This is a genomic window from Oxalobacteraceae bacterium OTU3CINTB1 (assembly GCA_024123955.1).
Taxonomy (GTDB): domain Bacteria; phylum Pseudomonadota; class Gammaproteobacteria; order Burkholderiales; family Burkholderiaceae_D; genus Rugamonas.
Genome location: CP099652.1, coordinates 5,239,895 through 5,355,237 on the forward strand (window position 1 = coordinate 5,239,895; position 115,343 = coordinate 5,355,237).

A 115,343-nucleotide genomic window follows, 5' to 3' on the forward strand; every position below is an offset into this window, starting at 1 on the left:
TGCGCTCACGCGCATCGCAACGTCATGGTGCATGATCGGCCGCGCCATGTCGTCGACGATGCGTTGGGAAATCACCCCGCCGACGTTCGTGTCGCCAAAGGGTGCTAACAGAACCGCGAATTCGTCGCCACCCAGGCGCGCTACGCGATCCCCTTCGCGCACGGCGCTACGCAACCGATCGGCGGCCTCGACCAAAAGGGCATCGCCGGCATCGTGGCCGAATGTATCGTTGATCTCCTTGAAGTGGTCCAGGTCGATCAGCAACAAGGTGAACGGCACGCCATCGCGCTGGGCTTGCACCGCCATGCGCCGGATTTCGTCGGTGAACAAGCGGCGGTTGGGCAAGCCGGTGAGCGGGTCACTGTATGCCATGGTTTCAAGGTGCGTCTGGGTGGCGCGCAGTTCGGCAGTACGCGTAGCCACCGTGGCTTCCAGTTCGCGCTTGTGACGGCGCAGCAGCGCGGTACGCGCCTGCACCACTCCCACGACAAAGCCGAGCAAGGCCAGCAGCGCCAGCGCGCGCACCCAGTCCTGCTGGTGCCAGGCGGGCAGCACGCGCACCGGCACGTCGAGCCGCACCGGCGCGGCGCCGTCGGCATCGCCTTTGCGCAACTGAAGCGTGTAGTTACCCGGCGCTAAGTTGGTGTAGCTGACCGGGCGCAGTGCGTTTTCGGTGTCGATCCAGTTGCGATCGAAGCCGGCTAGCCGGTAGCTATAGCGCTGAGGCCTCGGAAAGGCGAAATCGAGCGCGGTGTATTCCAGCGAAAAGCCGCGCTCGCGGTCGTCCGGCGCCAGCGTCAGCGGTGACGGCGCCTTTGCGCCGAGGTTGAAGGGGGCTTCGGGCAGCTTGCGCCCACCGAGCATGATGCCGGTGACCGCCAGCGGCGCGATATCGTGGCGCTGCACCATGCGGGCCGGGCGCACGACGGTGATGCCGGTCAGACCGCCGAATAGGATGTCGCCGTTGGACGCCTGCGCGCGCGAACCGAACCAATAGGTGGGGATGTGCATGCCGTCGGACGCGCCCAGCTTGCGTATCGCCAAGGTGTCCGCCGCGATGCGCGCCAGGCCGTTGTCGGTGCTGAGCCACACGCTCCCGTCGCGCTCGGTCACGAGCGCGTTGACGCCGTTGTCGGGTAGTCCTTCGGATACGCCGAGGCGGCGGAACCAGCGACGTCCGGATGCGTCGGTGCGCTCCAGCATCGCGACGCCTCTGCCGTAGGTGGACAGCCAAAGCCGGCCCTGGCGGTCCAGCGCCAGCGAGGAAATATAGCCCGGCGCGACGCGGGTAGTGTCGCCCGCGTCGGTGGGCAGCAGCTCGACCGCGCCGTTGTCGGCCGGCATGCGCGCCAGGCCGGCGCGGGTGCCGATCCACGCGGAACCATCGTCGAGCGGGAGGATGGCGCTCACGCGCATATCGCCCAGCAGCGTGTCTTCATGTCGAAGCAGCGCTTTGGCGCCGACGCGATCCAGCGACATCACCCACACGCCATCGAGGCCCCCCACCCACAGCGTGCCGTCGCGGTAGGCGAGCGCGCCAACCGGCGCGTCGTCGGCGCGAGTGGGTATGGCGACACGCCGTATACGGCCGCCGTCGCCATCGCTTACGAAAAGCCCTTGCTGGGTGCCCAAGTAGACACTGCCGTCCGGACCGTTCACCATCGACTGCACCCGGCCCTTGGCCAGACCGCCGCCCGTGATATCGGCCCTAGGCAAGATTTCGCCAATCTGGCCGTGCAAGGGATCGACGATTTTGACGGCGCCGCCAATCGTGGCGATCCAAACCCTGCCGTCGGGCCGCACCAGTATTTGGTGGGCGCTCATTTTTATCCCGTCGGTGCCGGTGAAGCGAATGGTCAGGAAGCCTTGCGGGCGCGGGTCGTGCACGCTCATGGCCTGCGAGGTGGCAACGAAGATCTGTCCCGACCGCTCGCGGAACATGGCGACCGCCTCGTCGTCGTACAGACTGTCCGTGGCATCGGACTGATGGCGGATGCGGCGTATCTGTCCATGCGCCGGATCAAATTCGACAATGCCGCCTCCCTCGGTGCCGAACCAGAGAATGCCTGGCAGTTTTTCGACCATCGAGAAGATCTGCTCGCCTTGCACGGCCGGCCGGCGGTGGGCGCCCAGCACTTGGTGCGCGTGCCCTTGGGCATCGATAGCGAAGGCGCCATGGGCACGGGTGCCAATCCAGACGCGCCCGCTGCCGTCCTGGTACAGCGAAGTGATCGCCGGCTCCGCTGTGCCGGGCGCTGTCAGCGCCACGGCTTCCAGCGGCAGCCGCCCGCTGCGGCGCTGGTACAGGCCCTGCCGGGTGCCGATCCAAAGCGTTCCGGCACGGTCGCGCAACAGCATCGAGATGCCGCCTTTCAGCAGGACAGTGCCGGCAATTTGCGGCGCGCCGCTGGCGGCGGCATACACGCGGCCATCCGCGCCGACGCGTTCCAGCCCGCGCGCCGTGCCGACCCATATGCCGCCGCTTCCGTCATCGGCCAGCGCCGTTGCGCGGGCGTGGCTCAATCCTCCGGCGCCTACGCCAATCGTCACAAAAGCATCGCGCGCGGCATCGTAGCGGGCCAACCCGCCGCTGCTGGTGCCGACCCATAGACGCCCGTCGCGGTCCACCAGCAGCGAAAGGATGTAGCTGTCGGGCAGGGAACCCGGGACACTGGCATCGCTGACGTAACGGCGCATGCGCACGCCGTCCCATCGCACCAGGCCGTTTTGGGTGCCCAACCAAATGAAGCCGGTCCGGTCTTGCGCGAACACTGTGCCAAAGCTGAACGCTGTCTCGGTCTGGTGGCGGAACGCGGTATGGGCCATGCCTGACCAAGGTTCGGCGGCATTCTCGGCACGGGTTGCTGGCGCGCAGAGCGCCAAAGCCAGCAGCGCGAGGTGGGCGAGGACGATGCAGGCGTTACGAAGGAACGTCATCATAAGTCGCAATTGTCGACAGGAATACCTACTATATACTTGGAGGTTGGAAACATCTAGTGCGACGCTGGGCCGATCGAGGGAGCCGGTGAGCTGTTGTGACATTTCAACACTTCAGATCGTCCCCGCTCCGATGGTAAATGTATGGTTTCGTTGCACAAATGCCCGAGTCGTCCCTAAATCGAGGCGCTGGCGGACTCTAGATGGGTTCACCGAGAAACCGAAATATCGAAGACGAATTGGAAGTAGCTTCACGCGGCGCGAATGGGGTGTGATTCGCTGCTAATCTGGCTGGACCAGGGCTTCTGCTGGGAAGGCGCTGCCATTACAGGCGTAAGCTCAGCCACCAATATAGGTAGGCGGCGATCCAATCTTGCCGGACCATCAAGGCTCTATTGAACTTGGCTTTGTGGGATGAGATGGCAGGATGCAAAGCTTGCTGAAGCTCGCTGGCCTCGATTGCGAAGTTCCGGACGAAGCACAGTGAGGTGCCGAAATAAGCATTTCGTCGTTCCGATTACAGCCAACCCAACGACTAGTAAATGCGTTTACTAGTCGACAGGACCGGTGTCAAAATGTGGGCGATTGGGCGTGGAAAACGCAGCATGTTACCGACTTCCGCCGTCAGTGGCGTAAGGTGCACCATAGTATCGACGCCATGATCCCGGATCAGGCTATTGAAGTTACGGACAACACCACCGGCGATTCGCACATGCTGCAGTGCCTGCTCGACAAGGTTGACTTAAGCCAAGCCATCGCTGGGTGAAAGGCGATGGTGCCGACGACAACAAAGCCTGCCGTGAGGCGAGCGCCTTTCGCGCACACGCCAGCGTCCCAAGGCGTAAAAACGGCAAAACCCGAATTGACTGCCGACCTAGGGCTGAAGAGAGCAACGCGATACTGCACCTCATACGGCGCTCTGGTCGCAAGGTATGGAGGAAGTGAACCGACTACCATCGGTGCAGCCTGGCGGAAATCCAAATGGCTGCTTAACGCTACTAGGAGAACGACTGATGGCACGCTAGTTTGACAGTCAGGACGCCGAGTTGCAGATGCAGGAATCAGGTATCAACGGCTTCACCCAACTCGGCGTGCCGACGACGGAGCCATGGACTAATTACGCTTGGGAAGAGAGGGATTAAGCTCTGAGTTTATTTGTGCAACAAAGGCGATGCCGTGTGAAGCTTTCACAGCAGACTTTTCGTCACCTTTACGCTCCGAGATTTAGACTCGACACAATCAGCGGTCGATATGTCGTGTCGATTTGCGCCGGCGCCAGCTCCACATAACGCTTGGCACGTTCGTATGATTCGCCAGTTAGCTGTGCCAGATGTGCTAGTACTGCGTCTTCTGTCGGCATCACGCCGCGACTATTACGCAATCCGCATGGGAGATTTGTCCAGACAACTCCATCCAAGCCTCGCGTCTTCGCCCATTCGGCGATTTCTGCGTCACAGCACCCGTAAGACTTATCGTCCACCAAATTCCAGCGACCTATGTCCTTTGCCATCCGCGAAGTGATGCCCTCACGATGAGCCAGCGCCAGCATGGCGGCACTCACATCCTCGACTGCCAGAAAGCACCAGTATGACTGCACCGCTTTTACGCCATCACAAAGCACCAGCGTGATACGGCCGTCATTTGATTCTCGCGCAAATTCGATCGGCAACATCGGGCCGTCTGCTCTCCACTCACCTACGACGGGCAGGCTCCTAGGGTCCCAGACGAGCGATCCCCACCCAATGCAAGCTATTCCAATACCCACTCTCCCCCCCCCTTTATTTACATAGACGGCCGCAAGCGGAAATAGGGCCGCCCAAGATGCGACGTTCCTGTGCAATGCGGACGAAATCAGAGTTTCTGTTGCATAGGACAGGCATTGGTAAAGGGGCGCCAATGGAAAAATCTCAGCGAGATGGAGGACACGCGAAACCCTAGAGCCAACTTATTGAGTCTATCCGCTTAGGCTAGAGGGGAGGATTCGCCGCTTTCGCTCTCAATCTGAAACCTGTGAAAGGACTTACTTATCGCGAGAAGCCTGACTTCAAGGTCATCTCCTTCTAACCCTTCGATAGCGAACTCACCCGTGGTACCCAGGGCTTTCACTAAGACGTCGAGAAGATCCAGCGTCGCGTTGGTGGTGCCGCGCTCCATCCTACTCAGGTGCAATATCGAAACGCCACAACGTTCAGAGATCGACTCTTGGCTCCATCCCTTACCTTTTCGAACTTGCCGAATGCGCTCACCAACCTGGCTGCGTAGAGGAGATTCGTAAGGTGCACCTCGAATTTGAACAAGCATAGATTCCAAGGTATCTAAGGTGTAACTTGCGCCCTTCTCTAGAGTCCATAGATATTGCCGGTGCAACCCAACCTGACGAGCGAATTCTGCAAGGGACAAGCCTTTGTGTGCTCGCCACTCTCGGATCACTATCGCATAACGTAGACGAAGGGGTATTTGTAAACAGGTTCTCTCGCTCATGCGCGAGAGGGTCACTCAAAAAATTGAAAAGCACCATATCCTAAAACATGACATACTATTTCATGACATACTATTTCTTTACAACAGAAGGGCTCTAGGCGTACACTTCGCGCACGTCGTAAATTTTTTCACCCGGACTTCCTCGCCACCGCCGCCCCCTTTCAACTTCCAATCAGGATTTGAAAATGGCGGCGTTGAGAGTGGCCTCTGACGAACATGCTTAACACACGAATTACTTACTCCGCTAGCGGCGCACCTTCTCATACGTTGCAACTAACGATGACGCCGGTGTGCAGCGCTCTAATTACCATCTCAGGCATGCAGATTGAGGTGGCCCACGGCATTGCCCATTGTGGACAAATCCGGACCGTCTGCAAAGGACTACTCAATGATTATCACGCGTGGTCGGAAAGCCCTGTCGCATTAACATTGCGTGCATTGCATACTCTTCACACACAATGGCACGTAAGCGTCCCGGTAGGACTAATCAATGCAAGCACGACGGGCTTAGAGCTAGTCATCGAGTACCGTGCCTCAAACGAAGATGCTTACGTTGCATTGCATTCTGTGTCGCTGTGCCGAGAGTTCGGCGCAGCGGGGGCTTATAGAATCTCGCATCCCGCCGAAGCAGCTAGTGACTGGCCAATCGAGATACAGGCCGCAGATGCGCAGCCTCTGGCCGTTGCGCTCAAACTTCTGGCCTTCGAACACGCGTCCTGGATAGACTTCAGCAGCTACCCTCCTGCTCCCGAACGGACGATAGACACAGAGGTAATGGGGCACCACAAGGAGGTTACCTCAATCGTGCCAGAGTATGCGCGTGCCGCATTCCGTGCATTCATGAAATCAGCAAAGGGGCAAGCGCATGCCGACACATTGGTGGGGCGAAAACGTGCATGGGAGCTGTTCTTGTGCACCTAGTTGGAACTGATTCCTGGGTGAAGGCAACGCTAACGACACTGATGATGCCGGGTACGCAATTGAACAGCACAGGCGAACGAGGGGAACTATGGGCACTCACGACGAACCGAATAACGAAGCAGTAATTACAAAGGGCAAGCCTACGGAGAGCAGCTCCCCTGCAACGCTAGAGGACATCGAGGCCATGGCCGCTGACGGCACTTTAGAGACATTCCTGTCCGAACACGCCGTACCCGAACGTGACACGAAGTCAAAGCCCCGCGAATTGCCCTTTGCCTCGATAGAGCCATTTGATCGCAATACCTTTGACTACGCCAAGCATTGTGATTCCATGGCCGCCCGGGAAAAATAACATTCCGGGACTACGCAGCCAACGACGTCTCAACCTTCCCCTTAATAGGTAAACCTCCATGCTACAACTCGAAATTGACTACACACTCACCGACGGCTCTGCCGGGACATTTGGCATCGCGGTCCTAAACAAAAACACTAAAGCCATGGGCCGAATTCAATACAGTGTTGAGGCCACGAGCGGCTCGTGCTACGGATCGCTCGATCATTACTGGGCGTGGAGTGAGTCGCACTACATTTGCATAGCGCGAATCATAAATGACAAGGGAGAGTTCCTCCGCGATCACCTGGGTCGCGCACCGGTCGAAGCGATGGAAATCCGTATTGCCGGCGTTTCACCGTACGGCGGCAGCGCTAAGCCTGTGGAGATGTCTCGGATCACCTTGATTCGCACTTCGTCGGGCACCGTTCGCGCCATGGCCGACGGAGCCATCTGCCGAGGCGCGTGGCCGCTGTCGCTAGAAAAATCGAACGAGGACATCCCGAACCAGATCACTGCTCTTTGCCTTATGTGTAATCATCAGTACGCAGTCGAGTTTGCAGCGTGTCCGGCGCTACCACCGCTTCATAGCAAGCTGCTGACGGGCAGTGATGCTATGTTGTTCCTGGAGGACTATCCATTTGGAATAGCGCCTTGGGTACATGCGTTTGTTTCCAATTTTTACCCAATGGCACTTCACAGGGAAGGCCAAGTGATCGATCGTGCCGCTTGGGATAACCTGGTTCTCCCCTCGACCCTTTACCACCGCGCCGCAGCGGTGAATAGCTTCCAAACTAATACTTATGCCACCGCTGAAAATGCCAATAGCAATCCCGCCAGACTTCCCGGTTGAACAGCCAGTGGCCGCGCTCACCGGCGCGCAGCCGAAGATAGCGGTCCGCTACGACGCTCACAGCGGGTCATACACGACAGCACTTCCAGATGCAGAACTGCTAGCTCGCTACGAAATGTGCGAGGACCTCGCGCGGCAACTGGAACAGAAGTGCCGGAAAAATCGAGACACAAAATATTCTCAAATGTCTGAGTCGGAAATTCTGATATCGCTGCTCAGTAAGTTGCTCCAGGCAGGCTGGGGATCTAATGCCGAAATGAGATGGGTGATCCGTCGCACCGCCGAAATTCTCGGGTGGCCCGCTCCAGCAGCGGCCAATGCGTAGATAAAGATGAATTTGCAACTTGACGACAGAGATTCGAAAAACATGCAAAATCTAAAATCGGAGGCTGCTTCTGAGCAAAGACGGCCGTTAGTCTTCTTAGACATTGACGACGTCCTATGTGTGGATCGCACACTCAACACTCGCCAGGTCTCGGCTGCACTTGCTGGCGACGTCACAGTGAACGCAGATGAAGTGTGGAAGCATATCTTTCACGCAGCTGCGGTGGAAAATCTCCGACAGCTGCACGCCGAGTATGGCCCGGATTACGTAGTCAGCTCATCATGGACGCTACACCTCAGCAGAGAGCAGCTGTGTGCCACATTTCAACTTACCGGATTGGATTTTGTAGCAGAGAATCTACACCAATTCTGGTGTTGCCCACGCGACGAGGGAAGTTGCCGCCTTTGGGAAATTGAGGCGTGGCTCGACACCCATTTGCCTAAGGGGGCCATGCCATTTGTGATTATCGACGATGTCATAAGCGGCGGGTCGTTAGTTGGGTCCGACCTCGAGACGCACACTGTTTTTTGCAATGCCAGCGCAGGTTTCATGTACCCGCAGCTGCAGGCCGCCCGGAAAATTTTATCCGCCAATATGTAAGCACAAGGCAAACTCATATCCAACAAATGCACAGCCCGCCCACCTTCGCCAAATGGCGCAGCATCGGATCAAGACTAGCGCTCTAGCTCACCAGATTTGGGCGGCGCGCTTAGAGGTGGATACCGTGAACGAGCGCGCCGTCAACAAGGCCAGGCTCATGTTCACCCATAATCTAGCATTGGGGATACATCTATCCGCGACGTCATCATGGCATACTGGCCATAGACCATCCTTGGCCGCATCGTACGACACAACCACCGCATTAGGCTCAACGGCGATTCATTACGTGCCGACGGCCCAGGACGGTGGAAAGGAGATAAACACCGCCCTTTCGTGCCGTCCATCAATTACAACTTTACCGCTTAGCACCATCTCATGCGCAGCCGGGCACAATAGGTCGAAATGGGTGGGTACGTTCATCGAAATACCCATCTAGGACGACAATTACCGTGTCATAGCGTAAATCCGTTTTAACTGACCGTTTTTACGTCTTGAGTTTCGCTGTGAAACGAAGCCCCCTTACGACTTCAGGATATCAGGCACGTCACAGAATAATAAGTGACTATCGTACGTTCCGCCGAAGTGGATGATGTGCTTGCCTTTGTTACGTGTTCTAGGGCGCAAGGTCTGCATACGTGTCGCCATGGCTTCCTTGGGACCGCCCAGACTGAGCATCGCACCTGGATGGCCCGGTACAAACGTCAGTCCATCGGCTGGATAGGGAATTGGGGCTTCGCCAAAGCTAAACGGTATAAAGGCCGGAAAGCGAAACGCCGTCACCGCCAATTCAAGTACTTCACCTGCGCTGTATCGCATTGCCATCGGCGACAGAGCGATATCAACCGGCACAACGTCACCGGCTTTTAACCGCAGCTCGCGGCGCATCGCGAGCACGGGGTTGAGCGTCGTTGACCGCTGCGTATCAAGCTCCCGCAGTGATACGCGTAGCAGACCAGTAGAGGTATTGCTGTCAGGCGCCCCCGGCAGTAACTCCTTGAGGCGTGCCGCCAAACCCGGGCGCTTGCGCACACTGACGGCGATATCCATATCGTCCGCGCCGTCAGCCTCTACCCATAGCCGCAAAGTCATGTAACCACTGATTTCGCTATCATCTGTAAAAGTATGCAACCAGACCGTTTTGCCATTGTCCGCCGAGTGTTTTGACTGTTTCGCGCTTGGGGCAGCCGTTGGCGCCAGGCCCTGTGATTGCAGAAATAACTTCCTGGTTATCGCCCGCGCTGGCGGAAACATCGACTCACTGCGTCCGACTATGTCCTTGCCGCCCGGATTTAGAACAGCCATGCGCACCGGCGCAGTATTTATCCACCCATTCTGCTCGCCCTTTGCATAGTAATCGAAGAACCGCCGAAGATCTTCCACATTCTCAGGCGTGTAATAATCCGTCCACTCTTGCGTGTTGTGTACGCGAAGCCATTTGTGACTGCTTCCCAAGTGCCGCCATGCGTCAAAGGTCCCGACCGTATGCGCCATATTGGTATAACTCGCGACGACATAGACTGGGACCTCAATTCGTTCCACCCGCGCACGCCGGTCTTGCCAGAAGGCGTTCATCAACGGATTGTCGAGCAACATCCTCGGCTGATCTTCAACATAACCTTGGCCGGCGAGGCTCTGGATAATTATCTCGCCAAACATTACCGGTGCCGGCACGCTAGCTGGCCCCTGATCCATTAGCCCCTCCCAAGGAGCGATGGCGACCAAGTGCGGCGGGCGCTCGGCGGCGATGAACCACTGCGACACAGCGAGCCATGAATTGCCTGACATGACAACTTTGCCGTTACACCACGGTTGCGCAGCAATCCACTCTATGAAATCGTATCCGTCCTCGGCTAGTTGTCGTCCCCAGTAATTAACATTTCCTTCGGAGTTCAGCGCTCCACGTGGATCGGGGTTGACCACCGCATACCCATGGGCGCACCAGTACGCGGGATCAGCGCCCTCGAAACGTTGCAACTCGGATACTAGGTTAAGCGGAACACCCGAGCGGTTAGGCAAGTCGTCCAGCCATTGTCCCCCCATCGCCTTGCCATAGGGGCTCCAACTGAAAATGGCTGGTGCTTTTGCGTCATTGGCCGGACGAAATACATCGGTGTAAATCGTCGTACCGTCCCGCAATTTCATGGGCACGTCGCGTTCGAAAATAATATCGACGGGTAACGCCCGCGCGCCCTCCCGCCTTACGGTACCTGCTTTTAGAGTCCATTTTCCAGGCTTGAATCCGGGATAGCGGGCACGCGCTGCGGTCACTGGAAGCAGCTTGCGATACGTCACGGGAAAAATCCCTTCCGGCGCTTCTGGCGTAGGATACACCTTCGTCGGTATCACAATAACGTCGGGCGTGGCGCCGGGGTATCGACTGCCAGAGGCCGTGACGAGGGACGGCAATGCGCTTGAAGCCAGCAAAGAGCTCAGACGTATCAACAGGTTGCGTCGAGTAATGGATTCCATGACAACTCCTTTAGTCCTCGTGGATCTCATGGCGCCCCCTCGTCCCAAAAAAAACCATGATTGTGGTTGAGCCAGCATAATGAGATAATGATTGAACTCTATCATGTACATAGAACTCTATCAATAAGGAATTACGTGCGATCAACTCCCCGCCTCAGCCCGGCTGACCATGCTCCCCCCAATCACGCGCGCGCCCCGCTCGGTTTCCTGTTGAGGCAAGCGGCAGCCGCACATAGGCTGGACATGGAGCGGGCCCTTGCTGACCTCCAAGTAACGCCACCGCAGTTTCTGGTACTGCGCCTGCTCGCGGAGCATCATGGCAGTTCAAATGCAGAGTTGTCCCGCATGACGGGGCTGACGACGCCGACCGTTACCGTTATTGTGAACAACCTAAAACGCAGGGAAGCTTTGGTGAGCCGCGCCCATGCCGTCAATGGCCGGGTGAGGCATCTTGATCTGACAGCGACAGGCGCCGAATTGCTATCGGCTTGCAAACTCCGCGCGGCCAAGGTTGAACAGGGATTGGAAGCAGGATTATCCCCTAGTGAGGTTGCAATCATCTCGCGCTGGTTGCTGCGCTCGGAATTAGGTTTAACGGGCGAGGGTTCCGATCGTGAGCATCGACCGACCGTGAGTGATTAACTAGCTTTTCTTTTTAAATGGACTGCTTTGCCGTCTTTACGATTATCCAGTTGGTCTGGATACGGTTTATGGTGCCCAGTGCAAGCATCCCGCAACAATAGAAGTCTGTCGATTCGCATCGTAATCCGCTCCACTTCTTCGCATAATTCGCAAGCGAATTTGATCCACATTTAAGACGCGGCCCTGCTTTTTACATTAATCGCGGACTTGGAGTAATCGACGTGGAATTACTAGTCATTATTTGGATGCTACTGCATTTGAGAGCAGATCTTGTTGAAAGAGACGCCAGGCGGCTTGGCAGCTCCAGAAACACCGTGACCGCTACATGCACGTCGAAAACGGTCTACGCTGAGCGGCAATACACCCGCGACATCGACAAACACGCGTTCCAGCCTCAGGCGCTCCACAAGATCGAGGCAACTAAGTCGCGCAATCAGCGGCGCACGCTTAAAGAGATCCATGATGACCTAAAAAAATGGGGAGCTCGTGGGGCTCACGACAGGGTCGAGCCATCCGCGAGGACCTAGCAGGAGAGCCAGGCTGAGAGGGTCTATTTTGCGAACAAATGAACACGCGTAACTCAGGCCGTCACTCCCGCAGGCGGGTGAGATACGAGTGTTGTTAGCAGACGCGCAGGCGATGCCCTCCCCGGCGCCCCCGGCCACAATCGACGTGAAGCCGGCTGCAGCAGTCCATATATTACACTTGCCGTTGGTATAAGCGTCGAACACGCCGCAGTGGGCCGATGAACCCGAAGCCGTGATACCGTAACCAACGCGCGAAACTCCTGCGGCTTGAACGAAAGGTGCAGTCAAGCAGAAAAGGAGAGCGACTAGCGCGACCGCAAAACGGCGAAAATCTTCATGTTTGATGCCTTGGTATTTGAACAACCGTTACTGACATTGCAAGCCATAAGTCGAAATTCGCCAATGCATCTCGGCAAGATTAGCCACAACCTTGTCAAGCGATGTCGCAAAGGACCCGCCTGCGCCGAACTGCTCCGCCAATGACTCCGAGGCCAACAATCAGCATTGCCCAAGAGGCAGGTTCCGGAACTGCCGATGGAGAGACGTTGATGTTGTCAATTGCAAACTCCGGAAACTCATTTCCTCCCACGATTGTCAAGGATGAAATATTAACGAAGTCGACAAACTTTAAACTCGAAAATGTTTTGGCCGCATCAGCGTCAATGAAGATTTTTTGTGTCACATCGCCATTAACTCCCGTCGCAGTCAATGTTAATGTTAAGGGTCGATTGTTCCCAATAAATGTCTGAGCCACATCAAACGAATTCAAGGAAAAAACCCCCTTGTTCTCGAGATCTATAGTGACACTACTTTCGTTCATAGAATAAAAAGCAGTCGTTCCGTTCGAGGCGCACGCCGGATTACACTGACCCAGATGATCAGCTGGATCATCAATCAGATAAAACCCGAAAACACTAATTGGAGAGTAAGTTACTCTAAACCCATCCTCTAAAAAACTGTAGTTCGAGTAACCGTAGCCACCATCCTGCGACTCAAAGTCAATAGTCTCGGCCGCTGCAGAAGTGGTTAAAACAGCCGCTGCGATAGACAGTAATACTTTTCGGATCACGGTTATTTCCTTTATGAGATGGAAGAATTATTTAAAAATGCAATTATTTTAAACTTCGCAGACCTTTCAGAATCTCATGCAAACTACCAAAAAAACAATATTTATTATTTTTTTACAGCAACCTTAAATGCTTACGCTCATGCACGTGTGAATAGCTACCATACCGAACTATAATTTAAATGCTTGGGCGCCCTGCTACTTAAAACTATATCGAAGGGGGACTGCTTGACCGCTATTCACATCGTTTTGGCCGGATGAGCCAACGGGCCGGACTTTTCATTTATTCTTAATATTATAATAGTATTATTATTATCGGGTAGTCAAGCAATCTTCTGCATACCGATGAGGATTTAACATCTTTCTTGTTCAACCGACACGATTTCGCAGGAACTGCACGGCCGATCAGACGCTAGATCTACGAACAATGTCGTTCAACCAGTCCAGACTGACGCTGATTCAGAATGCCAAGACCTTAGCTCCTTCAAATAGACAACGCGGCGCATACGACTGCGATGAATCGCCAGCTATCGCTGAGTTCAAGGGCGTGTTGCAAGCCGATGCCTATGCCAGCTTCGACACCATATTCGAGGACGTCACGGTTCGAGAAGCCGCCTATTGGGCGCACGCGCGGCGCAAATTCCACGACCTGCATGCGGCACGACCAACGCCGCTGACCACAGAGGCTCTGCGCCGGATTGCCGAGCTCTATTTGATCGAGGCGGAGATACTGGGCTAACCGCCCGAAGACCGCAGAGAAGTTCGGCAAGCCCGCTCTCAAGCAAGTCGATGACCTAAAGCGCTGGCTGCGTACCACGCTCGAAACGCTCTCGCGCAAATCCGACACGGCCGGGGCAATCCTGTACGCGTTCAAGCTGTGGTCGGCGTTGCTGCGCTATTGCGACGACGGCGCCATTGAGATCGATAACCCTTCGGCCGAACGCGTCTTGCGTGGCGTAGCCATCGGCCGACGCAATTAAGTGTTGACCGGCGCAGACAGCGGGGCGAGGTCCCCAAACGGTAGTAGGCAAACGCTTTCGACCGATTCGGCTAAGTCGCGCATATAGCGGCGCACCCTAAAACGGATCCACGAGGGCTTGAAGGAATTGGGATTCGAGAGTGGTCGTAGTACGGGGTCGCGGCGTTCGCTAGGAACTGGAGAGAAGGTCAATCCAGTTACCCGTTTCACACAAGCCTCCTGTCCCTCATCCGAATTCAGTTGACCGCTCGCACCGTCTTATGCAACCTCTTTGCCCGCTAACTCGGCATCTAGACGCGAAAGCAACGTAGCCAATACTCGCTTCATAGCTTCAATATCCTCAACATCAATATCTGAAGACAACTTGTTCATCCACGGGGTCTTTAGTTCTATAGCGTTGTCAAAGGCTTCTCGACCTTTGTCAGTTAGCAACACTAGCGAGGCTCTTCGATGGTGGGAATTGGGAGCCGTACAAACGTAGCCTTCTCGCAACAAATCATTGACGACCCGCTGAACGTTTTGTCGGCTAGCTCCCATGTCGCGCGCCAGCCACGCGACAGGTTGAGGGCGTTCCGCCGCGACGATTGTACCCAGCACCTGCCACCGCGAACTCGTCAATCCAAGGGGGGCAACTAGACGGTCTCCTGCGGCCATCAAACTGTTAGAGGCCCTAAACAAAGCTAATACTGTTTCACTGAGGGCGGCAGCGGCCGCCAAAGAGGTATTTTTTTTCATTAACGGATTTTAACACCACTGCTCAACGATCCCAAGTTGACATCATGATGTCAACTTGGGTACAATATGTCTTTCCGAAACCAACATAGGAATTATCATGACATTACTGAAAGACGACACCTCCCGCCGCTCTGCCGCCCAGCATGCTGTAGCCGAACACCTGCGCCTCACTTCCGCTGGATTAGTAAACGAATGGGTAAAGCTTTTCGCCCCAGACGCAGTGCTCGAATTTCCGTTCGCCCCAGCAGGCGTACCAAAGAAGGTAGTCGGCCATGAAGCATTGGTGGCACATATGGCCAACTTCCCCAAAATCTTCGATGTCAAGTTCGTCGACATGGTGTTTCACGATACAGTCGACCCGAGTCTGGTAATCACCGAATTCCGTTCCACAGGTACCGCAATCCCTACCGGCAAAGCGTACGAGCAAACTTGTATTTCCGTAGTTCGCACCAATGACGAAGCGCTTATCACTCACTATTTGGACTACTGGAATCCTCTGGTAGCCATCGAATCGCTGACGCCTCAAGATACCTCTTCTCACCCTGCATCTGGCGTTACTTTCGCTGGATGATATTTTCCCTGCCAGAGCGGGCATCTAGCCTGCTTCGGCTAGGCGAGGCCGGATAAACCGCAGAACATGTCCTTTACGCTTACTCACCGATGTTGAGAAGGCAGCATGTGTTCACAAATCATCGCGCGCCAGCTGATGCGCGAAGATAGCATGGCTTATTCGGCTTGAAAATCCACCAATTGCCATGACCGGCGGCACCCGTGTCAAATCTGCTCCTTAGCACTGGGATGCCTGGCCAAATCATCTGCGTGCCAGCGCTGACTCAGCAGTTCATACGTTTCTCTTCAGGTAAATATGAGCACATGTTGGACAGCAATTTGTTGGGCGAGATGCCGATCTGGTAAGGCAGGCCAGAGGCGCCGCGCACCTCCTACTTAATGCGATGCGCCAGTTCGAGCGTTCCGCCCTACACGCGGGTCAGATCGGTATAGATCTCATCGACGCACGGGTGTTCGATATGAGAGAAGGCCAATGCGGCGCGAAGCTTCGATCTATTCATTAAAGTTGCTCCTGTCTTAGAAAATGTGCCTGCACGCCCGCACGAATTGGCTTGCATAGCGTCATGTTTCACATAGGCCCACCTTGATTCCCCTTTCGCCCCTGACACCATCAGGGATGCCTGAAAAATCTTGAAACACCCGGACACAACCGAAGCGCCGCATGCGAGAGAAACCCTTATAATTTGCATACCACAATCTGACTACATGTTTTATGTCGCTGTCATTTCCGTTCGAATCGCTCTTCATGCATTCTCCTATTGCGAGTTGCCTTCTTTCGCCAGGCAGAGAAGCGAAAATTTTGACCGCAAACGTTGCGTATCTTGAAGTCACAGGCCGTACTCGTGAAGAACTGATTGGCGTGTCCCTCTTTGAAGCATTTCCTGGGAACCCGGAGGATGATGCTGACACAGGGGTCCAGGCATTGCGTAAAACAATGGATGAAGTTTTGGATACAGAGCAGCCTCATAAAATGCCGTTGCAACGTTATCCCATAGCAGTGACTCACCCTAACGGCTCAACAGCTTTCGAAGAGCGCTATTGGAGTGCGGAGATCACCCCTATTTTCAATGAGGACGGGAAGCAGGTCTTCATCATGCTCACTATCGCTGACGTAAGCGAACGGGTGCGCTCGGATGTAGCACTTAAGGAGAGCGAAGGACGTATGCGGGCGTTCATGACCGCCTCGGCTGATGTGGTCTATCGAATGAGTCCGGACTGGCGATTCATGCACGGACTTGACGGACGCGGCTTCTTAAAGACCACTGCCTCTTGGGATGAGTATCGTATAGAAGAATACGTTCACGCCGCAGATGTTGAGCTGGCCCGAAACGCAATCGCAACTGCGATTAGAACAAAAAGTGTGTTTGAACTTGAGCACCGCGTGATACGCGTTGATGGAACTGAGGGCTGGACCTATTCCAAAGCCGTTCCATTGCTCGACGAGACCGGTGACATTCGCGAGTGGGTAGGTGCAGCTAGCGATATTACCGAACGCAAACGTGTAGAACTAAAACTGAAGGAAGCCGACCGCCGTAAAGACGACTTTCTAGCTATGCTTGCGCACGAACTCAGGAACCCGCTAGCGCCGATAAGCTCGGCGGTGGAACTATTGCCCCGTTTAACAAACAACCCGGACCAGGTCTTCTCAATTAGCCAAGTCATCACTAGGCAAGTTCGTCACCTTACCATGCTAGTAGACGACCTCCTGGACGTCGCCCGCGTAACTAAAGGGATGGTGGAGATTGAAAGCAACGTGGTGAACATTGCAGAAGTGCTGACAGACGCAAGCGAACAGGTTTTGCCTCATTTTCAAAGCCGGAGGCAGGTGCTCACGTGGGATGCGTCCGCAGCCCCCTTGTATGTTCGGGGCGACCACAAGCGATTGGTTCAGGTGCTTACCAACTTGCTCAACAACTCTTCAAAATACACCCCAGAATCTCAAACTATCTCTGCGAAAATTTGGAAGGTCAACCAAGAAGTTCGAATAGAGGTTCAAGATACCGGCATCGGCATCGAAGAGGAATTTCTGCCGCATGTTTTCGACCTATTCGTTCAGAGTAAGCGAAGTTTGGCTAGGTCGGAGGGTGGGCTTGGGCTAGGACTGTCGCTGGTTAAGAGCCTAGTAGAGTTACACGGCGGATGGGTCACGGCGGAAAGTGCCGGCCCGAACTTGGGCAGCCGCTTTACTATTAGCCTTCCACTAGAGAACGACAATGGAGAGACATTGGCGAGTCCTGCAACTTCACAAAGCTCCTGTGAGATACCGAAAGCGATTCGTTTTTTGGTTGTCGATGACAACGTAGATGCTGCTGAGGTCACTGCAGCTTATATTGAGGCAGTTCGGTACTCTGCCCACACGGTCAACGATGCTCAGGCAGCGATTGCGTTGGCCGAACATACCTATTTTGATGCTTGTCTTCTGGACATCGGCTTACCGGGCGACATGAACGGATATGACCTCGCGCGTAAACTGAGAGGTATGCCCAATACCGTTGGCTCTTTACTTATCGCAGTCACGGGGTATGGTACTGCGGAGGATAAGGCGAAAGGCGCTGCAGCTGGCTTTGACCACTATTTTGTCAAACCGGTGAAGATACAACAAATTATCGAGCTCGTACAAAACCTGTAGAGCTTCCGACCTGAACAGAGTGACGCTTCGAGCGGTGGATGGTAAGCTTAAGAATGCGATGCGTTCGCAAACGGAGCGACCAATGGCAGCCTGGCAATTTGACCTATATGTAGTCTATTCCGATGCTCGGTCACCAGGCTTACCCAGCGAAGGCTGGGAGCCCTCTCCGCTTCCCCTGCACTTGGCTTACAGCTTCCAAAAGGAGCTTGCGTATTACATGGGACCACCGTGGCAGATGCTCGAGAATTGGCTAGTATTTGGCCCAGAAAATGGCAGTCGTATCGACCTACTCTTCGAACTCGATAAGGGTGCATCTGTTTCATTTCGATGCGACGTTCGAGACGAGGCCCCTCAGTTTCTCGTGCTCATAGTAGACATCTGCCGCTTTCACGGGTGCCAGTTCTTCAGCCCCAATACGCGCGAATTCATAAGGCCCGACTTGGAACTAGTCCTTGGCGCAATTCGAAGAAACCACGGCTAAGATTTCGAGATGGCGGCGAAGCACTGTCCTTGCAAAGTGCGCGACTACACCAGCGGCTGGCCTCCAGTGGCGTAGAGCCTACTCCTACCCATGCGTTTTCAACTACGGACATATTTAACATAGAAAAAGAAGAGCGCTTGTGCGCTCTTCTTCGTCTCCAATCAAATCAACGCAAGCCTTTCAGGCCAAGCGGCGAACGTAGCATCGAAACACGCCAACGCGTTTTGCCACCAACAATTGTAGAGCTCGGCGCATGTGACCAATCCACGTCATTCGCCCATTGAGGCCCCCCCTCTACGAACTCCTCATCCTCTAGACCAGCCAAGGCCTCAACAAGATGCTGCCGCCTGATGGTATAACTGGCAACCGTCATCTCCGCCTCACCGACGAATACGACGACGAGGCGATGGTCGCGTAACAAATACAGGGGCACCTGCATAGCCTCGACGTTCAGCTCAAGCCCATGCTTCGTACCGTCTAACACCAAGCACGCGCACTTATGCTTTAGCCACCGCTCAGCCACCACTTCGATACACAGCGGCTGCGCTGCCCAAGCTTCGACCTCACCTTCCATTTTTTCAGGCACCCCAACCACAAAGACCGGTGCGGGGAATTCGCCCACAACCGCAGGAAGAAATAAATCCTTATCCCACGCCCACGCTCCAACGGGAGCAGTGCCGTCGTCGCCTACCGCAGCACCGCGCGCAGCATCGACGAGTTCCGCAATTGCACTGCCGCCGTCTACCAACTCTCCATAGGCAAATCGCCCTACTATTGTTCCCTGCATCATTCGTAGACCTCTCAATAATTTGAGGCGACCAACCGCTCTCATCCTCTGTATAGGAACAAATTATGAGGCGCGTACAAGGGCATGCCAATGTCCGATATGACAAACGCTGAAGCCACAGTAGCAGGCTTGTACAGCGGTAGCAGCTCAGATTTGGTCCATGGGTGGTGGGCCAAGTTTTCCTCAGGCGCTGCAACGTCATATATCGAAAGGGGAAAATTAATGTCGGCATCGTCGAGAGAATTTTCACTCCGGTCGAATCCACATCGGCGTGTGAGCAAAGCGGCTGGACGAGGGGTGTTGCGGCAGAGTCACACCAGCCTGAGCTTCAGCAATTTCTTATTTTTGTTGGTGAAACAGGAATTTGAACCGTTGTCTAAAAACGATTTCTATGCTGGTAGTCAACATCGACATCAAATTAGGAGTCATTATGAAAAATCTCGCTTTAACCCAAGACACCAAGGCCAAAAATCTTAGCTACGGCACCAATGCCGACGAGGAATGCACTAAATCGTTTATCCCGTTTGTGAAGCCAGCTATCGATGTCTGCTTGGTAGACAGTCACGATGCGTTTAACTACCTGCCGCGTTTCAGAGACATTCAGCAGCGGCTCTCCAAAGCCTGCGCCGCCGCAGGGGCTGATACTTCGGCTTCTGCGCTGCTGCTAACCCAGGATAGTGTCGGCGTGAACATCGCTCACAGCCCGGGACCAGTTTTAATCGCGAACATTCCGCCGTATCTCGAGCCCCTGCTGAGCAAACTAGCTGGTTTCGCGCCAGAGTTAATGAACTGGCCGACGCTGGACCTGAGGGAGAACCATACCGTCTTGATGTGGAGCGCTCGCGACGACGACGGTCAGCTGCACACCGTGGCCGTCAACGCGGATGTTCTAACCATGTTGCCGACCCCGGAGCTAATCGACGGACAGCGAGAACTCTCATTTGCACGCATCGTTTTTTGCTGCAACGACTCGGTCGCTTTTACCGGATTTTGGGTTGATGAATCCGATATAGCGGAGGCCCAGGCTGCGCAAATGTGCGGGCTTGAATACTGGCAGTACTCCGACGACGAACAGGCCGCTGCCGATGAGAAAGCAGCTCTGGCAGGCTCTCCAACACCGTGGCTTGGCGCCCCTTGGCGCGATGCTGATGACGGAAGCACGCTAACGGTGCTGCGTTTATTCGTCCCTAGTTGATTCAATCTGCCTCGCAGACGTTAGGCACCTCCGGCGCAGGCCGCGTTGCCTGACCACTCTTGGGGGATTTGCCGTCGCACACCTACGTGAACTGAGACGTAGGGCCAAAATATTTTCACTGATATCTAAAAATGCCGCCATCAAGTGGCTATACAAAGCATGTCGCGTGCAATTACGCAGGCGGCTATAAAGGAAAGGGATTTGAGATGTACGCAGGCAAAATTTTGTCGAGACATTCGTTGCGCGCTCTGGAGCAAGCGGGCTCAGGCGTCAGCTGGTTGTTGGATGCAGCGCGCGAAGAAAGCGGAGCGGGGACAACCGGCGAACCAATTGCACTAACGTGTTGGTCATCTGTGCTGTCACACCCGCAGCTAGAAAAAACTCGCGCGGCACCTTTGCTCGTGTTGGGGTTCCCCACAACAATGGGTAATGATGCGGAGGCGCTCGCGACGTCTGCGCTGCGCGTTCAAATCGTTGAGCACGCTGGAGGTGAAGAGCGAATGACATGCCTCGTGATGAGCGGCCGAGAAAATGTAATCAGGCTGCGGTGTGAGCAATTGCTTCCCGTGATGCGCAGCACAGCAATAGGCGCACTGCTTTTAATTATTGTATGCGGCGACGACGTGCTCTTCGTCGAGCACTTTTTTGACCGCAGAAGGTTTCTCGAGGTTTGTCATGAGCTGCATCTAGATGCACTAGCTAAGGGCGATGGTGCCGATGATTCTGATGATGCCTGGTGGAACTCGCCAAGAGTTGAAAAGTGCAACGGAATCTCGACGTACTGGCCACAAATTCAGGAAATCGACACCGCCGAGGAGTTCTACTATGGAGTTGTTCGCTCCGATGAGTCTGCTAGTATTTAGTACGAAACCGCAGGTGCTCGAGAAAAATAATTTCTGATTTCTGCCGCCGAACCCATATGTTCGGCGGCACTCTCTTCATACTTATAAAATCGTCTGTCTCCAAGGTGACGATCGCCCTGCCATCCAGAAATGAAGGAAGAAGAAACCTCATTGACGCGTCTTCGTTCACACCAAAAGTTTATCGCAAGCGTCGCTGCGCTGCCTGCTGTGCATGCGAGGTGATTCAGTTCAACGACGAGAGTGGATGACCGCGTTGCATTGAAACACTCTATTCCAGCACTAGCAATGTCACCCCTTGACGGGGCAACGTCAAGCGAATGGTGGCGGCACCATCGCTGATGGCCGGCGCCGGCAGCGTGGTCGCACGCATGACAGAAGCCTCTTCAAGTTGCACATATTGCTTTTCATTCGGCGATTGCGGTGCGCCCATAGCCTTCCAAGCACTGAACGCGTTTGAGGTCGCTCCGTCCACGCGCCATTGGGTTGCTGCGGTTTGGTGGGTCAGCCCGGAAAGTTTAAGTGCGATCGCGGCGTCCGGCCCTGCCACGTCGTCGTCATGGTAGTGCCACATCATCACTGCCACCTTGCCATCTTGCGTGCGCGAGGCAAGCACACCCACGTCGGCCTTCTCACGCACACCATTCTTCAAAATGTCGTCCAGCGCTGTTTCGCCATCGCTGTGGGCGACTAGTTGCGTAGCACCTAGCTTGGCGAACATGCGAAATACGTTGAGCACCGGCAGGTCCACCCCATTGGTGGCCAATTGGCGATAGCCAGCAAACCAAGGCTGGTCCTCGAAAGTGAATGCCCAAGTCAGTGCACCGTCCAAATTAACCTTATTACGTGCAGCCAGTTGCCAGATGCGCTTGTAACTCGCCGCAGTGTAGCTCGAATACATGGTGCCGTTGCGATATCCATTTCTCGGGCCCGGGCATGCAGCGCATCCTTCAGGATCGTTCTCGCCGATTACGATCGCCTTGTCCCTAAGCTTAGGTACACCGACGATTCGGCGAAAGCCTGCTTCAACACCCTGCAGCTGGCTGGCAATACCCATGCGTACGTGGCCGTTAACGAAGGTCGGACTGCCTTTGGCGTGGAAAGCCAAAAAGTCCGTGGGCGTGCCAATTTCTCCGGTGGCGTGGTTGGTGCCGTTTGCCACATGCTCGAGAAAGTCATCCATGAATTTGCCGCCTGAGCCGGCCACGTCAGGCCCGCCCACGCGGGCCTCCGGCAAAGCACGGCGCACGCCGGCGATGGCGTAATCATGCAACTTGTTGAACTCGTCTTGGGTGCCGGTCCAGTACGATTTCCCATTGGGTTCGTTCCACACCTGAAAGTACCAGGTTTTCACTTCTTCGCGCCCATACCGCTCCACATTATGTTTAGTCCACTGGTAAGCCAGTTCACCCCACTTGGTGTAGTCCTTAGGGGGCGAGTTCCAAGCGCCCGCAATCGACTCGTACGCGAATCCAGGTCGCCAGCTGTGTTGATAAGGAGTTCCCGGTTTAGCGCTCGACATTGCCTCAGGCATGAAGCCGATCTGCAGGTAGGGCCGCACGCCGCGTGCCAGATAGGTATCGATGATGCCGTCAACGACAGTCCAGTCATACACCGGCTTGCCGTCCTTGTCTTCGGTGTAGGCATTGGTGCTGCCCCACTTGAACGCGCCGGTGCCATCGCCGGTGTTAAGGAGGTTGTGGGTGCGGAAATATACTTGTCCTGGGCGCAGATCACCAAGGTTCTTGAGCAACTTACGCCCGTCTTTCATGGTGGCATAATTAGGCTCATCGGCGCCGAAAAAGCGCCAGATCGGTGTGAGCAAACCGGCCGATCGGCTGGCATTGACCTCAATGGTCACGGGAAACGGTGTGGCGATGGGTGACTGAACCTGAGCTTGAACAGCTGCAGGGAGCAGCGCCATGGCGACCGCAATGGCCATGACAGAGTGATTGATTGCAGTGCGCATGGCGTTCCTCGACTGACAGGTTGATATTGAAGGCGGCCCAGTGTAGCCGAGACACCCCAAGCCATGCGAAGGCGCCGCAATTTGCTCATAATCTTGATCAGCCTCGGGGGACGTCTTGATCCGCCTGCGTGGCCGCAGCGCCCGCTGCTATCTATTTCCCTGCACCGAGAGCTGCGGCACGCGAACCGCCGCGACCTACTCGCTGATGGGCATGGCCTAGTTGGGCGGTGGTGATTCTGACCTTGGTCGTGTCGCGTGTTGGCGATCATCGTGTCAAACGGGTGATGGTTTATTGTCCTAGAACTGCGACCTGGAAAGCACTATCAAATTACTCGGCATCCCATAGGTGTGAGCCATCGTTGCCCAAACCACAGCACTCAAAATTTTCCGCCGACATGCGGATTTGGCCTCGCCGTTGCCGGATACCAGCACTGAGATGGCTATATTGCTCAACATGCTCGACTTCCTCTGCAATTCGTGGAAAGTTTTGCCCCACTCTTGCGCGACGCAAAAAATGCGAATAGCTGTACCATAGCCTGGGCCGCCACAGCTTTAGGATGAGAACATGAGCGAAGAAAGACGAGAAGGACTCCGAAAGGTGTTGCGAGTACGAGCGACGATACAAATCGCAGAACATGCGGCAGAGGTTCGGACGCACGATATAAGTTTGACAGGTATATGTTTACTCCTGCCTTTCCCGTCAAAGCTAGGCGGAACAGCAAAAATTCAATTTTCGCTGTTCCACGAAGGAGTACTCAAAGAATTGACAGTGTCAGGGAAGGCGATGCATTCAAGCCTTAGTGCAGACAAGTTCCGCACAGGTTTTTCATTTACTGTTATCAGTCCAGAGCACTTTAAGATCATCGCTAATTACTGTAGAGACCGATAGTTGAATTAACTGACTGCCCAGCTGTGGACCGACTACTGGGTTGCCAACGGGCGCCTAACGATGTAGAGGAAGCTGCGGTTTGGCTACCAGGCAATGGGGCAGGTTTTGTGAAGGTTAAACGCATCTTGCCGACGGTTACTTCAACATCGCAGGCCAACACCAAATCGCTTGTGCACGCCCGACCAAGGTACAGGGACCTAAGCCTACAATCATGAAGCGCGTCTTCAGCATGCGCACGACTTTCCATGGGTTAGAACAGATCCACATGTGCACCCACACCGGCACGCCTCTGTCAGACACTCGCACCCGAGCTACACGAATATTCATCATCAGCACCGACGCTAAAACAGATTGCGGCTCTGCCAAGAGCTCCCTCAGACGACAGCTGGTGCAGCGCCTTTGCGGCCGCATAAGGGCATAGCTGACCTACCGGGAACGGGACACCATTGGCAGCCGATTCGAAGTGCGATTTCCCTGATGCGATTCGCGGCCGCTGGTTGTAGCCGAAGGCCCATACATTATCGCGCCACTTGCCAAACGCTGGTTCAACACAAACCTACCGACCACCTCTGCGAGCGCAACAGCCTGCCCCTGCAGCGACTCAGCAGCTGCCGCCGACTCTTCGACCAGAGCGGCATTCTGCTGCGTAACGCCATCCATCTGAATGACAGCTTGATTGATCTGCTCGATTCCCAGGCTCTGTTCCCTGCTCGCGGCGGTGATTTCGGTGATAATGTCGCTCACGCGCCGCACGCTTTCTACCACCTCGGTCATCGTCTCGCCCGCCTCGTTAACCAGCCTGGTTCCCGACTCGACCTTCGATACAGAATCATTGATGAGGGTTTTAATTTCCTTCGCCGCCGAAGCACTTCGCTGAGCGAGATTGCGCACTTCCGTGGCGACCACCGCGAACCCTCTGCCCTGTTCGCCAGCGCGCGCTGCTTCGACCGCCGCGTTCAACGCCAAGATGTTAGTCTGGAAAGCAATGCCATCAATGACGCTGATTATCTCGACGATTTTCTTTGAAGACGCGTTGATCGCACCCATCGTACCTACCACATCGCTTATGACCGCGCCGCCTTTCGTCGCGACTGCGGACGCGGCGCTGGCAAGGCTGTCAGCCTGACGCGCGTTGTCGGCATTTTGCTTGACTGTGCTAGTCAGCTCCTCCATGGACGATGCCGTCTCCTCAAGCGAACTCGCCTGTTCCTCAGTGCGAGATGACAGATCCAGGTTGCCGACAGCGATTTCCCGCGACGCCGTTGTCATGGTGTCAGTTCCGGCGCGAACTTGACTGACTATTTTTTCGAGGCTCTCGTTCATCAGCTTCAACGCTTCGAGCAGCATGGAAGTCTCATCCTTGCCTGTTATCTTGATCTCGCTGGTGAGATCACCCGTAGCAACAGTGCGGGCGATCGTAACCGCACGATTGATGGGGATCGTAATGCTACGAGTAATGAGCAGAGCAATCAACCCTCCGGACAACACTGCCAATGCTGCAATTCCGATCATCATGTTCCGTGCCAGCAAGTAGGTCGCATCTGCAGCGGCAGTAGCCTCTTCGTTTTGCTTCTTCTCGGTCGCGACCAGTGCTGCTAGATTTTTTTGCCAACGCTGCTGGACCGCACGTAAATCACCCATCAAAATCTTAACGGCGACCGGCGTATTATTTGCCACTCCGAGCATCTGGACCTTTTCCATCAAGGGCAGCGCTGCCGCGCTCGCCTCCTTAATTTCATCCAGCAGTCTAGTCTCATCCTCCTGTATCCCATACACGGCAAAAGTTGCGCGTAGGTGTTTCTCTGCCTCGTCGTAGTCAGCGGCCTGCCTCCTAATCCGCTCGACTTGGGTTTGCATCTGAACCGCATCATCAAGCAAAACGATATTGCGCAGCGCGATCATGCGATCATCAACGCTGAGTCGCATTGCCGAGGCCAAACTCGACTCGACGTCGTTACCTTTTGTAATTTCCACCATCGAGTTCTGAATCGCTGCCATCCGCGTCACTCCCAGCAAGGCGACCGCGATCAACATCACCAAGACTATGCTGAAGGCCCCAATCAGGCGGGGCCCAATTTTCAAGTTTTCGATTTTCATGACTGCTGCTCCTGACATTATCGTCGACGGACCGCTGTACTAGTACAGCGCGCAACTTGCGCGAAATGATAGTCCGAGTGAGTGGTGAGCGGCGGGCGCGGGGCCGAGAGATACATCGTCGCGAGACGACAATGGTGATACTTGCACTATTGGCAGGACCTGCCAAACAATCCGAGAGTCGATCGGCGCGGGCTTGGGCGACGAGAGTCAATCCAAGAATTTTACCCAAATTTCCATATGGAAACAACTTCTTTTAAAAAGCATAGCTTCCGTTGCCGTTGTGCTATCGCCGAGCACCATCAAGATGACCGCATCCTCTTCATTTCCTCGCCGGATTGAATCTCTCAAATTTGATCCTCCCTCGATGCTGGCGAAGGCTGCGACGCAATTCTCAAACTCCAAACCCGTGAACACGAACACGACCACCCAGCGATGGATCATATGCACCAATATAGTCATGACAGCCACGGTCACATGCCCGCGAATTCCCGTGGGACGGTAGCGAATTCACACGCATACATGTACGCCTAAGTATTGCTTGGGCCGAGTTGACTCGACCGAGAGTGACGTAGTTGAGCAAGTGCGAAAAAACGCGCCGCAAGGGCGCGTTGAATGACTTTACGCTGTAGGTGTCCCGAGGACGCTACATGCAGCACTACCCCGGAGGCCTACTAGGAGCACTGAAGTGCAACGTATGTTGGCTCCCCCCTTGCGCCTACAAACCGATATTCTTCATTGCTGAGCAACGGAGGGAACTGAGCGTGTAATGACTGAATATACTCTTCATCTGGCACAAATCTATCAGCCGCCAGCGCTCTAGTCGTGCTGTACCAGTAGTCTTCGAAGTCCCTATCCACATGGAACGTTTGCACCGAAACAGATTTCCGCGTTACCCAAGCAACGTAAACTGTTTTGCCCTCACCGTAGAGCAAATCGACGACGTCAGAGAGCGCGGTTGCTACCGACATTTCTCCATCGCCCCATGCCAAATATGGTGAGGTACCAAACTCGTTTCCGCAACCGTTGATGGCAAAGGATGGACCGTCAGACGTGCCCCCCCAATCCTCTGGAATACGTTCTGACCGAATAACCAACATGGTGGCTCCCGACATTTCCTCTGGAACCAAGGCTGGCAACAACGCTCCAGTGGTCAATAACACGCCATGGTGTGCCTTCTCAAGCTGACGTACCGCCCTTGCAAATTCTGCTGATTTACGCTTCGCGTCCGCAAGTTTGCATCTCAAAATATTGCTACTCAATTTTCTTCCTTTCGGTTACGTACAAAATATGTATAGCAACCGCGATGACCATTTTTATTCAACTAAGAATTTTTTTTCATAGAAAGCTCATGGCTGAACTTGGATAAAAAGGGTTGCTGCACTTGGGATGAAAAATTCCAAGTACACCCGACCGCCACTACGATGGGCTGGCGGCAAACAGCGCATCCTCTCAAGGGTGCTCCCTCACATCCAAGGCTCAGGAAGACTGATAGAGCCATTTGTAGGCGCTGGGTCGGTGTTCACAGCAGCAGGTGAGCGCGACATCATCATCAACGACGCTAACGCCGACCTCATTGAGTTCTATCAATGCCTGAAAAGAGACGTCAACGGTTACATAGAGGCTGCTGCCATCTTCTTTACCGAGGCAAACAGGAGCGTCGAGGCATACGTCGCAAATCGCGACCGATTCAATAAAAGCGAATCCGGCGTCGAACGTGCGGCCCTCCTTCTTTACCTCAATAAATTCGGTTTTAACGGGCTATACCGAGTCAACAAGCGGAATAGCTTCAATGTGCCGTATGGCCATCCCAAAAAACTTCCTGAGTTTCCTCGCCTGCAGCTCCTGGAAATGGCGGTGAAACTGCAAAAGGTGCAAATCCAGCACGGTGATTTTACGGCTGCTATAGCTCTCGCATCTGCTGGGGATGTCGTCTACTGTGACCCGCCCTACGCTGATGCGTCCGTGGCCAAACGCTCTTTCACCGCCTACACCTCCGATTCGTTTAGCTGGCAACAACAGCAGCAATTGGTCGATGTCTCGCACGCAGCGGTTGCGCGAGGTGCGACCGTGGTCATCTCGAACCATGACAACGAGGTCACTCGTGCGTTGTATAAGGGGGCAGAGATTCATTCGTTTGATGTGCGCAGAAGTGTCGCTGCTAATGGCGAAGCGCGCACGGCCGCACGGGAATTGATAGCAGTCTTCCGTCCATCTGCAGTATCAAGGTCCACAGCTGGCCAATCGATTCCAGCTAAGGATGCCGTTGAGGCTAATATTCCCGGCTCCAATTCGAACTCCAACGCAGCGGCTAGCACAGAGTATTTCGATATATTTGAGCTGTCAGAAGTCCTTGGAATTTCTGTGGCCAAATTAAGAGCTCTGGGTAGGGAGGAAGGATGGCGATTGCCTCCGCCTGCGAACTTCGGCAGTAACATCGGCATCGTAAGATGGCGAGCCCATGAAGTGAGCCAATGGATGGTTGAGACCGGTTTTTCCGCCAACGGCGGGCACTGATGCTTTAGTGCTGCATTTTTTCCGGTTTATCCAACCGCCGTAGCAGGCAGGCCGAACAACGGCTTATCCAAGAGTCATACAAAAAAAGCTCCCCAATTTTTTGGGGAGCCAACTCGACAATCAAAGAATTCTCAAGGGTTCTAGGCTTTCCATGATGTACAGGGGACCACCACGCTCATTCACAGTGCGTTGCTCTCCATCTGAGAGCAACGCAGGAAAATGCGCCATTTTTGAAGCAGCGTATTCCTTATCCAGAATAAAGCGGCCAAGCCGCCAACTATTCGCTGCAACTTCAATTCGATTGTCAAAATTCTCAGTTCTGTCAATGGAATGAACGACGACTTCTGTTTTCGTCACCCAAACCACAAACATCTTGTCAGCCAATGGGTGGTCCTCAAGAAGTGCCGCGATTGACTCAACCGGAATTCCGATTGCCAATTCGTCGTCCATCCAGGTCAGATATGCCATGACGCCCATAAAATCTACCTCAAAAACATCGAGCTGGACATCACACTCGCAGATTGTCCCAGCCCATCCATCAGGAACCCGGCTCGACCTAACGATAATTGTTGGCACTGGGCCGTCTTTTGGGGATATAAGCGAACGCAGCTGAGTGCTGTCGGCTACGCAAAAGGCGCTAGCCTTAGTTTCTAGCTTCTGCAGGCACGTCAAAAGGTGTGATTCCTTTTTCATTACTGCGGACAATTTAAATTTTTTAATGCCATCAATCATAGTTCCCTCGGAATTCAATGTGCGAACTATGTGTAAGCACGACAGCGCCTAAATTTTAGATTTCCCTGAAATTTAATTTCACCCGTCCAAATTCTCTCCGCCAAGCCAAGGTCCTTTCTGAGGACCATCCTCATTGCATGAGAAAATAGGATGGAACTTTTCCTATTCGAGCACTTCGAATTGATGCCCCCCTCCTGTACGTGTCGAGGCATCAAGAAGAAGATATTAACGGCGAGTTCTGGACTTTGCCCATGTAAGCGCGTTTAAACCCTAATTCATACTCTCCTAGTCAACATCGACATCAACATGGAAGATATATATGAAATCGCCCGCGCCAATCCCCCGTTTCGCTAGCTCCATTGAAAATCAAGCTTCGAAATCTGAGCATCTGGGGAGCAAGCCTTTTGAAGTAAATGAGTGCACTTCTAATGAAAATGGTGACAAAAATTATTTAATCTTACCCTCGCAGATAAATCCTGCAAGCGTCACGGTAATGCACCGCGCGCGCGCATTGGAGCATTTCCCTCGGTTAAACGAGTTTCAACAGCAACTGATAGAGACCTATCCAGATGAGGAATTCAAACAACTGCATGCGGTATTCTGTGTAAGTCAGGAAGAACTGCTGCAAGACGGTTCGCACAGTCAAAGCGGCCTTCTGGTAGCAAACGTACCGGATTATCTTTCGCCAATGCTTGACAAATTGTTTGGTTCCCCGCCTGAGGTCGCGAACATAGTTAGATTAAATCGAATCACATGCTCGACCGTTTTGATGTGGAGCGTGCAAGACGAGCGCGGTATTTTGCATTCTGTCGCGATTAGCGCGGCACTTCTGTCACAACGGCCAATTAAAGGGGCTAAGCCTAGACCGTCGCGTATCGTATTTTGCTGCGCAGACCTTGTTGCCGTCGGCAGCTACGTGATTGATAACGATGCCATTCACGAAGCGCAAACGGAGGCAATGCTAAATCGGTACTATCGGAACTCTCCAAAAGAGGAACTAGCAAGAGCTGATGCTGATGCAGTTTCGGCTGGGTCAGATGAACCATGGCTGGGAAAGCCATGGAAAACTAATGACAGAGGTTTTCTGACCCAAATCGCGCATGCCGAGCTTGGTGTGGCTAGGCTGTCCCAACGTGCTACTGGCTACGCCCAGGAGTACTTCATAAAGGACGAATATGGATATCGTGCTGAAGATTATTTTCGCCCCCAAAAACCAGCTCTTGAGGTGAAAATTATTGAACGCAGCAACGCAACCCAATTTCTGCCGAATTTTGATGAGCTTCAACTGCGGCTTGCGAACAGTTGCATGCTTAGTGGAACCACCGCGAAAGCTTCCGCGTTATTTGTCATGGATGACTCTGCCGGGGACTACGAGACTCCGCTCACAGTCGACCCGCTATTGATTGCGAACTTGCCGGACTATCTCGCCCCGTTAATTGAAAAATTGGCTAGCACTGCGCCGGTACCCGTTAACCTGCCGTGGCTTGACCTTAAAGATAACGAAACGCTCATGATGTGGAGGGTTCGCGATCACGAAAATCGCCTACACATTGTCGCGATAGATTTCGGAATGGTGCCGCTCCTCACAAGCCGCATCTCAGCACATGGAGAACTTCATGTCGCCCGTATCGCCCTCTGTTGCGCAAACCAGGTCGCATTCAGTAGCCTGTGGATTGATAACACGGACTATTTAGAGGCCTATGGGGCTCAGGAAAATGGCTCGCAGTACGGTTGCTACGATGAGCTAGAAAAGGCGGGAGCAGCACTTAGAGCCTCTAAGGCAGGTTCGGCAAGGCCTTGGTACGGCAAGCCATGGTGCGATGAGAACGGTACGACGTTGACGCAGCTCGTGCTCTTCACGTCAGACCTCTCTGGTGAGCGATTTGACAATAATGATTGAGCGATAAGTATCGGTTCCCCGATTTTGCAATACAACTTCATCGAAGAGCTTGGTAAGTGCTTATAACCGGCGACAAATTGCCATAGACGGTGGCCACCGACAGGCCGACCTCGGTCACCATGTCGCGCCACATCAGCACTTCCCGGCGCGAAAAGCAGATGACGGCGTCGCCGCGCCGCAGGTTGGTCAGCTTGCGCACGGCCGACGGCTCCATCGACAGCGGCCCCTTGCGCTTCAACACATGCACTTCCAGCTCGCATTCCAGCCGCGCGGCCAGCACTTCGATGGCGCGCCGCGCTTCCGGCGCCCCGACCAGGTAGACGGTGTGGGCCGGGGCGCCGCAGACGGCGGCGGTCCAGGCCGAGCCGCGATCGCGGTCGGCCAGCATCTGGATCTCGTCGATCACCGCCACATCGACCGGCGTGCGCGTATCGAGCATCTCGACCGTGCTGGCGACGTGGGTGGCGCCGGCCACCAGGCGCCGCTCCTCGCCGGTGACCAGGCTGACGGCCAGCGGCCTGCCATGCTGCTCCATGCCCTGCAGGCGTTCGTAGTTTTCCAGCGCCAGCAGCCGCAACGGCGCCAGATAGACGCCGCTGGGCGCCTTGGCCAGCGCTTCGATGGCCTGGTGGGTCTTGCCGGAATTGGTGGGACCCAGCAGCGCGATAAACTTACGCTTGATGCGACGGGCGACGTCGAACGACGCCGGATATTCGGCCAGGTTGATGCTTTGCCGGGTGCGCTCGGCGTGCTGCTCCTCCATCTCGCGCTCGACGGCGTGCTCCAGCCGCTGGCGGATGCGGTCGAACACCGTGCCGGCCGGCTCGGAGATTTGCATGTCGGCCAGCGCCTGCAGGAAAGGCTGCGGGTCCAGGTCGCAATCGTCGCAGGCATCGGCCATTTCGCGGACGAAGTCGCCGACGTAACCATGCAGTTCGGCGACGACGGCGTCGCTGGCCCGCTCGCGCAGCAACGCCGAGCGCGCGTCGCCATCCATCTTGCGCCACTTCGACGGCTTGGCCAGCACGCCCTGCGCCGGCACCAGGTCGTAGGGGTAATGTGTGCCGTTATACTCGACAATGCCGGTCAGGCGCAGAAACACCCGCCCTTCCATCCGGGACAACATAAACCCCTTGGCCGTCAGCCCCAGTTGGCGCATCAGTTCGTCGTCGTTTTCTTGATCTGCAATGTCTGTCATGGTGCTGGTCCGTCCAGGTTTGAGCGATACCGCGAGATTATATCGCGCCGCTCGGGCGCCCGTTTTTTGTATTTCCCAATGATATCTGGCACCATACGCGGTTCCGACCGCCCCGCCAGCCCTGAAACCACCGCAATGCCTCAAACCATTATCGCCCCCGTCCAGCATGAATTGCTGATTAAAAAGAGCCGTTTTATTGCCTGCGTGCAGCCAATGACGGACCGGGCGGCCGCGCAAAAAGTGGTGGCGGAATTATGGGCGCAACATCCCCAAGCGGCCCACGTATGCTGGGCATTATTAGCGGGCGGACAATCGGCGGCGGTCGATGATGGCGAACCCAGCGGAACGGCCGGGCGGCCCATGCTGGATGTTTTAAGGCATCAGGATCTGGAGGGCGTATTGGCCACTGTCGTGCGTTATTTCGGCGGGATTAAATTGGGTGCGGGCGGTTTGGTGCGGGCTTATACCGACAGCGTAGCGCAGGCTTTATTAAGCGCCGAGAAAATCGCCATTATCAAGCTGCGCCATTTAATCTGCACCGTACCGTACGCGATGGAAGGAATGATACGGCGCGAAATCGAAACGGCCGGCGCCAGCCTGGATAATGTATTCCACGCGGACGACGTCCGGTTCGAATTCAGCCTGGCGGACATTGCCGCCGTGCCGTTTATCATCCGCCTTAATGAGGCGGGTCACGGACGCATCCGCTGGACCGATCCCGACGACGAGTAGCCCGAAGAATAAGGAAACCCTCCTGCCACACGCCGCAAGCTCGATTTTGGTCTATTCGCGCCAATAACTGGCACGTCCTACCTGGGAGAACCCACCCAGGTGCCGCGATGCCACAGGGTTTCAAGCGGCCCTTGCTTGTGGCTCTTCAGCCACCACACGCTGAACTGTCGCTGCAGCAGGGCCAGCACGATCCCTATCGCCAGCGCATAACTGGCGCCGGTATGTTGATACATGCCCAAGCCGAAGCCATAATAAATCGACGTGCCGACCAGCGATTGCACGACATAGCTGGTCAAACTCATTCTTCCCAACGGCGAGAAAAATGCCAGCCAGCGCCAGAAATAAAACAGCAGCGCAAAGGCGGATACCAGCACCACCATAAACGCGAGATTCGACCACGACGTCACAATGACCAGCAGCGGCCGTTGAACCGCCAGGCCGACATTCCACGATTCCGGATAAGACTTCAGCAAATAGAATGGAATAAACGCCAGCACGGCGATGAACAACGTCCGCGACCAAAACCGCTGGTTTTCCCGGGTGCTTTTAAATACGCCTTTTCTGCCCGCGAGCATGCCCAGCATAAACAACGCGGGAATCTGGAACACGCGGCCGTTTTCCCAACTCCAGCGAATAACCCCAACTTTACCGTTAGTCAGGTTTTCCCACCATACCGTCGCCGCCGAGCCATGCGCCATATATTCATTTGCCCGGCCAAAATAAGCCCACGACGCCGGGTCGGCAAGTTTCTCGTCAGGATTTGGTAATGCCTGGAAAAACTCAAACCATGCATAAGGTTGCAGCAGCAATAGCACGGCGATCGCCAGCACCGTGCCGCTCCGCAATCGCGCGACGGGGATCAACGCCAGACCCAGCACCGCATAAATGCTCAGAATATCGCCGTGGTAAAACATTGAATTGACCAGGCCGAACGCCAGCAGCAACGCCAGGCGCCACGCGAAGCGGGGGCGGAAGTCCTCGCCGCGCTGCTCGCGGCTATGCCACTGGATGTAAAAGGTCATGCCGAACAGCAGCGCGAAGATGGCGTAGGACTTGCCGCCGAACAGGAAAAACATGCTGTCCCAGATCATTTTGTCGACCAGCTTCAGCCAATCGGGTATGCCCGCCGGCGAGAAGTAGAGGTCGAAATGCTCGATATTGTGGAGCAGCATGATCGAGACGATGGCGAAGCCGCGCAACGCATCGATCACATCCAGACGAGAAGAAGTGGTGTTCATCGGTTCCATTTACCTTGGCAAAATGAGCAAAATGCAAAGTTTATATGGAAACGATCCCATCGCCTACAACCGCACAGCCCGGCAGGTTGATCAGCGATGAGTAGTACATTGCGAAACAAGTTGCCACGTGGAAAATTCTCACGTATATTTCTGGTCATCCCACGCTGCACCGATCGCCCAACCCTCCCGCGATCTCCCCCTTTTTCTCCGGCCCCATTCCCGCCACCGTCTCCGCACCTGTCATTCCGGTGCGGCGCGCGAGTTCGACCTCTCGACCATTGGACAAGTGAAATGAAAAACGCGAACATCAAGGTAAGCACACGGCTGCGCATCGGCTTCGGTGTGATCCTGGCAATGCTGGCCGTCATGATCGGCCTGAGCATCCATCACCTCGGCACGCTCAACGCCGGCACCAACGCCATCGTCACCGAAAACTATCCGAAGGTGCTGGCAGCCCAGAACCTGATGAATATCAATAACAAGATCGCCCGCTCGCTGCGCAACGGCCTGCTGATCCGCGATGACGCCAAGGCCGAGACCGAACTGCTGATCGTCACCGACAAGCTCAAGGAAATGATTGTCGCCAGCGAAAAACTCGACGTCATGGTCAAGTCCGGCACCGGCCAGGGCCTGTTCGACGCGCTGAAGGCCGCCTATCCGCCGTACGCCGCCTCAATCGGGGAAGTGATGCGCTTGCGCCGCGACGGCGGCATCGACCAGGCCGTCGAATTCATGCTGACCAACACGCGTGAACTGCAGATGACCTACATGAAACGCCTGGATGCGATGATCGCACACCAGAGCGATGCATTGGAAAAAGCCCGCGCCGACGCCGAGGAAACCTATCAAAATTCCCGCAACATGATGCTGGTGTTGGGTCTGGCGGCGATGGGGCTCGGCATGGGCGGCGCGTGGCTCATCTCGCGCCAGCTGCTGAGCCAGCTCGGCGGCGAACCGGCCTATGTCGCCGGCATCGCCGCCAGCATCGCCGACGGCGACCTGGCGGTGGCGATCGCGCTGCCGCGCGGCGACGCGCACAGCCTGCTGTTCGCGATCCAGTCGATGCGCGACAGCTTGTCCGGCATCGTGCGCCAGGTGCGCGGCGGCGCCGAGTCCATCGTCACGGCGGCCACCGAAATCGCCAGCGGCAACCAGGACCTGTCGTCGCGCACCGAGCAGCAGGCCGGCTCGCTGGAAGAGACCGCCTCGTCGATGGAGGAACTGACCGCCACCGTCAAACAAAATTCCGAAAACGCCCGCCAGGCCAACACCATGGCGCGCTCGGCGTCGGCCATCGCGGTCGAGGGCGGCGCCGTGGTGTCGAACGTGATCGGCACCATGGCCGAGATCAACGGCTCGGCCAGGAAAATCGTCGACATCATCAGCGTCATCGACGGCATCGCCTTCCAGACCAACATCCTGGCCTTGAACGCGGCGGTCGAGGCGGCGCGCGCCGGCGAACAGGGGCGCGGCTTTGCCGTGGTCGCCTCCGAGGTGCGCACGCTGGCGCAGCGCTCGGCGGCGGCCGCCAAGGAAATCAAGACGCTGATCGACGACTCGGTCGCCAAGGTCGACGCCGGCACGGAACTGGTCGGGCAGGCCGGCGCGACGATGGAGCGCATTGTCGGCGCCGTCAAATCGGTGACCGACATCATGGGCGAGATCAGCATGGCCAGCCAGGAGCAGGAAGCCGGCATCGCGCAAATCAACCACGCGATCGCCGAAATGGACACCGTCACGCAGCAAAACGCCGCGCTGGTCGAGGAAGCGGCGGCCGCCGCCGAAGCACAGCAAGACCAGGCGCAGCAGCTCTCGCAGCTGGTGGGCGTCTTCAAGCTGGCGCCATTACAGCCGGCCGCGCCCACCACCGGTCGCGTCAACGTTCCTGCCCGCCGTCACGCAGCGCCAAGCCTGCGTAACAACAACGAGCACCTCGCGCGGATCGGCGCGGCGTGATCGACCAGGCGGCGCCGCCCGGCGCCGCCGCCCCGGCGTGCCCACCTGCACGCCGGACTGCTGTGAAGCCGCAGCGATTGTGTCTGGAATTCTGGGATCCCCTTGCCGTCTGTCATTGAGCCGTAACAGTTGCGACCTAAAGTAGCGGGGCCGCACAGCAAAACGGTAACACGAAGACAACAAAGCAACGCGCCTCCCCGGCGCGTGTCCCCCAACGTCCGCACACCAAGCCTATGACCTCACGACGCAGCTTCCTCCTCAACAGCGCCCGCGCGGGTATCGCTGCCGGCGCCTACGCAGCCTTTCCGCCGTCGATACAGCGCGCGCTCGCCATCCCGGCCAACAATGCGACCGGCACCATCCGGGACGTCGAGCATGTGGTGATCCTGATGCAGGAGAACCGCGCGTTCGACCATTATTTCGGCACGCTCGCCGGCGTGCGCGGCTTCGGCGACCGTTTCCCCATCCCCTTGCCAGAGGGCCGCAACGTCTGGCAACAGCGCGCGGCAAACGGCACCGTCATGTCGCCCTTCCATCTGGACGGCAGCACCGGCAACGCGCAGCGCGCCAGCGGCACGCCGCACGACTGGCTCGACAGCCAGCTGGCGTGGGACCACGGCCGCATGGACCAGTGGCCGCGCTACAAAAACCCGATTTCGATGGGCTTTTTCAAGGAAGCCGAGATTCCGTTCCAGTTCGCGCTGGCCAATGCGTTCACCTTGTGCGACGCCTACCACTGCGCGATGCACACGGGGACAGATGCCAACCGCTCGTTCTTCCTGACCGGCACGAATGGCGCGGTACCCACCGGCACCTCCTTCGTCAGCAACGAATGGGACGCCATCGACGGCCTGCCTGGCGGTGTCAACACCGGCTACACCTGGACCACCTACGCCGAGCGCCTCGAAACCGCCGGCGTGCGCTGGATGAGCTACCAGAACATGCCGGACGAATGGGGCGACAATATGCTGGGCGCGTTCCGGCAATTCCGGCGCGCCAACATCGCGTCCGGCTACCCCGTCTCCAGCGGCGGCGCGCCCGGCCGCCCCTACACCGACACCGGCCAGGCACTGCCCTACCATGCCTACGATGCCGCCACCGACAATGCCGGCAACCCGCTGTACAAGGGCGTCGCCAACACCCTGCCCGGCACCCAGCCCGAGCAGTACCTGGACGCGTTCAAGCGCGACATCCGCGAAGGCAAGCTGCCGCAGGTATCGTGGGTCAACGCGCCGTCGATTTACTGCGAGCATCCCGGCCCGTCGAGCCCGGTGCAAGGCGCGTGGTTCGTCCAGGAGGTGCTGGACGCCCTGACGGCCAACCCCGAGGTCTGGAGCAAGACCGTGTTGATCGTCACCTACGACGAGAACGACGGCTATTTCGACCATGCGCCCTCGCCGTCCGCGCCGTCGCCCGACGGCCAGGGCGGCTACGCCGGCAAAACCACGCTGCCCCAGGCGCAGTTGTCGCCCGAATACCATAACTATCCTAAACCGGCCGGCAGCGCGGGCCAGCCCGCCCCGGACGGCCGCGTCTACGGCCCCGGTCCGAGGGTGCCGCTGTTCGTGATTTCGCCGTGGAGCCGTGGCGGCTGGGTCAACTCCCAGGTGTTCGACCACACCTCGGTGCTGCGTTTCCTGGAAGCGCGTTTCGGCGTGCAGGAGCCGAACATCAGCGCCTACCGCCGCGCCGTCTGCGGCGATTTGACGAGTGCCTTCAACTTTGCCACGCCCAATTCCGAGGCGCTGCCGCAGCTGTCGGGTAAAAAGAACAAAAGCCAGGCCGACGCCCTGCGCGCCGCGCAACAGCGGCTGTCGCAGATCCGGCCCCCGGCCGCGCCGAGCATGCCGGCGCAGGCCGCCGGCACCCGGCCGTCGCGCGCGCTGCCCTACGAGCTGGCCACCACCTGCGAGGTGCAGCCCGGCGCCACGATGAACGCCGTGCGGGTCGCCCTGGGCTTCGTCAATACCGGCCGCCAGGCTGCGGTTTTCCATGTGTACGACCGCAAGAACCTGGCCGCCGTGCCGCGCCGCTACGCCGTCGAACCGGGCAAATCGCTGTCCGATACCTGGACGCCGGCGGTCGGCGGCGCCTATGACCTGTGGGTGCTGGGGCCGAACGGCTACCACCGCCACTTCACCGGCAGCGCGCTGCGCGCCGTCGCGGCCGGCCAGCCGCGCCCGGACGTGCAGGTGCGCTGCGACGCCACCACGGCGGAGCTGTTGGTCCGCCTTGTCAATGCGGGCGCCGCCGCCTGCACGTTCAACCTGAACGCGAACGTCTATGCGCCGCTGAGGCAGCTCCACACGGTTGCGCCGCGCGGCGAACTCGTGCTGCGCATTCCGGTGGCGGGCAACGGCTGCTGGTATGACTTCAGCGCCACGGTGTCGGGCCAGCCCGACTACCTGCGACGCTTCGCCGGCCGCGTCGAAACCGGCCGGCACACGGTCAGCGATCCGGCCCTGGGCCAGGCTTAAGCAGTCGGCGCGGCCGGCCGCGCTGTTTTCTAACTTACTTCAACAGGACATTCATGCATTCCATCATCCGCAAATTGGCCTTCAGCGCCGTCATCGCGCTGTCGACATCCCTGGCCTCGGCCGGTGTGCTCACCTTCGACGACATCGTCGGTCCCGACGGCTACGCCCACGTGCCCGACAACTACGGTGGACTGGACTGGTCGGCATCCGGCCTGTCGGTGTTCACCGGCGAACAGGCGCCGTTCACCCCGCATTCGGGCACTGGCAGGGTGACGACGGACTGGATCGACGGCGGGCCGGTCGCCAGCACCATCCGCTTCCTGGCGCCGACCGTCTTCAACGGCGCCTGGTTCTCGGGATTCGGCGACAGCAGCGTGCGCTTCGATTTATATAAGGGGAACCAGCTGGTCGCCAGCTCGGCGCTGCTGCAACTGTCGGACGTGCCGGCTTACCTGGACGCCGGCTGGAATGGCGCCATCGACGCGGTTGTCGTCTCGAGCGGCTTTCAAGGATCGTACGTGATGGACGATCTGAGCTTCCAGAGCGCGTCGCCGGTGCCCGAGCCTGGCCCGCTCACGCTGCTGCTGGCCGGAATGGGACTCATCGGCGCCCTGCGGCTGCGCCGGTCCTAACGCGACAGCCGGAAGACTTTCACCGCTTCGGCCAGCTGGTCGGCCTGCGCCTGCAGGGCGCCGGCCGCCGCCGCGGCCTGTTCCACCAGCGCGGCGTTCTGCTGCGTGGTGCTGTCGATGCTGCCGATGGCTTGATTGATCTGCTCGATCCCCAGTTCCTGCTCGCGGCTGGCGGTGGCGATCTCGCCGACGATGGTGCTGACGCGGCCGATGCCGTTGACGATCTCGTCCATCGTGCCGCCGGCCTGGCCGACCAGCACGCTGCCCGCCCCCACCTGCGCCACCGACGCGTCGATCAACTGCTTGATCTCCTTGGCGGCCGAATCGGACCGGTGCGCCAGGCTGCGCACCTCGGAGGCGACCACCGCGAAGCCACGGCCCTGCTCGCCCGCGCGCGCCGCTTCCACGGCCGCGTTCAAGGCCAGAATATTGGTCTGGAACGCGATACCCTCGATCACGCCGATGATGTCGACGATCTTCTGCGACGACGCGTTGATGGCGCCCATCGTCTCGACCACCTGGGTCATCACCGCCCCGCCCTTGCTGGCGACGCTGGCCGCCGACGACGCCAGGTCGTTGGCCTGGCCCGCGTTGCTGGAATTTTGCTTCACCGCCGACGTCAACTCCTCCATCGACGATGCGGTCTCCTCGAGCGAGCTGGCCTGCGACTCGGTGCGCGACGACAGGTCCATATTGCCGGTGGCGATTTCGCTCGACGCCAGCGCGATGGCGTCGGTGCCGCTGCGCACCTGGCTGACGATGGTGTGCAGGCTCGCGTTCATATTGGACAGCGCGCGCTTGAGCAAGCCCGTCTCAGAGATATCCGCCGCGTCGAGCGTCATGCTGCCGGACAAATCCCCTCTCGACACGCGCTCGGCGAATCCGACCGCCTCGTTCAAGGGCTGCATGATCGAGCGGGTAATCAGTTGGCCGATCACCAGCGCCACGATCACCGCCAGCAGTGAAAACCCGATGATCTGGTAGCGCGAGTTGGCCACCGCGCTGTCGCCGACCTCTTTGGCCGCCTCCGAGTTCTTCTCGATCAGGTCGCTCAGCGTCGACATGCTTTTTTCCAGCACGCGGAAGCTGTCCATGAAGCCGCCGAACTTGGCCTGCGCCGCATCCTTGTTGGTCAGCGACAGCTCGACCATTTCCTCGGTGTTCTTCAGGTAACGCTCGACGTCTGGCCTTACCGTCGCGATCGCGGCGCGGACCTCGGCATCGATGTCGGCCGCCTCCATATCCTTGATGCCCTTGCGGAACAGGGCCATGTGCTCGGCCAGGTCTTCGCGCACGCCCTTGACCTCGGCCGGATCGTTCTTCTCGGCGGCAAGACGCGCGGCCAGCACATCGGCGCGCAGCGCGTCATGCATCATATCGGCCTGCAATTGATCTTTCATCGCCGCGCTGTTGGTGCTGATGGAACTGATCGCCCCGTCCAGCACGTGCACCGCCACGTAACCGACCACCCCAACCAGGCTGACAAACGCCAGCGTGACCACATTGGATACCAGCAAGCGCTGCCTGATCGTCAACCGCATGGGAACTCCTGCTTAGAACTTCATGGAAAGGCCGACGGTCCAGCTCCAGTCGGGCGTTCGGCTGTTGAGCCCGCGCGACAACGCCGTATCGATTTGCACAGTCTTCGTCAGCAGATAGGCCACGCCGACGTCAAGCGTGCTGATGGTCCCGCCGTCGCGCGCGCGGGCGATCTTTTCATCGGAGTACTCGACAAACGTACGCAGCTGATCGGTCCACCCCTTGCCCAACACGATGCCGAAAATGCCTGTGGTGTGGCGGTCGCCATTGTCGTTGGGCAGCCAGGCCAGGCCGGGCATGACGCCGAGCGACCAGTCGTCGGCGAATTCCCACTCGGCGGCCAGCCGTAGCGAACCGCCCTTGCCTTGCGCGCGAAACGGCGCCGAGCCGGTATCGAGGTCCACGTGGGCGAGCACGCCCATCGACGGCGACGCGCCGTTCTCGTCGGCGATATGCCATTTAACGCCGAGCGAGACGTCGCCATAACCGCTGTCGGTCGAGCGCGCGCCACTGGCGAGGTCGGTGGTGGTGGCGCGCATGCGCCCGTCCGTTTCCAAACGGATTTCCCACGCGTCGGAGATGCCATAGCGCAGCAATGTCGGTGTCGAGTATGCTTTATCCTTGACGCCGTCGGCCTTGTTGCGATCGGCGGCGAAGCTGGTTTCGATCTGAAAGCGGCCCTTGCCGACGACGTTGCTCGACTCGACGAAATCCGGCCGGTCGGTGGCGATCTCATCATCGGCCGCGATGGCGAACGCAGGCAACATAAGCAAGGCGACAACAATTTTTTTGATAGTCATGACGACTCTCCAACGAGGAAACTCCGAGCACAACCGTAACACATTGATTTAGATCAACGGTTGGTAAATTTCCACACGTACACACTTACGCCATCACTTCAATCGCGTAACTCACTTGCGTGAAATAGGGTGTCCGTTTCCGGACGATGGTGGGCGAAGCCGGGCAAGGGGCGCCGCGCCCGCAGCCCGGCAGGCGTCGCTATCGCATTGATTTATATGATTTAATCAATGATCATCCCGGTGGCACGGCGATTGCAATAGTGAGGGCACACAACCCACAGTCACGCATCACTATGGACCAGGCCCTCAGCCCCAAGATCATCGCCAACAGCCGCCGCAACACCGCGCTCGCCATCGCCGCGCTGCTCGCGACGCTGTGCGTCGGCGCCTGGGGCATCAACCGCGCCGTCAGTCCCAGCGTGGCGGCAAACAGCGTCAGCATCGCCGAAGTGCGCGTTGGCGATATCGCCAACACCATCAACGCCTCCGGCATCGTCATCCCGATTCACGAAGCGCTGGTCGCCAGCCCGATCCAGAGCCGCGTCGCCAAGGTCCAGGCCAAGCTCGGCCAGCAAGTACAGGCCGGCGAACTGCTGCTGGAACTCGACAACCGCACCGTGCTGCTGGCGATCGACAGCCTCAAGGAACAGCTGGCACAACAGGAGAACCGCATCCTGGCGCTGACCTTGGAGCTGGCGCAGAAGCGCAAGGAACTGCTGAGCGCGATCGAGCTGCTGGAACTCGACCTGCAAGCGACGCGCGTGCGGCTGGGCCGCTACCAAACGCTGCGCAAGGCCGGCGGCGTCTCGGCCGAGGATCTGCTCACGGCCGAGCTCAACGTCCAGCGCAACGAGATCCAGCTGCGGCAAAAGCGCGAACAGATCGAGGACAGCAAGCGCGTCACCTCCAGCAACATCGAAGGCGCGCGGCTACAAAAGAGCATCCTGCAAAAGCAACTGCAAGAGCAACAGCAACTGCTGGCGCAAACACAGGTGCGCGCACCGTTCGCCGGCATGCTGACCTTCCTGCTGGCCGACGAGGGCGCCAGCCTGGCCAACGGGCAGCTGGTGGCCAGGGTGTCCGAACTGAACAACTACAAGGTCGAAGCCTCGCTGTCCGACTTCCACGCCCGCGCACTGAGCGCCGGCCAGCCGGTGCTGGTCGAACAAGGCAACGTCAAGCTCAAGGGCGAAGTCCACACCGTCCTGCCGGAAATCCAGAACGGCACCGTCAAGCTGCTGGTCACCTTGGCCGACCCGCACCACTCGATGCTGCGCAACAAGCTGCGCGTCGAGGTCAACATCGTCACCGAGCAAAGAAAGAACGTCCTGCTGGCCGACAGCGGCCCCGCCTTCAACGGCCGCGGCCCGCAGGACATCTTTGTCGTGCGCGACGGCGTGGCCCGCAAGACCACGCTCGACATCGGCGCCAGCGACGGTAAGAACGTCGAGATCCGGGCCGGCGTGCGCGCCGGCGACCGCCTCATCATTTCAGACACCCGCAACTATAAAGACCGCGACAGCATCCGCGTCGATTAACCCATACGGAGAGAACACACATGATACGTCTGCAAAAAGTCAGCAAAACCTACCAGACCGACAAGGTCGAAACCCTGGCCCTGAAGGACATCGACCTGCACGTCGAGAAAGCGGAGTTCGTCTGCATCATGGGCCCCAGTGGCTGCGGCAAGAGCACCCTGCTCAACCTCATCGGCCTGTTGGATCATCCCGGCAGCGGCGCCATCCACGTGGCCGGCACGCCGGTGGCCTCGTACAAGGATAAATATGTTGCCAAGCTGCGCAACCAGACCTTCGGCTTCATCTTCCAGAGCTTCCACCTGATCAACGACTTGCGCGTGATCGACAACGTCGAGCTGCCGCTGTTGTATCGCAATATCTCGGCCAAGAAGCGCCAGCGGCTGGCGCGCGAGGCGCTGGAAAAAGTCGGCCTGGGCGCCCGCATGGACCACTACCCCAACCAGCTGTCGGGCGGCCAGCAGCAGCGCGTGGCGATCGCCCGCGCCATCGTCGGCCAGCCGCAGGTGCTGCTGGCCGACGAGCCAACCGGCAACCTCGACAGCAAGATGGGCCAGGAGGTGATGGACATCCTGCTCCAGCTGCACAGCGAGGGCACCACCGTCATCATGGTCACCCACAACGAGCAGGAGGCGAAAATGGCCGGCCGCATCGTGCGCGTGTTCGACGGCCAGCTGGTCGCGTAAGGAGTCCCCATGTTCAGAAATTATCTGCTGACGGCGTGGAAGGTCTTCATGCGCCGCAAGCTGTTCACGGCAATCAACCTGCTGTGCATCGTGCTGACCCTGGTGGTGTTGATGGTGGTCACCGCGCTGCTGCAGCAAACCTTCTACCCCACCGGCGTCGAAGGCCGGAGCGACCGCTTCGTGCAAATGCTCATGATCCGTTCCAGCCATACCGACAAGCCCGGCATGCGCACGGCGACCTTCGGGTACAAGATCATCGACCAATACCTGAAACCGATGAAAGGCGTCGAGGCCGTCTCGGCGACGATGTTCCCGCAATCGGTGGCGGTCTACCAGGACGACAAGGTCAGCGACGTGCTGCTGCGCCGCACCGACGCCGAGTACTGGCGCATCCTCGACTTCACACTCGTCTCCGGCAGGGTGATCAGCGCCGACGACGTCGCGCAGGGACGCTTTGTCGCCGTGCTGGCTGTCTCTACCGCGCGGCGTCTGTTCCCTGGCCAACCCTACCTGGGCCAGAAGATTCTGGCGGACGGCCAAACCTTCACCGTCATCGGCGTGGTCGAGGACGCCATGCACATCAATGCCAGCGGCAACGTCTGGGTGCCAACCACCACCCTGGCCTCGGGCGACTACAAGAACGAGCAGTTCGGCGGCTTCACCGTCATGATCATGGCGCGCACGGCGGCCGACCTGCCGGCGATCAAGCAAGAGATCCTGCGCATCGCCAAAACGGTGCGCTATGACGACCCGACCCGCTACAACAAAACCCAGTTCTGGGGCGACTCCAAGCTTGAGCTGGTCTCCCGCACCCTGACCAGCAACACCGACGAGGACGCCGGCGTGCCCAGGTTGCTGACCGCCATCGCCGTGCTCATGCTGCTGTTCATGGCGCTGCCGGCGCTCAACCTGATCAACCTCAACGTCGGCCGCATCATGGAGCGCAGCAGCGAGATCGGCGTGCGCAAGGCGTTTGGCGCCACCAGCGGCCAGCTGGTCGCGCAGTTGGTGCTGGAAAACGTCCTGCTCACGTTGATCGGCGGCGCCATCGCCCTGCTGGGCGCGTGCGCCATCTTGTGGTGGATCAACGGCTGGGCGGCGCTGCCGGCGCTGCACGTCGGCCTCAACCTGCCCGTGTTCGGCTACGGCCTGCTGCTCACCCTGGTGTTCGGCGTGCTGTCGGGCGTCATCCCAGCCTGGAAAATGTCGCGCCTGGACCCGGTCCGCGCGCTGAAAGGAAGCGCTTGATGCTACACCATCTCCTTAAACTGATCTGGAAGCGCAAATCGCGCAACATGATGCTGAGCCTGGAAATCCTGCTAGCCTTCATGGTGGTGTTCGCCATCGCCGCGTTCGCCGCGCGCTCCTACGAGTTGTACCGCATGCCCATCGGCTTCGACTGGCAAGACCAGTGGTCGGTCAGCATCCGCAACGCCAAGCCGGTCGACAACGAGGCGACCATGTACGACCAGCTCAAACGCAGCCTGCTCGAGCTGCCGGAGGTGGAAAAGGTCGCCTTCGCCTCGTTCGCGCCGTACGAGATGTCGCGCTGGACCAACCACTATGCGCTGCCCGACGGCAGCCGGCGCGTCGAAGTCGACGGCCTGGGCGTCAGCGACGACTTCTTCGACGCCATGCGCATGACGCCGGTGCGCGGCCGTTGGTTCTCCAGCGCCGACGACGGCGCCGACGCCGCGCCGACCGTGATCAACCGCCGCCTGGCCGACAAGCTGTTCCCCGGCATCGACGCCGTCGGCCAGGTCTTCATCGACGCCGAGAGCAAGGACAAGCCGTGGCGCTACCGCGTCAGCGCCGTCGTCGAGCAGTTCCGCTCGCACGGCGAATACATGGGCCCGGTGTACTTCATGCTGCCGCGCTTCATCCCGGGCGTCGGCAAGGAGCCGGCCATGAGCATCATGCTACGGGTCAAACCGGGTACGCCACGCGCGTTCGAAGCGCGCCTCAGCGCACGCCTCAAGCGCGAGCACGGCGACTGGTCCTTCGTCATCAGCCCGCTGAGCGAGGCGCGCAAGTCGATGCTACAACTGCGAACGGCACCGCTGATGGTCATGTCGGTGATCGCCGCCTTCCTGCTGGTGATGGTCGCCTTCGGCCTGTTCGGCGTGCTGTGGCAAAACACCACCCAGCGCATTCCCGAGATCGGCCTGCGGCGCGCGCTCGGCGCCGACGCCGGCCACATTTACCGGCAGATCATCGCCGAGCAGATGCTGCTGAGCACGGCCGCGATCGCGGTCGCGCTGGTGCTGCTGGTGCAGCTGCCGCTGACCGGCGTGTTCGAGGACGCGCTGAACTGGCCGGTGTTTTTGGCGGCCACGGCGCTATCGGCCGGTGTGATCTATCTGCTATCCTTGCTCTGTTCGCTCTATCCGGGCTGGCGCGCCGCGCGCCTCAGTCCGACCCAGGCGCTGCATTATGAATAAGGTCGTTAGATGTTGATGGAATCATCCCGCAGGCAACGCATTTTAATTGTTGACGACGACAGCGCGGTCCAGGTATCGCTGGCGCTGCTGCTGAAGCAGTCCGGCTACGACGCCGTCTGTTGCGACGACCCGGCGCAGGCGCTGGCGCTGTTGCCGCAACAGCCAATCGATCTGGTCTTGCAGGACATGAACTTCTCGCTGCAAACGAGCGGCGAGGAAGGCTTGCGGCTGCTGGCCGGCATCAAACAGGCCCGCCCGGCCCTGCCGGTGCTGCTGATGACGGCCTGGGGCTCGATCGCGCTGGCCGTGCGCGGCGTGCAAGCCGGCGCCGCCAATTTCTTCACCAAGCCGTGGGACAACGCGCAGTTGATCGAACTGATCGGCGCGACGCTGGAGGCGGCCGAGCCGCCTTCCTCGCTGCCCCGGGCCGCCGTGTCGCGCCAGGCGCTGGACCAGCAGTTCGATTTCAGCGGCATCGTCGGCGAGCATCCGCGCCTGCTCAAGGTGCTGGCGACCATCGGCCAGGTGGCCGCGACCCGCGCGCCGGTGCTGATCCTGGGCGAAAGCGGCAGCGGCAAGGAGCTGATCGCCGACGCCATCCACCGCAACAGCCCGCGCGCGGCGCGTCCCATCGTCAAGATCAACATGGGGGCGATCACGCCGTCGCTGTTCGAGAGCGAAATGTTCGGCCACGTGCGCGGCGCCTTCACCGACGCCAAGACCGACCGCAAAGGCCACGTCGCCAGCGCGCACGAAGGCACCTTGTTCCTCGACGAGATCGGCGAACTGAATCGCTCCGACCAGGTCAAGCTGCTGCGCGTGCTGCAAGATCAAACTTACCAGGCTGTCGGCGCCAGCCGCACCGAACGCGCCGACATCCGCGTGGTGTCGGCCACCAACCGCGAGCTGGCCGAGCTGGTCGCCGGCGGCGAGTTCCGTGAAGATCTGTTCTACCGCCTGAACCTGATCACGATCCGGCTGCCGCCGCTGCGCGAGCGCCGCAGCGACATCGCCCTGTTGGCGCGGCACATCATCGGCGAGGTCTCGACCAGCTACGGGCTGGGGCCGGCGACGATCGCGCCGCAGGCGCTGGACTGGCTCGCCGCGCAGCCTTGGCCCGGCAATATCCGCCAGCTCAAGCAAACCCTGGAACGCACCCTGCTGCTGGTGGGCCGCAGCGAGTTGCGGCAGGCCGATTTCATCGCCGCCGAACAGAACGACGGCGCGCCCGGCGGCTCGCGCTCGGCGCTGCGGGTAGACGGCATGACGCTGGAGCAGGTCGAGCGGCACATGATCGCGCACGCGCTCGACCAGCACCAGGGCAACATCTCGCGCGTGGCCAAGGCGCTGGGCCTGAGCCGCACCGCCCTGTACCGCCGGCTGGAGCGCCATGGACTCGGCGCCGCCCCGGACGGCGACGTTCCTTCATGAGCCTGCACCACCGGCTGTACGCCTACCTGATCGCCACGCACTTGCTGTTCGTTGGCGTGACGGTGGTGCTGTTGCGCGGATCGCCGGGGCTGATGATCGCCCTCGAGGCGGTTTTGCTGCTGAGCTTCACGCTCGGCGTGCGCCTGGTGCGCCGCGCGCTCGAACCACTGGGCTACACGCGCCACTTCCACGATCTGCTGCAGGACCAGCAATACGCGTCGCGTCTGCAGCACAGCGCCGACCGCGAGCTGAACGAGCTGGTCGATTTGTTCAACACCATGCTGGGCAGGCTCTACCAGGAGCGCCTGCAAATCGGCGAACAGCAAGGCTTTCTCGACCGCCTGCTGGAGGCCACGCCCAGCGCCGTGATCGTGTTCGACTTCGACGGCCGCATCAGTCTGCTCAACGCGAGCGCGCAAGCGCTGCTGGGTCTGGACGACGCCAAGGGCAAGCCGCTGCGCGCCTGGCTGGCCGGCGACGCGACTGCGGGCGCGGCCGCTCCGGCCGGCGGGCGCTCGCCCGCCCTGCTGGCGCAGCTGGACCTGCTGCCGCTGGGCGATAGCCAGTTGCTGACCGACGCCGACGGCCGCCGTTACCGGGCCCAGCGCGGCCACTTCCACGATCGCGGCTTCGCCCGCCACTTTCTGTTGATCGAGGAGCTGACCGAGGAACTGGAAAGCTCGGAAAAGGATACCTACGACAAGCTGATCCGCGTGTTGGCACATGAGGTCAACAATACCGTCGCCGCCACCGGCTCGGTGCTCGACTCGCTGCTGTACTACCGCGGCCAGCTGAACGATCGCGACGGCGACGACTTCAGCACCGCCATCGTCGCCGTCAAGCGGCGCAACGTCAGCCTCGGCGAGTTCATCGAGCGCTTCACGCGCGTGGTCAAGATGCCGGCGCCGGAGCTGCGTCCCAGCGCCGTGCGCGACATCATGGACGACATTTTGTATCTGTACCGCGAGCCGTGCCGCGCCCGTGGCATCCGCATCGGCTGGGAACGCTGCGACGAGGTGCCGGCCGTCGGGCTGGACCGGCATTTGATCGAGCAGGCGCTGCTGAACGTGGTCAAGAACGCGATGGAGGCGGTGGAGGAAGCGGCCGCTGGCGACCGTTTTATCGCGTTCGCGCTGATAAATGAAGCGGATGGCGTGCGGTTGTCGGTCACTGATTCGGGCAACCTGCTGGGCAAGGTACCGGCGCGGCAGTTGTTCACGCCGTTTTTCACCACCAAGAAGGGTGGCCAGGGGATCGGGTTGTTGTTCGTGCGCGAGGTGATGAACCGGCACGGCTTCGCTTATCGGCTGGCGGCGACCGGGGATGGGACGACGCGGTTTGATATCTGGTTCAAATCCTGAACCAGCGATGTCTCGAAGAAAACTTGGCATGGATCGTGCTCGCCCTTGCGCGATGGGTAACCGACGCGGCAGACGCGCAACGGGCCCGCTTATGCAAAAACCGTATAGCTATATAGCTAAATATTCGCTTTATGCGGGATAACGGCCTCGTTTATATCGGGAAACGCATATAAAATGACCGACCGCTCAGCATTTTCTGCTTGATGCAAGGGAATGTGTGGTGGCGGGTAATCTGTCTAATTTGTGGCAAAGGGTGGGCAATGGCGATAAACGTGGGGTTGAACTTGCTGGCGGCGGTGGTTTTGCTGGGTGTGCTCTACGCGCAGCAGCGCAAGCACGCGTCCTTTTCGGTGCGCGTGTTCACCGGCATGGGGCTGGGCATCGTGCTGGGCGCGGCGCTGCAGGCGATCTACGGGGCCGGCTCGGCCGAGTTGAAAACCACCGGCGAATACCTCGACATCATCGGCTCGGGCTACGTCAAGCTGCTGCAAATGATCATCATGCCGCTGATCATGATCTCGATCATCGCCGCCATCCTCAAATTAAAGGGCATGGATTCGCTGAGCAAGATCAGCGCGCTGACCATCGGCACCCTGATGGTCACCACCTTGATCGCGGCCGGCATCGGCATCCTGATGGCCAAGCTGTTCCACCTGACGGCCGTCGGCCTGACCGCCTCGGCGGCCGACATCGCGCGCGGCGTCTACCTGCAAGGCAAGGTCGAAGCGGCGCAGGCGATCTCGCTGCCGAGCATGCTGCTCAGCTTCATCCCCGCCAATCCCTTCCTCGACCTGACGGGCGCCCGCAAGACCTCGACCATCGCGGTGGTGATCTTCGCCGTCTTCATCGGCATCGCCGCCACCGGCATCCACGACAAGAAGCCGGACATCTTCGCCTCCTTCGACAACTTCATCAAGGTCGCGCACGCCATCGTCATGCGCATCGTCACCCTGGTGCTGCGGCTGACGCCGTACGGCGTGTTCGCGCTGATGGCGCAGGTGGTGTCGACCTCCAGCTACACCGACATCCTGCACCTGATCGACTTCGTGCTGGCCTCGTACAGCGCGCTGTTGCTGATGTTCGTGGTGCACCTGCTGATCGTCACCGGCGCCGGCTTGAACCCGGTGCGCTTCGTCAAGAAAATCCTGCCGGTGCTGACCTTCGCCTTCACCTCGCGCAGCAGCGCCGGCGCCATCCCGATGAGCGTGCAGACGCAAACGCTGCGCCTGGGTACGTCGGAAGGCATCGCCAACTTCGCCGCCTCGTTCGGCGCCACCATCGGCCAGAACGGCTGCGCCGGCATCTACCCGGCCATGCTGGCGGTGATGATCGCCCCCACCGTCGGCATCGACCCGTTTACCGTCCACTTCATCCTGCCGCTGCTGGCCATCATCACCATCGGCTCGGTGGGCGTAGCCGGGGTCGGCGGCGGTGCGACGTTCGCCGCGCTGATCGTGCTATCCTCGATGAACCTGCCGGTGGCGCTGGCCGGACTGCTGATTTCGATCGAACCGCTGATCGACATGGGCCGCACCGCGCTAAACGTCAGTGGTTCAATTACCGCTGGCACCGTCACCAGCCGGGTGCTTGGCGAGACCGACCTTGGCGTCTTCAACAGCGACGCCGACTTGCCGGTCGACAGCGACAGCGAGCGCAAAACAGCCTGACCGAAAATCGCGGGAACCGCCCGCGCGCACGCGCTGTCTAAATTTTTCCCTGACGTTTTTTTTGAAAGGAAAGAATGATGACTTCTCTGCACACAACCACCAAAGTAGTTTTGGGCGCGGCCTTCGCGGTCGCGCTGCTGGCCGGCTGCAACAAGCGCCCGGCCGACCAGCCACAAACCCCGTCGGCGACACCGGAAAGCACGACCCCGGCAACGCCATCGACCACCCCCAGCCCGACACCGGACGCCACCACGCCTGGCGCCACCGGCGCCGGCTCGGGTGGAACGGGTAGTGGCAGCGGCACCAGCGGCGGTGCCGGCGGCACGGGCGCCGGCGGCACCAGCAGCGGCGGCAGCGGCGCCGGAACCGGCGGCGCAGGCAGCAGCGGCGGCACCGGCGGCACCGGCAGCGGCGGCTCCACCACGCCACCGGGCCAGTAAGCTCAGCGTCGGCGCAAGCCATGCGGCATGAGCGGGTGGCAATTGTGAAGTGTTGCGTATGGATCATACGTAACAATTGGGGAGATTTCTCCAGGCAAATAGTCCTAGAATGGCGCGAGACACCTCACCGCCAATCAGGCAAAGGCCAACATGCCGCACCTTCACCGGGCGCTTCGCACGATTTTCTACATCAAGGCGCGCACACACCGCCACGGCGAGGTATCCGACGACAACGTGACCTTGTGCAAGCCGGCGCTCCGAGCGCCGGCACTGGCCCTTGGTCTGTTTTTCGTCCCACTGGCATGCGCCGGCTGTATTGTCATGCTTTACAGCCTGGTCTTTCCCACTGCCGAAAAGACCAGGAAAGTGATGATGGAAAAGGTGCTCGTCTCCTGCCGTGCGGCGCTGATCGCCAGCGCCTACGCCCCGGCGATTGATTGGCGTGTGCTAACGCGCGCGCCAAACCAGGCCATTGTCACCAGCGATCACGTTTCTTTGTCGTGGCATGACGAGGTGGCCGACGCGCCGCATCGCCGGGCGCCGGCCACTTGCGAAGGCACGTTGTACATCGGCATGCTCACCGACTTAAAGATCAACGGCCACCCGCGCCCCTGACGGCGCCGGGCGGTTCCAGCCGTTTCGGCCGGTCCGGAAAAAAAAATGCCGTCCAAGCTGAGCTGGACGGCATTGTTGTTGACGGCAAACACACCGTCGTGACGGCGAGGTGTGGATCAGAACTTGTAGTTGTACGAAATGCCGATCAGCGACAGGTGGGTATTGTAGGTGCCGCGCGTGGTCTCGCCATTGCCCGTGCAGGTGCGCGACAAGGTGTTGCACTGGTTCGTGTAGTTCACCTGCGCGTCCTTGAAGTCCACATAGCTGTACGCCAGGTCGATCGACGAACGCTGGTCCAGCTTCCAGTTCATGCCCAGCGAATACTGCATGCGGTCGCTGTCCGGCAGCGCCGGGTGGCGCAGCTCGGCGTTTTGCACCGGCGACTCGTCGAACGCCACACCGGCGCGCAAGGTCACGTTCTCGTTGTAGGCGTAGTTGCCGCCCAGCGCCACGCGCACCGTGTTTTTCCACTGCTGACGGATCACCTCGGCGCCTTCGGTCGTGCCCGGGAACTCGATGTCCAGGTTGCCCAGACGGTTATGACGCGACCAGGTCACGTCGGCCATACCGGCCCATTTGGAATCGAACTGGTGGAAGACGTTGGCCGACAAGGTCTCCGGCGTGCGCAGCGACACCAGCGCGGCCGAGTTCACGCGGTTCGACGCACTGGCCAGCACGCCGTTGACAACGCGGTCGGTGGTCACGTTCGAGAAGTCCCAGATGGTGCTGCCCTTCATCTTGTGGCTGATCGACGAACGATAGCTCAGACCGAAGCGGGTGTTCTCGTCCAGGGTGAACATGTAGCCCAGGTTGAAGCCGAAGCCCCAATCCTTGACCTCGTTCTCGCCACGGCCGTCGCCGGCGGTCGCCAGCAGCGCAGGATTGCCGCCCAGCGCGGTGATCTGACGGATCAGCGCGGCGCCTTGCGCGGCGTTGGCCGGCGTGCGCAGCGCGGCGATGGTGCCCGGCACGTCGACGGCTTGGCCCAGTTCGGCCTTCATGTGTTCCGCGTCGATGCCGAAACCGAACGAGTGCTGCTGGTTCAGCTTGAACGACACCGATGGATTGAGCGTGATCGCCTCGACCAGCACGTCGGTCAGCGCGTAGCGGCCGTTCCAGGTGCTGCCGTAGTTCAGCTTGGCGCCGTACGGCACGAACAGGCCCAGGCCGACCGCCCATTGGTCGTTCAACTTCTTGGTTGCGTACAGCGACGGCGCGGTCACGGAATTAGGCGCGTAGTCGTTGGCCTGGGTGCCGCCGGTGCGCGAGCCGGTGAAACGGGTCGAGCCGCTATCGGTATAGGTCGAATGCGGCACCACGACGGTGGCGCCGGCGCTGATCTGCGTGCCTTCCAGGCGCGACATGCCGGCAGGATTGTAGAAGATGGTCGACGGGTCGTTGGCTTCGGCGCCGCTGGCGTCGGCGGTGCCTTGTGCGGACACGCTTTGCGAACCGAAACGGTAGCCGGAAGCGTTGGCGCCGGTGGTCATCAGGCTCAGGGCGGCGGCGATAATCAGGGGAAGGTGTTTGCGTTGCATGGTGGAGTCTCTCATTGTAGTCGGCGACTTTGCGCCAGGTTTTTTCTGGTCCGACAGCAAATCAACCCGGTCGGGACGGATTTGGTGCAGGAAGGCCAGCAGCTTACTACATTAATAAACTTTGCCGTAAGATGTGTTACTAGAGGGCAAACACTAATTTTCACCTTGAAACCGAGCACTTGCTCTGCATTCCAGACAAAAAAAAGGCCGAAGCCCTTTTTTCAACTCCGGGGTCAAGTCTGTCATTCGGACACGAACTGGTCCGTAGCGTGACCTTACGGCGGAGACCGTGTCCGAATGTCAGACTTGACCCCCGCTTTTATTGCGGATCGAAGGCGCTCTTGTTGAGCGACACGTTCGGCGCCACGGTCGGCGGCGTGCCGCCGCGCTTGCCGGTGACCTTGCCGACCACCCACATCAGCGAGCGGTAGACGAAGCGGATCAAGGTCAGGAACAGCAGCACCTCGATCGCCGTCTGAACGAACGCGAGCGCCGTGCCCCATACGCCGAAGCGGCCGGTCCAGTGGTCGACACGGCGGTGGTACTTGACCGCCAGGCTGTCCTTGTTGATCTCGATGCTGTCGTAGAAGGTCGGCACCATCAGCAACGTCAGCACGGTCGAGGTGATCGTGCCGCCGATGATGGCGATCGCCATCGGACGGTAGAACTCGCCGCCCTCGCCCAACGCCAGCGCCACCGGGAACATGCCGGCGATCAGCGCGAAGGTGGTCATCAGGATCGGACGCAGGCGCATGCGGCCGGCGTACATCAGCGCGTCCTCGCGGCTGTAGCCCTCCTCCTCGCGCTTGCGGGCGGCGTCGAGCAGCAGGATGGCGTTCTTGGCCACCAGACCCATCAGCATGATCACCCCGATCAAACTCATCAGGTTAATCGTGCCATTGGTCATCAGCAGGCCCAGCACCACGCCGATCAGGGACAGCGGCAGCGACAGCATCACCGCGATCGGCGCCGTGAACGAACCGAACTGCATCACCAGGATCAAATACATCAGGCCGATACCGGCCAGCAGCGAGATCATCATCTGGCTGAACACTTCGTTCATGTCCTTGCCGGCGCCGCCCAGCGACAGGCCATAGCCCGGCGGGAAGTCGATTTCCTTGGCCAGTTTCATGGCGTCGTTGGTCACCTCGCCCGGCGAACGGCCCTGGGCGTTGGCGCTCACCGAGATGATGCGCTTGCCATCCTTGTGCTTGATGGTCGACGGGCCCTTGCCCATCGTCACGCTGGCGATCTGGTCGAGCGGCACCATCTGGTTGGTGCCGGCCACGCTGATCGGCAGGCGCTCGATGTTCTCGGCGCTGGTGCGGTCCTCCGGCGCCAGGCGCACGGCGACGTCGCGCGATTCGCCGGTCGGGTCGACCCAGTCGCCCACTTCGATGCCGGCGAAGGCCACCCGCAGCGCCTGGGCGGCGTCGCCGGCGGCGATGCCCATCGAGTTCGCCAAGCCACGGTTCAGTTCGATCTGCAGCTCGTCCTTCGGATCCTGCTCGGACAGGCTGACGTCGACCGCGCCCGGTACCTTGCGCAACCGCTCCATATAGGCGTTGGTAATTTCCATCAGCTTGCGCGAGTCGGCGCCGGTGAACTGGATCTCGACCGGCTTGCTGGCGTTGTTGCTCAAGTCTTCCAGCACCGTGAACTCGGCGCCGACCAGCCCGGCCAGCTTCTCGCGCAATTCCTTGGCGATCTCGTTGGCCGAACGCTTGCGCTCGGTCTTCTTGCCGATGTCGACATAAATGCGTCCGCCGGTCGGGTTGACGTAGGCGTTGGTCTGCTTGGTTTCCTTGATGGTGAAGGCGACCTTGGCGGCACGGTCCAGCTTCAGGCGCGAGTATTCCAGGCTGGCCGACGACGGCGCCCGCACGTCGATGGCGATGGTGCCGAAATCCGACGCCGGCAGGAAGCTGAAGCCGCCCAGCTTGGCCTGCAGCGCCAGCGCGCCGGCGAAGGTGAGCACGGCCAGCACGGCCATCGCTTTGCGGTGGTGTAATGCCCAGGCGATGACGTTGCCGTAGCGGTCGGCCTGATGGTCGAACCAGTTGTTAAAGCGTTCCAGCACACGGCCCAGGCCCTTGCGCGGCGCCGTGTGGTGGTCCGGCGGGTCGCCCCAGAAGGCCGACAGCATCGGATCCAGCGTGAACGAGATCAGCAGCGAGACCGCGACCGAGCACGTCACCGTCAAGGCGAACGGACGGAACCACTCGCCGGTGATGCCGGGCATGAAGGCCACCGGAATGAACACGGCCATGATGGAGAAGGTCGTGGCGGCCACGGCCATGCCGATCTCGGCCGTGCCGTTGAGCGCGGCGGTGCGGCGGTCGGCGCCCATCTGCATATGGCGCACGATGTTTTCCCGCACCACGATGGCGTCGTCGATCAGCACGCCGATCGCCAGCGACAGGCCCAATAACGTCATGAAGTTCAGTGTGAAGCCGCACAGCCAGACGCCGATGAAGGCGGCGATCACCGAAGTCGGCAGGCTGAGCGCGGTGATCATCGTCGAACGCCACGAATTCAAAAACGCGTAGACCACGAAAATGGTCAGGCCGGCGCCGAACACCAGCGCCTCGATCACGTTGTTGAGGCTGTTCTCGGCGTCCTCGCCGCCATCTTCCGTCACTTCCAGGGTGGCGCCGGTCGGCAGCTCCTTGCGCATTTCCTCGACCATCGCCTTGACCTTGCGCGCCACCGTGACGGTCGACGCGTCCTTGGAACGGGTGATCGAAATGCCGACGTTGGGCTTGCCCGAGCGCACGCTAAGCGAGCTCATCTCGGCGAAGCCATCCTCGATCGTCGCCACTTGGGCCAGGCGCACCAGCTCGTCGCCATTGCGCTTGACCACCACTTGCTGGAAGTCCTCGGGACGCTCGATGCGGCCGACCAGGCGGATGCTCTTCTCGTCGAGCTCGCCCTTGACCTTGCCCACCGGCGCATTGGTGTTCTGATTGCGCAAGGCGTTGACGACATCACCCACGGAAACATTATATTCACGCAGCTTCTCGGCCTTGAGCAGCACGCTCAGCTCGCGCTTGAGCGAACCGTCGATGTTGACCGAGGCCACGCCGTCGATGCCGCGGAAGCGGTCGGCCAGCTTGTCCTCGGCCAGGCGCGAGATGACGGCGTGGCTTTGCACGCTCGACGACAGCGCCAGCTGCATGACCGGCTGGGCCGAGGTGTCGATGCGTTGCAGAATCGGCTCGCGCATCTCGATCGGCAGCTTGTAGCGCACCGAAGCGATCGAATTGCGGATCTCGTCGGACGCCTCGATCAGGTTCTTGCTGAAGGCGAACTTGATGAACACGCGCGCCTGGCCCTCGGACGCGGTCGAATTGACCTCGGTCACGCCGGTGATCGACTGGAACGACTTTTCCAGCCGGTTGACGATCTCGCGCTCGACCGTCTCCGGCGACGCGCCCGGATACGGGATCATGACGACGATGAACGGCACTTCGACGTCGGGATTCTGGTTGACCCGCAATTTGCTCAGGGCCATCAGGCCCAGGCACATCATGGCGACGATCAGGACGATGGTCGCGACCGGCCGTTTAATACTGAAATCGGATAAGAACATGGCGGTGATTCCTTATTTTTCTACCGCGGTGGACGCCGAGGCCGACGCGGTGGCCGAAGTCGCCGGCTTCGGCGCGCTGAGCACGACCTTCTGGCCATCCTTGAAGCCCGAGCCGGGCACGCGCACGATGGTGTCGCCGGCGGCCAGGCCGGAGAGCACCTGCCAGCGGCCGCTGCGCTCGTCGCGGGCGCCGATGGTCAGCTGTGCCTTGTTCAAGGTGCCGCCCTTGACGCGCCACACATAATTGCTGTCGCCGGCCTGCACCAGCGCCGACGGCGGCACCATCAGCGACGACGACGATTTCGACTCGACCCGGCCTTCGGCGTACAGGCCGGCCACGCGGGGCTGCGCCGATTCGGCGAATTCGACCAGCACCTCGACCTGGCGGGTGACGGCGTTGGCGGCCGGATCGACGCGCTTGATCTTGCCGCTGAAGTTCTGGCCCGGATAGCCGTTGACGCGGAACAGCACCGGCTGGCCGACCTTGACCTCGCCGATCTTGTCGGCCGAGACCAGGCCCTCGAAGCGCATGCTCGACGGATCGATCACCTTGATCAACTCTTTGCCGACCTGGGCGGTGTCGCCGTTGGACACCTTGCGCTCGCTGACGATGCCGTCGAACGGCGCGCGCACGGTGGTGCGGCTCAGCTGCTGGCGCGCCGCCACCAGGCGCGAGCGGGCCGCCGACAGGTCGCTCAGGGCGTTGTTGCGGCGGATTTCGGCGTCTTCCAGCGCCTGGGTCGAGACCATGCCGGAGGCGCGCAGGGTGGTGTTACGTTCGTGCATGCGTTCGGCCTGGGCCAGCGACTGCTGGGCCGCGCGCGAGGCTTCCTCGGCCGAGGTCAGGCTGTCGCGGATCGAGGTCTCGTCCAGGCGCACCAGCACGTCGCCCTTTTTGACGGCCTCGCCGTTTTCCTTGAGTACTTGAATTACCACGGCGCCGACTTCGGCGCGCAGGTCGGCGCGGCGCTCTGGCTGGATCGAGCCGGTGATCACCGGGCCGGAAGCGAGCGCGTTCGATTCGACGGCCAGGATATCTTCCTGCGCCATCTGCAACACCACCTCGGGCTCTTTCTTGGCATCACCCTTGCCGTCCGCCTTGGCGGTGGCCGAGGCCGCCGCCCCTTTCTCGGGCTCCTTGGAAGACTTGCCGCATGCAACCAAGGCTGCAGCGACGGCGAGAGCGAGTAGGGTTTTGCGCAACATAAAGTTCTCCGAGATAGTGGACGTGGTGCTATTAGTATTTTAGCCAGACTACAGCGCGCAGAGTATCCCCGAGTGGCTCGCAGAGGTCAATCGACGTGCGACGGACGGCAGAATTTGTGGCTGAAATGCCGAATGAGAGGATGAACGGTGCCGACGACGCTCCAGCCGGAATCAACCCCGACCGAAAATGGCGTGGATGGCGTGCGCGATCGCGATGCCGGTGCACAGGCCGCCGATGATCTCGACCACCGTGTGGCCCATGCGTTCGCGCAGCCAGGTGTGGCCGGAGGCAACGGCGGCGGGCCGCCCCTCCTCCGACGCCAGTCGATTAATCGCGGCGGCCTGCTTGCCGACGTGCTGGCGCAGGCTGTTGGCGTCGATCACGACGATGAAGCACAACGTCACGGCAACGCCGAACGCCGGATGCCCGATGCCCTCGCGCAGCGCGATCAGGGTCGCCATGCTCGACACCACCGCGCTGTGATTGCTTGGAAAGCCGCCGTTGCCGACCAAATTAAAGGCCCATTTGCGCGCCTTTGCGCTATTAATCAGAAACTTGATCGGGCCGACGGTGACCCAGGTAATCAGGGGCGTGACGAGGTAAGCGATGTCCATCCGGAATTCCTTTGCATTTTTGTGGCGCAATTATCGCAGATGGGTTCACAGTGGCGGAAGCAAGTCAGCTAAAATTCGGTACATCACATCATTTCAATAAAGACAATCATGCGACATTTCGGCATTTCCTTCATCGTCACCTTCATCCTCCTGGCCCTGGCCGGCTGGTGGGGCTTCAACCACGGCGGCAGTTCCGGCCTGCTGCAAGCGTTGTGGATTTGCACAGTGCTGGGCATCATGGAAGTGTCGCTGTCGTTCGACAACGCCGTGGTCAACGCCTCCGTGCTGCGCCACTGGAACGAATTCTGGCGCAAGTTGTTCCTGACGGTCGGCATCCTGGTGGCCGTGTTCGGCATGCGGCTGGTGTTTCCACTGCTGATCGTGTCCATGGCCACCGGCCTGGGCCTGATGGACGTGTGGACCATGGCCACCAAGAATCCCGACGAATACTCGCGCTACCTGACCGGCGCGCATGCCCAGGTGGCGGCCTTCGGCGGCGCTTTCCTGTTGCTGGTGTTCCTCAATTTCCTGTTCGACGAGGAAAAAGAGCTGCACTGGCTGGGCTGGATCGAGGCCAAGCTGGGCGAGCACGGCACCGAGAGCCTGGCCGTGCTGCTGGCCCTGGCGGCGGTGTTCGGCTGCGTCTACCTGGTGCCGGAAACGGAGAAGTTCAGTGTATTGACGGCCGGCGTGGTCGGCGTGCTGGTATATCTGGCGGTGGGCTGGATCAGCAGCCTGCTGGAGGAAGACCCGCCTGCCGAGGACGGCGACACCACCGAGGCCGGCGTCGGCGCCGTGGTCTCGGCCGTCTCGCGCGGCAGCATCGGCGGCTTCCTGTATCTGGAGGTGCTGGACGCGTCGTTCAGCTTTGACGGCGTGATCGGCGCGTTCGCCATCACCAAGGATGTCGTCATCATCATGCTGGGCCTGGCGATCGGCGCCATGTTCGTGCGCTCGCTGACGGTGTTCCTGGTCCACAAGGGCACTTTGGACGAATACGTCTATCTGGAGCACGGCGCGCACTACGCGATCGGTATTTTGGCACTGATCATGCTGGCCAGTGTCAAATACCATATTCCGGAGTGGTTTACGGGCTTGTCCGGGGTGGCCTTCATCGCCGTATCGCTGTGGTCATCGATCCGTCACAAGCGACTGCACCCCGCATGATAAGATTGAAAACATTGCGGACTTACCTGGATATTCAACCGGCTTACTTATGACAAAATCATCGCGTATCGTTCTGTATTTCATCGCCCTGGTGGCTGCCACCCTGCTGGTCTTCGTCGCCTATACGTGGGCGATGTTGCATATTTCCTACTCGGATGGCGAGCGCGCGGGCTACCTGCAAAAGTTTTCCACCCGTGGCTGGATTTGCAAGACGTGGGAAGGGGAGATTTTGCTGACCTCGATGCCGGGGGCGATACCGGAGAAGTTCGAGTTCAGCGTGCGCGATGAGAACGTGGCCAAGCAATTGACCGACGCCACCGGCAAGCGTGTGATTTTGAGCTACGCGCAGCACAAGGGCGTGCCGACGCAGTGTTTCGGCGAGACCGAGTATTACATCACCAAGGTGCAGGTGCAGCAGTAAAACACGGTTTGGTTCAGCATGTTTGAACCAAGCATCCCCGCGCACACTGCGATCAGCGTGCGCGCCACACCGGCTGGGCCTGACGCGCTTCCTTGCGGGCGCGGGCCGCGTCCAGCGTTTCCACCACGGCGCCTTCGGCCGCTTCCACCCTGGCCTGCACGCCATCCAGCGCTTTCTGCACCGCGCCATGACGGCGGGTTTCCAAATCCAACAACTTCTGCTTGGCGGCGGTCATCGCGGCCGTCGTGTCGGCCACTTTGCGCTGCATGTCGGCGTACGCCTTGGCCGTTTCCAGCAGCGCCTGCTGGCCTGCGGCCTTGTCGACCGCCGCTTGCGCCGCAGCCTGCTCGGCCTGCGCGCGCTGCGCCATCGCATCCGCTTCCGCCTGCTCGGCGTCGGCGCGCTGACGTGCCGCCTCGGCGATCTGCTGCTCCGCCGCCAGACGCCCGGCGATCGCCTTCGAAGCGCGCACTTCCGACGCCGTCGTCAAGCGTTGTTGCGCCAGCTTCTGCTCGATCAGCGCCAGCGACTCACGCTCGGTCTCGATGAATTCACGCTCGGCCTGCAGCAGCGCTTCGGCGGCGGCCGCCTTGTCCTGTTCGATGCGCGCGCGCTCGGCATGCACCGCGCCCAACTCCACGGCCAGTCGCGCTTGCGCGGCCAGCGCCTGGGCTGCGGTGGCTTGCTGCCCGGCTTCCAGCGCCACTTGCGCGGCGATCACGCTCGCCGCTTCGGCTTGCTTGTCGGCGGCGGCGGCCAGGCGCTGCTCGGCTTCCTGCTGCTGACGCAATGCCTCGGTCTGCGCGCGCTCGGCGGCGACGCGATGTTTCGCGGCGGCGCTGGCGCCCTCCTCGGCCGCCAACTTCTCCTTCAGCGCCGCGATGGCTTGCTGCTCGTCGGCGGCGCGCGCCTGTTCGGCTTGCAGCAACATCCCCGCCTGCTCGGCCTTTTGCTTGGCCAGCGCGTCGGCCTGGCGTTGCGCCTCGACCTGGCGCGCGATCGTGGCCACTTCGGCTTGCTCGGCGGCGTTGACGCTGGCGGCCAGTTCGGCGGCCGTGCGCGACAGCGCGGCGCGTTCCTCGGCCAGCGCGGCGGCGCGCTGCTGTTCCTGCGTCTCGACCCGGGCAGCCTCTGCAGCGAGCTCGTCAGCCACCTGGCGCTGCTTGGCTTGCGCCATCGCCAGCGATTCGGCTTCGACCCTGGCGTGAGTGCTCAGCTCGGCTTCCTGCTCGGCCTGCACGCGGGCCAGCGCGACGGCGCGCAGCTGGCTGTCGACCTCGATGCGCGCCTCGGTCGCGGCCATGATGCTGGCGTCGGCGTCGCGGCGCGCCTTGGCGCTGGCGGCGGCGACCATTTCCAGGCGCTCGCGGTGGATGGCGGCGTCGCGGATTTCTTTTTCGGTTTGCAGGCGCAGGTGCAGCGACTGCGCGGCGCTGCGTTCGGACTCGGCCTTGGCCAGCGCGATCTGCTCACGCTCCTGCTCCAGATGGGCCAGCGCGCGGGCCTCTTCCAGCGCACGCACTTCGGCGGCGGCGCGGTTGAAGGCCGATTCCAGCGCGATCTGGTCGGCGCGTTCGCGCTGCACGGTCAGGTCCAGCGCTTCGGCCTCGGCCTGGGCCAGCATCTGCGCGGTTTGGCGCGCGGCGTAGGCCTGGCGCTCGCGTTCGCGCGCCAGGGTGGCGACGCGGGCGTCGGCGCTGGCAATGCCGACCACTTCATCCTTGGCGGCCTGCACGGCGGCGACGCGCTCGACCGCCTGCAGGCGGGCTTGTTCGGTCTGGGCTTGCAGCTCCTCGGCGGCGCGCGCGGCCTGCTCGGCCAGCTCGGACTCGGCGGCGATCTGCTCGAAGGCGCGCTGGCGGCTTTCGTTCTCGGCCTTGGCGCGCGTTTCGGCGGCCAGGCGGATTTGCGTGTCGGCCTCGACGCGGGCGCGCAATTCGGCGGTTTCCTGTTTGACGGCGTCCAGGCGGGCGACGCTGGCCTGGGCGGCGGCGCGCAGCGATTCGAGGCGGTCGCGGTTGGCGGCGATGGCCTCTTCCGAGGCCTGGGCGTTTTGCTGGGCCACGGCGGCGGCGGCGGCGTCGATGGCGGCGCGGTCCTCGGCCAGCGAGCGGGCGCGGGCTTCGGCGTGGGCGCGGTTTTCGGCGGCGCAGGCGGCCTTGGCCTCGGCCTCGACGCGGGCGATGGCTTCCTGGATGGCCTTCATTTCCATCGCCGCGCGCGGGGTGGGCTCCTTGGAGGCGGGTTCGTCGGGGTCATGCAAGACGACGGTGGGAACGGTATCGGCGGAAAAAGCCACGCCCAATTGGACGTCTTCGATTGCGCTTTCGCGTTGAGCCAGTTCTGCTTGCATGAGATTTCTCGCTAGAGGTGCGTCCCGGCACACGACGGGACTTCTGAACGCTCATTATCAAACAGGGAACAGCCGGGCCGAACGGCAAGCAGAGGGGGGAAAACCCGTTAATTCCGGTTTAGTCCCCGCCGCCGCCGCCGCCGCTCAATCTGTTTGCGAAGACGACAACAGCGCGGCGTCGCCCCAGCTCACCGGCAACTGCTCGTTGACGCCCGTGGCGCTGCGCGCCACCAGTTCGATCACCTTGACCCCGGCCACGTCGGCGCTCAACGCCTGCGCCGCCTGGCCCCAGCGCAGCGGCTTGCTCTTTGCCAGCAGCTTGCCGTCGCCGTAAATGATGAAGGTGACATCGTGCTTGCGGTCCTGGGCGGTATCGTCGACGCCGACCCGCGCGCTGAGTAGCCGATAGCCGCCGTTGCGCACCTCCAGCCGGGAATTGGCCAACACGCCGATGCCGGCCGCATAGGTCTTTCCGGCGATGCGCAGCGTCTGGCCGTAAGGCGTGCTGTCGGCGCGCGCGCCGCCCCAGCCGGCATACATCGGACGTTCGCCGGCGCCCCTGGTCCCGGACCAGGCGGCCGATGAGCGGTAGATCATCGGATCGGCCTGCGGCCTGACCACCCCGTCCACGGCCGGATTGACGCTGCCCGGCTGCTCCGACAGATAGCGGCCGCCCGCCAGCAGCGGCGCGCCGCCGACACGGAAGATCCGCGTCTCGCGCGGCGCCACGCGCATTTTGGTGGTGTCGGTGAAGGTGGTGTCGGCCTTGGTCCACAGATCGGTCAGCGTGATCGGCGCGTCCTTGCGGAACTTCAGGTGGTCGGCGTTCAGGTCGACGTCGATGGTCGCCACGCCGCGGTTGAACACCGCCACCGCCTTTTGCCCCGAGGCCAGCGGCTTGACCAGGATCTGCAGATCGTCGGCGTCGTAGGCGAGCGTGGCCTGGTTGCCGGCCGGGTCTTGATTGACCGCGATGATGTCGGCGTTGCCGACCACCTCCATCAGCGCCTGCGGCATGGTGCGCAGGTCGGCGCCGATCATCAGCGGCGCGTTCAACATGGCCCACAGCGCGAAATGCGATCTGGCTTCCACCAGATGGCCGGCGTCGAAATCGCCCTTGCCGATGTAGAGCATGTCGGGATCGTTCCAGCTGCCCGGATGGGCGTACAGCTCGCGCCTGGCCGCGCTGTCGAAATTGGTCAGCATGCGCGCCCACGATGGCGTGATGTCGTCGCTGGTGCGGGAGATGTTGCCGTAGTTTTTACCCCAGGCCCGCACATCGGCGGCGCCCCACACGCACAGCGACAGCAGGAAATCGCCATCCGGATTGCTGCGCGCGAGCGCCGCGTTAATCTGGGTAAATTCCGCCTGCACCGCCGGAATGTCGGAGCGGGCCACCGATTCCAGGTTCAACACCGGCGCCAGCGCGCGGTATTGGCCCGAGCGCACTTTCGGGCTGTCGGCGCCATAGGCGCGCAGGCCGCAGCCGTCGACTTTGATGAAGTCGAAGCCCCAATCGGCGAAATACAGCGCAATGTCGCGATCGATATGGCCGTACAGGCCGACTTCGCGCTCGAGCACGCTCCCCTTGGGCAGGTCGGCGTCGCTGTCGGAATACGCCTGCGAACAGGTGTTGCGGCCCAGGTCGGAATAAATACCGGCCTTCAGTCCCATCGCGTGCACCTTGTCGGTGAATGGACGGAAGCTGCCGCCCGCCACCGAGGACGGGAAGCGGTCGGGCCGTATCTCCAGCTTGCCATCGGGGATCCGGCGTCGCAGCGCCCAGCCGTCGTCGATGTTGATGTACCGGTAGCCTTTGGCGGCCAGGCCGCTGTCGACGATACGTTGCGCCGAGCCCAGTATCTTCGCCTCGTCGATATCGGTGCCGAACGCGTTCCAGCTGCTCCACCCCATCGGTGGCAAGGCCGCGCGACCGGCGGTGTAGGCGCTCCAGCGCGCGGTCGGCGCCAACGGCCCGGTCGCTGCGTGCGCCCCGCCTGCCGCGCAGCACAAGGCGATCAAGGCCAGGCGGGGCCGCCAGCGGGAAGTCGTTCGGTCCGGCATTGCGGTCTCCAATGTAGTGATCTTCAATGTGGTGTCACCGGATTGGCGAACAGCCCCTTAGACAGGCAACGGCGGCTCTTCCATCAGCGCGACCTGCTCGCGCAATTCGAGGATGCGGTCTTGCCAGTAACGTTGCGTATTAAACCACGGAAACGCCGCTGGGAACGCCGGGTCGTCCCAGCGCCGCGCCAGCCAGGCCGAATAATGAATCAACCGCAGCGTGCGCAGCGCCTCGACCAGATGCAGCTGGCGCGGGTTGAATTCGCAGAAATCCTCGTAGCCGGCCAGGATGTCGGACATCTGGCGTACCTGCTCGCCCCGGTCGCCGGACAGCATCATCCACAGGTCCTGGATCGCCGGCCCCATGCGGCTGTCGTCGAAGTCGACGAAGTGCGGCCCGGCATCCGTCCACAGCACGTTGCCGCCATGGCAATCACCATGCAGACGCAGTTGCGGCAACTCCCCCGCCCTGTCGTACGAACGGCGCACACCGTCGAGCGCCTGCTGCGAGACGCTGGCATACGCCTCTTGCAAATCCGCCGGAATGAATTGATTCGTTTGCAGGAATTCGCGCGGCTCGGTGCCGAAGGTGGCGATATCCAGCGCCGGCCGCTCCAGATACGGCTTGACCGCGCCGACCGCGTGGATGCGGGCAATGAAACGCCCGGTCCACTCCAGCACCGACGGATCGCTCAGCTCGGGCGCGCGGCCGCCGTGGCGGGTGAAGACGGCAAAGCGGAAGCCGTTAAAGTGATGCAAGGTCCGGCCGTCCAGCGCCAGCGCCGGCACCACCGGGATCTCGCGCGCGGTCAACTCCTCGGTGAAGGCATGCTCCTCGAGGATGGCGGCGTCGCTCCAGCGCCCCGGACGATAGAACTTGACCACCAGCGGCAGCGCGTCTTCGATGCCGACCTGGTAGACGCGGTTTTCATAGCTGTTCAGCGCCAGCAGGCGGCCGTCGCCGCGCAGGCCGATGCTGTCGAGCGCGTCGAGCACGCATTCGGGATTGAGCGCGGAATACGGGTGCGGCACGCGCGCCGGGGCCACGGCGCCGTTATCGGCGGCAGCAAAGTCGCCGTCGTCGGCTCCGCCCTGCGGCCCGGCCATGGCGGCGGCCAACGCGGCGGCGCGGGCGTCTTCTTCTTCGTCGTCTAAATGATCTTGGTTATCTTGGTTCATCCCCGCATTGTACGGGGCGCGGCGTGTATACTGTCGCCTTCAACCCAATAAAAAGAGCAAGCCATGCAACTCGACCAGCCACTGAGCGACAAAGAATTCGACGAATTAGACAATTTCCTGTTATCGGAGCGCAGCCCCGAGGACGCGATGACGATGGACATGCTGCACGGTTACCTGACCGCCATCGCCATCGGCCCGGAAACCATCATGCCGGCCGAGTGGCTCAAGCGCGTATGGGGCCAGGAAGAAGCCGACGTTCCGAAGTTCAAGAACCCGAAGGAAGAGGAACGCATCCTCAACCTGATCATGCGCTTCATGAACGAAGTGCTGGTCACGTTCGAAGTGGCGCCGAAGGAATTCGAGCCGCTGTTCGTCGAGCACGAGCACGAAGGACAGACCCTGATCGACGCCGAGGCATGGTGCTGGGGCTTCTGGGAAGGCATGGAATTGCGCCCGGGCTCGTGGCAGGAAATCTGGGATTCGGACGTGCAGGAACTGATGAAGCCGATCTATCTGCTGGGCGCCGACGAGATCGAGGAAGACGAACTGCCGCTGGTCGAAGATCCGGTCAAGGCCCACAAGCTGGCCCAGGACCTGGAAGCGAACCTGCCGCTGATCTACAAATTCTGGGTGCCGCGCCGCAAAGCGCCGGTGGCCACCGTCAAGCGCGACGAGCCTAAAGTCGGCCGCAACGACGACTGCCCTTGCGGCAGCGGCAAGAAGTACAAGAAGTGCCACGGCGACGAAGCGGCCAACGACGCGGCCGAATAAGCCGTCGTTTGCGTGGTTAAGTCCCTATTCGCTGCGCAAGGGATAGGGACAAAGTTGCACCAACTCAAGTAGAATTTCGGCATTCATTATCAGGATGCCCATGTTCTCACTGCCTTTCAAGCTCCCCACCACCGCCACCGCGCCGTTCTGCCCGTCCGAAGTGGCCGGCACCGTCCACGTGCCGGAGGGCGATCCGTTCTGGAAAAAAGTGCTGCGCTTCGCCGGTCCCGGCCTGCTGGTCTCGGTCGGCTACATGGACCCGGGCAACTGGGCCACGGCGATCCAGGGCGGCTCGCAGTTCGGCTATCAGCTCTTGTTCGTGGTCGTGCTGTCGAGCCTGGCCGCCATCGTGCTGCAATGCCTGAGCATGCGCCTGGGCATCGTCACCGGCAAGGACCTGGCCGTGCACTGCCGCGAGCAGTACAAGCCGCCGGTGGCCAAGACCTTGTGGGGCTTCGCCGAAATTTCCATCATCGCCTGCGACCTGGCCGAGGTGCTCGGCTGCGCGCTGGCGTTCAAGCTGCTGCTGGGCGTATCGCTGCCGACCGGCGTCGCGCTCACCGCGCTCGACACGCTGCTCATCCTTGGCCTGAAAGGCAAAGGGTTCCGCCAGATCGAAGCGATCGTGCTGGCGCTGATCCTGACGGTGGCCACCTGCCTGTTCACCGAGCTCATTTTCGTCAAGCCGGACTGGAACGCCGTCGTGGCGGGACTGGTGCCGTCGCTGTCGACCCTGTCGTCGCGCGAGCCGCTGTACCTGGCCATCGGCATCCTCGGCGCGACCGTGATGCCGCACAATCTGTACCTGCACTCGTCGGTGGTGCAGACGCGCGTGGTGTCGCAAAAGGCCAGCGCCAAGCGCGAGGCGATCGGTTTGTCGCGCATCGACACCGTCGTCTCGCTGCTGCTGGCGTTGCTGATCAACGGTTCCATCCTGGTGCTGGCGGCGGCCGCCTTCCACGAGCCGGGCAACACCCGCGTGCTCGACATCGACGACGCCTATTTGCTGCTCGCGCCGGTGGCCGGCACGGCGCTGGCGGCGACCTTGTTCGCTCTGGCGCTGCTGGCGTCGGGGCAAAGCTCCACCTTCACCGGCACCATCGCAGGCCAGGTCATCATGGAAGGTTTTCTGAAAATGAAGATTCCGTGCTGGCAGCGGCGCGCCCTCACGCGCGGGCTGGCGCTGATTCCGGCCATGATCGGCGTGCTGACGTTGGGCGAACATTCCGTCGGCAAGCTGCTGGTGCTGAGCCAGGTGGTGCTGAGCATGCAACTGCCGTTCGCCATGTATCCGCTGATCAGCCTGACGTCGCAACGCCGCATCATGGGCGACTTCGTCAACGCCTGGTGGACCACGGCGTTGTCGTGGTTCCTGTTCGCGGTCATCTCCAGCGCGAATGCGTGGCTGGTGTGGCAGGCGCTCGCGGGATAACGAGGCGGGGATATAACCTTGGAGACACGTAGGGCGGATTAGGCGGAACGCCGTAATCCGCCATGCACGAGCCGCCGACGGAGCTTGGCGGATTACGCTACGCTAATCCGCCCTACGTGGTTCAGATGGTTTCAAACTTACCTGTCCATCGCCGTCGCGCAAGATAAACGCTGCCACGTCATCCAACGTCGGCGCCAGCCAGCGTAGCGGTGCGGCGATCGAGCCGACCAGCGTGGTGTGGCTGACCTTGTCGTAGTAAAGCTCTTTGACGTCAACGTGATTGGCGCGCAGCCGTTCCGCCAGATGGCCGGTGTTCCGCTGCGGGTCCACCAGCTTGTCACTACGCGCCGCGATCAGCAACGCCGGCGGCGAGGCGGCCGACACATGCCGCACGGGCTGCGATTCCGGCGGCGAATCCGGGAAATGAAACACCGGCTTGGTGGTCGGATTTTCGATCGGCAAAAAGTCATACGGCCCGGCCAGGCCGATCCATCCGCGCAGATCCCCGATAGACATGCCCTGCTTTTTAAGCCAACGCTCGTCGAGCGCCACCATCGCCGCGTTGTACGCGCCGGCGCTGTGGCCCATCACATACAAGCGCCTGGGATCGCCGCCGTAACGGCCGGCCTGCCTGGCGGCCCACGCCACCGCCTGCGCCGCGTCATCCAGAAAATCGGGATAGCTCACCTCGGGATAGAGCCGGTAATCGGCGACCACAGTGACGATGCCGCGCGACGCCAGCGCCCGGCCGACGAACGCATAGTCTGCACGCTCGCCCGCCACCCAGTTGCCACCGTAGAAGAACACCACCACTGGCGCCTTGCCGTTGGCGTCTTTCGGACGGTAGACGTCGAGCATGCGGCGTGGCCCCTCGCCATAGGACAGACCGGCGGTGCGTTCGGAGGCGCCGCCGGGCGACAACGCGTTAAGCGCAGTCAGCGGCGAACAGGCCGCCAGCGCCAGCAAAACCGGCACGGCGACCGCAAGCGCGAGGTAGGAACGAGGGATGCGGGTCATGGCAATGGATGAGTTCGTTGGAATCCGGCCAGTGTAGAAGCGTTACGCACCGCCCACATTCGGTTTCATTAACGAACGGTGCGTTCAATCACTTATGGAGCCGCCCTATTTGACCTGCGCGCTCCAGTCGCTCAGCATGTAACCACCCGGCACGCCACGGCACAGGCGCGCCGATGACGCCGACGCCAGCTTGAAGCCTTCCGCCGTCCACAGCCAGGTCGCCTGCATGTTGCAGTCGCCCAGCCCGCGCCCTTTCGCAAAGCTACCCAGCTCGCCCTTGTCGAACGATACATTGAGCAACTCGTTGTCCGGCGCGCCGTCGGCGTCGGTCAACCGCGCCCGCTGGGCCGCGTACGGCGCCTTGTCATTGGCCGTCCAGACTGCAAAGCTGGACTGGTAGGCGCCGCGCCCGCATTCAATCAGCAGCAACACCTTCGACGCCGACAAACGATAAATTTCGCTCTGCGACTCACCGCCGCCAATCAGATCCGGCTGCTCGTCACACCCACCTTTCGGCAACTTCTTGACGATCACCGGCAGCAAGGCCGCGTCCTGCTTGCGCTCCGCCACCGGCGGCAGGCCACGCAGCACCGGCACGGGCACAGCCGGCAATACCGTGCTGGCGGGTTTGGTACCCGGCTTCACCAGTGCAGTCACGGTGCCAACCCGCCCTTGCAAATCGTCCATCTTCAGCAACGCCGCCTTCATGCCCGCCAGAGACAGCCTCCACTTGGTTTTGCCATCGGTGACATCCGCATACCCCGCATCCAGCAGCGCCGGCAGCAACTGGGCAAGCTGCGCCGGTTTCAACTCGGCCTCCGAGGTCAAACCGGGCAAAGCCAGCTTCCCAACCCGCAAGGTCAGCGGGCCGACGGCGGTCTCATCCTGATTGATCGCGGTCAGCTTCGCCGCCACGGCCCCGTTCGGACCGGCCGCACGCCCCAGCCACAACGCCACCGGCGCACTATCGCCCTCATCGGCCTGATACCCGACCGCCTCGCAGGCGCGCGTGTTGTCGCAAGCAACCTCCCAATCCTTGATCGTGAAATGGGCGGCGCTGGCCATCGAGCCGACCAGCGCCAGCGCTGCGGCGACAAAACATTGCAAAATCTTCATGACTTACCTTTCAGACGAAAAAAAACAGGTTCAACCGAACCTGTTCCGATGGACGCGCGCGTCCCTTACAGCTTGATGAAATGCTCGCGGTAGTACTTGAGCTCTTCGATCGATTCGATGATGTCGGCCATGGCCGTGTGCATCTGGTGCTTCTTGAAGCCGGCCACCATCTCCGGCTTCCAGCGTTTGCCCAGCTCTTTCAACGTCGACACGTCGATGTTGCGATAATGGAAATACGCCTCCAGCTTCGGCATGTAGCGCACCATGAATCGGCGGTCCTGGCCGATGGTGTTGCCGCACATCGGCGCTTTGCCCTTCGGTACCCACAGCTTCATGAACTTGATCAGTTCTTCCTCGGCCTGCGCCTCGGTCACGGTCGACGCCTTGACCTTCTCGATCAGGCCGGAGCGGCCGTGCGTGCCCTTGTTCCAGGCGTCCATGCCGTCGAGCACCGCGTCGCTCTGGTGTACCACCATCACCGGGCCCTCGGCCAGCACGTTCAGGTGCATGTCGGTGACGACCACGGCCACTTCGATGATGCGGTCGGTGTCCGGCTCCAGACCGGTCATCTCCATATCGACCCAGACCAGATTCATTTCATTCTGGCGCGGGGTAATCACCGCCGGAGCGGAACCTTCTGGCAAATCGTTAGCTTGTGACATAATTCTCTCTTGGCTCGCGTGAGCCCACGTTAATCCGAATCCGCCATTTTCTCACAGGCATAGAATGTATTCACTCGCGTTTTCGATTTTGTTCGTATCTTTCATCATTTTGACCTTGATCGTGCGCTTCTGGCTGGCCTCGCGCCATATCCGTCATGTGCTGACCCATCGCGGCGCCGTGCCGGCCGAATTCGCCGAGAAGATCCCCCTCGCCGCCCATCAGAAGGCGGCCGATTACACCGTTGCGCGCACCAAGTTCGGCCTGTTCACCTTGTTGATCAACACCTTGGTGCTGGTCGGTTTCACCTTGCTTGGCGGCCTGCAGTGGCTGTCGGTGGAGATCTTTAAACTGACCGGCGGCGGCATGGGCTACCAACTGGCGCTGCTCGCCGCGTTCGCGCTGATCTCGGGCGTCATCGACCTGCCGTTCGACTATTACAAGCAGTTCGGCCTCGAACAGCGTTTCGGTTTCAACAAGATGACGCGCGGCCTGTTCTTCGCCGACATGGTCAAGGGCGCCTTGCTGGGCGCGGCCATCGGCCTGCCGCTGATGTGGGTCATGCTGACCCTGATGGAGAAATCGGGCGACCTGTGGTGGTTCTACGCGTGGCTGGTGTGGAGCGGCTTCCAGTTGCTGATGATGGTGCTGTTCCCGACCGTCATCGCACCGATGTTCAACAAGTTCACGCCGCTGGAAGACCAGTCGCTCAAGTCGCGCATCGAAGGCCTGATGAAGCGCGTCGGCTTCGCCTCGAAGGGCCTGTTCGTGATGGACGGCTCCAAGCGCAGCGCCCACGGCAACGCCTACTTCTCCGGCTTCGGCGCCAACAAGCGCATCGTGTTCTTCGACACCCTGCTCTCGCGCCTGCAACCGCAGGAGATCGAGGCGGTGCTGGCGCACGAGCTGGGCCACTTCAAGCTTAAGCACATCATCAAGCGCATCGTCATGATGTTCGCCATCTCGCTGGGCTTCCTGGCGCTGCTGGGCTACCTGAAGAACCAGGTGTGGTTCTACACCGGCCTCGGCGTCGATCCGCTGCTGCTGCCGGGCCAGAACAACGACGCCATGGTGCTGCTGTTGTTCATGCTGGCGCTGCCGGTGTTCACCTTCTTGTTCAGCCCCCTGACGTCGATCGGCTCGCGCAAGCACGAGTTCGAGGCCGACGCCTTTGCCGCCAAGCACACCGATTCGCGCGACCTGGTGTCGGCGCTGGTCAAGATGTACGAGGACAACGCCTCGACCCTGACGCCGGACCCGCTGCACTCGGCGTTCTACGATTCCCACCCGCCGGCGAGCGTGCGCATCCGGCATCTGAACGCGGCGACCGCAGCATGAACACTTCCCGCACGACGCTCCCCGACCTGCTCGCGGGCCATAGCCGGCCCGCCAAACAGGCGCTGACCGCCGACGAGGCCGCGCGTCTTGCAACGCTCGTGCCCAACTGGTCGCTGGAAGACGGCAAACTGTGCCGCTCCTTCGGCTTTCTCAATTACTATCGCACCATGGCCTTCGTCAATGCGTTGGCCTACCTGAGCCACGCCGAAGACCACCACCCGGAAATGACCGTGACTTACAAAAACTGCACCGTGCGCTACGATACCCATTCGGTCGACGATGGGCGTGGCGGCCTGTCGGACAACGACTTCATCTGCGCGGCCAAGGCCGACGCGCTGTTCGCGCAACTGGCCAAGGCGTCCGCATGAGCCAGCAAGCGCCAACCAAGCTCAAGGCGACAATCATCGCCGCCCACGGTCGCCACTATCTGGCCGAGGCCGGCGGCGTCAAGCTGCAATGCGTCACGCGCGGCAAGAAGACCAACGTCGCCGTCGGCGACATCGTCGATGTCACCATGACCTCGCCCGACCAGGGCGTGATCGACAAGATCGAAGAACGCAAGACCTTGCTGTACCGCTCGGACCAGTACAAATCCAAGCTGCTGGCGGCCAACCTGACGCAGCTGTTCATCGTCGTCGCGACCGAGCCCGGCTTTGCCGACGACCTGGTGTCACGCTCGCTGGTGGCGGCCGAGGCGGCCGGCATCCAGGCCCGCCTGATCCTCAACAAGACCGACGTCACCGAATCGCTGGCGCGCACCCGCGAGCGGCTGCAACCGTACGCCTCGCTGGGCTACCCGGTGCACGAGGTGTCGGCCAAGGCGCACCCGGACGAGGCGCTGGCGGTCCTCAAACCGCTGCTGGCGGGGCAATCGTCGATCCTGATCGGCCAGTCGGGCATGGGCAAGTCCTCGCTGATCAACCTCCTGGTGCCGGACGCCGACATCGCCGTGCGGGAAATTTCCGCCGCGCTCGACACCGGCAAGCACACCACCACCTTCACAAGGCTGTACCAGTTGCCCGAACTGGGTGAGGGTTCGTCCATCATCGATTCGCCCGGTTTCCAGGAGTTCGGCCTGTACCACCTCAGCGAAGGCATGCTCGAACGCGCCTTCGTCGATTTTGCGCCCTACCTTGGACATTGCAAGTATTACAATTGCCGGCACCTGATCGAGCCGCAATGCGCCATCCTGGCGGCGGTCGCCGAGGGCAAGATCACCAAGATGCGCCACACGCTGTACGGCCAACTGTTGCATGAATCGTCGCAAACGCTGTATTAAATAGTACTCTTGCATCATAGGAGCCACCTTTTGCGTGGCCCGCGCACACGGTATCCGGTTTGGCGATTATAATTCTCAAGGGAAATTATACGTGCGTTTCCATCAACACATTTAGATGCGCGGTTCGAGGACATCGATGGACATGTTTGCGCTCGACGACGAAGTATCGCAGTGGGAAACCGCCCTGCCGACCTTGCGCGGGCCGGCCCGCCTGCCGGTGCTGGTGCCGCTGGCCTGGCACCTGCGCCAGCGCGACAGCGCGCGCGCCGTCGCCCTCGCCCGTGAGGGCCTGGATCTGCTGCCGGCCACCGCGCTGGGTCCGCAGGCGCAAACCGTGACGGCGGCCCGGCTGCGGCTGGTGGAAACCGAGGCCGACTGGCTCGAAGGCCGCCTGCCGGAGGCCGAGGCCAAGGCCGCCGCCATCGCCGCGCAATTGCACGCGCAGGGCGACCAGCGCGGCTGCGCCGACACGCACTGGCTGCGCGCCTGGGTCGCCATCGACGGCGGCGACCATCCGGGCGGCATCGCCCATCTCGAACGCATGGCGGCCATCGCCGGCGAGGCCGGCGACACCGAGCGCGTCGCCATCGCCGAAGCGACCATCGCGCGCTGGGCAGTCATCGAGGACATGCGCGCCGCCGAACGGCGATGGGGCACCCACTTCCAGCACTTCCAGCACCATCTGGTGGCCGACGCCGGCGCCACGGTGGAACCGGCCGCGCCGATCGCGCCGATGGAACAAGGCGTGGCCGCGTGGATCGGCGACTTTTTCGGCACCCGCGCCAGCCAGGGCGGCCACTACGGCGCCGCCGCCGGCCACTTCATCCGCGCCTACGAGGCCGCGCGCGCCACCGGCCAGCTGCGCGCGGCCATCACCGCCGCCGTCAACGTCGGCCTCGATTTCGCCATCCTGCACGACCACCACGCCGCGCTCGACTGGCTGCAGCGCGCGCTCGACCTGGCCCGCCCGACCGGCTGGCCGCGCAGCGTCGGCGCCTGCCTGTCGCACACGGCCGACACCATGCGCCGCCTGGGCCGGCTCGACGCCAGCGCCGAACTGCTGGCCGAGGCCCTGTCGGTGCTGGCGCCGCTGCCGGCCGGCCGCAGCTACGCCTCGGCGCTGCACTTCCTGGGCGACCTCTCGCTCGACCGCGCCGACTACGCCGCCGCGCTCGACGCCTTCAGCGGCCTGGAACAACGCGCCGCCGCGCTGCGCCAGGTCGACCTGCACAGCGTGGCCCGCCGCGGCCAGGCCCACGCGCTGTGCTACCTCGACCGTCCGCAGGAGGCGCTGGCCGCCGCCGAGCACGCGATCGAACTGGCCACCGCCCAGGACCACCTGGACAACCACGTCGCCGCGCTGCGGGTGCTGTCGGAAATCCACGCGCGCCACCCGCTGCCGGCCCCGCCCGGCATGACCAAGCCCAACGCCACCCTGCACTACCTGCACCGGGCGCTGGCGGTGGCTTCGCGCATCGACGGCTACACCCTGCCGGGCGACCTGCTCGACGCGCTCGGCGCTCAATACGCCCGCATCGGCGACCACGCCCAGGCCTACGCCTCGGCCTTGGCGGCGGCCGCCGCGCGCGACAAGACCCACGGCCAGGAGGCCACCAACCGCGCCATCGCCATGCAGGTGCACCACCAGACCGAACGCGCCCGCGCCGAGGGCCTGCACCACCGGCTGCTGGCAGCGTCCGAGGCCCACCGCGCCAAGCTGCTGCTGCAAACCACCGCCACGCTCGAGCGGCTGTCGGTGATCGGCCGCGAGATCACCACCCACCTCGACGCCGCCGCCATCTTCGCCGCGCTCAACGCCCACGTGCAGGCGCTGCTGCCGGCCAACACCTTCGCCATCTACCTGTGCGACCCCGGCTTCGACACCCTGAGCCGCGTGTTCGGGGTCGAGAACGGCGCGCCGCTGGCGAGCAACACCATCGCCGTCGACAACCCGCGCGCCAATGCCGCGCGCAGCCTGCGCGAGCGCGTCGAGATCTATGTCGACGACGCCGGCCCGGACGACATCTTCCTGGCACCCGGCACGCAACTGATGTCGTGCGCGCTGTACGTGCCGCTGCTGGTCGGCGAGCGCACCCTGGGCGTGATGACGGTGCAGGCGGCCCGCGCGCGCGCCTACGGCGAGCGCGAACGGCTGATCTTCCGCACCTTGTGCGCCTACGGCGCCATCGCGCTCGACAACGCCCAGGCCTACCGCCAGTTGCAGGACGCGCAGACGCAGCTGGTGTCGCAGCAAAAGCTGGCGGCGCTCGGCGCGCTGATGGCCGGCGTCGCCCATGAACTCAACACGCCGATCGGCAACAGCCTGCTGATCGCCAGCACCTTGCACCAGAAGACCGAGGAGCTGGCCAAACGCCTGGACGGTCCCGGCCTGCGCCGCTCAGACCTGTCCACCTATCTGGGGGACGCCGTCGCCGCGCACGCGCTGGTCATGCGCGGGCTCACCAGCGCGGCCGACCTGGTCAACAGCTTCAAGCAGGTGGCGGTCGACCGCACCACCGAGCAGCGCCGCCGCTTCGACCTGCAGCAGGTGGCCACCGAGGTGATCGCCACGATGATGAACCGGGTGCGCGCCAGCGGCCACCGCATCGACGTCGAGGTGCCGGCCGACATCGCCATGGACAGCTATCCCGGTCCGCTGGGCCAGGTCATCGCCAACTTCATCAACAACGCCCTGCTGCACGCGTTCGGCGGCGCCGACGCATCTGGCGGCAACGGCGACGGCGCCGGCGGCGGGCGCATGTGGCTGCGCGCGGCCGCGCCGGCCGACGGCAAGGTGACGCTGGTGTTCGGCGACGACGGCGCCGGCATCGCGCCGGAGCACATGTCGCGCATCTTCGATCCCTTCTTCACCACCAAGCTGGGCCAGGGCGGCAGCGGGCTCGGATTGTCGATCAGTTACAATATTGTCACGTCGGTGCTGGGCGGGCAGATCACGGTCCACAGCGCGCCCGGCGGCACCACGTTCACCCTGGAGCTGCCGCTGACCGCGCCGGCGCCGGCCCCCGGGGCGGCCGCGGCGCGGATCTACCATTAAATTCGCCCCCGCCGACAGCACAATCTGCGGCAATTCGCCCCTTTGGCCGAATTGCCTTTATAATTGTTCGGCTCAGCCGGCCGCGCATCCAGTCACGGGCCAGTTCACCTGTCAGTTGTCATTATGCCTATCCAAAAACCGATCAAGCATTACCTGCAGTTTTCCGACTTCACGTTGGCCGAATACGAATACGTCATCGAGCGCGCGCACCTGATCAAGCGAAAGTTCAAAAACTACGAGATTTACCACCCGCTGATCGACCGCACGCTGGTCATGGTGTTCGAGAAGAACTCCACCCGCACCCGCCTGTCGTTCGAGGCCGGCATGCACCAGCTGGGCGGCGCCGCCATCTACCTGAACACGCGCGACTCGCAGCTGGGACGCGGCGAGCCGGTGGAAGACGCCGGCCAGGTGATGAGCCGCATGTGCGACATCATCATGGTGCGCACCTTCGGCCAGGACATCATCGAGCGCTTCGCCGCCCATTCGCGCGTGCCGGTGATTAACGGCCTGACCAACGAACACCACCCGTGCCAGGTGTTCGCCGACATCTTCACCTTCTACGAGCACCGCGGCCCGATCGCCGGCAAGACCGTGGCCTGGATCGGCGACGCCAACAACATGCTGTATTCGTGGCTGCAGGCGGCCGAAGTGTTCGGCTTCCACGTCAACGTCTCCACGCCCAAGGGCTACGACATGGACATGTCGCTGGTGTCGACCGACCGCTACACCTTCTTCGCCAACCCGGCCGACGCCTGCGAGGGCGCGCACCTGGTCAACACCGACGTGTGGACCAGCATGGGCTACGAAGAGGAAAACGCCGCCCGCATCAAAGCCTTCGACGGCTGGATCGTCGACGGCGCCAAGATGGCGCGCGCCGCGCCGGACGCGCTGTTCATGCACTGCCTGCCCGCCCACCGCGGCGAGGAAGTGGCGGCCGAAGTCATCGACGGCCCGCAGTCGGTGGTCTGGGACGAGGCGGAAAACCGCCTGCACATCCAGAAGGCGCTGATCGAATACCTGCTGCTCGGCCGCCTCGACGCGCAGTGATCTTCATATAAAAATACATTTCACCTCCATTGGAACTAGCATGAGCGATATTAAAAAAGTAGTCCTCGCCTACTCGGGCGGCCTCGATACCTCCGTCATCCTCAAATGGCTGCAGGATAACTACCAGTGCGAAATCGTCACCTTCACCGCCGACCTGGGTCAGGGCGAAGAGCTGGAGCCGGCGCGCGCCAAGGCGATCAAGTTCGGCATCAAGCCGGAGAACATCTACATCGACGACGTGCGCGAAGAGTTCGTGCGCGACTTCGTGTTCCCGATGTTCCGCGCCAATACGGTGTATGAAGGCGAGTACCTGCTGGGCACCTCGATCGCGCGTCCGCTGATCGCCAAGCGCCTGATCGAAATCGCCAACGAGACCGGCGCCGACGCCATCTCGCACGGCGCCACCGGCAAGGGCAACGACCAGGTGCGCTTCGAACTGGGCGCCTACGCGCTCAAACCGGGCGTCAAAGTGATCGCCCCATGGCGCGAGTGGGACCTGCTGTCGCGCGAAAAACTGCTGAAGTACGCCGAAGACGCGGGTATCGCCATCGACATGAAGCACAAGAACGGCGGCGCGCCGTACTCGATGGACGCCAACCTGCTGCACATCTCCTTCGAAGGCCGCCATCTGGAAAACCCGAGCGCCGAAGCCGAGGAAAGCATGTGGCGCTGGAGCGTGAGCCCGGAGAACGCGCCCGACCAGGCCGAGTACCTGGACCTGGAATACGAGCGTGGCGACATCGTCGCCGTCAACGGCGTGCGCATGTCGCCGGCCACCGTGCTGACGGAATTGAACCGCCTGGGCGGCAAGCATGGCATCGGCCGTCTGGACCTGGTGGAAAACCGCTACGTCGGCATGAAGTCGCGCGGCTGCTATGAAACCCCGGGCGGCACCATCATGCTCAAGGGCCACCGCGCCATCGAGTCGATCACCCTGGACCGCGAAGTGGCCCACTTGAAGGACGATCTGATGCCGCGCTACGCGTCGATGATCTACAACGGCTACTGGTGGGCGCCGGAGCGCGTCGCGCTGCAAACCCTGATCGACCACACGCAGGCGACCGTCAACGGCTGGGTGAGGATCAAGCTTTACAAGGGCAACGTGATCGTCGTCTCGCGCGATTCGAAGACCGACTCCCTGTTTGATATGAACATCGCCACCTTCGACGAAGACGGCGGCGCCTACAACCAGGCCGACGCGGGCGGCTTCATCAAACTGAACGCGCTGCGCATGCGCATCGCCGCCAACGCGCGCCTCAAGCGCGGACAGTAAAAAGTCAACCAGCAGGCCGGCGCGCAGCTTATACGCCACGCTTGATGACGAAACGGGCCGCTGAATCAGCGGCCCGTTTTTTTTGTCCTCCACAAAGGGCGGCAAGATGATACATTGCTCCCACCGCATCATCGTAGTGGAGCATGCATGTTAAAAGACCTCGGTATCAAGACAAAACTCGCCATCGGCTTCGGCGCCATCGTCGCCGTCATTCTGGTGCTGCTGCTGGTGGCGTTCACCAATTTCATCAAACTGTCCACCGCGGGCGACTGGGACCGCCACACGCAGGAGGTGCTGATCGAGGTAGCCGCTATCGACAACGCGCTGCTGCAGGTGCAAAGCGCCAATCGAGGCTTCATGCTGACCGGCGTCGAAACCATCGCCGCGCCGATCACCGCCGCCGACGCGCTGGCGCGCAAGCAGATGGACAAGGTCGCCCTGCTCACGCGCGACAATCCGGCGCAGCAGGCGCGCATGGCCAAACTACGGCCGCTGTTCGACAACTGGATGCACAACGTCATCGAGCCGCTGGTGGCCAGGCGGCGCGCGCTGAACAAGACGGTCGGCATGTCGATGCAGGCGGCGTCGATCGCCGACATCCAGGGCGGGACCGCCACCATGATCGCCATGCGCCAACTGATCCGCGACATGTCGGCCGAGGAGACGCGCCTGCTGGCGCTGCGCTCGAACGCGTCGAACGAGCTGCAGCAAACCATGCGCCTGCTGCTGACGATAGGCGGCGCCGCCTGCGTGCTGCTGGCCGTCGTCGTCGGCGTGGTCCTGACGCGCGCGCTGCTAACGCCGCTGAACAACCTGACCCACGCGGTCGGGCGCATCGCCGGCGGCGACCAGTCGGCGCGCGCGCCGGTGCTGTCGGCCGATGAACTGGGCAAGGTCACCGTCGAATTCAACCGCATGGCGCAGGCCATCCAGGACAGCCAGGCCAACGAGCTGGCGGCCACCAACCTGCTCAAGTCCAAGGTCGATTCGCTGCTCGGCGTGGTGTCGAAGGCCGCCTCGGGCGATCTGACCGGCAGGATCGAGGTGACCGGCGCCGACGCCATCGGACAGTTGGGCCATGGGCTCGACCGCATGTTCGACAACCTGCGCGGCCTGCTCAACAACGTGCAGCGGGCCGGCATCCAGGTCACCACCTCGGCCACCGAAATCGCCGCCTCGGCCAAGCAGCAGGAGGCCACCGGCATCGAGCAGGCGCAGACCAGCGTCGAGATCCTCAGCACCACCAAGCAGATCTCGGCCAACACGGCCGAACTGCTCAGGACAATGGAGGACGCCACCGCCGTCGCCGACTACACCACCAGCGCCACCGCCGAGGCCCAAAACAACCTGCAACGCATGGACGGCACCATGCAGCACATGGTCGCGGCCACCGATTCGATCAACGCCAAGCTGGCCGCGCTGTCGGAGAAGGCATCCAACATCAACAGCGTTTTGATCACCATTACCAAGGTTGCCGACCAGACCAACATCCTGTCGCTCAACGCCGCTATCGAGGCCGAGAAGGCCGGCGACGCCGGCCGCGGCTTCTCGGTCGTGGCCACCGAAATACGCCGCCTGGCCGACCAGACGTCGGTGTCGACCTGGGACATCGAACAAATGCTCAAGGAGATGCAGTCGGCCGTTTCGGCCAGCGTGATGGGCATGGACAAATTCTCCGAGGAGATCCGCCGCAGCGTCGGCGAGGTGCGCCAGGTGACCGACCAGCTCTCCGGCGTGATGGACCAGGTGCAGAAACTGGCGCCGCAGTTCGACGCCGTGCTGCAAGGGATGCAATCGCAGGCGGTCGGCGCGCAGCAGATTTCCGAGACGATGATGCAGCTGAACGACGCCACCCAGCAGACGGTCGAATCGCTCAAGTCCACCAGCGAGGCGGTGCACCAGTTGCAGTACGCCGCCGGCGATCTGCAAACGAGTGTCGCCAACTTTGCCGTAGCGGCCTAAGCGTGGGACAATGCCGCGACCAACGCGGCCATCGGAGAAAACATGTTGAAGCACGCAAGCATCAAGACCAAACTGTATCTGGGCTTCGGCGCCATCCTGGCCATCATCCTGCTGCTGCTGACGATCGCCTACAACCGGTTTAACAGCCTGTCGGAAGCCAACGGGTGGGACCGGCATTCGATGGAGGTGATCCAGGCCATCGACAACTTGCGCAACGACCTGCTGCAGGTGCAGGTGGAGGCGCGCGGCTACTACCTGACCGGCGCGCCGGTGCGGCTCGAACGGGCGCGCAAGGAGCTGCTCGACATCCCAGCCTCGGTCCGGCAACTGCAAAAGCTGGTGGCCGACAACCCGGAGCAGCTGGCGCGCTTCAAACAACTCGAATCGATGACCGATGGCTGGGCCAGGGACGTCATCGCCTCGCAACTGGCGATGCGCGAGCAGATGGGCGACAAGCCCGGCGCCGCCGACGCCATGGGGCGCACACCGCAACTGGCCGGCACCAATTCGGTCATCGGCGGCATCTACAAATTCATGAACGATGCGACCGCCGAGGAAAATCGGCTGCTGGCCGAGCGCACCGCCGCCGCCGAGAGCCTGCAGGCGAGCATGCGGCTGGTGCTGTCGGCCGGCGGCGTGGTCTGCGTGGCGCTGGCCGCGCTGGTGGCCTGGCTGCTGGTGCGCACGCTCACAGCACCGATCAACAACCTGACCCACGCGGTCGGGCGCATCGCCGCCGGCGACCAGTCGGCGCGCGCGCCGGTGCTGTCGGCCGATGAACTGGGCAAGGTCACCGTCGAATTCAACCGCATGGCGCAGTCGATCCAGGACAGCCAGGCCAACGAGCTGGCCGCCACCAACCTGCTCAAGTCCAAGGTCGACTCGCTGCTCGGCGTGGTGTCGAAGGCCGCCTCGGGCGACCTGACCGGCCGCATCGAGATCACCGGCGCCGACGCCATCGGCCAGTTGGGCCATGGGCTCGACCGCATGTTCGATAACCTGCGCGGACTGCTCAACAACGTGCAGAAGGCCGGCATCCAGGTCACCACCTCGGCCACCGAGATCGCCGCCTCGGCCAAGCAGCAGGAGGCGACCGGCATCGAACAGGCGCAGACCAGCGTCGAGATCCTCAGCACCACCAAGGAGATCTCGGCCAACACCATCCAGCTGCTCAAGACGATGGAGGACGCCACCGCCGTCGCCGACTACACCACCAGCGCCACCGCCGAGGCGCAAAACAACCTGCAACGCATGGACGGCACCATGCAGCACATGGTCGCGGCCACCGATTCGATCAACGCCAAGCTGGCCGCGCTGTCGGAAAAGGCGTCCAACATCAACAGCGTTTTGATCACCATCACCAAGGTTGCCGACCAGACCAACATCCTGTCGCTCAACGCCGCCATCGAGGCCGAGAAGGCCGGCGACGCCGGCCGCGGCTTCTCGGTCGTGGCCACCGAAATACGCCGCCTGGCCGACCAGACGTCGGTGTCGACCTGGGACATCGAACAAATGCTCAAGGAGATGCAGTCGGCCGTTTCGGCCAGCGTGATGGGCATGGACAAATTCTCCGAGGAGATCCGCCGCAGCGTCGGCGAGGTGCGTCAGGTGACCGACCAGCTCTCCGGCGTGATGGACCAGGTGCAGAAACTGGCGCCGCAGTTCGACGCCGTGCTGCAGGGGATGCAATCGCAGGCGGTCGGCGCGCAGCAGATCTCCGAGACGATGATGCAGCTGAACGACGCCACCCAGCAGACGGTCGAATCGCTCAAGGCCACCAGCGAGGCGGTGCACCAGTTGCAGTACGCGGCCGGCGACCTGCAAACGAGCGTGGCCAACTTCGCCGTCGCGGTCTAGGAACGGGCGGGCGCGATGAAACTGCTCGTCTTCCACATCGGCGCCGACCGCTATGGCCTGCGCCTGCGCGACGTGGTGCGCGTGGTGCCGCTGCTCGAGCTCAAACACCTGCCGCTGGCGCCCGACGCCGTGGCCGGCCTGATGGATTACCACGGCCAGTCGGTGCCGGTGATCGATTTATGCCGCATCAGCGGCCTGCCCGCCGGCGCGGATTATTTCGACACCCGCATCATCGTGGTCGACTACCACACGCCGGAGGGAGGCAGCCATCCGCTTGGCCTGCGCGCCGAGCGCGTGCTGGGCGTACAGGAAGTCGGTGAGGCGCGCCTGACCGACAGCGGCGTGCTGGCCGCGCCGTTCCTCGGCCAGGTGGCCGGCGATGCCGACGGCATGCTACAACTGGTCGAACTGGAGCAGCTGCTGCCCGCATCGCTGCGCGCCATGCTGTTCCAGACTGCGGCGGACCCTCTGCCATGACCCCGGGCCAAACCATGCTGCACGCCGCGACCGGCTTGAGCCTGTCCAAGGCCGTGGTCGACCGCGCCATCCGCCAGCGGGTGGAGGTGACCGGCGCGCGCGACGCCGGCGCCTACCTGGAGGACATCGCGCCGGCGGAACTGGAGGCGCTGGTGGAGCTGGTGGTGGTGCCGGAATCGTGGTTCTACCGCGACCAGCAAGCCTTCCATGCGGCGGCAGACTACCTCTCCACGCGGCTGGCATCCACGCCGGAGCGCATGCTGCGCATCCTGACGGTGCCGTGCGCAGGCGGCGAGGAACCCTACACGATGGCGATGGTGCTGTCGGATGCCGGTATCGCGCCCGACCGCTTCATCATCGACGCCGTCGACATCAGCAAGGGCTGCATCGAGCGCGCCAGGACCGGCCTGTATGGCCGCAACGCCTTCCGCAACCAGGACCTGGGCTTCCGCGAGCGCCATTTCACAGCCTGCGAGGGCGACGAGTTCCGCATCAACGACGATATCCGCAAACAGGTGCGCTTCAAGCAAGGCAACATACTGGAAGCGGACCTGGACGCACGCACCGGCTCCTACGACGTGATCTTCTGCCGCAACCTGCTGATCTACTTCGACAAGCCGACCACCAAAGCGGCCATCGCCAAGCTCGATCAGCTGCTGCGGCGCGACGGCCTGCTGTTCGTCGGCTATGCGGAAGTGCCGTCGCTGTGCCAGAACGGCTTTGCGCCGCTGCCCTACGCACAGGCTTTCGGCTTGACCAGGGAAGCGGAGGTTGAGCGGCGCAAGGTGGCGCGCCCGGCGATGCCGCCTCCACCCCGGCCGACGCCGCGCTCCGCGCCGGCGGCCGTGTCGACGCCAGCGCGCCCGCCGACGCCCCCGCCCTCTTCCGCGCGCCTCCCGAGCGCCGCGCCGGCCGCCACGGCGGCGCCGAAGGTCGATCTGCTGGCCGACGCGCGCCGCCTGGCCGACCTGGGTCAACTCAAGGAAGCCGAGGGCAAGTGCCGCGATTATCTGGCGCAAGTGCCCGATTCTGCCGAGGCGTATTTCATACTGGGACTGCTCAACGAATTGACCAAGAAGCTGCAGCTGGCCGAAGACTACTGGAAGCGTTGCATCTATCTGCAGCCGGACCACTACGAAGCGCTATGCCATCTGGCCCTGCTGGCCGAAACCAAAAGCGACACGGCCACCGCCGCCGCGCTGAAGGCACGCGCGGCGCGCATCTACAAACGCCAGCAGGCATCATAAGGGCGTCCACACATGACGATCACCATCCAACCCACCACGCCCGCCCCGCCGGTCGCCATAGAAGACTGCTGGAACCGCATCGGCGTGGTCGGCGACCAGAGTTGCGGAAAGCTGGAGCAGTACGTCCACTGCCGCAATTGCGACGTCTACGCCAGCGCCGCGCAGCGCAACCTGCAACGGCTCGTCGGCGACGACTACAAAAAAGACTGGGCCACGCACTTCCGCCAAGCCGCCAGCGACACGCAAGCGCTGGACGCGTCGTGCCTGGTGTTCCGCGTCGGCCGCGAATGGTTGTCGTTGCCGACCAAATTGTTCGTCTCGGTGGCGCCGCAGGCGAAGCCGCACCGGCTGCCGCACCGCGCCGCGCGGGGACTGATCGGCATCGTCAACGTCGGCGGCACGCTGCATCCCTGCATGTCGCTGGCGGCGCTGCTGGGCATCGACGACAGCGAAGGCGAGGCCGCGACCCATCGCCACACCTTCGCGCGCCTGCTGTTGATCCGCTGGGAGGACCAGTCGTACGCGCTGCCGGTCGCCGACCTGCACGGCATCATGCGCTACGCCTCCGCCACCGTGCAGGCGCCGGCCGCCACCATCAACAAGGGCCTGAGCCGCTTCCTGTCCGGCGTGCTGTCGCATCAGGACATGCATATCGGGATGCTCGATGCGGCCCTGATCGGCTACCAGCTTGCGAGGACGCTGCGATGAGCCAGGATAACAACGGAGACCTGAGCCAGTTCTCCATGATGGACCTGTTCCGCATGGAGGCGGACAGCCAGACCCAGATCCTGACCGACGGCCTGCTGGCCATGGAGCGCCTGAAGGACGCCGGCACGGTCGAATCGATGATGCGCGCCGCCCACTCGATCAAGGGCGCCGCCGCCATCGTCGGCCTGGAAGTGGTGGTGCAGCTTGCGCACCGCATGGAGGACGCCTTCGTCGCCGCCCAACACGGCAAGCTGGCCCTGACGCCCAACCGGGTCGACGTGCTGCTGGCCGGCGTCGACCTCATATTGCAGCTGTCACGCCTCCAGGACAGCGGCCTTGACCCCTGGCTGGCCGCCAACGCCGCCCACGTCACGAGCACGCTCGACGCCATCACCACCATCGCCTTCCTTCCCGAGCCGGTCAACCTGCAAATGGAGGCGGGCCTGCTGCCGCCCATCTCGGCGCCGGTGACGACGGCGCCGTACTTCCCGCCCGGCGAGCTGCCGGTGGCGGCGTTCCCGCCCGCTCCGGCGCCCGTCCCCGCCACGCTTCCGGCACAGGTTTCCGCGCCACCGCCGGACGAGCCGCCCGCCGCGCCGGCCGCGCGCCCGCACGCCGCGCCCAAGGCGGCCCAAAACTTCGACAAGCTGCTCTCGCTGGCCAGCGAGTCGCGCATCAACGCGCACCAGATGCATCCGTTCGTGCAGAGCATGCAGCGCTTCAAGCGCAACCAAAGCAGTCTTTTTTCCGTCATCGAGCAGCTGCACGAGGCGATCTCCAACAGCACCGACGCCAAGCTGAAGGAACAGTCGCTGGTGGCGCTGCAAAAGACCCATCCGCTCAAGCAGTTCGTGCTCGAGCACATCGCCGACATCGAAGCCTACGAGCGCCGCCTGCTGGCCGTCTCGCAAGGGATGGTGGACGAGGTGCTGACCATGCGCATGCGGCCGTTCCGCGACGGCGTGCAGTCCTTCCCGCGCATGGTGCGCGATCTGGCGCGTACCTTGGGCAAAGATGTGCGGCTGGAGATCGTCGGCGAGGACACGCTGGTCGACCGCGACATCCTGGCCAGGATCGAAAGTCCGCTCAACCACATGCTGCGCAACGCCATCGACCACGGCATGGACACGGCGTCGGCGCGCATCGCGGCCGGCAAGCCGGGCACCGGCACCATCATGCTGGAGGCGAAGCACCGCGCCGGCATGCTCAGTATCGAGATCAGCGACGACGGCCGTGGCGTCGACCTGGAAAAAATCCGCCGCCGGGTGATCGAGCGCAAGATGGCCAGTGCGCAGATGGCCGGCTCGCTGTCGTCGGCCGAGCTGCTGGAATTCCTGTTCCTGCCGGCCTTCAGCCTGAAGGAAAGCACCACCGAGATTTCCGGGCGCGGCGTGGGCCTCGACATCGTCCACGAAACCATCCGTTCGCAAAACGGCACCGTGCGCATCGAATCGGAGCTCGGTGTCGGCTTCCGCACCTGCATCACGCTGCCGTTGACGCAGTCGATCGTGCGGGCGCTGGTGGTCGACGTCAAGGGCGAAGCCTACGCCATGCCGATCGCCCAGGTCGAACGGGTGGTCAAGATACCGCAATCGGCCATCCACACGCTGGAGAACAAGCAGTTCTTCGACTACGGCGGCGAGCATCTGGGCCTGGTCTCGGCCTCGCAGGTGCTGGAACTGGGCGACACCGACGCCGGCAGCGGCGAGTTGGCGGTGGTTGTCATCGGCACCGGCGCGCGCCGCTATGCGCTGGTGGTCGACACCATCCGCGGCGAACAAAGCCTGGCGGTGCAAAGCATCGATCCGATCTTCGGCAAGATGCGCGACATCTCGGCCGCCGCCCTGCTCGACGACGGCGAGCCGGTGCTGATACTGGACGTGCCGGACCTGCTGCTGTCGATCGACAAACTGCTGCACGAGGGCGGCCTGCATCAATTGACCAAGTCCGACCACGCCGAACGGCGCAAGACCAAGCGCATCCTGGTGGTCGACGATTCGCTGACGGTGCGCGAAATGGAGCGCAAACTGCTGCTTGGCAGGGGCTTCCAGGTCGACATCGCGATCGACGGCATCGACGGCTGGAACGTGGTGCGCAGCGGCGACTACGACCTGGTGATCACCGACGTCGACATGCCGCGCATGGACGGTATCGAACTTGTCACGCTTATTAAGAAGGACATTCACCTCCATAAGCTGCCAGTCATGATAGTCTCCTATAAAGACAGACCCGAAGACCGGGCGCGCGGGCTTTCGGCCGGCGCAGACTACTACCTGACCAAGGGCAGCTTCCACGACGAGACGCTGCTTGACGCGGTCAGCGATTTGATTGGAGACGCCAGTAGATGAAGATCGCCATCGCCAACGATGTCGCCATGGCAGCGGAAGCGCTGCGGCGCGTGGTGGCCAGCACCGCCGAACACCAGGTGCTGTGGATCGCCCGCACCGGCGCGGAGGCGGTGCGCATGTGCGCCGACAACCGGCCCGACCTGATCCTGATGGATTTGAACATGCCGGAGCTGGACGGCGTCGAGGCCACTCGGCAGATCATGGAACACAGCCCGTGCGCGATCCTGGTGGTGACCGGCCGCCCGCAGGACAACGTCAACCAGGTGTTCCGCGCGCTCGGCGCCGGCGCGCTGGACGTGACGGCGACGCCGGTGTTGCAGGGCCAGCCCGGCGGCGACAGCGAATTACTGGCCAAGATCCGCACCATGGACAAGCTGATACGCCATAGCGGCGGCACCCAGGCGATGGCGCCGCGAACCTCGCCGAACGGCGCGGCCAATGGCCAGGCCCAGGGCTGGCACCACAGCGCCGACGGTCCGGGCGTGCCGGTGCAGGTGACGTCGCTGCTGGCGATCGGCGCCTCGACCGGCGGCCCGATGGCCGTCTCCAAGCTGCTGGCCGGCTGGACGCCGCCGCGCGGCTGCGCCATCGTGGTGGTGCAGCACATCGACCAGCACTTCGCCGACAACTTCGCGCGCTGGCTCGGCGAGCAGCTCGACATGCCGGTGCGCGCAGCCGAGGAAGGCGACGAACTGGCCGCCGGCACCGTCCTTATCGCCAAGAGTAACGATCACTTAACGCTGGATCAAAATTATCGGTTACGGTACGATGCCAATCCGAAGGAGTACGCCTACCGGCCGTCGGTCGACGTGTTTTTCCATTGCGTCGCCCAGCATTGGAAGGGCGAGGCGATCGGCGTGCTGCTGACCGGCATGGGCCGCGACGGCGCCGAGGGCCTGCTGGCCATGCGCCGCGCCGGCCACACCACGATCGCGCAGGACCAGGCCAGCAGCGCCGTCTACGGCATGCCGCGCGCCGCCGCCGAACTGGATGCGGCGCAGATGGTTTTACCGCTGACGAAGATCGGCCCCGTTTTACGCAGCACCCTGGGCAGCCGCTGATCCGCACCGGCGCCGACACTTAAAGAGAACACCGATGTCAGAAGCAAACGCATTCGCAGCAGATCCAGAAGCGGCGCTTACCGCCTTCAAAGTGCGGGTACTCCTGGTGGACGACCAGTTGATCATCGTCGAAGCGGTGCGCCGCATGCTCAGCGACCAGCCGGATATCGAGTTCCATTACACGACCGACGCCGGACAGGCGTTGCAGACAGCCCTGCAGCTGCAACCGACGGTGATCCTGCAGGACCTGGTGATGCCGACCATTGACGGTTTCGGCTTGATCAAGATCTACCGCGACGAGGAAGCGCTGCGCCATGTGCCGGTGATCGTGCTGTCGGCAAAGGAAGACCCCAAGCTCAAGGCGCACAGCTTCTCCATGGGCGCCAACGACTACATGGTCAAGCTGCCAGACAAGCTGGAGCTGCTGGCCCGCGTGCGCTACCACTCCGGCGCGCATATCAGCCGCCTGCAGCGCGACCAGGCGTTCCGCTTCCTGCGCGAGAGCCAGAAGAACCTCGCCGACGCCAACATCGAGCTGCAAAAGCTGGCCGCGCTCGACGCGCTGACCGGCATCGCCAACCGGCGCCGCTTCGACGAGACCATGGCGGTCGAATGGCAGCGCGCGCAGCGCGACAAGAAGCCACTGACCCTGCTGCTGTGCGACGTGGATTTCTTCAAACTTTACAACGACAGCTTCGGCCACTTGGCGGGCGATTTGTGCCTGAAGAAGGTGGCGGCCGTCCTGACCGAACATTTGAAGCGCCCCGCCGATCTGGCGGCGCGCTACGGCGGCGAGGAATTCGTCATTATCCTGCCTGAGACACCGCTGACCGGGGCACTGATCGTGGCCGAGTCATGCCGCCGCCACCTGGAACACCTGGCCATCGAGAACCCCCAGGCGACCACCGAGCTGTCATCGGTGACGATGTCGATCGGCGTGGCAAGCGTGATACCTTCGCCGCAGTCGAGTATCGAGGATCTGATCGAGATGGCCGACCAGGCGCTGTACGCCGCGAAGAACGCAGGCCGCAACCGCGTCATGAGCGCGGACGAACTGCCCGGCGCCACCACCCCATCATCCCAATAAGGAAAAACCGCAGCATGAGTGCTCAATTTGATCAAGTCAGCGTCGTCAAGAAATCGAACATCTACTTCGACGGCAAATGCGTGTCGCACAATATCATCCTCGCCGACGGCAGCAAGAAGAGCGTCGGCGTGATCTTCCCATCGAGCCTGACCTTTAACACCGGCGCGCCGGAGACCATGGAGATCACCGGCGGCGTGTGCAAGGTGCGACAGGCCGGCGCCACGGAATGGCAGACTTACGGCGCAGGGCAGGAATTCAAAGTGCCCGCGAATTCGCACTTCGACATCGAGACCGTGGAAACGGTCGATTACGTTTGCCATTTCGGCTAAACCGTAACCCCCGCACGGCGATCCGTCGCGGGGTCGTACCCCGTACGGGGTACGACCCCTCTGTCCTGCGGGTTTAAACGAACACCGGCTCCGGCTCCAGCAACACACCGTACTTCGCCTGCACATCCGCCTGGATCGCCCGCGCCAGCGCCACCACATCGGCGCCGGTCGCGCCGCCGTTATTGACCAGCACCAGCGCCTGTTTTGGATACACGCCGGCCGCGCCGAGGTTCCTACCCTTCCACCCGCATTGATCGATCAACCAGCCGGCCGCCAGCTTCTCCGTGCCGTCGGGCTGCACGTGATGCACCAGCGCCGGAAAACGCTCCAGCAGCGCCACGCACTGCGCGCCCGTCACCACCGGATTTTTAAAAAAGCTGCCGGCGTTGCCGATCACCGCCGGATCGGGCAGTTTGCGGCGGCGGATCGCCACCACCGTATCGGCCACTTGCTGTGCGCTTGGCGTGGCATGTCCCTGCTCGGCCACCGCCTGCGCCAGTTCCGCATACCGCAAATTCGGCTGCCACTGCTTCGGCAGCGCGAACGTCACATCCAGAATAATCAAATGGCGCCCGGCGTCCTGCTTGAAGATGCTGTCGCGATAACCAAACCGGCAGGCGCCGGCATCCATCGCATACGTCGTCGCGCTGACCGGATCGAACACCGTTACGCTGTGGAAGACGTCCTTGGTCTCCAACCCATACGCGCCGATATTCTGGATCGGCGCCGCGCCGACGGTGCCGGGTATCAGCGACAGGTTTTCCAGCCCGCCCATGCCCTGCGCCAGGGTCCATTGCACGAAGCCGTGCCAGTTCTCGCCGGCGGCCGCGCGCACGAAATGGCTGCGCTCATCGCCGCCGACGACCTGCTTGCCCTCGAGCGCGATGTGCAGCACCAGCCCGGGAAAATCCCCGGTGAGCAGCAGATTGCTGCCGCCGCCTAGCACCAGCCGCGGCAAAGCAGCCCAGGCGGCATCGGCAAGAACACCGAGCAATTGCTCTGTTTTCGTCACGCGCAAATACGCATGCGCGGTCGCGGCGATGCCGAAGGTATTGAGGGACTGTAGGGGAAACTGATGCTGGATGGGAGACTGTGGATGCATGGAGGAAAAACCGATTAATTTAGTCGATTATAGAGCGAAACAAGTAAAAAACCAGCGCCCGTATGGGGGTGACCGGCCGGTTGTCCGTTAAAATGTCAGACTTTGATGGGGAGCGGTAGCGCCCCATGCCACACGAAAAGGAAATAGCCATGCCGTCGTTTGATGTAGTGTCCGAAGCAGATATGATCGAAGTGAAGAATGCCGTCGAGCAATCTCAAAAGGAAATCGCCACCCGCTTTGACTTCAAGGGGACCGGCGCATCCGTCGAGCACAAGGAAAACGAACTGACCGTTGTCGCCGATTCCGAATTCCAACTGCAGCAAGTGCGCGACGTGTTGACCAACAAACTGTCCAAGCGCAAGGTCGACGTGCGCTTCCTCGAGGACGGCGACATCAAGAAGGTCGGCGGCGACAAGGTCAAGCAAGTCATCAAGATCAAGAACGGCATCGAGGCCGATGCGGCCAAGAAAATCGTGCGCGTCATCAAGGACAGCAAAATGAAGGTTCAGGCCAGCATCCAGGGCGAAGCCGTGCGTGTGACCGGCGCCAAGCGCGACGATCTGCAAGCCGCGATGGCCATGCTGCGCAAGGACGTCCCCGACATGCCGCTCGAGTTCAACAACTTCCGCGACTGATCCCGCCCGCGCGGCGTTGCCGCGCCGTCACAGAGCGGTAGCACACTTGGAGTAGAATTACTTGAGCCTCCATCGACGATGCTGCCGCGCGACCTGCATACCGCCGGGCCACGCCCGGCAAACAACCTCGGTAGTCTAAGGATAGCAATGAAACGTGTTGATGATTTCCGCCTGCGATTTGGCAAAAACGAGTACGTGCCCATCATGGTCGGCGGAATGGGTGTGGACATTTCGACCTCGGAACTGGCGCTGGAAGCGGCCCGCCTGGGCGGCATCGGCCACATCTCCGATGCAATGGTCGAAGACGTGTCCGACCGCAAGTTCGATACGAGCTTCGTCAAGGATAAAACCAAGCTCTACAAGTTCAACATCAACAATTCGGACAAGTCGGTCGTGCAGTTCGACCTCGAGCGCCTGGCCGACGCCCAGCGCCGCCACATCGGCGCCACCATGGCGGCGAAAAAAGGCGATGGCCTGATTTTCGTGAACTGCATGGAAAAGCTGACCATGAACGGTCCGCGCGAGACCCTGCGCACGCGCCTGAACGCGGCGCTCGACGCCGGCATCGACGGCATCACGCTGTCGGCCGGCCTGCACTTCGGCTCGTTCGCCTTGATGGCTGACCACCCGCGCTTCCGCGAAGCCAAGCTGGGCATCATCGTGTCGTCGGTGCGCGCGCTGCAAATCTTCCTGCGCAAGAACGCCAAGCTGAACCGCCTACCGGACTTCATCATTGTCGAAGGCCCGCTGGCCGGCGGCCACCTTGGCTTCGGCATGGACTGGGCCGAATACGACCTGATGGCGATCACCAAGGAATTGCTGGCCTACCTGAAAACCGAGAACCTCGACATTCCGCTGATCGCGGCCGGCGGCATCTTCACCGGCAGCGACGCCGTCAGCTTCCTCGAAGCGGGCGCGGCGGGCGTGCAGGTGGCGACCCGCTTTACCATCACCAACGAATGCGGCCTGCCGGCCAAGGTCAAGCAGGAATACGTCAGGGCCACCGAGGACGACATCATCGTCAACGGCATCTCGCCGACCGGCTATCCGATGCGCATGCTCAAAAGCACGCCGGCGATCGGCGGCGGCATCCGTCCGGGCTGCGAATCCTACGGCTACCTGCTGGACGCGACCGGCAATTGCGCCTACATCAACTCGTACAACCGCGAAGTGGCGGCGCATCCGAACGAGAAAAACATCGTCGTGATGGACAAGACCTGCCTGTGCACGCACATGCGTAACTTCAACTGCTGGACCTGCGGCCACTACACCTACCGCCTGAAGGACACCACGCACAAGAAGCCGGACGGCGATTACCAGCTGCTGTCGGCCGAGCACGTGTTCAAGGACTACCAGTTCAGCACCGACAACCAGATCGCGCTGCCGGAAAAAGAGTTCTGACCGGCGACGGATCGCGGACATGAAAAACGGCGCCTCGGCGCCGTTTTTTTATCCTTCGGAATTGATCCGGTGGATCAGCGCGCCCAGTACCTCCTCGGCGCGCTCGTTGTCGACCTGGCAGGTGCCGGCGTTCTCGTGCCCGCCACCGCCGTACTCCAGCATCAGGGCGCCGATGTTGGTTTTCGACGTGCGGTTCAAGATCGATTTGCCGGTGGCGAAGACGGTGTTCTGGTTCTTCAGCCCCCACAGCACGTGGATCGAGATGTTCGTCTGCGGGAACAGCGCATAGATGATGAAGCGATTGCCGGCGAAGATGATTTCCTCGTTGCGCAGATCCAGCACCACCAGGTTTTTGTGCACCTGCGCGCAGCGGCGGATCTGGTCCTTGCACTTTTCCGCATGCTCGAAATACAGGTCCTTGCGCTCCTTCACGTCCGGCAAAGCCATGATCTGCTCGATCGTATGGTTCTTGCACGCGTCGATCAAGTCCATCATCAGATTGTAGTTGGAGATACGGAACTCGCGGAAGCGGCCCAAGCCGGTGCGCGCGTCCATCAGGAAGTTCAGCAAGTCCCAGCCTTGCGGATTGAGCACTTCCTGTTCGTTGAAGCGCGCGGCGTCGCCCTTGTCGACCGCCGCCATCATGTCGCCCCACGATGCCGGGAAAGCTTTCTCGGCGCCGTAGTAATCGTAGACCACCCGCGCGGCCGACGGCGCCTCCGGGTGGATCACGTGGTTGGCGCGCTCGCCGGTGTTGCGGATGGTTTCCGACAGATGGTGGTCGAAGGCGATGTGCACGCCCGGCACGTAGGGAAGATTGGTCGTGATGTCGTTGTCGGTGATCGCGATCTTCCCGTCTTGCATGTCCTTCGGATGCACAAACAGGATGTCGTCGATCATGTCCAGGTGTTTCAGCAGCACGGCGCAGACGAGGCCGTCGAAATCGCTGCGGGTGACCAGACGGAATTTATTTGCCATGAATACACCTCAAAAGTTGAACAGTGCGATCGTCCATCATACATGCCCCAAGGCACAAAAAGCGCAAAAGGCAACGCTTATAGTTGCGTCGAATCATTTCTACATCAAGTGTTCAATAGGATCGCGTTTGACATGCGACATTCCGGGCAGTACGATAAATTTCTTTAACTGGGTTTGAACGGGCGATGTCTGCCCGAGCTCCGTGGCAAGGCGTTCTCCGCCGCCACGATACGGTTCAGTTCGAACCCCTCTGATCATCCGCAGGCCGCCGCTCTCAAGGAGCAGGCGCCGCGCAACAAGGAGGGGCATGATTCATTTGCTTTCATTAGCCGGCAAACGGGCACTCGCGGAACTTGTCGCGACCGAGCCGGTACTCGCCTTCACTTTCGACGGCACCCTGGCGCCGCCAGTCGTGCTGCCCAGCCAGGCACGCATGCAGCCGGCGCTGGAGCGTTGCTTCCGCGACCTGTGCGCTTTGCTGCCGGTCGCCGTCATTACCGGTCGCGGCCTGGACGATGTCGAGGCGCGGTTGCCGGTGCGTCCCGCTTATCTCGTTGGAAATCACGGCTCGGGCTGTTTGCCCGGCCAGGAGGATGACGCGCCGCGTGCGCGGGATATCTGCGCGGCCTGGTTGCGGCAGATGATCGACGAGCATGGCTTGCACAAAGTCGATCCTGGATTGCTGATCGCCGATCACGGGTGTTCCCTGTGGCTGCATTACCGGCTGCTGCGCGACCGGCCGCGCACCATGCGGGAGATTGAGCGGGTGCTGGCTGCGCTGGAGCCGGCGCCGGTGGTGGTCGGAGCGCGCAGCGGCATCAATTTGCTGCCGCCGGACGCGCCGGGCAAGCGCATGACGCTGAATACGGTGCTGGATCATGCCTCGCGGCATACGGCGCTGTACATCGGCGAGGATGAGGCGGATGAGCAGATCTTCCGGGATGCGCCGGAGTCCTGGCTGACGGTGCGCATCGGGCGCAGCAAGGACAGCGCGGCGCGGTATTTCTTGCACCATCAGTTCGAGGTGCTGGAGTGTCTGCAGTATTTGCTTGGGAGGATACGCCGGCATGAGGCGATCGCTCATGCCTGAGCTGCGGGCGGGTTATCAATGGCGGATTACGCTTCGCTAATCCGCCCTACGTGTCTCCGAAACGTCATTAACGTTTCGTCCAGACGAAAAAAAGCCCCGACCAGATCACTGGAAGGGGCTTTTTTAATATAACTAGCCTGACGATAACCTACTTTCACACTGGTTGCAGCACTATCATCGGCGCAGAGTTGTTTCACGGTCCTGTTCGGGATGGGAAGGGGTGGGACCAACTTGCTATGGTCATCAGGCATTGACTTGTCTGAGTGGTCGTTCCCTGTTGGGCAACGGCACTCTAATCTGGAAGTAGTAAGTAATTAGTATCTCAATACTGGGTAATGAAGTTGTGTATCAACGAACGCCTCAACGCACTTCTTATTCACCATAACCTGCTAAGGTTATAGGGACAAGCCGTACGGGCAATTAGTATCAGTTAGCTTAATGCATTACTGCACTTCCACACCTGACCTATCAACGTCCTGGTCTCGAACGACCCTTCAAAGAGCTCAAGGCTCTGGGAAATCTCATCTTAAGGCAAGTTTCCCGCTTAGATGCTTTCAGCGGTTATCTCTTCCAGACTTAGCTACCCGGCAATGCCACTGGCGTGACAACCGGTACACCAGAGGTCTGTCCACTCCGGTCCTCTCGTACTAGGAGCAGCCCCCTTCAAATTTCCAACGCCCACGGCAGATAGGGACCAAACTGTCTCACGACGTTTTAAACCCAGCTCACGTACCACTTTAAATGGCGAACAGCCATACCCTTGGGACCGGCTACAGCCCCAGGATGTGATGAGCCGACATCGAGGTGCCAAACTCCCCCGTCGATATGAACTCTTGGGAGGAATCAGCCTGTTATCCCCAGAGTACCTTTTATCCGTTGAGCGATGGCCCTTCCATACAGAACCACCGGATCACTATGTCCTACTTTCGTACCTGCTCGACTTGTCAGTCTCGCAGTTAAGCACGCTTATGCCATTGCACTATTAGCACGATGTCCGACCGTACCTAGCGTACCTTCGAACTCCTCCGTTACACTTTAGGAGGAGACCGCCCCAGTCAAACTGCCTACCATGCACTGTCCCCGACCCGGATAACGGGCCAAGGTTAGAACCTCAAATGAACCAGGGTGGTATTTCAAGGTTGGCTCCACGAGAACTGGCGTCCCCGCTTCAAAGCCTCCCACCTATCCTACACAGATTGATTCAAAGTCCAATGCAAAGCTACAGTAAAGGTTCATGGGGTCTTTCCGTCTAGCCGCGGGTAGATTGCATCATCACAAACACTTCAACTTCGCTGAGTCTCGGGAGGAGACAGTGTGGCCATCGTTACGCCATTCGTGCAGGTCGGAACTTACCCGACAAGGAATTTCGCTACCTTAGGACCGTTATAGTTACGGCCGCCGTTTACTGGGACTTCAATCAAGAGCTTGCACCCCATCATTTAATCTTCCAGCACCGGGCAGGCGTCACACCCTATACGTCCACTTTCGTGTTTGCAGAGTGCTGTGTTTTTATTAAACAGTCGCAGCCACCAGTTTATTGCAACCCGTTCACCCTACTGAAGTAAATCAGCCAAGCTACAAGGGCGTACCTTTTCCCGAAGTTACGGTACCAATTTGCCGAGTTCCTTCTCCCGAGTTCTCTCAAGCGCCTTAGAATACTCATCTCGCCCACCTGTGTCGGTTTGCGGTACGGTCTCGTATGACTGAAGCTTAGAGGCTTTTCTTGGAACCACTTCCGATTGCTTCGAGACCTAAGTCTCTCGTCCCACTCCCTTGAATTACGCGCCCGGATTTGCCTAAGCGCCTTCTATGAAGCAGCAACCAACTATTCCAACAGTTGGACAACCTTCCGCGATCCGTCCCCCCATCGCATCATACGACGGTGCAGGAATATTAACCTGCTTCCCATCAGCTACGCATCTCTGCCTCGCCTTAGGGGCCGACTCACCCTGCTCCGATGAACGTTGAACAGGAAACCTTGGGCTTACGGCGTGGGGGCTTTTCACCCCCATTATCGCTACTCATGTCAGCATTCGCACTTCTGATACCTCCAGCATCCTTTACAAGACACCTTCGCAGGCTTACAGAACGCTCTCCTACCATATGCTTGCGCATATCCGCAGCTTCGGTGACTGGCTTAGCCCCGTTACATCTTCCGCGCAGGACGACTCGATCAGTGAGCTATTACGCTTTCTTTAAATGATGGCTGCTTCTAAGCCAACATCCTGACTGTTTTAGCCTTCCCACTTCGTTTTCCACTTAGCCAATCTTTGGGACCTTAGCTGGCGGTCTGGGTTGTTTCCCTCTTGACGCCGGACGTTAGCACCCGACGTCTGTCTCCCAAGCTCGCACTCATCGGTATTCGGAGTTTGCAATGGTTTGGTAAGTCGCGATGACCCCCTAGCCATAACAGTGCTCTACCCCCGATGGTGATACTTGAGGCACTACCTAAATAGTTTTCGGAGAGAACCAGCTATTTCCAAGTTTGTTTAGCCTTTCACCCCTACCCACAGCTCATCCCCTAATTTTTCAACATTAGTGGGTTCGGACCTCCAGTGCGTGTTACCGCACCTTCATCCTGGCCATGAGTAGATCACTTGGTTTCGGGTCTACACCCAGCGACTATCGCCCTGTTCGGACTCGATTTCTCTACGGCTTCCCTATATGGTTAACCTTGCCACTGAATGTAAGTCGCTGACCCATTATACAAAAGGTACGCAGTCACGGAACAAGTCCGCTCCTACTGTTTGTATGCACACGGTTTCAGGATCTATTTCACTCCCCTCCCGGGGTTCTTTTCGCCTTTCCCTCACGGTACTGGTTCACTATCGGTCGATTACGAGTATTTAGCCTTGGAGGATGGTCCCCCCATATTCAGACAGGATTTCTCGTGTCCCGCCCTACTTGTCGCACGCTTAGTTCCACACATCGCATTTCACATACGGGGCTATCACCCGCTATGGCTCCTATTTCCAGAGGATTCTGTTATGCGTCATGCTAAAACGTGCAGGCTCTTCCCATTTCGCTCGCCACTACTTTGGGAATCTCGGTTGATTTATTTTCCTGCAGCTACTTAGATGTTTCAGTTCGCCGCGTTCGCTTTGCATACCTATGTATTCAGTATGCAATGACCTAAAAGGCCGGGTTTCCCCATTCGGAAATCTGCGGATCAAAGCTTGTTTGCTAGCTCCCCGCAGCTTATCGCAAGCTACTACGTCCTTCATCGCCTGTAATCGCCAAGGCATCCACCATGTGCACTTATTCACTTGTCCCTATAACGTTAGCCCCTGCGACTAAACAAGGAGCGTTTATAGGAATAAGAAGTACTACGTTGTTGCGTTTGTTGATACATACAATCATTACCCATCGCGCCACCTGTCGGTGTCGCGATCAATAAAAATTTACTTACTTCTTCCAGATTGTTAAAGAACGTACAGCACTTGATCTCTAAAAGACCAAATCTAAACACACGCGATTGGCGTTGCTTACATTTGAACTTTTTGGTGGAGGATGACGGGATCGAACCGACGACCCCCTGCTTGCAAAGCAGGTGCTCTCCCAGCTGAGCTAATCCCCCTGAGATGTACTACAGGCAGAAACTGGTAGGGCTGGTTGGACTCGAACCAACGACCCCCGCGTTATCAACACGGTGCTCTAACCAGCTGAGCTACAGCCCCAAATGCTGTTCTTTATATTGACAGTCGATAAGTGTGAACGCTTGATGAGTGAACCGTTTAACGGGTTCGTGCCACTCTAGAAAGGAGGTGATCCAGCCGCACCTTCCGATACGGCTACCTTGTTACGACTTCACCCCAGTCACGAATCCTACCGTGGTAAGCGCCCTCCTTGCGGTTAAGCTACCTACTTCTGGTAAAACCCGCTCCCATGGTGTGACGGGCGGTGTGTACAAGACCCGGGAACGTATTCACCGCGACATGCTGATCCGCGATTACTAGCGATTCCAACTTCATGCAGTCGAGTTGCAGACTACAATCCGGACTACGATACACTTTCTGCGATTAGCTCCCCCTCGCGGGTTGGCGGCGCTCTGTATGTACCATTGTATGACGTGTGAAGCCCTACCCATAAGGGCCATGAGGACTTGACGTCATCCCCACCTTCCTCCGGTTTGTCACCGGCAGTCTCATTAGAGTGCCCTTTCGTAGCAACTAATGACAAGGGTTGCGCTCGTTGCGGGACTTAACCCAACATCTCACGACACGAGCTGACGACAGCCATGCAGCACCTGTGTGATGGTTCTCTTTCGAGCACTCCCAAATCTCTCCGGGATTCCATCCATGTCAAGGGTAGGTAAGGTTTTTCGCGTTGCATCGAATTAATCCACATCATCCACCGCTTGTGCGGGTCCCCGTCAATTCCTTTGAGTTTTAATCTTGCGACCGTACTCCCCAGGCGGTCTACTTCACGCGTTAGCTGCGTTACCAAGTCAATTAAGACCCGACAACTAGTAGACATCGTTTAGGGCGTGGACTACCAGGGTATCTAATCCTGTTTGCTCCCCACGCTTTCGTGCATGAGCGTCAGTTTTGACCCAGGGGGCTGCCTTCGCCATCGGTGTTCCTCCACATATCTACGCATTTCACTGCTACACGTGGAATTCTACCCCCCTCTGCCAAACTCTAGCCTTGCAGTCTCCATTGCCATTCCCAGGTTGAGCCCGGGGATTTCACAACAGACTTACAAAACCGCCTGCGCACGCTTTACGCCCAGTAATTCCGATTAACGCTTGCACCCTACGTATTACCGCGGCTGCTGGCACGTAGTTAGCCGGTGCTTATTCTTCAGGTACCGTCATTAGGCCTCTGTATTAGAAAGACCCGTTTCTTCCCTGACAAAAGAGCTTTACAACCCGAAGGCCTTCTTCACTCACGCGGCATTGCTGGATCAGGCTTGCGCCCATTGTCCAAAATTCCCCACTGCTGCCTCCCGTAGGAGTCTGGACCGTGTCTCAGTTCCAGTGTGGCTGGTCGTCCTCTCAGACCAGCTACTGATCGATGCCTTGGTAGGCTTTTACCCTACCAACTAGCTAATCAGATATCGGCCGCTCCAGGAGCATGAGGTCTTGCGATCCCCCACTTTCATCCTTAGATCGTATGCGGTATTAGCGTAACTTTCGCTACGTTATCCCCCACTCCAGGGTACGTTCCGATATATTACTCACCCGTTCGCCACTCGCCGCCAGGTTGCCCCGCGCTGCCGTTCGACTTGCATGTGTAAGGCATGCCGCCAGCGTTCAATCTGAGCCAGGATCAAACTCTTCAGTTTAATCTCTGTTACTTTTGCCGTTTTACCGGCACTCTTATTGCTAAGAGGTCGCTCACTCAAAATACTGACAGGCCACTACTTTCGTAGCGCCTATTTCATTACTTCTTGTGAACATTTGATATTTTAAGTATCGCGGAACCGAGGTTCCGCGTGCACCTTCATCAAACGTCCACACTTATCGACTGTTAATTTTTAAAGAACTTTGTTTGGTACTGCGTCGCTAACAAATCGTTTTGTCTGTCAGCGAAGAAGGAAGAGTATGAATCGTTTAGACCGTTTCGTCAACCTTCTTTTTCTTCTCGTTTCACTCTGCAACACGTTGTTTTGTGTGCGCCGTTTTGCGAGGAGGCGAACTATAGCAAAGCCGCTCCGGGCTTGGCAAGAACTTTCTTCACACCATCCGCAAGTGCCGCCACCAACAACGCCACGGCCCCAATTCCCATCAACAAACGGTGGTCGCCGCCGCTCTGCGCGAACAGGTAGGAATAGCCATACCCGGCCAACGCCTGGAACAACGCAAACACCGTCGTGGCGCGACTCCACACGGCGCTCTGGCGATGCGCATCGCCGGGCAGTAGCTGATGGACGCGGCCAAGCACAATCGGCACGATGCCGGGCGGGAAGGAGCCGACGACAACGGTCGCCGCGATCAGCACAAAATGATTGTGGGACAACATCATCAACCCGATCACTGCCGCCTGCAGACACAGCGCCAACTGGCCGGTGCGCGTAGGGCCGATGCGATCGGTCAATGCCCCATACACCATCGGGCCGGCAATCGCGCCGATGCCGTAAGCGACCCAGAACAGGGCCGCCGTATGCGTCCCCCATCCCAAACCGCGCGCCACATAGTCGACCAGGAACACCATCAGCGGAACCAGACCAATCGCCATCAAGGCATACTGGACGTATAGTACGTTCAGATCGAAGCGCGCGCTGGCTATGGGCGCGGCCGGCTCCGCGCCTTGAGCAGCGGCGGCATGGGCGTGCCCGGCATGCGGCCAGCAAAACCAGCTTGCGATACTCAGCACCAGCGCCAGCGCACCCAGTCCCAACCACGTCTCGCGCAGGCCGACACCCAGCAACATCGGCACCACCGTGCCCGACGCCGCGATGCCGACGCCCACACCCAGGAATATTGCCCCGCTCGCCATACCCCTGCGCTCGACCGGCACATGCGGCAACACGGTCGACGCCACCAGCACCATGATGATGCCGCCCGATACCCCCGACAGCAGGCGCCAGGCAAAGAACCAGCTCACCGACAGTGGGAACGCACAGGCAAAGAACGCCAGCGAAGCCAGCATCATCATCACACGCAGCGTCGACCGCGCCGTCAACCGCGCAGCCAGCGGGCGCCCGATCAATGCGCCCACCAGATAACCAACCAGATTGGCCGCGCCGAGATAGACAACGTCCTGCGCGGCAAACCAATGCGCCTCGATCAGCGGCGGTATCAGCGGCGTGTAGCCGAAGCGCGCCAGGCCAATGCCGACCAGGCTGGCGCACAAACCGGCGAATATAGCGCGGCCGGCCGCGCCCTTGTCTTCTGCGTGATTCATCAACGATCCTTAGCCGTCCATCATGTTTTACAGCATAGTCAAACTTGACACCACTGTCAAGAATGGCGATAATCCGCTCCATGGCAGGCATAAAACAATTCAACGAAGAAGAAACGCTGGAGCGCGCGATGCACGTTTTCTGGCGGCAGGGCTACGCCTCAACCTCGATGCAGGACCTGGCGCAGGCCACCGGCGTGCTGCGCGGGTCGCTTTATAACGCTTATGGCGACAAGCAATCGATCTTTTTGCTGGCGTTCGCCCGTTACAAGCAACGCTATCTGGCGGCGGCGCGGGAACGGATGCTGGCGGACGATCCCGTCGAGGCGCTGCGCGATTTCTTCGGTTACGTCATCGGTTCGATGTCGCAACCCATCCCCCAGGATGACGATACGCCCTCCTCGTCCACGCGCGGCTGCCTGACGACCAAAATCGCCACCGACGAAACAGCGATGGATGACGCGGTGCGCCAGGCGTTGCGCGACATGCTGGAAGGATTGGGGGAGGTATTGGAGGAACGGCTGTCGGCGCCCGACGCCGTCGCGCGGCTGCGCCTGCCGCCTAAGGACGCCACACGTTTGCTGGTCACGTTCACACGCGGCAATGTGGTGATGGAACGCATCTACCACGCGCCGGAAGAACTTCAGGCCACGGCCGACACGCTGTTGCAAATACTGTTTACGCCGAAAGCTGCCTAGGCGAGTGGCACCACGTCCTCAGCAATTATTGATGACGACGTCGATGCGCTTGTGGACGTCTTCGGCAAACGCCAGGAATTCGCGCATTTCCTCCGGTCGCGAGACGTCCAGTGCGAACCACTCCGCCGAACCGCCGGCGCTGCGGATCTCCGTCACCAGCGCATGCAACTTGGCGGAGCGCCGCGCCCCCAGCACCACGTGATGGCCCTCGCCGGCCAACTGGCGCGCGGTGGCAGGACCGCTGCCCCGGCTGGCGCCAGCAATCAGTATCACCTTTCGATTGGTGTGTGTAGCAGTCATGGTGCGGTCCTTTCAATGGTAGTAAAACCAGACTGCATCATACGAACATCCGGCGATGCTGCGAATGCACATGCCTATGTGTTTCTTGCCTAATCCTATACATCGTCAATAGTCCCGTAGCCACGGCCGCCGGTTTGATGGATCATTCCTATTCATTACTGTACGTTTGGAGAAATTAATTGGAACGCATGATCGCTCTGCACACCAGTCTGGCAAAGCACGACGGCTACACCGAGACGGCGCTCGAAGACGTGCGCCTGACCCGCGCCACGGAAAGCGTGACCAAGGCGCCGGCCATGTCCGACCCGTGCATCGCCATCGTGCTGCAGGGCCGCAAGCGCGCCCACTTCGGCGACGACGTGCTGCAGTTCGACGCCGAACATTACCTGGTGGTGGCCATTCCCACGCCGTTCCTCAGCGCCACCGAGGCGTCGGTCGAGGAACCGTTCATGGGTCTGGTCATCCGCGTCGACCGCACCACGCTGGCCGACCTGATGTTTGCCATCGACCAGACGGCCAACGAAGTGCCGGCCATGCCCAAGGGAATGATGACCACGCGGATGGACCAACGCCTGCGCGAAACCGTGTTGCGCCTCATGGAGGCGCTGAACTCGCCGCTGGAGGCACGCGTGCTCGGTCCCGCCATCGTGCGTGAAATCTGCTTCCGCGTGCTGATGGGCGAGCAAGGCGCGGCGATGCGCGCCGCGCTGACCAGCCAGGGCCAGTTCGGCCGCATCGCCAAGGCGCTGCGCCGCATCCACGCCGATTGCGCGGCGGACATGGATGTCGGCATGCTGGCGGCCGAGGCCAGCATGAGCGTGCCGGCATTCCACGTGCACTTCAAATCGGTGACGCACTGCTCACCGATCCAGTATCTGAAGTCGGCCCGGCTGCACCAGGCGCGGCTGCTGATGGCGCGCAGCGACATCACGGCGCAGGCGGCGTCGGCCAAGGTCGGCTACGAAAGTCCGTCGCAGTTCAGCCGCGAATTCAAACGCTACTTCGGCCGCAGTCCCGGCGAGGAAGCCGAGGCGATGCGCCGCATGCTGGCGCCCCAGCCGGCGGAAACGGCAAGGTTGCCGTAAAGATAATTTGAGGGTAGGATGCGGGGCGGATGGCATTGCAAATAAACCAATGCCGCCATTTACAGTCTCACCTTTAAGGAACTATATGCGACTCTTGATCATCGCGGCGGCCGCGCTTGCCGTTGCCGGCCCATCGTTTGCGGCCCCTTTCGAACCCGGCGTCTATCTCGGCGTCTCCGGCGGACGCGCCTCGGTCTCGTCCAAATACGTGGACAACAGTAGTGACTTTTCGGTCGGCGGCGCGATCGGCTACCAGTACAGCCCCAACTTCGGCTTTGACGTCTATACCCGGGGCCTGAGCCTTAATCCGTTCCGCGGCATGTTCACCGAGGCAGGCTACTACCCGGATCGCACCTACGGCATCGCCGTCCAGGGCACGGTGCCGCTCAGCGAGCGCGTCAGCCTGTTCGGCCGCGCCGGCATCGGCCGCACCTCGATGCAGGGCAACCGCAGCGACCTGCCCGACCGCGATGAAACCGATCCGATGGTTGGCGTCGGCGTCAGCTACGCCTTCAACCGCCAGTGGTCGATCGGCGTGGACGCCAGCTATCTGACCAAAACCGAAGTGTCGCTGTTCTCGTTCGGCGCGCGCTTCAATTTCTAGGCGCAACCGCGCACAATCCACTCGCCCAGGCTGTCGAGCGCTTCCCACGGCTCGCGGCCGTGGGGGCGCACCAGGAAGTAGCCGCGCGCCGTGCTCAGCGCCGGCGCCGGCAGCGTGACCAACTGGCCATCGCGCACCAACTCATCCACGAGCGGGCGCCAGCCCAGCGCCACCCCGTGTCCAGCGACCGCCGCCTGGATCAACAACGGGTAATCGCCCAGGGTCAGGCTCGGAATATCCATACGATGGCGCGACGCCGCCAGCCGGCGCCGCCTTCCCGCTCTACATCGCCGGCCGCAGCCTGCTCACGCGCCAGCGCCAGGGGCTGAGATGTTCGAACAACTCCATCAATATTTGCCGCTGGGAGACGCGGTCAACGCGGCGGTCCGTTTGCTCATCGATCACAACAGCGACCTGTTCGACAGCGCCGGTCGCGTCATCGAAGGTTTGGCCGGTGTCATTGAAAGTGTGGTGCAACTGGCGCCAGCATGGGTGGTGATTGCCTTTGCCGTGATCCTCGGCTGGCGCCGCCTGTCCTGGCGCTTCGCGGTTTTTGCGGGATTGTCCTTGTTGTTGATCACGGTGCTGGGCTATTGGCCGCAGACGATCGTCACCTTGGGACTGACCTTGTCGGCTACGTTGATCAGCCTGGCGTTGGGCGTGCCCATTGGAATTTTAGCGGCGAGGAACCGGCATGTGCACGCGGTGCTGCGCCCGGTGCTGGATTTCATGCAGACCATGCCGGCCTTTGTTTATCTGATCCCGGCGGTGATGCTTTTTGGTCTGGGGCGCGTGCCGGGCATCATCGCCACGGTGATTTTCGCGATGCCGCCGACGGTGCGGCTGACCCCCATCGGGATTTTGCAGGTGGACAAGGAACAACTGGAGTCGGCGCCGGTGGTCTTGGGGGCGAAGTATTAAGCAGCACTCAGCAATTGGATGTGGGACTGGGTTTTGAGAGCGGCTTATACGTAGTGTTAGTGGCGATTATATTGGACCGCATCACACAAAGTTTCGGAGAACGATAAGGATTGCGCGTCGTATAAACGAAAAAAAGCCCCATCGGCACCGAACGCGATCTTGAGCGCGTTCAGGCTGATGAGGCTTTTTAATATAACTAGCCTGACGATAACCTACTTTCACACTGGTTGCAGCACTATCATCGGCGCAGAGTTGTTTCACGGTCCTGTTCGGGATGGGAAGGGGTGGGACCAACTTGCTATGGTCATCAGGCATTGACTTGTCTGAGTGGTCGTTCCCTGTTGGGCAACGGCACTCTAATCTGGAAGTAGTAAGTAATTAGTATCTCAATACTGGGTAATGAAGTTGTGTATCAACGAACGCCTCAACGCACTTCTTATTCACCATAACCTGCTAAGGTTATAGGGACAAGCCGTACGGGCAATTAGTATCAGTTAGCTTAATGCATTACTGCACTTCCACACCTGACCTATCAACGTCCTGGTCTCGAACGACCCTTCAAAGAGCTCAAGGCTCTGGGAAATCTCATCTTAAGGCAAGTTTCCCGCTTAGATGCTTTCAGCGGTTATCTCTTCCAGACTTAGCTACCCGGCAATGCCACTGGCGTGACAACCGGTACACCAGAGGTCTGTCCACTCCGGTCCTCTCGTACTAGGAGCAGCCCCCTTCAAATTTCCAACGCCCACGGCAGATAGGGACCAAACTGTCTCACGACGTTTTAAACCCAGCTCACGTACCACTTTAAATGGCGAACAGCCATACCCTTGGGACCGGCTACAGCCCCAGGATGTGATGAGCCGACATCGAGGTGCCAAACTCCCCCGTCGATATGAACTCTTGGGAGGAATCAGCCTGTTATCCCCAGAGTACCTTTTATCCGTTGAGCGATGGCCCTTCCATACAGAACCACCGGATCACTATGTCCTACTTTCGTACCTGCTCGACTTGTCAGTCTCGCAGTTAAGCACGCTTATGCCATTGCACTATTAGCACGATGTCCGACCGTACCTAGCGTACCTTCGAACTCCTCCGTTACACTTTAGGAGGAGACCGCCCCAGTCAAACTGCCTACCATGCACTGTCCCCGACCCGGATAACGGGCCAAGGTTAGAACCTCAAATGAACCAGGGTGGTATTTCAAGGTTGGCTCCACGAGAACTGGCGTCCCCGCTTCAAAGCCTCCCACCTATCCTACACAGATTGATTCAAAGTCCAATGCAAAGCTACAGTAAAGGTTCATGGGGTCTTTCCGTCTAGCCGCGGGTAGATTGCATCATCACAAACACTTCAACTTCGCTGAGTCTCGGGAGGAGACAGTGTGGCCATCGTTACGCCATTCGTGCAGGTCGGAACTTACCCGACAAGGAATTTCGCTACCTTAGGACCGTTATAGTTACGGCCGCCGTTTACTGGGACTTCAATCAAGAGCTTGCACCCCATCATTTAATCTTCCAGCACCGGGCAGGCGTCACACCCTATACGTCCACTTTCGTGTTTGCAGAGTGCTGTGTTTTTATTAAACAGTCGCAGCCACCAGTTTATTGCAACCCGTTCACCCTACTGAAGTAAATCAGCCAAGCTACAAGGGCGTACCTTTTCCCGAAGTTACGGTACCAATTTGCCGAGTTCCTTCTCCCGAGTTCTCTCAAGCGCCTTAGAATACTCATCTCGCCCACCTGTGTCGGTTTGCGGTACGGTCTCGTATGACTGAAGCTTAGAGGCTTTTCTTGGAACCACTTCCGATTGCTTCGAGACCTAAGTCTCTCGTCCCACTCCCTTGAATTACGCGCCCGGATTTGCCTAAGCGCCTTCTATGAAGCAGCAACCAACTATTCCAACAGTTGGACAACCTTCCGCGATCCGTCCCCCCATCGCATCATACGACGGTGCAGGAATATTAACCTGCTTCCCATCAGCTACGCATCTCTGCCTCGCCTTAGGGGCCGACTCACCCTGCTCCGATGAACGTTGAACAGGAAACCTTGGGCTTACGGCGTGGGGGCTTTTCACCCCCATTATCGCTACTCATGTCAGCATTCGCACTTCTGATACCTCCAGCATCCTTTACAAGACACCTTCGCAGGCTTACAGAACGCTCTCCTACCATATGCTTGCGCATATCCGCAGCTTCGGTGACTGGCTTAGCCCCGTTACATCTTCCGCGCAGGACGACTCGATCAGTGAGCTATTACGCTTTCTTTAAATGATGGCTGCTTCTAAGCCAACATCCTGACTGTTTTAGCCTTCCCACTTCGTTTTCCACTTAGCCAATCTTTGGGACCTTAGCTGGCGGTCTGGGTTGTTTCCCTCTTGACGCCGGACGTTAGCACCCGACGTCTGTCTCCCAAGCTCGCACTCATCGGTATTCGGAGTTTGCAATGGTTTGGTAAGTCGCGATGACCCCCTAGCCATAACAGTGCTCTACCCCCGATGGTGATACTTGAGGCACTACCTAAATAGTTTTCGGAGAGAACCAGCTATTTCCAAGTTTGTTTAGCCTTTCACCCCTACCCACAGCTCATCCCCTAATTTTTCAACATTAGTGGGTTCGGACCTCCAGTGCGTGTTACCGCACCTTCATCCTGGCCATGAGTAGATCACTTGGTTTCGGGTCTACACCCAGCGACTATCGCCCTGTTCGGACTCGATTTCTCTACGGCTTCCCTATATGGTTAACCTTGCCACTGAATGTAAGTCGCTGACCCATTATACAAAAGGTACGCAGTCACGGAACAAGTCCGCTCCTACTGTTTGTATGCACACGGTTTCAGGATCTATTTCACTCCCCTCCCGGGGTTCTTTTCGCCTTTCCCTCACGGTACTGGTTCACTATCGGTCGATTACGAGTATTTAGCCTTGGAGGATGGTCCCCCCATATTCAGACAGGATTTCTCGTGTCCCGCCCTACTTGTCGCACGCTTAGTTCCACACATCGCATTTCACATACGGGGCTATCACCCGCTATGGCTCCTATTTCCAGAGGATTCTGTTATGCGTCGTGCTAAAACGTGCAGGCTCTTCCCATTTCGCTCGCCACTACTTTGGGAATCTCGGTTGATTTATTTTCCTGCAGCTACTTAGATGTTTCAGTTCGCCGCGTTCGCTTTGCATACCTATGTATTCAGTATGCAATGACCTAAAAGGCCGGGTTTCCCCATTCGGAAATCTGCGGATCAAAGCTTGTTTGCTAGCTCCCCGCAGCTTATCGCAAGCTACTACGTCCTTCATCGCCTGTAATCGCCAAGGCATCCACCATGTGCACTTATTCACTTGTCCCTATAACGTTAGCCCCTGCGCCGCTGACCGCGCGTCTACAAGGAGCGTTTATAGGAATAAGAAGTACTACGTTGTTGCGTTTGTTGATACATACAATCATTACCCATCGCGTCACCTGTCGGTGATGCGATCAATAAAAATTTACTTACTTCTTCCAGATTGTTAAAGAACGTACAGCACTTGATCTCTAAAAGATCAAATCTAAAGGCTTACCCTTACATTTGAACTCTTGGTGGAGGATGACGGGATCGAACCGACGACCCCCTGCTTGCAAAGCAGGTGCTCTCCCAGCTGAGCTAATCCCCCTGAGATGTACTACTAGGGTAAAACTGGTAGGGCTGGTTGGACTCGAACCAACGACCCCCGCGTTATCAACACGGTGCTCTAACCAGCTGAGCTACAGCCCCAAATGCTGTTCTTTATATTGACAGTCGATAAGTGTGAACGCTTGATGAGTGAACCGTTTAACGGGTTCGTGCCACTCTAGAAAGGAGGTGATCCAGCCGCACCTTCCGATACGGCTACCTTGTTACGACTTCACCCCAGTCACGAATCCTACCGTGGTAAGCGCCCTCCTTGCGGTTAAGCTACCTACTTCTGGTAAAACCCGCTCCCATGGTGTGACGGGCGGTGTGTACAAGACCCGGGAACGTATTCACCGCGACATGCTGATCCGCGATTACTAGCGATTCCAACTTCATGCAGTCGAGTTGCAGACTACAATCCGGACTACGATACACTTTCTGCGATTAGCTCCCCCTCGCGGGTTGGCGGCGCTCTGTATGTACCATTGTATGACGTGTGAAGCCCTACCCATAAGGGCCATGAGGACTTGACGTCATCCCCACCTTCCTCCGGTTTGTCACCGGCAGTCTCATTAGAGTGCCCTTTCGTAGCAACTAATGACAAGGGTTGCGCTCGTTGCGGGACTTAACCCAACATCTCACGACACGAGCTGACGACAGCCATGCAGCACCTGTGTGATGGTTCTCTTTCGAGCACTCCCAAATCTCTCCGGGATTCCATCCATGTCAAGGGTAGGTAAGGTTTTTCGCGTTGCATCGAATTAATCCACATCATCCACCGCTTGTGCGGGTCCCCGTCAATTCCTTTGAGTTTTAATCTTGCGACCGTACTCCCCAGGCGGTCTACTTCACGCGTTAGCTGCGTTACCAAGTCAATTAAGACCCGACAACTAGTAGACATCGTTTAGGGCGTGGACTACCAGGGTATCTAATCCTGTTTGCTCCCCACGCTTTCGTGCATGAGCGTCAGTTTTGACCCAGGGGGCTGCCTTCGCCATCGGTGTTCCTCCACATATCTACGCATTTCACTGCTACACGTGGAATTCTACCCCCCTCTGCCAAACTCTAGCCTTGCAGTCTCCATTGCCATTCCCAGGTTGAGCCCGGGGATTTCACAACAGACTTACAAAACCGCCTGCGCACGCTTTACGCCCAGTAATTCCGATTAACGCTTGCACCCTACGTATTACCGCGGCTGCTGGCACGTAGTTAGCCGGTGCTTATTCTTCAGGTACCGTCATTAGGCCTCTTTATTAGAAAGACCCGTTTCTTCCCTGACAAAAGAGCTTTACAACCCGAAGGCCTTCTTCACTCACGCGGCATTGCTGGATCAGGCTTGCGCCCATTGTCCAAAATTCCCCACTGCTGCCTCCCGTAGGAGTCTGGACCGTGTCTCAGTTCCAGTGTGGCTGGTCGTCCTCTCAGACCAGCTACTGATCGATGCCTTGGTAGGCTTTTACCCTACCAACTAGCTAATCAGATATCGGCCGCTCCAGGAGCATGAGGTCTTGCGATCCCCCACTTTCATCCTTAGATCGTATGCGGTATTAGCGTAACTTTCGCTACGTTATCCCCCACTCCAGGGTACGTTCCGATATATTACTCACCCGTTCGCCACTCGCCGCCAGGTTGCCCCGCGCTGCCGTTCGACTTGCATGTGTAAGGCATGCCGCCAGCGTTCAATCTGAGCCAGGATCAAACTCTTCAGTTTAATCTCTGTTACTTTTGCCGTTTTACCGGCACTCTTATTACTAAGAGGTCGCTCACTCAAAATACTGACAGGCCACTACTTTCGTAGCGCCTACTTCATTACTTCTTGTGAACATTTGATATTTTAAGTATCGCGGAACCGAAGTCCCGCGTGCACTTTCATCAAACGTCCACACTTATCGACTGTTAATTTTTAAAGAACGTGTATTCGGTGATACTGGTACTGCTTGCACGCTTGACAAATCGTTTTGTTCGTCAGCGCAGAAGAAAGAGTATGAAGCGTTTCGCTTATTTCGTCAACCCCTCAGCCACTTCTTCTTTTCTCGTTTCACTCTGCATTTGCATGCGTCGTTTTGCGAGGAGGCGAACTATAGCAAAGCGCCCACAGGCTTGGCAAGCGCTTTTTCTGTTCCCCTCTCCACGCCGTCCAGTCCCTATTTCTTGCAGACTGTCGCATGGGCATGGCGCATCGCCGCCATCACCGTTACAGTTGCATCGTCACAAAACTCATACTCCAGAGTGAAAGCCTTACATGTTTCCTATGCCCAAAACGCAAGACACCCTGAAGACCGCCGCCGCCTGGCTGCATCGCGGCTTCGATGCGACCGCCACCTGGGTGACCCAGCTGTCGTGGTGGAAGTTCCTGGTGTTCGCCGTATTGATGCTGATCGCCGGCTCGATTCTGCAAGATGAGCTATTTTCGTCGAGCCCGGTTCAAGAGGAAGTGGTCCGCAGTGACAAAAAACGCAAAGGCGCCGACACCAATATCGTGATCGACGACAGCGGCATTCGCTTCAATATGCGCGGCAAGCGCAACAAAGATGCCGACAAAGCCGACAGCAGTGTCGACGAGAACGGCGTTCCGCGCGCCGAACCGGCACCCGCGACCGAGCCGGCACCTCCCGCCGAGCCCGAGGCGCCCGCCGAACCTGCTCCGCCAGCCACGCCGAATGTCAAACCCGGCAAGCCCGACAAAACGATCACCCCGGCCGTCCCCGCCCTGCCCACCCTGCCTGGCGAAGAGGTCCACATCGACCTGCCGCCACAAATCGGCGAAGAATTATCCAACGCCATTGAAGAAGCGGTCGACGACGCGGCCGAGCAAAAAGTCGCCCGCTACCACGGTCAGGCATCGACCTGGTTCCGCAGTTTCGTCACGTTGCTGGTGCTGGCCCTGTTCGGCATCAAGGCGCTGATGGGCAGCAAAAAACGCGCCGAAGCGGAAACCCAGACCGCCAACGCGGCGGTCGAGCGCGAATCCATGCAGCGCCAGCTGAGCGAAGCGAAGATGCAGATGATGCAGGCGCAAGTCGAACCGCACTTCTTGTTCAATACGCTGGCGTCGGTCGAGCACCTGATCGAGACAGACCCGCCGCGCGCCTCCGCCATGCAGCGCAGCCTGATCAAATACCTGCGCGCGGTGCTGCCGCAAATGCGCGACAACGCGCTGATCACCAACCTCGGCCGCGAAGCCGACATGGTGGTGGCCTATCTGAACCTGCTGAAAATGCGCATGGAAGAGCGGCTGACGGTCGACTTCGACATCCCCGACGGCCTGCGCAGCGCCGCGTTCCCGCCGATGATGTTGCAGTCGATGGTGGAAAACGCCATCAAGCACGGCCTCGAAGCCAAGCCCCAGGGCGGCACGCTCAAAGTACGCGCCGACGTGGCCCATAATAAACTGCGCGTCATCGTCAGCGACGACGGCCTGGGCTTTGGCGCGGTGCCCAGCGACGGCACCGGACTGGGCCTGATGACCATCCGCGAGCGTCTGAAACTGCTGCACGGCGACCAGGGACAGCTGCTCATCGCGGCCAACAGCCCGAGCGGGGTCATCGCCACCATCGAGGTGCCGTATCAGCTGGCCAATAAAGAACCCAAACACGAACCAAAATAAGAGCAATTGATTATTGCGCGGATTCGTTGAATAATTGACCAAATAACCATTCACACTTAATAAGCTGAAACCACCCATGCCTACAGCAATCATTGCCGATGACGAACGTTTGATGCGCGACCAACTGCGCATGCGCCTGGGCCAGGTCTGGCCCGAACTGGAGATCATCGGCGAGGCCAAGAACGGCGACGAGGCGATCGAACTGGTCGACCAGCTCAAGCCGGACTTCACCTTCCTCGATATCCGCATGCCCGGCAAGACCGGCATGGAAGCGGCCACCGTGATCGGCAACAAAAGCCACATCGTGTTCGTGACCGCCTACGACGCCTACGCGGTCGAGGCGTTCGAGCGCGGCGCCGTCGACTACGTGCTCAAGCCGCCCGAGCCCGAGCGTTTGCAGATCACCGTCGACCGCCTCAAGACGCGCCTGAGCAAGCCGGCGGCCGACGTCAACGCCAGCGTGACGGCGATGCTGTCGCAACTGGCCGAGAAAATCACCGCGCCCAAGCCGGCTTATTTGCAGTGGATACAGGCCAGCATCGGCCAGGACCTGCGCATGATTCCGGTCGAGGAAATCCTGTTCTTCCGCTCCGACGAAAAATACACCTGCGTGCAGACCGAGCGCTACGAGGCGCTGATCCGCAAGCCGGTGCGCGACCTGGCCGAGGAGCTCGATCCGGCGCTGTTCTGGCAAATCCACCGCGCCACCCTGGTCAACGTCAACGCCATCGAAGGCGTAACGCGCGACATCCGCGGCCGTCATCTCGTTATGATTAAGGGTAAGTCGGACAAGCTTGAAGTAAGCCGCAGTTTCCTGCATTTGTTCAAGCAGATGTGACGACGATCCATGGACGCCGGCGCCCGGCGTCCGCTTGAGACACGTCAACAGGATTGAAAAGAGATTGCGCTACTGTATCGGTTGCAGCCGCCCTCTCCGGCTGAGGGATGCCGCATGAAAACGCCCGGCCAAGCCAGATCGTTATTCAAGCTGCCCGCCATCAGCGTCGGCGCAGCCTTGTTCGCCCGCTTGTCGTGGCGCCTCGGCTGGTTCTGTTCCAGCGCCGCCTCCGCCGCGCACAAGCGCAGCCGGGGCATTATCCAGCACGCCAGCGACGCCATCATCATCACCGACGAGCACCAGCACATTTTGCAGGCCAACCCATCGGCCGCCGCCATGTTCGGCACCACGGTGCAAGCCATGGAAGGCGTACCGCTCCAGCAATTCATTCCGCGCGACCAGCGCCAGACCGGCGGCAACGCATCCCCGCATTACTTCGGCTCGACCGGCATCCGCCTGCGCATGAAGGGGCGGCGCGCCAGCGACTACGCGGTCACCGGCACGAAGGCCAACGGCCAGCACTTCCCGCTTGAGGGCTCGATCTCATCGCTGTCGGAAAACGGCCACCAGATCTACACCATCATCCTGCGCGACATCACCGAGCGCAAGCAGGTGCAAGAACAGCTCGAGCAGTCGTACTCGCAGTTGCGCGAACTGTCGGCGGCGCTGCAAACGATACGGGAAGAGGAACGCAAGCACATCGCCCGCGAACTGCACGACGATCTGGGCCAATTGCTGGCGACGTTGCGGGTCGATCTGGCGCTGCTGCAACAGAAGTCGAGCGGCGATCCGGCCGCGCGCAAGCTGCAGGCGGGCATGGACGATCTGCTGATGTCGGCCATCACGTCGCTGCGGCGCATCGCCAGCAATCTAAGGCCGCGCGCGCTCGACGAGGGTGGTTTGTATTTTGCGCTCGAAAGCCTGCGCCAGGAATTCGTGTCGCGCTACGGCATCTCTTGCCGGTTGCACGCGAATGAAGAGGATCTGATACTCGATGACGCCTACAGCACGGCCATCTTCCGCATCGCGCAGGAAGCGCTGACCAATATCACGCGCCACGCGGAGGCGCAAAATGTCGAGCTGTCGCTGCGGCGCTCGGAATCGTCGCTGCAAATTTCGATCCACGACGACGGTCGCGGCATCGCCGAACAGGACATGG

The 115,343-nt window shown here is 60.4% G+C and carries 76 protein-coding genes, 4 tRNA genes, 6 rRNA genes and 10 pseudogenes (2 of these 96 running past the window's edge); 54 read left to right on the forward strand and 42 right to left on the reverse strand.

Going from position 1 to position 115,343, the window contains the following annotated elements:
* Together NHH73_22655 and NHH73_22660 are read right to left on the reverse strand one after the other, a co-directional pair.
* Window positions 1-372: the 5' portion of a GGDEF domain-containing protein gene (locus tag NHH73_22655; GenBank protein USX29682.1), read on the reverse strand. It extends 147 nt beyond the left edge of the window; the window shows 372 of its 519 coding nt (coding positions 1-372); the start codon lies at window positions 370-372; its stop codon lies beyond the left edge, outside the window.
* 276 nt (window positions 373-648) lie between these two features.
* A pseudogene (locus NHH73_22660) lies at window positions 649-2,358 on the reverse strand (hypothetical protein).
* Window positions 2,359-3,162: 804 nt separating this feature from the next.
* On the opposite strand from NHH73_22660, the pseudogene NHH73_22665 reads away from it, so the two are divergent.
* Window positions 3,163-4,079 (forward strand): annotated as a pseudogene (locus NHH73_22665) (IS5 family transposase).
* A gap of 68 nt (window positions 4,080-4,147) precedes the next feature.
* On the opposite strand, the gene NHH73_22670 reads toward NHH73_22665, so the two are convergent.
* Window positions 4,148-4,609, reverse strand: a complete 462-nt coding sequence (locus tag NHH73_22670) for a hypothetical protein (GenBank protein ID USX25374.1) — start codon at window positions 4,607-4,609, stop codon at window positions 4,148-4,150.
* Window positions 4,610-6,427: 1,818 nt separating this feature from the next.
* Between NHH73_22670 and NHH73_22675 the strand changes: the two genes are divergently transcribed.
* The 3 genes from NHH73_22675 (at window position 6,428) to NHH73_22685 (ending at window position 8,448) form a co-directional block, all read left to right on the forward strand.
* Entirely contained in the window at window positions 6,428-6,691 is a 264-nt protein-coding gene (locus NHH73_22675; GenBank protein ID USX25375.1) for a hypothetical protein, read from the forward strand.
* Between the two features lie 58 nt (window positions 6,692-6,749).
* Window positions 6,750-7,523 carry a hypothetical protein gene (locus tag NHH73_22680; protein ID USX25376.1) on the forward strand — a complete coding sequence of 258 codons (774 nt, stop codon included), beginning with the start codon at window positions 6,750-6,752 and terminating at the stop codon, window positions 7,521-7,523.
* Between the two features lie 331 nt (window positions 7,524-7,854).
* Window positions 7,855-8,448 carry an HAD domain-containing protein gene (locus NHH73_22685; GenBank protein ID USX25377.1) on the forward strand — a complete coding sequence of 198 codons (594 nt, stop codon included), beginning with the start codon at window positions 7,855-7,857 and terminating at the stop codon, window positions 8,446-8,448.
* Between the two features lie 519 nt (window positions 8,449-8,967).
* Here NHH73_22685 and NHH73_22690 read toward each other — a convergent pair.
* Window positions 8,968-10,917: a CocE/NonD family hydrolase gene (locus NHH73_22690; protein USX25378.1), complete on the reverse strand. Its 1,950-nt coding sequence runs from the start codon at window positions 10,915-10,917 to the stop codon at window positions 8,968-8,970.
* Window positions 10,918-11,160: 243 nt separating this feature from the next.
* On the opposite strand from NHH73_22690, the gene NHH73_22695 reads away from it, so the two are divergent.
* Entirely contained in the window at window positions 11,161-11,559 is a 399-nt protein-coding gene (locus NHH73_22695; GenBank protein ID USX25379.1) for a MarR family transcriptional regulator, read from the forward strand.
* Window positions 11,560-12,519: 960 nt separating this feature from the next.
* On the opposite strand, the gene NHH73_22700 is transcribed toward NHH73_22695, so the two are convergent.
* A complete protein-coding gene (locus NHH73_22700; GenBank protein ID USX25380.1) occupies window positions 12,520-13,155 on the reverse strand; it encodes an NF038120 family PEP-CTERM protein in 636 nt (211 codons plus the stop codon).
* 484 nt (window positions 13,156-13,639) lie between these two features.
* Here NHH73_22700 and NHH73_22705 point away from each other — a divergent pair.
* A pseudogene (locus NHH73_22705) lies at window positions 13,640-14,129 on the forward strand (transposase).
* Window positions 14,130-14,389: 260 nt separating this feature from the next.
* Here the strand turns inward: NHH73_22705 and NHH73_22710 are convergent.
* Window positions 14,390-14,866: a MarR family winged helix-turn-helix transcriptional regulator gene (locus tag NHH73_22710; protein USX25381.1), complete on the reverse strand. Its 477-nt coding sequence runs from the start codon at window positions 14,864-14,866 to the stop codon at window positions 14,390-14,392.
* A 97-nt stretch (window positions 14,867-14,963) separates the two neighbouring features.
* Here NHH73_22710 and NHH73_22715 point away from each other — a divergent pair, with 97 nt between their 5' ends.
* Window positions 14,964-15,437: a nuclear transport factor 2 family protein gene (locus NHH73_22715; protein USX25382.1), complete on the forward strand. Its 474-nt coding sequence runs from the start codon at window positions 14,964-14,966 to the stop codon at window positions 15,435-15,437.
* A gap of 744 nt (window positions 15,438-16,181) precedes the next feature.
* Window positions 16,182-18,065, forward strand: coding sequence for an ATP-binding protein (locus tag NHH73_22720; protein ID USX25383.1), 1,884 nt, complete (start codon window positions 16,182-16,184; stop codon window positions 18,063-18,065).
* A gap of 647 nt (window positions 18,066-18,712) precedes the next feature.
* Here NHH73_22720 and NHH73_22725 read toward each other — a convergent pair.
* On the reverse strand, window positions 18,713-19,336 hold the full coding sequence (locus NHH73_22725; protein USX25384.1) for a hypothetical protein: 624 nt from the start codon (window positions 19,334-19,336) through the stop codon (window positions 18,713-18,715).
* 427 nt (window positions 19,337-19,763) lie between these two features.
* On the opposite strand from NHH73_22725, the gene NHH73_22730 reads away from it, so the two are divergent.
* Both NHH73_22730 and NHH73_22735 read left to right on the forward strand, forming a co-directional pair.
* Window positions 19,764-20,528 carry a hypothetical protein gene (locus NHH73_22730; GenBank protein ID USX25385.1) on the forward strand — a complete coding sequence of 255 codons (765 nt, stop codon included), beginning with the start codon at window positions 19,764-19,766 and terminating at the stop codon, window positions 20,526-20,528.
* A gap of 131 nt (window positions 20,529-20,659) precedes the next feature.
* Window positions 20,660-21,391, forward strand: coding sequence for a hypothetical protein (locus NHH73_22735; GenBank protein USX25386.1), 732 nt, complete (start codon window positions 20,660-20,662; stop codon window positions 21,389-21,391).
* 268 nt (window positions 21,392-21,659) lie between these two features.
* Here the strand turns inward: NHH73_22735 and NHH73_22740 are convergent, their stop codons facing one another.
* From NHH73_22740 to NHH73_22755, 4 genes and pseudogenes are all read right to left on the reverse strand, one after another.
* The gene (locus NHH73_22740; GenBank protein ID USX25387.1) at window positions 21,660-23,357 is read right to left on the reverse strand and encodes a hypothetical protein; all 1,698 of its coding nucleotides are present in this window, start codon (window positions 23,355-23,357) and stop codon (window positions 21,660-21,662) included.
* 1,315 nt (window positions 23,358-24,672) lie between these two features.
* Window positions 24,673-25,755: pseudogene (locus NHH73_22745) on the reverse strand (methyl-accepting chemotaxis protein).
* A gap of 81 nt (window positions 25,756-25,836) precedes the next feature.
* Window positions 25,837-26,280, reverse strand: a pseudogene (locus NHH73_22750) (methyl-accepting chemotaxis protein).
* Window positions 26,281-27,014: 734 nt separating this feature from the next.
* Window positions 27,015-27,602, reverse strand: a complete 588-nt coding sequence (locus NHH73_22755) for a hypothetical protein (GenBank protein ID USX25388.1) — start codon at window positions 27,600-27,602, stop codon at window positions 27,015-27,017.
* Between the two features lie 127 nt (window positions 27,603-27,729).
* Here NHH73_22755 and NHH73_22760 point away from each other — a divergent pair, with 127 nt between their 5' ends.
* Entirely contained in the window at window positions 27,730-28,857 is a 1,128-nt protein-coding gene (locus tag NHH73_22760) for a Dam family site-specific DNA-(adenine-N6)-methyltransferase (protein USX25389.1), read from the forward strand.
* Between the two features lie 120 nt (window positions 28,858-28,977).
* Here the strand turns inward: NHH73_22760 and NHH73_22765 are convergent, their stop codons facing one another.
* On the reverse strand, window positions 28,978-29,589 hold the full coding sequence (locus NHH73_22765) for a hypothetical protein (protein ID USX25390.1): 612 nt from the start codon (window positions 29,587-29,589) through the stop codon (window positions 28,978-28,980).
* A gap of 319 nt (window positions 29,590-29,908) precedes the next feature.
* Between NHH73_22765 and NHH73_22770 the strand changes: the two genes are divergently transcribed.
* A complete protein-coding gene (locus NHH73_22770; protein ID USX25391.1) occupies window positions 29,909-31,489 on the forward strand; it encodes a hypothetical protein in 1,581 nt (526 codons plus the stop codon).
* 67 nt (window positions 31,490-31,556) lie between these two features.
* On the opposite strand, the pseudogene NHH73_22775 reads toward NHH73_22770, so the two are convergent.
* Window positions 31,557-32,687 (reverse strand): annotated as a pseudogene (locus NHH73_22775) (RNA helicase).
* A gap of 135 nt (window positions 32,688-32,822) precedes the next feature.
* Here NHH73_22775 and NHH73_22780 point away from each other — a divergent pair.
* Window positions 32,823-33,419 carry an IMPACT family protein gene (locus NHH73_22780; protein USX25392.1) on the forward strand — a complete coding sequence of 199 codons (597 nt, stop codon included), beginning with the start codon at window positions 32,823-32,825 and terminating at the stop codon, window positions 33,417-33,419.
* Window positions 33,420-33,496: 77 nt separating this feature from the next.
* On the opposite strand, the gene NHH73_22785 is transcribed toward NHH73_22780, so the two are convergent.
* A complete protein-coding gene (locus tag NHH73_22785; GenBank protein ID USX25393.1) occupies window positions 33,497-34,657 on the reverse strand; it encodes a DUF418 domain-containing protein in 1,161 nt (386 codons plus the stop codon).
* 291 nt (window positions 34,658-34,948) lie between these two features.
* Between NHH73_22785 and NHH73_22790 the strand changes: the two genes are divergently transcribed.
* The 3 genes from NHH73_22790 (at window position 34,949) to NHH73_22800 (ending at window position 39,722) form a co-directional block, all read left to right on the forward strand.
* Window positions 34,949-36,613 carry a methyl-accepting chemotaxis protein gene (locus tag NHH73_22790; GenBank protein ID USX25394.1) on the forward strand — a complete coding sequence of 555 codons (1,665 nt, stop codon included), beginning with the start codon at window positions 34,949-34,951 and terminating at the stop codon, window positions 36,611-36,613.
* A 233-nt stretch (window positions 36,614-36,846) separates the two neighbouring features.
* Entirely contained in the window at window positions 36,847-39,090 is a 2,244-nt protein-coding gene (locus tag NHH73_22795) for a phospholipase C, phosphocholine-specific (GenBank protein ID USX25395.1), read from the forward strand.
* Between the two features lie 53 nt (window positions 39,091-39,143).
* Window positions 39,144-39,722, forward strand: coding sequence for a PEP-CTERM sorting domain-containing protein (locus NHH73_22800; protein ID USX25396.1), 579 nt, complete (start codon window positions 39,144-39,146; stop codon window positions 39,720-39,722).
* A 5-nt stretch (window positions 39,723-39,727) separates the two neighbouring features.
* Here the strand turns inward: NHH73_22800 and NHH73_22805 are convergent.
* The 3 genes and pseudogenes from NHH73_22805 to NHH73_22815 form a co-directional block, all read right to left on the reverse strand.
* A pseudogene (locus tag NHH73_22805) lies at window positions 39,728-40,495 on the reverse strand (methyl-accepting chemotaxis protein).
* Window positions 40,496-40,777: 282 nt separating this feature from the next.
* A pseudogene (locus NHH73_22810) lies at window positions 40,778-41,263 on the reverse strand (MCP four helix bundle domain-containing protein).
* A gap of 12 nt (window positions 41,264-41,275) precedes the next feature.
* Window positions 41,276-42,061, reverse strand: coding sequence for a transporter (locus tag NHH73_22815; protein ID USX25397.1), 786 nt, complete (start codon window positions 42,059-42,061; stop codon window positions 41,276-41,278).
* Between the two features lie 293 nt (window positions 42,062-42,354).
* Between NHH73_22815 and NHH73_22820 the strand changes: the two genes are divergently transcribed.
* From NHH73_22820 to NHH73_22860, 9 genes are all read left to right on the forward strand, one after another.
* Window positions 42,355-43,599: an HlyD family efflux transporter periplasmic adaptor subunit gene (locus NHH73_22820; GenBank protein ID USX25398.1), complete on the forward strand. Its 1,245-nt coding sequence runs from the start codon at window positions 42,355-42,357 to the stop codon at window positions 43,597-43,599.
* 20 nt (window positions 43,600-43,619) lie between these two features.
* Window positions 43,620-44,282 (forward strand): ABC transporter ATP-binding protein, encoded by a 663-nt coding sequence (locus tag NHH73_22825; protein ID USX25399.1) that lies wholly within the window; start codon window positions 43,620-43,622, stop codon window positions 44,280-44,282.
* A gap of 9 nt (window positions 44,283-44,291) precedes the next feature.
* Window positions 44,292-45,530, forward strand: coding sequence for an ABC transporter permease (locus NHH73_22830; GenBank protein ID USX25400.1), 1,239 nt, complete (start codon window positions 44,292-44,294; stop codon window positions 45,528-45,530).
* Complete coding sequence (locus NHH73_22835; GenBank protein ID USX25401.1) at window positions 45,530-46,723, forward strand: ABC transporter permease; 1,194 nt, start codon at window positions 45,530-45,532, stop codon at window positions 46,721-46,723. Before NHH73_22830 ends, NHH73_22835 begins: the two co-directional genes overlap by 1 nt.
* A 15-nt stretch (window positions 46,724-46,738) precedes the next feature.
* Window positions 46,739-48,154, forward strand: coding sequence for a sigma-54 dependent transcriptional regulator (locus NHH73_22840; protein ID USX25402.1), 1,416 nt, complete (start codon window positions 46,739-46,741; stop codon window positions 48,152-48,154).
* Complete coding sequence (locus NHH73_22845) at window positions 48,151-49,515, forward strand: ATP-binding protein (protein USX25403.1); 1,365 nt, start codon at window positions 48,151-48,153, stop codon at window positions 49,513-49,515. Before NHH73_22840 ends, NHH73_22845 begins: the two co-directional genes overlap by 4 nt.
* 260 nt (window positions 49,516-49,775) lie before the next feature.
* A complete protein-coding gene (locus NHH73_22850) occupies window positions 49,776-51,182 on the forward strand; it encodes a cation:dicarboxylase symporter family transporter (GenBank protein ID USX25404.1) in 1,407 nt (468 codons plus the stop codon).
* A 77-nt stretch (window positions 51,183-51,259) separates the two neighbouring features.
* Entirely contained in the window at window positions 51,260-51,622 is a 363-nt protein-coding gene (locus NHH73_22855) for a hypothetical protein (protein ID USX25405.1), read from the forward strand.
* 150 nt (window positions 51,623-51,772) lie between these two features.
* Entirely contained in the window at window positions 51,773-52,237 is a 465-nt protein-coding gene (locus NHH73_22860; protein USX25406.1) for a hypothetical protein, read from the forward strand.
* A 116-nt stretch (window positions 52,238-52,353) separates the two neighbouring features.
* On the opposite strand, the gene NHH73_22865 is transcribed toward NHH73_22860, so the two are convergent.
* The 4 genes from NHH73_22865 to NHH73_22880 form a co-directional block, all read right to left on the reverse strand.
* Complete coding sequence (locus NHH73_22865) at window positions 52,354-53,775, reverse strand: OmpP1/FadL family transporter (protein USX25407.1); 1,422 nt, start codon at window positions 53,773-53,775, stop codon at window positions 52,354-52,356.
* A gap of 319 nt (window positions 53,776-54,094) precedes the next feature.
* Window positions 54,095-57,367, reverse strand: coding sequence for an efflux RND transporter permease subunit (locus NHH73_22870; GenBank protein ID USX25408.1), 3,273 nt, complete (start codon window positions 57,365-57,367; stop codon window positions 54,095-54,097).
* Between the two features lie 12 nt (window positions 57,368-57,379).
* Window positions 57,380-58,573, reverse strand: a complete 1,194-nt coding sequence (locus NHH73_22875; GenBank protein ID USX25409.1) for an efflux RND transporter periplasmic adaptor subunit — start codon at window positions 58,571-58,573, stop codon at window positions 57,380-57,382.
* Between the two features lie 171 nt (window positions 58,574-58,744).
* A complete protein-coding gene (locus NHH73_22880; GenBank protein USX25410.1) occupies window positions 58,745-59,188 on the reverse strand; it encodes a divergent PAP2 family protein in 444 nt (147 codons plus the stop codon).
* Between the two features lie 108 nt (window positions 59,189-59,296).
* Here NHH73_22880 and NHH73_22885 point away from each other — a divergent pair, with 108 nt between their 5' ends.
* Window positions 59,297-60,355 (forward strand): DUF475 domain-containing protein, encoded by a 1,059-nt coding sequence (locus NHH73_22885; protein ID USX25411.1) that lies wholly within the window; start codon window positions 59,297-59,299, stop codon window positions 60,353-60,355.
* 49 nt (window positions 60,356-60,404) lie between these two features.
* Window positions 60,405-60,776, forward strand: a complete 372-nt coding sequence (locus NHH73_22890) for a hypothetical protein (protein USX25412.1) — start codon at window positions 60,405-60,407, stop codon at window positions 60,774-60,776.
* A 52-nt stretch (window positions 60,777-60,828) separates the two neighbouring features.
* Here the strand turns inward: NHH73_22890 and NHH73_22895 are convergent, their stop codons facing one another.
* From NHH73_22895 to NHH73_22905, 3 genes are all read right to left on the reverse strand, one after another.
* A complete protein-coding gene (locus NHH73_22895; GenBank protein USX25413.1) occupies window positions 60,829-63,129 on the reverse strand; it encodes a hypothetical protein in 2,301 nt (766 codons plus the stop codon).
* Between the two features lie 144 nt (window positions 63,130-63,273).
* Window positions 63,274-65,193, reverse strand: a complete 1,920-nt coding sequence (locus NHH73_22900; GenBank protein ID USX25414.1) for an NPCBM/NEW2 domain-containing protein — start codon at window positions 65,191-65,193, stop codon at window positions 63,274-63,276.
* A gap of 57 nt (window positions 65,194-65,250) precedes the next feature.
* A complete protein-coding gene (locus tag NHH73_22905) occupies window positions 65,251-66,372 on the reverse strand; it encodes a serine/threonine protein kinase (protein ID USX25415.1) in 1,122 nt (373 codons plus the stop codon).
* 63 nt (window positions 66,373-66,435) lie between these two features.
* On the opposite strand from NHH73_22905, the gene NHH73_22910 reads away from it, so the two are divergent.
* Both NHH73_22910 and NHH73_22915 read left to right on the forward strand, forming a co-directional pair.
* Window positions 66,436-67,143 carry a UPF0149 family protein gene (locus NHH73_22910; GenBank protein ID USX25416.1) on the forward strand — a complete coding sequence of 236 codons (708 nt, stop codon included), beginning with the start codon at window positions 66,436-66,438 and terminating at the stop codon, window positions 67,141-67,143.
* Window positions 67,144-67,243: 100 nt separating this feature from the next.
* On the forward strand, window positions 67,244-68,575 hold the full coding sequence (locus NHH73_22915) for an Nramp family divalent metal transporter (protein USX25417.1): 1,332 nt from the start codon (window positions 67,244-67,246) through the stop codon (window positions 68,573-68,575).
* 102 nt (window positions 68,576-68,677) lie between these two features.
* On the opposite strand, the gene NHH73_22920 is transcribed toward NHH73_22915, so the two are convergent.
* The 3 genes from NHH73_22920 to orn form a co-directional block, all read right to left on the reverse strand.
* Window positions 68,678-69,592, reverse strand: coding sequence for an alpha/beta hydrolase (locus NHH73_22920; GenBank protein ID USX25418.1), 915 nt, complete (start codon window positions 69,590-69,592; stop codon window positions 68,678-68,680).
* A 105-nt stretch (window positions 69,593-69,697) separates the two neighbouring features.
* A complete protein-coding gene (locus NHH73_22925) occupies window positions 69,698-70,708 on the reverse strand; it encodes a DUF1176 domain-containing protein (GenBank protein ID USX25419.1) in 1,011 nt (336 codons plus the stop codon).
* A 65-nt stretch (window positions 70,709-70,773) separates the two neighbouring features.
* Window positions 70,774-71,370 carry an oligoribonuclease gene (gene orn / locus NHH73_22930; protein ID USX25420.1) on the reverse strand — a complete coding sequence of 199 codons (597 nt, stop codon included), beginning with the start codon at window positions 71,368-71,370 and terminating at the stop codon, window positions 70,774-70,776.
* Between the two features lie 64 nt (window positions 71,371-71,434).
* On the opposite strand from orn, the gene NHH73_22935 reads away from it, so the two are divergent.
* The 15 genes from NHH73_22935 (at window position 71,435) to NHH73_23005 (ending at window position 90,439) form a co-directional block, all read left to right on the forward strand.
* Window positions 71,435-72,706, forward strand: a complete 1,272-nt coding sequence (locus NHH73_22935; protein USX25421.1) for a M48 family metallopeptidase — start codon at window positions 71,435-71,437, stop codon at window positions 72,704-72,706.
* Complete coding sequence (locus NHH73_22940; GenBank protein ID USX25422.1) at window positions 72,703-73,074, forward strand: 4a-hydroxytetrahydrobiopterin dehydratase; 372 nt, start codon at window positions 72,703-72,705, stop codon at window positions 73,072-73,074. Before NHH73_22935 ends, NHH73_22940 begins: the two co-directional genes overlap by 4 nt.
* Complete coding sequence (gene rsgA, locus NHH73_22945) at window positions 73,071-73,985, forward strand: ribosome small subunit-dependent GTPase A (protein ID USX25423.1); 915 nt, start codon at window positions 73,071-73,073, stop codon at window positions 73,983-73,985. The genes NHH73_22940 and rsgA overlap by 4 nt, the downstream gene beginning before the upstream one ends.
* 136 nt (window positions 73,986-74,121) lie before the next feature.
* Window positions 74,122-77,040, forward strand: coding sequence for an ATP-binding protein (locus tag NHH73_22950; protein ID USX25424.1), 2,919 nt, complete (start codon window positions 74,122-74,124; stop codon window positions 77,038-77,040).
* Between the two features lie 123 nt (window positions 77,041-77,163).
* The gene (argF, locus tag NHH73_22955) at window positions 77,164-78,090 is read left to right on the forward strand and encodes an ornithine carbamoyltransferase (GenBank protein USX25425.1); all 927 of its coding nucleotides are present in this window, start codon (window positions 77,164-77,166) and stop codon (window positions 78,088-78,090) included.
* Between the two features lie 40 nt (window positions 78,091-78,130).
* Window positions 78,131-79,363 carry an argininosuccinate synthase gene (locus NHH73_22960; GenBank protein USX25426.1) on the forward strand — a complete coding sequence of 411 codons (1,233 nt, stop codon included), beginning with the start codon at window positions 78,131-78,133 and terminating at the stop codon, window positions 79,361-79,363.
* A 147-nt stretch (window positions 79,364-79,510) separates the two neighbouring features.
* A complete protein-coding gene (locus NHH73_22965) occupies window positions 79,511-81,325 on the forward strand; it encodes a methyl-accepting chemotaxis protein (GenBank protein ID USX25427.1) in 1,815 nt (604 codons plus the stop codon).
* Between the two features lie 42 nt (window positions 81,326-81,367).
* Window positions 81,368-83,182, forward strand: coding sequence for a methyl-accepting chemotaxis protein (locus NHH73_22970; GenBank protein ID USX25428.1), 1,815 nt, complete (start codon window positions 81,368-81,370; stop codon window positions 83,180-83,182).
* 15 nt (window positions 83,183-83,197) lie between these two features.
* Window positions 83,198-83,659, forward strand: a complete 462-nt coding sequence (locus NHH73_22975) for a chemotaxis protein CheW (GenBank protein USX25429.1) — start codon at window positions 83,198-83,200, stop codon at window positions 83,657-83,659.
* Complete coding sequence (locus tag NHH73_22980) at window positions 83,656-84,906, forward strand: methyltransferase (GenBank protein ID USX25430.1); 1,251 nt, start codon at window positions 83,656-83,658, stop codon at window positions 84,904-84,906. Before NHH73_22975 ends, NHH73_22980 begins: the two co-directional genes overlap by 4 nt.
* Before the next feature lie 12 nt (window positions 84,907-84,918).
* Window positions 84,919-85,614, forward strand: coding sequence for a chemotaxis protein CheW (locus NHH73_22985; protein ID USX25431.1), 696 nt, complete (start codon window positions 84,919-84,921; stop codon window positions 85,612-85,614).
* The gene (locus NHH73_22990; protein USX25432.1) at window positions 85,611-87,962 is read left to right on the forward strand and encodes a hybrid sensor histidine kinase/response regulator; all 2,352 of its coding nucleotides are present in this window, start codon (window positions 85,611-85,613) and stop codon (window positions 87,960-87,962) included. Before NHH73_22985 ends, NHH73_22990 begins: the two co-directional genes overlap by 4 nt.
* A complete protein-coding gene (cheB, locus tag NHH73_22995; protein USX25433.1) occupies window positions 87,959-89,023 on the forward strand; it encodes a chemotaxis-specific protein-glutamate methyltransferase CheB in 1,065 nt (354 codons plus the stop codon). The genes NHH73_22990 and cheB overlap by 4 nt, the downstream gene beginning before the upstream one ends.
* A gap of 34 nt (window positions 89,024-89,057) precedes the next feature.
* Entirely contained in the window at window positions 89,058-90,110 is a 1,053-nt protein-coding gene (locus NHH73_23000) for a diguanylate cyclase (protein USX25434.1), read from the forward strand.
* Window positions 90,111-90,124: 14 nt separating this feature from the next.
* On the forward strand, window positions 90,125-90,439 hold the full coding sequence (locus tag NHH73_23005; protein USX25435.1) for a pyrimidine/purine nucleoside phosphorylase: 315 nt from the start codon (window positions 90,125-90,127) through the stop codon (window positions 90,437-90,439).
* 73 nt (window positions 90,440-90,512) lie between these two features.
* On the opposite strand, the gene murB is transcribed toward NHH73_23005, so the two are convergent.
* Window positions 90,513-91,541 (reverse strand): UDP-N-acetylmuramate dehydrogenase, encoded by a 1,029-nt coding sequence (gene murB / locus NHH73_23010; protein USX25436.1) that lies wholly within the window; start codon window positions 91,539-91,541, stop codon window positions 90,513-90,515.
* A 149-nt stretch (window positions 91,542-91,690) separates the two neighbouring features.
* On the opposite strand from murB, the gene NHH73_23015 reads away from it, so the two are divergent.
* Window positions 91,691-92,176 carry a YajQ family cyclic di-GMP-binding protein gene (locus NHH73_23015; GenBank protein ID USX25437.1) on the forward strand — a complete coding sequence of 162 codons (486 nt, stop codon included), beginning with the start codon at window positions 91,691-91,693 and terminating at the stop codon, window positions 92,174-92,176.
* 147 nt (window positions 92,177-92,323) lie between these two features.
* A complete protein-coding gene (locus NHH73_23020; GenBank protein ID USX25438.1) occupies window positions 92,324-93,577 on the forward strand; it encodes a nitronate monooxygenase in 1,254 nt (417 codons plus the stop codon).
* Between the two features lie 48 nt (window positions 93,578-93,625).
* Here NHH73_23020 and NHH73_23025 read toward each other — a convergent pair whose 3' ends face one another.
* Entirely contained in the window at window positions 93,626-94,555 is a 930-nt protein-coding gene (locus tag NHH73_23025; protein USX25439.1) for an exopolyphosphatase, read from the reverse strand.
* A 307-nt stretch (window positions 94,556-94,862) separates the two neighbouring features.
* Between NHH73_23025 and NHH73_23030 the strand changes: the two genes are divergently transcribed.
* A complete protein-coding gene (locus NHH73_23030; GenBank protein USX25440.1) occupies window positions 94,863-95,645 on the forward strand; it encodes a hypothetical protein in 783 nt (260 codons plus the stop codon).
* A gap of 135 nt (window positions 95,646-95,780) precedes the next feature.
* On the opposite strand, the gene rrf (NHH73_23035) is transcribed toward NHH73_23030, so the two are convergent.
* The 6 genes from rrf (NHH73_23035) to NHH73_23060 all read right to left on the reverse strand — a co-directional run bounded on the left by rrf (NHH73_23035) (window position 95,781) and on the right by NHH73_23060 (window position 102,493).
* Window positions 95,781-95,893 (reverse strand): 5S ribosomal RNA (gene rrf, locus NHH73_23035).
* A 151-nt stretch (window positions 95,894-96,044) separates the two neighbouring features.
* Window positions 96,045-98,917, reverse strand: a 23S ribosomal RNA gene (locus NHH73_23040).
* A gap of 229 nt (window positions 98,918-99,146) precedes the next feature.
* A tRNA-Ala gene (locus NHH73_23045) sits at window positions 99,147-99,222 on the reverse strand.
* A gap of 23 nt (window positions 99,223-99,245) precedes the next feature.
* Window positions 99,246-99,322 (reverse strand) — tRNA-Ile (locus tag NHH73_23050).
* Window positions 99,323-99,402: 80 nt separating this feature from the next.
* A 16S ribosomal RNA gene (locus tag NHH73_23055) occupies window positions 99,403-100,931 on the reverse strand.
* Together the 16S, 23S and 5S rRNA genes with 2 tRNA genes alongside form the textbook arrangement of a ribosomal RNA operon.
* Before the next feature lie 353 nt (window positions 100,932-101,284).
* Entirely contained in the window at window positions 101,285-102,493 is a 1,209-nt protein-coding gene (locus NHH73_23060; GenBank protein USX25441.1) for an MFS transporter, read from the reverse strand.
* A gap of 80 nt (window positions 102,494-102,573) precedes the next feature.
* On the opposite strand from NHH73_23060, the gene NHH73_23065 reads away from it, so the two are divergent.
* Window positions 102,574-103,188 carry a TetR/AcrR family transcriptional regulator gene (locus NHH73_23065; GenBank protein ID USX25442.1) on the forward strand — a complete coding sequence of 205 codons (615 nt, stop codon included), beginning with the start codon at window positions 102,574-102,576 and terminating at the stop codon, window positions 103,186-103,188.
* Window positions 103,189-103,206: 18 nt separating this feature from the next.
* On the opposite strand, the gene NHH73_23070 is transcribed toward NHH73_23065, so the two are convergent.
* Complete coding sequence (locus NHH73_23070) at window positions 103,207-103,488, reverse strand: SDR family oxidoreductase (protein USX25443.1); 282 nt, start codon at window positions 103,486-103,488, stop codon at window positions 103,207-103,209.
* A 188-nt stretch (window positions 103,489-103,676) separates the two neighbouring features.
* Here NHH73_23070 and NHH73_23075 point away from each other — a divergent pair, with 188 nt between their 5' ends.
* Together NHH73_23075 and NHH73_23080 are read left to right on the forward strand one after the other, a co-directional pair.
* On the forward strand, window positions 103,677-104,573 hold the full coding sequence (locus tag NHH73_23075) for an AraC family transcriptional regulator (GenBank protein USX29683.1): 897 nt from the start codon (window positions 103,677-103,679) through the stop codon (window positions 104,571-104,573).
* Between the two features lie 85 nt (window positions 104,574-104,658).
* Window positions 104,659-105,177, forward strand: coding sequence for a porin family protein (locus NHH73_23080; protein USX25444.1), 519 nt, complete (start codon window positions 104,659-104,661; stop codon window positions 105,175-105,177).
* Window positions 105,178-105,239: 62 nt separating this feature from the next.
* On the opposite strand, the pseudogene NHH73_23085 reads toward NHH73_23080, so the two are convergent.
* Window positions 105,240-105,398, reverse strand: a pseudogene (locus NHH73_23085) (LysR family transcriptional regulator).
* A gap of 109 nt (window positions 105,399-105,507) precedes the next feature.
* Here NHH73_23085 and NHH73_23090 point away from each other — a divergent pair.
* Window positions 105,508-106,205 (forward strand): annotated as a pseudogene (locus NHH73_23090) (ABC transporter permease subunit).
* Window positions 106,206-106,297: 92 nt separating this feature from the next.
* On the opposite strand, the gene rrf (NHH73_23095) reads toward NHH73_23090, so the two are convergent.
* The 5 genes from rrf (NHH73_23095) to NHH73_23115 all read right to left on the reverse strand — a co-directional run bounded on the left by rrf (NHH73_23095) (window position 106,298) and on the right by NHH73_23115 (window position 111,450).
* Window positions 106,298-106,410: ribosomal RNA gene (gene rrf / locus NHH73_23095) — 5S ribosomal RNA — on the reverse strand.
* Window positions 106,411-106,561: 151 nt separating this feature from the next.
* Window positions 106,562-109,434 (reverse strand): 23S ribosomal RNA (locus NHH73_23100).
* Window positions 109,435-109,664: 230 nt separating this feature from the next.
* Window positions 109,665-109,740, reverse strand: a tRNA-Ala gene (locus tag NHH73_23105).
* A 24-nt stretch (window positions 109,741-109,764) separates the two neighbouring features.
* Window positions 109,765-109,841 (reverse strand) — tRNA-Ile (locus NHH73_23110).
* Between the two features lie 80 nt (window positions 109,842-109,921).
* Window positions 109,922-111,450, reverse strand: a 16S ribosomal RNA gene (locus NHH73_23115).
* Between the two features lie 531 nt (window positions 111,451-111,981).
* Between NHH73_23115 and NHH73_23120 the strand changes: the two genes are divergently transcribed.
* The 3 genes from NHH73_23120 to NHH73_23130 all read left to right on the forward strand — a co-directional run.
* Window positions 111,982-113,346 (forward strand): histidine kinase, encoded by a 1,365-nt coding sequence (locus NHH73_23120; GenBank protein USX25445.1) that lies wholly within the window; start codon window positions 111,982-111,984, stop codon window positions 113,344-113,346.
* Between the two features lie 76 nt (window positions 113,347-113,422).
* A complete protein-coding gene (locus NHH73_23125) occupies window positions 113,423-114,184 on the forward strand; it encodes a LytTR family DNA-binding domain-containing protein (GenBank protein ID USX25446.1) in 762 nt (253 codons plus the stop codon).
* Between the two features lie 114 nt (window positions 114,185-114,298).
* A protein-coding gene (locus tag NHH73_23130; protein ID USX25447.1) for a PAS domain-containing sensor histidine kinase crosses the window boundary here: on the forward strand, window positions 114,299-115,343 show its 5' portion. The gene runs 146 nt beyond the window's last position; the window shows 1,045 of its 1,191 coding nt (coding positions 1-1,045); its start codon is at window positions 114,299-114,301; its stop codon lies off the right edge, out of view.

Coding starts and splice junctions, on each gene's coding strand:
- NHH73_23030 (USX25440.1), top strand. CDS start 94,863: ATGATTCATTTGCTTTCATTAGCCGGCAAACGGGCACTCGCGGAACTT.
- NHH73_22675 (USX25375.1), top strand. CDS start 6,428: ATGGGCACTCACGACGAACCGAATAACGAAGCAGTAATTACAAAGGGC.
- NHH73_22865 (USX25407.1), bottom strand. CDS start 53,775: ATGCAACGCAAACACCTTCCCCTGATTATCGCCGCCGCCCTGAGCCTG.
- NHH73_22960 (USX25426.1), top strand. CDS start 78,131: ATGAGCGATATTAAAAAAGTAGTCCTCGCCTACTCGGGCGGCCTCGAT.
- NHH73_22900 (USX25414.1), bottom strand. CDS start 65,193: ATGCCGGACCGAACGACTTCCCGCTGGCGGCCCCGCCTGGCCTTGATC.
- NHH73_22980 (USX25430.1), top strand. CDS start 83,656: ATGACCCCGGGCCAAACCATGCTGCACGCCGCGACCGGCTTGAGCCTG.
- NHH73_22780 (USX25392.1), top strand. CDS start 32,823: ATGCCTCAAACCATTATCGCCCCCGTCCAGCATGAATTGCTGATTAAA.
- NHH73_23075 (USX29683.1), top strand. CDS start 103,677: ATGATCGCTCTGCACACCAGTCTGGCAAAGCACGACGGCTACACCGAG.
- NHH73_22840 (USX25402.1), top strand. CDS start 46,739: ATGGAATCATCCCGCAGGCAACGCATTTTAATTGTTGACGACGACAGC.
- NHH73_22790 (USX25394.1), top strand. CDS start 34,949: ATGAAAAACGCGAACATCAAGGTAAGCACACGGCTGCGCATCGGCTTC.
- NHH73_23020 (USX25438.1), top strand. CDS start 92,324: ATGAAACGTGTTGATGATTTCCGCCTGCGATTTGGCAAAAACGAGTAC.
- NHH73_22695 (USX25379.1), top strand. CDS start 11,161: ATGGAGCGGGCCCTTGCTGACCTCCAAGTAACGCCACCGCAGTTTCTG.
- NHH73_22845 (USX25403.1), top strand. CDS start 48,151: ATGAGCCTGCACCACCGGCTGTACGCCTACCTGATCGCCACGCACTTG.
- NHH73_22730 (USX25385.1), top strand. CDS start 19,764: ATGAAAAATCTCGCTTTAACCCAAGACACCAAGGCCAAAAATCTTAGC.
- NHH73_22690 (USX25378.1), bottom strand. CDS start 10,917: ATGGAATCCATTACTCGACGCAACCTGTTGATACGTCTGAGCTCTTTG.
- NHH73_22715 (USX25382.1), top strand. CDS start 14,964: ATGACATTACTGAAAGACGACACCTCCCGCCGCTCTGCCGCCCAGCAT.
- NHH73_22740 (USX25387.1), bottom strand. CDS start 23,357: ATGCGCACTGCAATCAATCACTCTGTCATGGCCATTGCGGTCGCCATG.
- argF (USX25425.1), top strand. CDS start 77,164: ATGCCTATCCAAAAACCGATCAAGCATTACCTGCAGTTTTCCGACTTC.
- NHH73_23125 (USX25446.1), top strand. CDS start 113,423: ATGCCTACAGCAATCATTGCCGATGACGAACGTTTGATGCGCGACCAA.
- NHH73_22725 (USX25384.1), bottom strand. CDS start 19,336: ATGATGCAGGGAACAATAGTAGGGCGATTTGCCTATGGAGAGTTGGTA.
- NHH73_23120 (USX25445.1), top strand. CDS start 111,982: ATGTTTCCTATGCCCAAAACGCAAGACACCCTGAAGACCGCCGCCGCC.
- NHH73_22985 (USX25431.1), top strand. CDS start 84,919: ATGACGATCACCATCCAACCCACCACGCCCGCCCCGCCGGTCGCCATA.
- NHH73_22975 (USX25429.1), top strand. CDS start 83,198: ATGAAACTGCTCGTCTTCCACATCGGCGCCGACCGCTATGGCCTGCGC.
- NHH73_22915 (USX25417.1), top strand. CDS start 67,244: ATGTTCTCACTGCCTTTCAAGCTCCCCACCACCGCCACCGCGCCGTTC.
- NHH73_22720 (USX25383.1), top strand. CDS start 16,182: ATGCATTCTCCTATTGCGAGTTGCCTTCTTTCGCCAGGCAGAGAAGCG.
- NHH73_22925 (USX25419.1), bottom strand. CDS start 70,708: ATGAAGATTTTGCAATGTTTTGTCGCCGCAGCGCTGGCGCTGGTCGGC.
- NHH73_23060 (USX25441.1), bottom strand. CDS start 102,493: ATGAATCACGCAGAAGACAAGGGCGCGGCCGGCCGCGCTATATTCGCC.
- NHH73_22880 (USX25410.1), bottom strand. CDS start 59,188: ATGGACATCGCTTACCTCGTCACGCCCCTGATTACCTGGGTCACCGTC.
- NHH73_23005 (USX25435.1), top strand. CDS start 90,125: ATGAGTGCTCAATTTGATCAAGTCAGCGTCGTCAAGAAATCGAACATC.
- NHH73_22800 (USX25396.1), top strand. CDS start 39,144: ATGCATTCCATCATCCGCAAATTGGCCTTCAGCGCCGTCATCGCGCTG.
- NHH73_22825 (USX25399.1), top strand. CDS start 43,620: ATGATACGTCTGCAAAAAGTCAGCAAAACCTACCAGACCGACAAGGTC.
- NHH73_23065 (USX25442.1), top strand. CDS start 102,574: ATGGCAGGCATAAAACAATTCAACGAAGAAGAAACGCTGGAGCGCGCG.
- NHH73_22965 (USX25427.1), top strand. CDS start 79,511: ATGTTAAAAGACCTCGGTATCAAGACAAAACTCGCCATCGGCTTCGGC.
- NHH73_22890 (USX25412.1), top strand. CDS start 60,405: ATGACAAAATCATCGCGTATCGTTCTGTATTTCATCGCCCTGGTGGCT.
- NHH73_22895 (USX25413.1), bottom strand. CDS start 63,129: ATGCAAGCAGAACTGGCTCAACGCGAAAGCGCAATCGAAGACGTCCAA.
- NHH73_22820 (USX25398.1), top strand. CDS start 42,355: ATGGACCAGGCCCTCAGCCCCAAGATCATCGCCAACAGCCGCCGCAAC.
- NHH73_23000 (USX25434.1), top strand. CDS start 89,058: ATGTCAGAAGCAAACGCATTCGCAGCAGATCCAGAAGCGGCGCTTACC.
- NHH73_22935 (USX25421.1), top strand. CDS start 71,435: ATGTATTCACTCGCGTTTTCGATTTTGTTCGTATCTTTCATCATTTTG.
- NHH73_22670 (USX25374.1), bottom strand. CDS start 4,609: ATGTTGCCGATCGAATTTGCGCGAGAATCAAATGACGGCCGTATCACG.
- NHH73_22910 (USX25416.1), top strand. CDS start 66,436: ATGCAACTCGACCAGCCACTGAGCGACAAAGAATTCGACGAATTAGAC.
- NHH73_22815 (USX25397.1), bottom strand. CDS start 42,061: ATGACTATCAAAAAAATTGTTGTCGCCTTGCTTATGTTGCCTGCGTTC.
- NHH73_22830 (USX25400.1), top strand. CDS start 44,292: ATGTTCAGAAATTATCTGCTGACGGCGTGGAAGGTCTTCATGCGCCGC.
- NHH73_22760 (USX25389.1), top strand. CDS start 27,730: ATGAAAAATTCCAAGTACACCCGACCGCCACTACGATGGGCTGGCGGC.
- NHH73_22795 (USX25395.1), top strand. CDS start 36,847: ATGACCTCACGACGCAGCTTCCTCCTCAACAGCGCCCGCGCGGGTATC.
- NHH73_22765 (USX25390.1), bottom strand. CDS start 29,589: ATGATTGATGGCATTAAAAAATTTAAATTGTCCGCAGTAATGAAAAAG.
- NHH73_22770 (USX25391.1), top strand. CDS start 29,909: ATGAAATCGCCCGCGCCAATCCCCCGTTTCGCTAGCTCCATTGAAAAT.
- NHH73_22855 (USX25405.1), top strand. CDS start 51,260: ATGACTTCTCTGCACACAACCACCAAAGTAGTTTTGGGCGCGGCCTTC.
- NHH73_23025 (USX25439.1), bottom strand. CDS start 94,555: ATGGCAAATAAATTCCGTCTGGTCACCCGCAGCGATTTCGACGGCCTC.
- NHH73_22940 (USX25422.1), top strand. CDS start 72,703: ATGAACACTTCCCGCACGACGCTCCCCGACCTGCTCGCGGGCCATAGC.
- NHH73_23070 (USX25443.1), bottom strand. CDS start 103,488: ATGACTGCTACACACACCAATCGAAAGGTGATACTGATTGCTGGCGCC.
- NHH73_23080 (USX25444.1), top strand. CDS start 104,659: ATGCGACTCTTGATCATCGCGGCGGCCGCGCTTGCCGTTGCCGGCCCA.
- NHH73_23015 (USX25437.1), top strand. CDS start 91,691: ATGCCGTCGTTTGATGTAGTGTCCGAAGCAGATATGATCGAAGTGAAG.
- NHH73_22920 (USX25418.1), bottom strand. CDS start 69,592: ATGACCCGCATCCCTCGTTCCTACCTCGCGCTTGCGGTCGCCGTGCCG.
- NHH73_22735 (USX25386.1), top strand. CDS start 20,660: ATGCCGCCATCAAGTGGCTATACAAAGCATGTCGCGTGCAATTACGCA.
- NHH73_22950 (USX25424.1), top strand. CDS start 74,122: ATGGACATGTTTGCGCTCGACGACGAAGTATCGCAGTGGGAAACCGCC.
- cheB (USX25433.1), top strand. CDS start 87,959: ATGAAGATCGCCATCGCCAACGATGTCGCCATGGCAGCGGAAGCGCTG.
- NHH73_22680 (USX25376.1), top strand. CDS start 6,750: ATGCTACAACTCGAAATTGACTACACACTCACCGACGGCTCTGCCGGG.
- NHH73_22870 (USX25408.1), bottom strand. CDS start 57,367: ATGTTCTTATCCGATTTCAGTATTAAACGGCCGGTCGCGACCATCGTC.
- NHH73_22710 (USX25381.1), bottom strand. CDS start 14,866: ATGAAAAAAAATACCTCTTTGGCGGCCGCTGCCGCCCTCAGTGAAACA.
- NHH73_22785 (USX25393.1), bottom strand. CDS start 34,657: ATGAACACCACTTCTTCTCGTCTGGATGTGATCGATGCGTTGCGCGGC.
- rsgA (USX25423.1), top strand. CDS start 73,071: ATGAGCCAGCAAGCGCCAACCAAGCTCAAGGCGACAATCATCGCCGCC.
- NHH73_22850 (USX25404.1), top strand. CDS start 49,776: ATGGCGATAAACGTGGGGTTGAACTTGCTGGCGGCGGTGGTTTTGCTG.
- NHH73_22860 (USX25406.1), top strand. CDS start 51,773: ATGCCGCACCTTCACCGGGCGCTTCGCACGATTTTCTACATCAAGGCG.
- NHH73_22990 (USX25432.1), top strand. CDS start 85,611: ATGAGCCAGGATAACAACGGAGACCTGAGCCAGTTCTCCATGATGGAC.
- NHH73_22885 (USX25411.1), top strand. CDS start 59,297: ATGCGACATTTCGGCATTTCCTTCATCGTCACCTTCATCCTCCTGGCC.
- NHH73_22970 (USX25428.1), top strand. CDS start 81,368: ATGTTGAAGCACGCAAGCATCAAGACCAAACTGTATCTGGGCTTCGGC.
- NHH73_22905 (USX25415.1), bottom strand. CDS start 66,372: ATGAACCAAGATAACCAAGATCATTTAGACGACGAAGAAGAAGACGCC.
- NHH73_22685 (USX25377.1), top strand. CDS start 7,855: ATGAATTTGCAACTTGACGACAGAGATTCGAAAAACATGCAAAATCTA.
- murB (USX25436.1), bottom strand. CDS start 91,541: ATGCATCCACAGTCTCCCATCCAGCATCAGTTTCCCCTACAGTCCCTC.
- NHH73_22875 (USX25409.1), bottom strand. CDS start 58,573: ATGTTGCGCAAAACCCTACTCGCTCTCGCCGTCGCTGCAGCCTTGGTT.
- orn (USX25420.1), bottom strand. CDS start 71,370: ATGTCACAAGCTAACGATTTGCCAGAAGGTTCCGCTCCGGCGGTGATT.
- NHH73_22835 (USX25401.1), top strand. CDS start 45,530: ATGCTACACCATCTCCTTAAACTGATCTGGAAGCGCAAATCGCGCAAC.